104 protein-coding genes and 5 pseudogenes (2 of these 109 running past the window's edge) are annotated in these 115343 nt (G+C 61.3%); 52 read left to right on the forward strand and 57 right to left on the reverse strand.

Translation table 11 applies throughout. The annotated features are described in order from the left end of the window. Together ACREYQ_RS25950 and ACREYQ_RS25955 are read left to right on the forward strand one after the other, a co-directional pair. Positions 1-2249, forward strand: the 3' portion of a protein-coding gene (locus tag ACREYQ_RS25950; RefSeq protein WP_432260850.1) for a Mov34/MPN/PAD-1 family protein. Its footprint begins 10 nt before the window's first position; 2249 of the gene's 2259 nt are visible here — the last part of the coding sequence; its start codon lies off the left edge, out of view; its stop codon occupies positions 2247-2249. Between the two features lie 88 nt (positions 2250-2337). Continuing rightward, positions 2338-3033 (forward strand): hypothetical protein, encoded by a 696-nt coding sequence (locus ACREYQ_RS25955; protein WP_432260851.1) that lies wholly within the window; start codon positions 2338-2340, stop codon positions 3031-3033. A 12-nt stretch (positions 3034-3045) separates the two neighbouring features. Here the strand turns inward: ACREYQ_RS25955 and ACREYQ_RS25960 are convergent, their stop codons facing one another. The 11 genes and pseudogenes from ACREYQ_RS25960 to ACREYQ_RS26010 all read right to left on the reverse strand — a co-directional run. Beyond that, positions 3046-3603, reverse strand: coding sequence for a HEPN domain-containing protein (locus tag ACREYQ_RS25960; RefSeq protein ID WP_432260852.1), 558 nt, complete (start codon positions 3601-3603; stop codon positions 3046-3048). Between the two features lie 78 nt (positions 3604-3681). Then, the gene (locus tag ACREYQ_RS25965; RefSeq protein WP_432260853.1) at positions 3682-3996 is read right to left on the reverse strand and encodes an H-NS family nucleoid-associated regulatory protein; all 315 of its coding nucleotides are present in this window, start codon (positions 3994-3996) and stop codon (positions 3682-3684) included. 98 nt (positions 3997-4094) lie between these two features. Beyond that, positions 4095-4577, reverse strand: a complete 483-nt coding sequence (locus ACREYQ_RS25970) for a hypothetical protein (protein ID WP_432260854.1) — start codon at positions 4575-4577, stop codon at positions 4095-4097. A gap of 62 nt (positions 4578-4639) precedes the next feature. Then, positions 4640-11227: a DUF3320 domain-containing protein gene (locus ACREYQ_RS25975; protein ID WP_432260855.1), complete on the reverse strand. Its 6588-nt coding sequence runs from the start codon at positions 11225-11227 to the stop codon at positions 4640-4642. Between the two features lie 883 nt (positions 11228-12110). Then, positions 12111-12704, reverse strand: a complete 594-nt coding sequence (locus ACREYQ_RS25980; protein WP_432260856.1) for a hypothetical protein — start codon at positions 12702-12704, stop codon at positions 12111-12113. A gap of 371 nt (positions 12705-13075) precedes the next feature. Continuing rightward, complete coding sequence (locus tag ACREYQ_RS25985; protein WP_432260857.1) at positions 13076-13654, reverse strand: hypothetical protein; 579 nt, start codon at positions 13652-13654, stop codon at positions 13076-13078. Between the two features lie 307 nt (positions 13655-13961). Beyond that, complete coding sequence (locus ACREYQ_RS25990; protein ID WP_432260858.1) at positions 13962-14600, reverse strand: hypothetical protein; 639 nt, start codon at positions 14598-14600, stop codon at positions 13962-13964. Positions 14601-14979: 379 nt separating this feature from the next. Beyond that, positions 14980-15165: a helix-turn-helix transcriptional regulator gene (locus tag ACREYQ_RS25995; RefSeq protein ID WP_432260859.1), complete on the reverse strand. Its 186-nt coding sequence runs from the start codon at positions 15163-15165 to the stop codon at positions 14980-14982. Between the two features lie 283 nt (positions 15166-15448). Beyond that, entirely contained in the window at positions 15449-16090 is a 642-nt protein-coding gene (locus ACREYQ_RS26000) for a hypothetical protein (RefSeq protein WP_432260860.1), read from the reverse strand. Positions 16091-16143: 53 nt separating this feature from the next. Beyond that, positions 16144-16695: a hypothetical protein gene (locus ACREYQ_RS26005; RefSeq protein ID WP_432260861.1), complete on the reverse strand. Its 552-nt coding sequence runs from the start codon at positions 16693-16695 to the stop codon at positions 16144-16146. A 917-nt stretch (positions 16696-17612) separates the two neighbouring features. Beyond that, positions 17613-17759 (reverse strand): annotated as a pseudogene (locus ACREYQ_RS26010) (LysR family transcriptional regulator); the annotation flags it as partial. A gap of 113 nt (positions 17760-17872) precedes the next feature. Here ACREYQ_RS26010 and ACREYQ_RS26015 point away from each other — a divergent pair. From ACREYQ_RS26015 to ACREYQ_RS26025, 3 genes are all read left to right on the forward strand, one after another. Beyond that, positions 17873-18622, forward strand: coding sequence for an SDR family oxidoreductase (locus tag ACREYQ_RS26015; RefSeq protein WP_432260862.1), 750 nt, complete (start codon positions 17873-17875; stop codon positions 18620-18622). A gap of 450 nt (positions 18623-19072) precedes the next feature. After that, positions 19073-19231 (forward strand): VOC family protein, encoded by a 159-nt coding sequence (locus ACREYQ_RS26020; RefSeq protein WP_432260863.1) that lies wholly within the window; start codon positions 19073-19075, stop codon positions 19229-19231. A 74-nt stretch (positions 19232-19305) separates the two neighbouring features. Further along, positions 19306-20397: an alpha/beta fold hydrolase gene (locus ACREYQ_RS26025; protein WP_432260864.1), complete on the forward strand. Its 1092-nt coding sequence runs from the start codon at positions 19306-19308 to the stop codon at positions 20395-20397. A gap of 184 nt (positions 20398-20581) precedes the next feature. Here ACREYQ_RS26025 and ACREYQ_RS26030 read toward each other — a convergent pair whose 3' ends face one another. Next, positions 20582-21496 (reverse strand): LysR family transcriptional regulator, encoded by a 915-nt coding sequence (locus ACREYQ_RS26030; protein ID WP_432260865.1) that lies wholly within the window; start codon positions 21494-21496, stop codon positions 20582-20584. Positions 21497-21607: 111 nt separating this feature from the next. On the opposite strand from ACREYQ_RS26030, the gene ACREYQ_RS26035 reads away from it, so the two are divergent. The 14 genes from ACREYQ_RS26035 to ACREYQ_RS26100 all read left to right on the forward strand — a co-directional run bounded on the left by ACREYQ_RS26035 (position 21608) and on the right by ACREYQ_RS26100 (position 34128). Continuing rightward, entirely contained in the window at positions 21608-22474 is an 867-nt protein-coding gene (locus tag ACREYQ_RS26035; RefSeq protein ID WP_432260866.1) for an intradiol ring-cleavage dioxygenase, read from the forward strand. A gap of 22 nt (positions 22475-22496) precedes the next feature. Next, positions 22497-22817: a Dabb family protein gene (locus ACREYQ_RS26040; protein WP_432260867.1), complete on the forward strand. Its 321-nt coding sequence runs from the start codon at positions 22497-22499 to the stop codon at positions 22815-22817. A gap of 71 nt (positions 22818-22888) precedes the next feature. Beyond that, positions 22889-24223: an amidohydrolase family protein gene (locus ACREYQ_RS26045; protein ID WP_432260868.1), complete on the forward strand. Its 1335-nt coding sequence runs from the start codon at positions 22889-22891 to the stop codon at positions 24221-24223. A gap of 39 nt (positions 24224-24262) precedes the next feature. Further along, positions 24263-25780, forward strand: coding sequence for a sugar ABC transporter ATP-binding protein (locus ACREYQ_RS26050; RefSeq protein ID WP_432260869.1), 1518 nt, complete (start codon positions 24263-24265; stop codon positions 25778-25780). Next, positions 25773-26738, forward strand: coding sequence for an ABC transporter permease (locus tag ACREYQ_RS26055; protein ID WP_432260870.1), 966 nt, complete (start codon positions 25773-25775; stop codon positions 26736-26738). The genes ACREYQ_RS26050 and ACREYQ_RS26055 overlap by 8 nt, the downstream gene beginning before the upstream one ends. A gap of 8 nt (positions 26739-26746) precedes the next feature. After that, on the forward strand, positions 26747-27742 hold the full coding sequence (locus tag ACREYQ_RS26060) for an ABC transporter permease (RefSeq protein WP_432260871.1): 996 nt from the start codon (positions 26747-26749) through the stop codon (positions 27740-27742). A 28-nt stretch (positions 27743-27770) separates the two neighbouring features. Beyond that, on the forward strand, positions 27771-28739 hold the full coding sequence (locus tag ACREYQ_RS26065) for a sugar ABC transporter substrate-binding protein (protein WP_432260872.1): 969 nt from the start codon (positions 27771-27773) through the stop codon (positions 28737-28739). Between the two features lie 87 nt (positions 28740-28826). Then, positions 28827-29303 (forward strand): VOC family protein, encoded by a 477-nt coding sequence (locus tag ACREYQ_RS26070; protein WP_432260873.1) that lies wholly within the window; start codon positions 28827-28829, stop codon positions 29301-29303. 30 nt (positions 29304-29333) lie between these two features. Further along, positions 29334-30251 (forward strand): NAD(P)-dependent oxidoreductase, encoded by a 918-nt coding sequence (locus tag ACREYQ_RS26075; protein ID WP_432260874.1) that lies wholly within the window; start codon positions 29334-29336, stop codon positions 30249-30251. Positions 30252-30305: 54 nt separating this feature from the next. After that, positions 30306-30596, forward strand: coding sequence for a YciI family protein (locus ACREYQ_RS26080; protein WP_432260875.1), 291 nt, complete (start codon positions 30306-30308; stop codon positions 30594-30596). A gap of 64 nt (positions 30597-30660) precedes the next feature. Then, entirely contained in the window at positions 30661-31725 is a 1065-nt protein-coding gene (locus ACREYQ_RS26085; protein WP_432260876.1) for a maleylacetate reductase, read from the forward strand. Between the two features lie 46 nt (positions 31726-31771). After that, a complete protein-coding gene (locus ACREYQ_RS26090) occupies positions 31772-32596 on the forward strand; it encodes an NAD(P)-dependent oxidoreductase (RefSeq protein ID WP_432260877.1) in 825 nt (274 codons plus the stop codon). A gap of 373 nt (positions 32597-32969) precedes the next feature. Then, complete coding sequence (locus tag ACREYQ_RS26095) at positions 32970-33590, forward strand: flavodoxin family protein (RefSeq protein ID WP_432260878.1); 621 nt, start codon at positions 32970-32972, stop codon at positions 33588-33590. Positions 33591-33804: 214 nt separating this feature from the next. Next, positions 33805-34128, forward strand: coding sequence for a putative quinol monooxygenase (locus ACREYQ_RS26100; RefSeq protein ID WP_432260879.1), 324 nt, complete (start codon positions 33805-33807; stop codon positions 34126-34128). Here ACREYQ_RS26100 and ACREYQ_RS26105 read toward each other — a convergent pair. The 13 genes and pseudogenes from ACREYQ_RS26105 to ACREYQ_RS26165 form a co-directional block, all read right to left on the reverse strand. Continuing rightward, a complete protein-coding gene (locus ACREYQ_RS26105) occupies positions 34110-34391 on the reverse strand; it encodes a hypothetical protein (RefSeq protein ID WP_432260880.1) in 282 nt (93 codons plus the stop codon). The two genes, ACREYQ_RS26100 and ACREYQ_RS26105, sit on opposite strands and share 19 nt — an antisense overlap. 6 nt (positions 34392-34397) lie before the next feature. Further along, the gene (locus ACREYQ_RS26110) at positions 34398-34643 is read right to left on the reverse strand and encodes a cupin domain-containing protein (RefSeq protein ID WP_432260881.1); all 246 of its coding nucleotides are present in this window, start codon (positions 34641-34643) and stop codon (positions 34398-34400) included. Between the two features lie 197 nt (positions 34644-34840). Continuing rightward, positions 34841-35428 carry a hypothetical protein gene (locus ACREYQ_RS26115; protein ID WP_432260882.1) on the reverse strand — a complete coding sequence of 196 codons (588 nt, stop codon included), beginning with the start codon at positions 35426-35428 and terminating at the stop codon, positions 34841-34843. 863 nt (positions 35429-36291) lie between these two features. Further along, positions 36292-37361: pseudogene (locus tag ACREYQ_RS26120) on the reverse strand (porin). A gap of 388 nt (positions 37362-37749) precedes the next feature. Beyond that, positions 37750-38130, reverse strand: coding sequence for a DoxX family protein (locus tag ACREYQ_RS26125; RefSeq protein WP_432260883.1), 381 nt, complete (start codon positions 38128-38130; stop codon positions 37750-37752). Positions 38131-38453: 323 nt separating this feature from the next. Beyond that, the gene (locus ACREYQ_RS26130; RefSeq protein WP_432260884.1) at positions 38454-39896 is read right to left on the reverse strand and encodes an MFS transporter; all 1443 of its coding nucleotides are present in this window, start codon (positions 39894-39896) and stop codon (positions 38454-38456) included. Positions 39897-39983: 87 nt separating this feature from the next. Then, on the reverse strand, positions 39984-41141 hold the full coding sequence (locus ACREYQ_RS26135; protein ID WP_432260885.1) for an FAD-dependent monooxygenase: 1158 nt from the start codon (positions 41139-41141) through the stop codon (positions 39984-39986). Positions 41142-41161: 20 nt separating this feature from the next. Then, complete coding sequence (locus ACREYQ_RS26140; protein WP_432260886.1) at positions 41162-41929, reverse strand: maleate cis-trans isomerase family protein; 768 nt, start codon at positions 41927-41929, stop codon at positions 41162-41164. Positions 41930-41934: 5 nt separating this feature from the next. Next, complete coding sequence (locus ACREYQ_RS26145; protein WP_432260887.1) at positions 41935-42420, reverse strand: acyl-CoA thioesterase; 486 nt, start codon at positions 42418-42420, stop codon at positions 41935-41937. Positions 42421-42425: 5 nt separating this feature from the next. Continuing rightward, positions 42426-44126, reverse strand: coding sequence for an AMP-binding protein (locus ACREYQ_RS26150; RefSeq protein WP_432260888.1), 1701 nt, complete (start codon positions 44124-44126; stop codon positions 42426-42428). Between the two features lie 14 nt (positions 44127-44140). After that, a complete protein-coding gene (locus tag ACREYQ_RS26155) occupies positions 44141-44416 on the reverse strand; it encodes a hypothetical protein (protein ID WP_432260889.1) in 276 nt (91 codons plus the stop codon). Next, entirely contained in the window at positions 44413-45066 is a 654-nt protein-coding gene (locus tag ACREYQ_RS26160; RefSeq protein WP_432260890.1) for a VOC family protein, read from the reverse strand. Before ACREYQ_RS26160 ends, ACREYQ_RS26155 begins: the two co-directional genes overlap by 4 nt. Before the next feature lie 42 nt (positions 45067-45108). After that, positions 45109-46380: an alpha/beta hydrolase gene (locus ACREYQ_RS26165; protein WP_432262658.1), complete on the reverse strand. Its 1272-nt coding sequence runs from the start codon at positions 46378-46380 to the stop codon at positions 45109-45111. Positions 46381-46606: 226 nt separating this feature from the next. Here ACREYQ_RS26165 and ACREYQ_RS26170 point away from each other — a divergent pair, with 226 nt between their 5' ends. The 4 genes from ACREYQ_RS26170 (at position 46607) to ACREYQ_RS26185 (ending at position 51901) form a co-directional block, all read left to right on the forward strand. After that, a complete protein-coding gene (locus ACREYQ_RS26170; RefSeq protein ID WP_432260891.1) occupies positions 46607-47308 on the forward strand; it encodes a TetR/AcrR family transcriptional regulator in 702 nt (233 codons plus the stop codon). A 333-nt stretch (positions 47309-47641) separates the two neighbouring features. Beyond that, positions 47642-48544, forward strand: a complete 903-nt coding sequence (locus ACREYQ_RS26175) for a LysR substrate-binding domain-containing protein (protein WP_432260892.1) — start codon at positions 47642-47644, stop codon at positions 48542-48544. A gap of 162 nt (positions 48545-48706) precedes the next feature. Further along, complete coding sequence (locus ACREYQ_RS26180; RefSeq protein ID WP_432262659.1) at positions 48707-50296, forward strand: GMC family oxidoreductase; 1590 nt, start codon at positions 48707-48709, stop codon at positions 50294-50296. A gap of 132 nt (positions 50297-50428) precedes the next feature. Next, complete coding sequence (locus ACREYQ_RS26185; RefSeq protein ID WP_432260893.1) at positions 50429-51901, forward strand: benzaldehyde dehydrogenase; 1473 nt, start codon at positions 50429-50431, stop codon at positions 51899-51901. 452 nt (positions 51902-52353) lie between these two features. Here the strand turns inward: ACREYQ_RS26185 and ACREYQ_RS26190 are convergent, their stop codons facing one another. Next, positions 52354-52974, reverse strand: a complete 621-nt coding sequence (locus ACREYQ_RS26190; RefSeq protein WP_432260894.1) for a TetR/AcrR family transcriptional regulator — start codon at positions 52972-52974, stop codon at positions 52354-52356. Between the two features lie 200 nt (positions 52975-53174). On the opposite strand from ACREYQ_RS26190, the gene ACREYQ_RS26195 reads away from it, so the two are divergent. Together ACREYQ_RS26195 and ACREYQ_RS26200 are read left to right on the forward strand one after the other, a co-directional pair. Continuing rightward, the gene (locus ACREYQ_RS26195) at positions 53175-54260 is read left to right on the forward strand and encodes an aldo/keto reductase (protein WP_432260895.1); all 1086 of its coding nucleotides are present in this window, start codon (positions 53175-53177) and stop codon (positions 54258-54260) included. A 50-nt stretch (positions 54261-54310) separates the two neighbouring features. Then, a complete protein-coding gene (locus tag ACREYQ_RS26200; protein WP_432260896.1) occupies positions 54311-55405 on the forward strand; it encodes an MBL fold metallo-hydrolase in 1095 nt (364 codons plus the stop codon). A 159-nt stretch (positions 55406-55564) separates the two neighbouring features. Here ACREYQ_RS26200 and ACREYQ_RS26205 read toward each other — a convergent pair whose 3' ends face one another. Further along, positions 55565-55813, reverse strand: a complete 249-nt coding sequence (locus ACREYQ_RS26205) for a hypothetical protein (RefSeq protein ID WP_432260897.1) — start codon at positions 55811-55813, stop codon at positions 55565-55567. Between the two features lie 1277 nt (positions 55814-57090). Between ACREYQ_RS26205 and ACREYQ_RS26210 the strand changes: the two genes are divergently transcribed. The 3 genes from ACREYQ_RS26210 (at position 57091) to ACREYQ_RS26220 (ending at position 58674) form a co-directional block, all read left to right on the forward strand. Further along, entirely contained in the window at positions 57091-57363 is a 273-nt protein-coding gene (locus tag ACREYQ_RS26210) for an MFS transporter (RefSeq protein ID WP_432260898.1), read from the forward strand. Further along, positions 57309-58112, forward strand: a complete 804-nt coding sequence (locus ACREYQ_RS26215) for a hypothetical protein (RefSeq protein ID WP_432260899.1) — start codon at positions 57309-57311, stop codon at positions 58110-58112. The genes ACREYQ_RS26210 and ACREYQ_RS26215 overlap by 55 nt, the downstream gene beginning before the upstream one ends. A 103-nt stretch (positions 58113-58215) precedes the next feature. Next, the gene (locus tag ACREYQ_RS26220) at positions 58216-58674 is read left to right on the forward strand and encodes a DUF3376 domain-containing protein (RefSeq protein ID WP_432260900.1); all 459 of its coding nucleotides are present in this window, start codon (positions 58216-58218) and stop codon (positions 58672-58674) included. 145 nt (positions 58675-58819) lie between these two features. On the opposite strand, the gene ACREYQ_RS26225 is transcribed toward ACREYQ_RS26220, so the two are convergent. Further along, positions 58820-59905, reverse strand: a complete 1086-nt coding sequence (locus tag ACREYQ_RS26225) for a porin (protein WP_432260901.1) — start codon at positions 59903-59905, stop codon at positions 58820-58822. A gap of 595 nt (positions 59906-60500) precedes the next feature. Between ACREYQ_RS26225 and ACREYQ_RS26230 the strand changes: the two genes are divergently transcribed. The 3 genes from ACREYQ_RS26230 to ACREYQ_RS26240 all read left to right on the forward strand — a co-directional run bounded on the left by ACREYQ_RS26230 (position 60501) and on the right by ACREYQ_RS26240 (position 66083). Next, positions 60501-61679: a CaiB/BaiF CoA transferase family protein gene (locus ACREYQ_RS26230; protein ID WP_432260902.1), complete on the forward strand. Its 1179-nt coding sequence runs from the start codon at positions 60501-60503 to the stop codon at positions 61677-61679. Between the two features lie 92 nt (positions 61680-61771). Continuing rightward, complete coding sequence (locus ACREYQ_RS26235) at positions 61772-62590, forward strand: HpcH/HpaI aldolase/citrate lyase family protein (protein ID WP_432260903.1); 819 nt, start codon at positions 61772-61774, stop codon at positions 62588-62590. A gap of 46 nt (positions 62591-62636) precedes the next feature. After that, positions 62637-66083, forward strand: coding sequence for a pyruvate carboxylase (locus ACREYQ_RS26240; protein WP_432260904.1), 3447 nt, complete (start codon positions 62637-62639; stop codon positions 66081-66083). A 163-nt stretch (positions 66084-66246) separates the two neighbouring features. Here the strand turns inward: ACREYQ_RS26240 and ACREYQ_RS26245 are convergent, their stop codons facing one another. After that, a complete protein-coding gene (locus ACREYQ_RS26245) occupies positions 66247-66855 on the reverse strand; it encodes a hypothetical protein (RefSeq protein ID WP_432260905.1) in 609 nt (202 codons plus the stop codon). A gap of 200 nt (positions 66856-67055) precedes the next feature. On the opposite strand from ACREYQ_RS26245, the gene ACREYQ_RS26250 reads away from it, so the two are divergent. The 8 genes from ACREYQ_RS26250 (at position 67056) to ACREYQ_RS26285 (ending at position 75294) form a co-directional block, all read left to right on the forward strand. Further along, positions 67056-67904, forward strand: coding sequence for an FAS1-like dehydratase domain-containing protein (locus tag ACREYQ_RS26250; RefSeq protein WP_432260906.1), 849 nt, complete (start codon positions 67056-67058; stop codon positions 67902-67904). 26 nt (positions 67905-67930) lie between these two features. Next, on the forward strand, positions 67931-69088 hold the full coding sequence (locus tag ACREYQ_RS26255; RefSeq protein WP_432262660.1) for an acyl-CoA dehydrogenase family protein: 1158 nt from the start codon (positions 67931-67933) through the stop codon (positions 69086-69088). A 183-nt stretch (positions 69089-69271) separates the two neighbouring features. Then, positions 69272-70216 carry a LysR family transcriptional regulator gene (locus ACREYQ_RS26260; RefSeq protein ID WP_432260907.1) on the forward strand — a complete coding sequence of 315 codons (945 nt, stop codon included), beginning with the start codon at positions 69272-69274 and terminating at the stop codon, positions 70214-70216. After that, a complete protein-coding gene (locus ACREYQ_RS26265) occupies positions 70203-71108 on the forward strand; it encodes a LysR family transcriptional regulator (protein ID WP_432260908.1) in 906 nt (301 codons plus the stop codon). Before ACREYQ_RS26260 ends, ACREYQ_RS26265 begins: the two co-directional genes overlap by 14 nt. 218 nt (positions 71109-71326) lie before the next feature. After that, a complete protein-coding gene (locus tag ACREYQ_RS26270) occupies positions 71327-71842 on the forward strand; it encodes a thiamine pyrophosphate-binding protein (protein WP_432260909.1) in 516 nt (171 codons plus the stop codon). Between the two features lie 7 nt (positions 71843-71849). After that, positions 71850-72449 carry a thiamine pyrophosphate-dependent enzyme gene (locus ACREYQ_RS26275; protein WP_432260910.1) on the forward strand — a complete coding sequence of 200 codons (600 nt, stop codon included), beginning with the start codon at positions 71850-71852 and terminating at the stop codon, positions 72447-72449. Between the two features lie 103 nt (positions 72450-72552). Further along, positions 72553-73848 carry an aminotransferase class I/II-fold pyridoxal phosphate-dependent enzyme gene (locus ACREYQ_RS26280; RefSeq protein WP_432260911.1) on the forward strand — a complete coding sequence of 432 codons (1296 nt, stop codon included), beginning with the start codon at positions 72553-72555 and terminating at the stop codon, positions 73846-73848. Between the two features lie 78 nt (positions 73849-73926). Continuing rightward, the gene (locus tag ACREYQ_RS26285) at positions 73927-75294 is read left to right on the forward strand and encodes an MmgE/PrpD family protein (RefSeq protein WP_432260912.1); all 1368 of its coding nucleotides are present in this window, start codon (positions 73927-73929) and stop codon (positions 75292-75294) included. A 231-nt stretch (positions 75295-75525) separates the two neighbouring features. On the opposite strand, the gene ACREYQ_RS26290 is transcribed toward ACREYQ_RS26285, so the two are convergent. Genes ACREYQ_RS26290 through ACREYQ_RS26305 form a run of 4 tightly spaced genes read right to left on the reverse strand, consistent with a single transcriptional unit; the run spans position 75526 to position 79441 of the window. After that, positions 75526-76752, reverse strand: coding sequence for an acyl-CoA dehydrogenase family protein (locus ACREYQ_RS26290; RefSeq protein WP_432260913.1), 1227 nt, complete (start codon positions 76750-76752; stop codon positions 75526-75528). Positions 76753-76787: 35 nt separating this feature from the next. Then, on the reverse strand, positions 76788-78266 hold the full coding sequence (locus tag ACREYQ_RS26295) for an aldehyde dehydrogenase (protein ID WP_432260914.1): 1479 nt from the start codon (positions 78264-78266) through the stop codon (positions 76788-76790). A gap of 52 nt (positions 78267-78318) precedes the next feature. Then, complete coding sequence (locus ACREYQ_RS26300) at positions 78319-78918, reverse strand: thiamine pyrophosphate-dependent enzyme (RefSeq protein ID WP_432260915.1); 600 nt, start codon at positions 78916-78918, stop codon at positions 78319-78321. A gap of 7 nt (positions 78919-78925) precedes the next feature. After that, positions 78926-79441 carry a thiamine pyrophosphate-binding protein gene (locus ACREYQ_RS26305; RefSeq protein ID WP_432260909.1) on the reverse strand — a complete coding sequence of 172 codons (516 nt, stop codon included), beginning with the start codon at positions 79439-79441 and terminating at the stop codon, positions 78926-78928. A 227-nt stretch (positions 79442-79668) separates the two neighbouring features. Here ACREYQ_RS26305 and ACREYQ_RS26310 point away from each other — a divergent pair, with 227 nt between their 5' ends. Further along, the gene (locus ACREYQ_RS26310) at positions 79669-80565 is read left to right on the forward strand and encodes an NAD(P)H-dependent oxidoreductase (RefSeq protein WP_432260916.1); all 897 of its coding nucleotides are present in this window, start codon (positions 79669-79671) and stop codon (positions 80563-80565) included. A gap of 13 nt (positions 80566-80578) precedes the next feature. Next, complete coding sequence (locus ACREYQ_RS26315) at positions 80579-81037, forward strand: VOC family protein (RefSeq protein ID WP_432260917.1); 459 nt, start codon at positions 80579-80581, stop codon at positions 81035-81037. Between the two features lie 365 nt (positions 81038-81402). Here the strand turns inward: ACREYQ_RS26315 and ACREYQ_RS26320 are convergent, their stop codons facing one another. The 7 genes from ACREYQ_RS26320 to pruA form a co-directional block, all read right to left on the reverse strand. Further along, positions 81403-82611: an NAD(P)/FAD-dependent oxidoreductase gene (locus ACREYQ_RS26320; protein ID WP_432260918.1), complete on the reverse strand. Its 1209-nt coding sequence runs from the start codon at positions 82609-82611 to the stop codon at positions 81403-81405. Then, positions 82604-83347: an ABC transporter ATP-binding protein gene (locus ACREYQ_RS26325; RefSeq protein WP_432262661.1), complete on the reverse strand. Its 744-nt coding sequence runs from the start codon at positions 83345-83347 to the stop codon at positions 82604-82606. Before ACREYQ_RS26325 ends, ACREYQ_RS26320 begins: the two co-directional genes overlap by 8 nt. Continuing rightward, positions 83347-84171, reverse strand: coding sequence for an ABC transporter ATP-binding protein (locus tag ACREYQ_RS26330; protein ID WP_432260919.1), 825 nt, complete (start codon positions 84169-84171; stop codon positions 83347-83349). Before ACREYQ_RS26330 ends, ACREYQ_RS26325 begins: the two co-directional genes overlap by 1 nt. After that, positions 84168-85511 (reverse strand): high-affinity branched-chain amino acid ABC transporter permease LivM, encoded by a 1344-nt coding sequence (livM, locus tag ACREYQ_RS26335; protein ID WP_432260920.1) that lies wholly within the window; start codon positions 85509-85511, stop codon positions 84168-84170. Before livM ends, ACREYQ_RS26330 begins: the two co-directional genes overlap by 4 nt. Then, positions 85511-86425 carry a branched-chain amino acid ABC transporter permease gene (locus ACREYQ_RS26340; RefSeq protein WP_432260921.1) on the reverse strand — a complete coding sequence of 305 codons (915 nt, stop codon included), beginning with the start codon at positions 86423-86425 and terminating at the stop codon, positions 85511-85513. The genes livM and ACREYQ_RS26340 overlap by 1 nt, the downstream gene beginning before the upstream one ends. Before the next feature lie 107 nt (positions 86426-86532). Then, the gene (locus ACREYQ_RS26345) at positions 86533-87636 is read right to left on the reverse strand and encodes a branched-chain amino acid ABC transporter substrate-binding protein (RefSeq protein ID WP_432260922.1); all 1104 of its coding nucleotides are present in this window, start codon (positions 87634-87636) and stop codon (positions 86533-86535) included. A 429-nt stretch (positions 87637-88065) separates the two neighbouring features. Further along, positions 88066-89616 (reverse strand): L-glutamate gamma-semialdehyde dehydrogenase, encoded by a 1551-nt coding sequence (pruA, locus tag ACREYQ_RS26350; RefSeq protein ID WP_432260923.1) that lies wholly within the window; start codon positions 89614-89616, stop codon positions 88066-88068. Between the two features lie 397 nt (positions 89617-90013). On the opposite strand from pruA, the gene ACREYQ_RS26355 reads away from it, so the two are divergent. Next, the gene (locus tag ACREYQ_RS26355) at positions 90014-90757 is read left to right on the forward strand and encodes a helix-turn-helix domain-containing protein (RefSeq protein ID WP_432260924.1); all 744 of its coding nucleotides are present in this window, start codon (positions 90014-90016) and stop codon (positions 90755-90757) included. A gap of 384 nt (positions 90758-91141) precedes the next feature. Continuing rightward, on the forward strand, positions 91142-92092 hold the full coding sequence (locus ACREYQ_RS26360; RefSeq protein ID WP_432260925.1) for a LysR family transcriptional regulator: 951 nt from the start codon (positions 91142-91144) through the stop codon (positions 92090-92092). 6 nt (positions 92093-92098) lie between these two features. On the opposite strand, the gene ACREYQ_RS26365 is transcribed toward ACREYQ_RS26360, so the two are convergent. Together ACREYQ_RS26365 and ACREYQ_RS26370 are read right to left on the reverse strand one after the other, a co-directional pair. Then, positions 92099-92992 (reverse strand): HpcH/HpaI aldolase/citrate lyase family protein, encoded by an 894-nt coding sequence (locus ACREYQ_RS26365; RefSeq protein ID WP_432260926.1) that lies wholly within the window; start codon positions 92990-92992, stop codon positions 92099-92101. A gap of 285 nt (positions 92993-93277) precedes the next feature. Continuing rightward, positions 93278-93556 (reverse strand): annotated as a pseudogene (locus ACREYQ_RS26370) (LysR substrate-binding domain-containing protein); the annotation flags it as partial. Positions 93557-93683: 127 nt separating this feature from the next. Here ACREYQ_RS26370 and ACREYQ_RS26375 point away from each other — a divergent pair. Further along, positions 93684-93815: pseudogene (locus ACREYQ_RS26375) on the forward strand (IS4/Tn5 family transposase DNA-binding protein); the annotation flags it as partial. Positions 93816-93983: 168 nt separating this feature from the next. After that, a pseudogene (locus ACREYQ_RS26380) lies at positions 93984-94133 on the forward strand (IS3 family transposase); the annotation flags it as partial. A gap of 213 nt (positions 94134-94346) precedes the next feature. Here ACREYQ_RS26380 and ACREYQ_RS26385 read toward each other — a convergent pair. From ACREYQ_RS26385 to catA, 5 genes are all read right to left on the reverse strand, one after another. Then, positions 94347-95132 carry a 1,6-dihydroxycyclohexa-2,4-diene-1-carboxylate dehydrogenase gene (locus ACREYQ_RS26385; protein ID WP_432260927.1) on the reverse strand — a complete coding sequence of 262 codons (786 nt, stop codon included), beginning with the start codon at positions 95130-95132 and terminating at the stop codon, positions 94347-94349. A gap of 16 nt (positions 95133-95148) precedes the next feature. After that, positions 95149-96168, reverse strand: coding sequence for a benzoate 1,2-dioxygenase electron transfer component BenC (gene benC, locus ACREYQ_RS26390; protein WP_432260928.1), 1020 nt, complete (start codon positions 96166-96168; stop codon positions 95149-95151). Between the two features lie 21 nt (positions 96169-96189). Continuing rightward, complete coding sequence (benB, locus tag ACREYQ_RS26395) at positions 96190-96705, reverse strand: benzoate 1,2-dioxygenase small subunit (protein ID WP_432260929.1); 516 nt, start codon at positions 96703-96705, stop codon at positions 96190-96192. Further along, the gene (gene benA, locus ACREYQ_RS26400; RefSeq protein ID WP_432260930.1) at positions 96702-98144 is read right to left on the reverse strand and encodes a benzoate 1,2-dioxygenase large subunit; all 1443 of its coding nucleotides are present in this window, start codon (positions 98142-98144) and stop codon (positions 96702-96704) included. Before benA ends, benB begins: the two co-directional genes overlap by 4 nt. A gap of 105 nt (positions 98145-98249) precedes the next feature. Then, positions 98250-99173: a catechol 1,2-dioxygenase gene (gene catA / locus ACREYQ_RS26405; RefSeq protein ID WP_432260931.1), complete on the reverse strand. Its 924-nt coding sequence runs from the start codon at positions 99171-99173 to the stop codon at positions 98250-98252. A gap of 146 nt (positions 99174-99319) precedes the next feature. Here catA and ACREYQ_RS26410 point away from each other — a divergent pair, with 146 nt between their 5' ends. From ACREYQ_RS26410 to pcaD, 4 genes are all read left to right on the forward strand, one after another. Continuing rightward, entirely contained in the window at positions 99320-100237 is a 918-nt protein-coding gene (locus tag ACREYQ_RS26410) for a LysR family transcriptional regulator (protein WP_432260932.1), read from the forward strand. A gap of 113 nt (positions 100238-100350) precedes the next feature. Beyond that, entirely contained in the window at positions 100351-101496 is a 1146-nt protein-coding gene (locus ACREYQ_RS26415) for a muconate/chloromuconate family cycloisomerase (protein WP_432260933.1), read from the forward strand. A 45-nt stretch (positions 101497-101541) separates the two neighbouring features. Further along, positions 101542-101820, forward strand: a complete 279-nt coding sequence (gene catC / locus ACREYQ_RS26420; protein WP_432260934.1) for a muconolactone Delta-isomerase — start codon at positions 101542-101544, stop codon at positions 101818-101820. Between the two features lie 13 nt (positions 101821-101833). Continuing rightward, complete coding sequence (gene pcaD, locus ACREYQ_RS26425; RefSeq protein WP_432260935.1) at positions 101834-102616, forward strand: 3-oxoadipate enol-lactonase; 783 nt, start codon at positions 101834-101836, stop codon at positions 102614-102616. Between the two features lie 118 nt (positions 102617-102734). Here pcaD and ACREYQ_RS26430 read toward each other — a convergent pair whose 3' ends face one another. From ACREYQ_RS26430 to ACREYQ_RS26465, 8 genes are all read right to left on the reverse strand, one after another. Further along, entirely contained in the window at positions 102735-103304 is a 570-nt protein-coding gene (locus ACREYQ_RS26430) for an RBBP9/YdeN family alpha/beta hydrolase (RefSeq protein ID WP_432260936.1), read from the reverse strand. Positions 103305-103387: 83 nt separating this feature from the next. Further along, positions 103388-104545, reverse strand: a complete 1158-nt coding sequence (locus ACREYQ_RS26435) for a porin (RefSeq protein ID WP_432260937.1) — start codon at positions 104543-104545, stop codon at positions 103388-103390. A gap of 163 nt (positions 104546-104708) precedes the next feature. Continuing rightward, on the reverse strand, positions 104709-105557 hold the full coding sequence (locus ACREYQ_RS26440) for a TauD/TfdA dioxygenase family protein (RefSeq protein WP_432262662.1): 849 nt from the start codon (positions 105555-105557) through the stop codon (positions 104709-104711). A gap of 11 nt (positions 105558-105568) precedes the next feature. Next, positions 105569-106549, reverse strand: coding sequence for a tripartite tricarboxylate transporter substrate binding protein (locus ACREYQ_RS26445; RefSeq protein WP_432260938.1), 981 nt, complete (start codon positions 106547-106549; stop codon positions 105569-105571). Between the two features lie 61 nt (positions 106550-106610). Beyond that, on the reverse strand, positions 106611-107582 hold the full coding sequence (locus tag ACREYQ_RS26450) for a quinone oxidoreductase family protein (RefSeq protein ID WP_432260939.1): 972 nt from the start codon (positions 107580-107582) through the stop codon (positions 106611-106613). A 66-nt stretch (positions 107583-107648) separates the two neighbouring features. Then, positions 107649-108395, reverse strand: coding sequence for an SDR family NAD(P)-dependent oxidoreductase (locus ACREYQ_RS26455; RefSeq protein WP_432262663.1), 747 nt, complete (start codon positions 108393-108395; stop codon positions 107649-107651). 116 nt (positions 108396-108511) lie between these two features. Further along, positions 108512-109570 carry a 3-keto-5-aminohexanoate cleavage protein gene (locus ACREYQ_RS26460; RefSeq protein WP_432260940.1) on the reverse strand — a complete coding sequence of 353 codons (1059 nt, stop codon included), beginning with the start codon at positions 109568-109570 and terminating at the stop codon, positions 108512-108514. Between the two features lie 102 nt (positions 109571-109672). Beyond that, positions 109673-110608 (reverse strand): 3-keto-5-aminohexanoate cleavage protein, encoded by a 936-nt coding sequence (locus ACREYQ_RS26465; protein ID WP_432260941.1) that lies wholly within the window; start codon positions 110606-110608, stop codon positions 109673-109675. A gap of 165 nt (positions 110609-110773) precedes the next feature. Between ACREYQ_RS26465 and ACREYQ_RS26470 the strand changes: the two genes are divergently transcribed. Beyond that, positions 110774-111784, forward strand: coding sequence for an AraC family transcriptional regulator (locus tag ACREYQ_RS26470; RefSeq protein WP_432260942.1), 1011 nt, complete (start codon positions 110774-110776; stop codon positions 111782-111784). 144 nt (positions 111785-111928) lie between these two features. On the opposite strand, the gene ACREYQ_RS26475 is transcribed toward ACREYQ_RS26470, so the two are convergent. Continuing rightward, a complete protein-coding gene (locus ACREYQ_RS26475; protein ID WP_432262664.1) occupies positions 111929-113569 on the reverse strand; it encodes an AMP-binding protein in 1641 nt (546 codons plus the stop codon). A gap of 53 nt (positions 113570-113622) precedes the next feature. Next, a complete protein-coding gene (locus ACREYQ_RS26480) occupies positions 113623-114213 on the reverse strand; it encodes a 2-hydroxychromene-2-carboxylate isomerase (protein ID WP_432260943.1) in 591 nt (196 codons plus the stop codon). 88 nt (positions 114214-114301) lie between these two features. Between ACREYQ_RS26480 and ACREYQ_RS26485 the strand changes: the two genes are divergently transcribed. Together ACREYQ_RS26485 and ACREYQ_RS26490 are read left to right on the forward strand one after the other, a co-directional pair. Beyond that, entirely contained in the window at positions 114302-114877 is a 576-nt protein-coding gene (locus ACREYQ_RS26485; protein ID WP_432260944.1) for a TetR/AcrR family transcriptional regulator, read from the forward strand. A gap of 104 nt (positions 114878-114981) precedes the next feature. Further along, positions 114982-115343, forward strand: the 5' end (the start) of a protein-coding gene (locus tag ACREYQ_RS26490) for an SDR family oxidoreductase (protein WP_432260945.1). 379 nt of this gene lie beyond the right edge of the window; the window shows 362 of its 741 coding nt (coding positions 1-362); the start codon lies at positions 114982-114984; the stop codon falls past the right edge of the window.

Below are 115343 nucleotides of genomic sequence, written 5' to 3' on the forward strand. Positions count from 1 at the left end.
CCAACCAGAACGCGCTCTCCAAGGCACTGGAGAGCGCTATCAGCGCAATCGACTCACACCCGGCGGTCCAATCGGTTGATAACATCCTTCCCGACGATGCGGGCAGCACCCGGGTCACGGCAACGTTCGCCGTAAACCTGCCTTCGCGAGCTGCGGCCGCAGGACAAAGCGACAACGGTGTGCGGGCCGAAGAACCGGTCGAAATTGTCTTCGACGGGAATTTCCCGGACAGCGCCCCGGCGTTTTTTCTTCGTAGGGACTTTCCCCGCAACCTGCCGCACATCTATGCGCATGCGCTAGGTGACCCGGTTCCACCGTGTCTGACGGTCGGGGACCCCGTCGATGTACTGCACTCGCAGGGAATGTATCGATTGGTATCACAGATGGCAGATTGGCTGGATAAGGCGGCCATTAACGAACTTACCAACAGCTCTCAGGGATGGGAGCCCAGCCGACGCCGGTACTCGCACAGCATCCTGATGGCACACCCAGATGACCTGGTGCCCGCCAATCCGCCGTGGAGTGCCTGGAAGATGTTCCTGGTCTATGGGGTCGGCACCATCAATGACGATCTCTGGCAGACTCGGGACGACAAACTCGCACCGCATCATGGCGCTCTGACCGCTGCGTGGCTCGCTGGACTATTGCGCAAACGTGAGACTAACGATGACGTTCGTAGCGGCCCCGTCCCCGTTGTGGTCTGCTGGCCTGGCGCCACCGGGCCAGCGGGTGCTGCAGTACATGACACCTACCAAGCTGATACCGTCACTACGCTCGCCGAACTAAGTGCTCGCGCCGCGGAATTGGGTTGCGCCACGTCGTTTCAAAACTTCGTAAGCAATTTCAATGCCCTCGCCAGGAATGTGCGCGACCGCCAGTCGCTTGACCTTTGCTTCATATTCCCGATCCGTCGTCCGTTGCACATTATCGGCCAACAGTCATGCTACGAGATGCTGGCCTATCGTACTATCCTCCAGCTTCCAGGGACTCTGAAACTAGATTCCGCTCATACCGTGAAAGCGGTTGCGATGCTTACTCCCGTTTCCTCCGAACTCTTGCAGAGAACGTCCGGAATACCCGTTGATGTTCGCCCTCGCAGGCAATGGAATTTCGTGGGATGCGGAAGCCTTGGGTCAAAAGTCATCATGCACTTGACTCGTGCCGGCATACGTCCGTCGCTATTAGTCGACCGCACCGTGTTCCTTGCGCACAATACCGCCCGCCACGCATTGCTTCCTAGCGCCCCCACCTGGCGCACCAAGGCTAACTTGATGGCAGACGTAGTCGCCGATTTCAAAATGGATAGTCCGGCAGTGTTCGCCAAGGACGTCCGCGCCCTCCCCGCCAAGTACGAGAAGTACCGGACCAAGCTTTGGAATCCTGACGCTTTCGTGGTTAATACGACTGGATCGCCAGCCGCGCGTAGTTTTCTGACCGGGCAACCCTTCACTGCACGCGTCATTGAAGCGGCCTTGGTCAACAAGGGTTCCGGCGCCTACCTTACTATCGAAGGACCCGCACGTAGCCCGAACACCAGCGAGCTCATGTATCACAGCTACGAGCGCATGCGCGAACACGGCCTTTTGCGCGAATCACCTTCTATCAATGACAGCGCGCTGACAGTTGGCGTCGGCTGTCACTCCGTTACCATGCCAATATCGGATGCGCGTATTTCGCTGGCGGCAGCAAGTGTGGGCCAGAAACTGCTAAATATCGAGGTCCAAGGACCACCAGAAACAGCGAGTGCAGCCGTTGCTGTCGTCGGAAACGATGGCATGTCGGCGTCTTGGCAAAGTGAGACCGTCGGCCAGACGAACGTTGCACGCGTCTACGATACCGAAGGGTGGACCGTCCGAGTACTTGAGCATGCCCATCTGCAGATCCTAGAAGACGTGGCACGTTATCCTGGCCGTGAGACGGGCGGACTTATCGTTGGTGGTATCTGCTCAACGACACGGGAAATCTACATTACGTCGGTCTTGCCAGCGCCAATTGATAGTCAGCGCTCGGCGGGACGATTTGTGTTGGGCGTGGAAGGCCGTGCTGCATCCATCCAGGTGTACGAGGAATCCGCAGGAGGCACCCTCTGGTGTCTAGGTACCTGGCACAGCCATCTCGAACCGAGCGGACCGTCGCAGATGGATAAAGATACGGCCAAGCTTCTGGATGGAGAGCTCCGGCACGCAGCCGTTTTGCTGATTCGCCACCCAGAAGGGTATGCCGCCCTAGTGCGCGACGGGGCACCGTAGATTCGGCCTCCGCCCACCATAAACCGGCGCCTTCACACGTGTATGGTGCGCTACTGGGGGACGGCTAGCACCCTGCGCGGACCGCAAATTGGCGCCGATTACCAACGTGGTGCTGGCCATCATCGCCGTCGTACAGATTCTTCTCGTGCTCAACGCGAATGAATCAGCACGAATCTCCGCGAATGCTGCCGTGAGAGCGGCCGACACAAGTACACAGGCAAACAATTTGAGCCGGCAATCCCTCATTGCGGACCAAAGACCGTGGATCGCCGTATCGTTCGAACCTGCCGGGCCCATCACATGGCCCGCAGGCGGGTTGCAAATTTCTTACAAGGACACTCTCAAGAACATCGGGAAGAGCCCTGCTTTGAATCTGAAGCACGTCCAAGGCATCGCACTTGCCCTGGACATTGACTTGCCGGAGCAGGCCTCGCTGCGTCGACTGATAGCAGCAAACAACACTGGCGCCATCAACCTCATGCCTGGCGAAGAGATCCAAGTAATTGGACACATTCAAAGGAGCAGGGACGAAGTAACACGGTCGGCTGCCGCTTGGGCCGGCGACGGCCCAAGCGGCAGCCGACCGGTGCTCATTGGCGCGGCGGACTACAAGACATCCTTCGACGACGAAGTACGCACCACGGGCTTCATCTATGAAGTGGGATTCTGGGATCCTGCGAAAGGGATTACGGTGACAGCGATGGATCCTCTGGCGGACGGGGAAATCCCACCAGAGCGGGTCCGCATCCGCCGCCGCCCAAATATCGACGCGCCAGTAAACTAGGCCCTATTTGGGTCAGATGGACGCATGCGTAGCCAATGCTCTGTCCGTGGCATCGACAAGAGCCTTTAGAAAGCGAATCGCCTTCTCCAACTCCTCTCGCCTGACGAGGTGCGGAGGCGGAGCGCCTTGGACTACCGGCCGCGCGCGATGTGCTGCGTCTCCTCGCTTGCCGATGAGGTCATCCAGCGTCTTCTTTACTCGAGCGCGATCAAACTGCGGCCAATCCCAGAACTCGGTAACGTCGATACCAGCGTACTCTTGGAACAGACGCTTGGTCTTGTCGGTGTTAGGATTGTGGAATCGCTTCAATTCATCCTCGAGCCTTCGCCTCACGAAGTCTCCCACCGGGCTTCCCGAAATCATCTTCAGCCTGACGTGCATCTCCTCCCGGATTCTGTCCTCAACATATGTCTCCCAGGCCGTTAGCGCCATAATCAGGCCTGCTCGCTTCAGTACTTCAGCGCTATCAGGCGGTGGCTTCGAATTCATGGAATCAAACAGCGACAGCAACACCTCCGCATCCATAATGGCACTGGCGAACGTGTTCTTTGCGCGGGATGTGGATAGCATATGCCGCTTGATGTGAGGGTGGGATGCTAGGCCATGCGGCGACACGGCCTAGCAGTGTCACAAGCGTGGAGAGTATCGTTATTCTTCCGCGATCAAGAACCGATTCGGGTTCTTTCCCAGCCATGCCGGGGCACGGCCTCGACCCGACCAAGTCGCGCCAGTCTTTGGGTCACGATACTTCGGGGGCAGCGGCTCCCTTGCTGCCTTGGCGGCTCCAGTGCCAGCGGGACGACCACGGCGGCGCTTGCCTTGAATGTCCTCGAGGGACAGACCGTATTGCTCCATCAGCGTGCGGATCTGCTCAATGACCCCTGCCACTTCCGTTGCGCGGACTTCTGCGAGTTGAGCTTCCAGAGCTTCCTTCTGTGCCAGCAGTTGCTTGTAGGTTGCCATGCGGACTTCTCCTTGTGGATCCATCGCGATGATAACCTGATTGGAGCAGCGTCAAACGCGGTTTCCATTTTTTGCAGTGGCGGTTGCGAGCGGCTACCTTAGAACTTTAAGAAGACGAAGGGATACGCTCCGAACACGAACAGGATTGCCGACAGCCACCCTGATAGTTCCGCGCCTCTGAACCACAATTTACCAGCGGTAGTATCCTTCAGGAGTTCTTTTGCTTCGGGCTGCCGTGGCCCGGGATGAGTATCCCAAATCCTAAGCCTAGCATCGAGGTCCTTCATTCGTGCAAGCGCACCGAGAGAATTGAAGTACATATCGAGAACGGCGAACGCTAGGCCGACCGCAAAGAACACAGCCGAGGGCACTCCCAGCAAACCGGACACCTTCTTGGCGGCGTCAGTACTTGCATAAAGGGCGGCAGCGCCTGCCAGCCCTGCACCATTCACGAACGCCAAGTGCTTTACGGTTTCAATTGTCCAGACGTTGTGCTCGGAACGATGATCTTCGCGCCAAGCTACCGCTGCGGTACGAATCCTCCCTCTGTATTCCCTCACACCGACATCATCATGGTCCATTTGAATCTCATGTACTTGAAAACGAAACGAAGCAGCTGCACGAACTGGTACTAAAAAGTCGACTATTGAAGCCGTGCGCTGGTCTGCCACGCAGTCTGCAAGCGCTCCCGACTGGCCGCCCGTAACTTCAACAAGCCCAACTCTCGTGCCATCAGAGTTAGAGCCGCTTCTTCATCATGCCCATCGCCTCGCAGTTTGCTGGCGAGCGAAGTGAGTTCCGAAAGTGAGATTTCGTCCACCGAGCGCGCGTTGCCGACGGAAGACCGACGGAAACCAATGACTTCCGTGCCATCACTTCCCTTCGGCCAAAAGAAGGTGCCGACGTCCTCGTTCCGCGCAACGAATTGCGATTCAGCGAGCCGTACGACGCGGTCCTGAATGCGAGAACCTGTTCTCGACCAGCTATGTGCACGCGCGATGCGCCGGGCGAGCACCTCGTCCCGCACCGGCCCCTCAACGGAGATGACATGCTCGATCATACCGAGCAGGGTTGCGTCGTAGTCCGCGTCGAAGAATGAGTCTGGACTGATGGCGTAGCCCGCTATCAACAGGTCGACCTCCACGAACGCATCCACAGGGTCCGAGGCCGGCGCGGAGGACGCAGGATGATTGGAGGCGAAAACGGCTGGGCCGACCTCGATATCCTCACTCTCAATTCGAGCTGAATCGGAAGTTGAAGGGGTCTGCGGAGCCGCCGCCGGTGGCTTTGCCATGGCGGCATCGATTGCTGCCTTGGCCAGCGCTTCTGCACGCTCAGCTTCCTCGTCGCGAGAGGCACGCTTTGCCGATAGCAGTGCAGAGAGCTGCTGATGGATTTTCTCCGCAACACCGTTGGCGTCGATCCACCAGTCCGTCGACCAGATTCGCACTATCTCCCATCCAAGGCCGCGAAGCACCTGTTCGCGCAGCTTGTCCCGGTCACGCGCTGTCGCTGAGCGATGATATGTCGCGCCATCACACTCAACCCCGGCCAGATATGCCCCAGGAGCGTCCGGGTCTACGACGCCAAGGTCGATACGGAATGCAGAGACGCCAACCTGCGTATGGAGATTCCAGCCCTTGGCCGTCAGTGCGGAATGCACTGCCTGCTCAAATGGGCTATCGAAGCCGCCCAAACTCCCTGCAACGGCCTCCCCTAGAGCCCGAGCTCCCCGCTCGCCAAACTCCATAAAGTGCTTCAGATCGCGAACGCCTGCGGCCTGGGTACGCGAAAGGTCCAGTTGTTCCGGACGCAAACTAGAGAATACCCGCAATTCGTGCCGAGCTCGGGTGACAGCCACGTTCAGGCGGCGTTCACCGCCCTGCTTGTTCATTGGCCCGAAATTCATGGACGGCTCACCGCTGACGGTCGGGCCATAGGTAAGCGAGAAATACATAATGTCTCGCTCATCCCCCTGCACACTCTCAAGGTTCTTGACAAAGATTGGCTCGAGCTCGGTATCCATAAAGAACGGCTCGATACTGGCGTCCTTACGCCGCTCTTCGTCCAAGAGGTCAAGAATGAGCGTTTGCTGCTCGGTGTTGAACGTAACAACGCCTATCGTCAACCCGGACTCGCGGAATCCCGGCTGCTTCAGGCGCGCTACAAGGTCCACAACCAGGGCCTTCGCTTCTGGCTTGTTGATACGCGCCCCTCCCTTCTCATAAAGTCCCTCTTTGATGAGATGGAAGCTGACAGCACGGTCGTTCGTCACCGGCGATGGGAAGGTTACAAGGCCACCTTCGTAATAGCGATGATTCGAAAACGCAATGAGGCTCTCATGACGGCTGCGGTAATGCCACGACAGGTTCCGAGTGGGAAGGTTCGCGGCAATACATTCGTCAAGAATGCTCTCGAGGTCGCTCTCTACGTCAATATCCTCGGAATCCGACTCCGCACGGTCAAAGAAGCTCGTCGGCGGAAGCTGCTTCGGATCGCCAACCATCACAACCTGCTTGCCGCGAGCGATCGCTCCAATGGCGTCCCACACCGGAATCTGCGACGCCTCGTCGAAGACAACCAGGTCAAAGTCCGCCGAGTCTGACGACAAGTACTGGGCGATGGACAATGGGCTCATCAAGAGGCACGGCGTCAGAGACAATACCGCGCTTGGAGCTTGGCTCATCAGCTCACGAAGAGGTAGATGCTTACTCTTCTTGTTCATCTCATAGCGAAGCACACCCCACTCCGAATCGCGCGACACGCTCTTCTGCGTCGGGAGACCGGAGGAAAGTCTGGCTCTGACCCAGGATTGCGTCAGCTTAGTAAAGCGCTCGTCAAGCTCACGGAAGTCACGAATGCGCTTCTCGTGTTCAGCAGACACGAAGTTCCGAAGGACATCATCGGCATCCACAACTGCATTCAGCCACCAGCGCGCATATGCAGTGTCGAACATCTCGCGAATGTCACCGGCCGCGACAGCACCATGTTCCACGGCAGCAACCAGCGACGCGAGGCCCAACGAGATCGCCTGGCCGCGCGCCTTGCGCCATGCGCACCACGCGTTCAGTCGACCTTGAGAGTTGATGACTTGCGACGCCTTATCCCCGATTTCGGCTGGGGTCAGGTTCAGTATCGATACGTCATCACCAGCGAGGCCACTCGCAATGGCAAACTCGCCAGCTGCAGCATCAAGCGAGGCCTTAGCATCCCCATATTGACGTCCGGTTACGGCAATGGGACCGCCCGGCTCCAGCAGCATGTTGCCGCCGCCCAATATGCGGCCAATGCTCTCCCGCACAGCTGCAACACCCCCCGGCGTTCCCGCGAGTGGTGCAAGTGCAGCCAACAGCGACCCATGGAAGGCGTGTACTGCGGCCACCTCATCTGCCTTTGTATGCAGCCCGGCCCAGAGATTAGCTGTCCTTTGCGCCAAGTCTGCCAGACTACCAAGCTCCTGCTCCAGGCGAACGAGCTTACGCATGCCAAGGAGCGTACGAGCCGGCAACTCGCCACACCGCCCCATCTCGACAAATGTCAGGCCGCTGTCCGTCCACTTCCTTCCGGCCTTGGCCTCACGGAGCGCCGACTGATACACCGCAAACGACATGGCAACTGCCAAATCCGTTTCGTAGCCGGTCCAGACGCCCGGCATGTCCGCTGCCACACGTTCCAGTCGCGTGAGCTCTGTACCGAGGTTGCGAAGCTCCTTCATCCGTGCGAGGTCGGCACGCGGAATATCACCGCATGCGCCCTGTGCAATCGGCTCAAGTCCAATGTCTTCCCAATCCGCACGATTGCGCGAGGCCACGAGGGCCTTTTGGAATGAAATGGATGCTCGAGCCACATCCAAGTCAGTCTCCAAGGAAGTCCAGACACCGCCGGTCGAATGCTTGAGGTCAGTAATCTCAATTACCTGTGTACGGAGGTCGTCAATCTTGACAAGGCGTTGAACATCGTTCTCGATTGTCGGCTCTCCTGGGCCGTCGGCGGCTTCCTTCAGTTTCTTGATCAGCGCCTTCCGCTTCATCCAGCTCATTGGCCACGCCGATGCCTCCACCTCGTCCAGTTCGGTCTTCAGTTGCTTGACGAATGTGCTAGTGAGCTTCGACTTGTATGGCAGCGACAGTTGTCGCGTCTCGTCTGCGATTGCAGAGACGAGTCCGACGCCATGCTGCAGCTTTTCGAGTACGGCCGGAGCCCAAGGCCCAGACAACTGCTCGATAAGTTCTCGATGTCGCGTAAGTGCGGCTATGGCTTGTCGAATAGTTTCGATTCGCTCGGCATCCAAGGGCGCAGGCAGCGCGGCCATGACTTCACTATGCTCCTGGACCAGTTGCACAGTTCTGTTCAGACCTTCAAAAATCTGCTTCGCATCTGCCTTCAGTACGAATTGCCAATCGCGACCTGCGGCATCCGGGAGTATCTTTGCAAGCAAAGCGAGCGCGTTCCGAACTTTCCCGTCCAATGGAGTCTGCGGCAAGCCAACCGTACCCACGAACTCGGATGCAGACGCGTGGTACTGCTCCACCACAGGCTTCAACGCGGCGGACTTCGAGAGCAAAGTGGCCTGCCAACCGGGCGACCACTCACTATGGGCAACGTGCGCGAGCGGAGACGCTGTGAGATTACGCTCGCCAACGGCTTTCGCGTTCACATCAAGGAGGTCGGCTGCGTTGCGGAGCCTGTCTAGCGCGCTTCTATCGTGCACCTCTGCCCCCGGCCAGGACAGCTCTACCATCGGCAGTTCTCTGCCGGCGACAACCACTCCGATTGCGTGGTAGGCGCTCAACCCGTTCGAATGACGAGCATGGAGGCGTTCGACGTAGCGATTCAGCTGCGCACGCACCGCTCCCAACCGCTCTGCCTCAGCGATCCAGTCCTCCGGCTCAACTGCGTTCGCAGCGTCCCAAGATTTTCGGAGCTGCTCGAGCACTTCGAATTTGCGAGCCTTGCTGGAATGCAGCTCAAGGCAGAAGCCTCCGAGCCCGACATCTTTCAGACGCCGGTAGACGACGTCCAGAGCCGCCATCTTCTCGGAAACAAACAGCACGCGCTTCCGCTCAGCCAAGCATTGCGCAATCAAGTTAGCAATGGTCTGGCTCTTGCCAGTACCCGGAGGACCGATGAGCACGAAGTCCTTGCCCTTGCTCGCCGCTGCCACTGCCGACAATTGAGATGAGTCAGCCGGGAGCGGACAGAATGTATCTTGCGGTGGGAGTTCGCGGTCGAGGTTTCTGGCTTCGGGGAACTCGATGGGGCTCGGGTAGACATCTCGCGGTGTATCGATGAGATGCTTGACCACCGGGCTCTGTTTTAACTGGTCTGTCCGCTCGACCAAGTCCTTCCACATCAGGTACTTGGCAAACGAGAACGAAGACAGCACGACGTCATCGACCACCTCCCAGCCCTTGATGTCTTTGACTGCGTCGGAGACTCGGTTCCAGATGGCTCCCACATTCAGGCCTGAGTCATCCTTGGGCAACTCGCCTTCCGCAACGTCCAACGACAAGTCGAAGTCCTGGCGAAGCATCTCAATCAGCGTCGGATTGAAGCGCGGCTCGTCGTCATGCAACAGGATGCTGAAGCCGGAGCGCGCATTCTTGCGCTCGAGGCTGACCGGAACCAGGATAAGCGGCGCCCGAAAACGCTTGTCATCGGTGGCTTCGCGGGTCCATGACAAGAATCCCAGTGCCAGGAACAACGTGTTCGAACCGCCCTCCTGAAGCGCTGCGCGAGACGAGCGGTAGAGCTCGGTCAATCGAGCTTCCATGTCCTCGGGCGTGATACCTACGAAGACCTCCTTCCGCTTAAGGGCATCCAAGGCATGTTGCCGACGCAAGTTCTCACGCTCACGCGCCTCGTGGAGCGCCTGGCTCCGTGGGTCGTTGCCCTCCATAAGTTGCGGACGCGGCAACAGCTTAATGGCGTGCCCCTCGGACAGCAGGTCTTCAAGCTCGTTCGGATCGGGCGCGTCAAGCTTGACCGCCTTCTTCGTAGCCTTGAAGTTGAGAAGGTTGTTCCGCAGTGACAGGTCGAGCAGTTTTCGCTGCCAGCGTGTCAACCGGTCCTCTGGCCGCTCCGGCGTATCGTCGACCGAAGTCTGATGTAAATCTTCCGGAAGGTCCGGAGCTTCTTCGAAATCCGGTTCGACGTCCGTACCCTGCGCCGCAGGTTGCACAGGCGCCGCCACTTCACTGCTGGCCAATGGCTTTATGCGTTGGAGACGAGCGCGCCGGATATCTACCGCCAGTCCGAATTTGTGCTCGTCCGCTTCGGAGATCTGCTCTGCGCCCTTCTCGACTGCGTAGCTGAACCTCGGCATCGGGCGATGGGTAGCCAGCGTGGTCTCGAAGAGCACCAGCTCCTTGAGCCTCACACGCTTGCGCAACGCGGTCACATCGTCGACGACGGCAGTGGTGAATTCTTCGGCCTTCAGCCATACACCGGCGAAGGCATGTCCCTCTGTGAAGACGGCGATAGGGTGCAATCCTGCCTGCTCCAAGGCGGCACAGAACAACAGCGTAAGGTCGAGGCAAGTTGCCAGGCCGGAGTCGGCAATCTGGCCAGGGCCTCGTACCTTTTGGCCCGTGCGCTCGAAACTCGCAGGCGGGAGCGCGTAGTCCAAGCCCATGGACCCCACCGCAGTCCACACTGCCGAAGCCAACTCCCAAGCCCGCTTAGCGCCGTTCGTGTATCCATCAATGGCTCCGCTCTTCCCTGCTTTGCGGAGAACTTCCGATGTTTGCTTCAGGAGCCGCTCTACCGCTGGCTCATTTGGCTGCACAAACGCCGCCACCATGTCCGGCAAATACGAGATGCCACCCCATTGGTTCCGAGGGAGCAGCTCGACTGGAAGCTCAGCGACCGCCAGTTCCTCAGACTCCTGGGTCAGAAGCCGGAGCGTGACGACCGCCTTCTCGGCTTCGGTGAGGCGGCCCAGCAAGGGCCCGTCCAAGGGAATATCAAGGTCAGAGATACGGAGAGTCTGTTCCGCGCCGAGTCGGTCCAGGTGCCAAGTCTTGGCTTTGAGGAACGCAGGCTCGGACGTCGCAACCAGACGAAGATGTTTGTAGTCGACCTTCGTATCATTCAATACGGTGAGGTCACGGATCGCGGGAACGGCGTTCTGGAAGTCCGCCAGATTGATCTTGCCCGCCAATGTGGCGACGACCTTAATGCGCGGCAGCTCTTCTGCAGCCGGCGCCTGCTCGGCGTTCGTATTTTCCATCCAGCCCCGTCCAATGCTTGACTTGGTCCGCCCACGAACCAAGAAGCGAAAACTTGTTGAATCGGCCTAGCTGGATGCTGCTCAGGTAATGCATCGAATCAAATACATTTCTTCTGCCCAGCAGCCGCTCGCCGAGTTATGAAGACACCTCAGTGGGCGAGAATGTTGGCACATTTTTAATACGCCTTCCATACCACGTTCGGGGTGCTCAATAGCGGAGTAGGCGCCCTTTTTGAAACTCTAGGTGACGCATTACTCACGAACCCCGCACCGGTCATTTTAGCGTCATCGAAGATATACTGTATGCCACCGGTGGCTGAGGGACTTATCGGGAGATAGCGGGCAAAGCTCCATCTATTTCAGAATCAAACGGCGCTTACATCGCCTAGACTAACGAAGTATTTCTGCTACCCGCCGCTGCACAACCCTGGTTGTGCAGCGGCGCTCTTTTTGGTCCGATCCAACGCTCTGCCATTCTCATCCCGCACCGGCCCCTACAGCGGCGCGCCGGCGGGTTTGGAAAGAAAGGGACTTCCTCAGTGGCCCGACTGTGGCTCGCATCTGCAGGCGTACCAGGCCGCGGTCCCTCCGGCGATGCGAAATGAGGGCGCTGTGTCGCGATCGCGCGCGCTGGCGGAGTTCGCGCCTTGTGCTAAAGCAACCACAAAAGCGCACGACGTTTCATACAGTTTTCGGACAAAACGGACAATGATTCGAGCAGGTTTCGGACATTGCCACCCCGTTAAGGCCGGCTATCGCGCAAGATTCGGTTAGTAGTGGATAGTCGGGCTATCTATCACGTCCGACGGATTGGAAGGTTCATGAAGGGCTGTCTATAGGCGAGAAGTGCGATAAGCCCATCCCTTTAGGGCGGGCGATGGCGTCAATCATCGGGCTCAGCGCGCAGTTCTGACATCTTCGCCGTCAACAACGGGTAAACAAAGACATGCTCCAACGTTTTGTCGGATTGCGCACGCGCCTGTACGATGTAACGTGTGGCTGGTGATGTCATACCCATCCAGAGCGCCTCGACCTCCCATCTTGGCATCTTCGGAAGGTCTCCCTCTATGCTCAGCTCATAGGTAGGCATTGGGACGAGGTATGTATGGTAGTTCCAACCATCACCGTTCTTGACTCCAACTACAATCGGCATGGCCTTCTCACGCTTCCACCTCTCGATGGCTTGCCAGATTTCTGGGTCTGTCATGTCCGCAAGCCAGATTATCTGAGTACTTCCAAGTTGCACCCTGACGGCCATTAATACGCCGACACGAAGCTGGACTGGCTCGAAGTGCACGCATGACGCAACATTTCCCTCCGGAACACAATGCGCTTTCGATGCTGCCAGCATACAAGTCAGCATCGGTCCAGTGCCCAAGCCCGAAACATCGGCTTTCGACACGCTTGCGTACACGTGCAGTTCGCGCAGCGTTCCTACCACTTCCATGCCTACTTCGAACCCATACATATCAACCATTCGTTCTCTCCTTCAATCTAGGATGGGGAAAATTCTCGCGTTGCACACGCCGTTGACAGTCTCGCGACGAGCAGTCGCTGACCTCATGCAGTAATGACCACGTCCGAGTCTGATCACCCTCGGTGACCGCAGTCCTTGGTATAGCTCGATCGAAGCGCCATGACGTGCTCAAAGAACTCGCGATACGGAGGGGAGTTTTTGGGGTAGCCGCGAAAGCTGCCTCATGTGCAGTTAGTTCTCGGCGCCAGAATTCTTCGTGGGGAGTAGTCCTGAGCGCCTGAGGATCCTTCCGGGTATGCTGCCTGAGTACTCGGCCGACGAATGATGTGATGCAGCGCAAGAAGCTCGGCCCAGGCTACTCCAGCTTCAACTCAAATGCCCTCAGGGGATAGCACGAGCTTGATACCCTTGAACTCGTCGGGTCGTGGCACCGGTGGCACGCGGGCAGACATGAGCGGGTATGCAGTCGGATGGCTTTTGATGTGGTCGACCATACTGAGCCACAGGCCCGCCTCTCCGCAGTCGTATTTCGTGTCTATCATTCCGCCCGGCGTCAGAGCGATAGCCGGCATCTCCGGCAGATAGAACCGGTAGACCCATTCGGTGCCCTGCTCGACGCCGACCACAACCGGCACGAACTTCCATTGCTTCCAGAAGTAGATGTCCTGCCAAATGTCCGGGTCCTTCGCATCGGCAAGCCAGCGAATCTCCAGGTCGCCAACGGACAACTTCATCTCGATGATGGGATGCGCGCCAAGCAGGAGGCTCTCGAAGGTCATGGTCGCCGGCGAGAAATCCCGCGGCAGGCTGGCCAAGGCAGAGGCCGCCACCGGGCATGTCAACGCACCAGCGTAGAGAGGCAGCCCTTCCGGCATCTCCGGCTTGCGCCAGAATCGCGCGAGAACGTCAAAACTGCCTACGGCGTGCACATTGTCGCCAAAGTTGTTCATTCTTTTTTTCATCTGTTGGGCTGCGAGCCAAGCCGGTCGGCGGCTCACACAGGCATGTGTGTTGCCTGCATATAGGTGTAGGTTCGGCGAGGAGGCATGATTTGTGAGAACCAGCATCCGCTACCTGCTCTGGCGCGAGTGTGAGCGAAATGCTCCGAGCAGATAGAGGTCGTTCTCGCTGTGGAGCGACGTCAAACTTTTTTTACCGGGACGGTCCGGGGAACCTGTTGACGTCTTCCCTGCCCTCAGCCCACGGTGGTCACACGGAAAAAATGCGCGACCACGAGGGCCGCGCATTTGAGAGCTATTAGACGTATTTCCTTTCTCCAGGACCCACCACCTTGGACTGGTCAATAAATTGGCTTACCCGCTTCGTGACCAAAGCGTTTACAAAAACATGACGCAGCGGCACTCCTTCAATATCAGTGGTCGCTTGCTCCTCCAGAATTCCGCTCGAAACCAGACGAAGAAGCTGAGTCACTGTAGTTGCGGAAGGCCCCCGATTCGCGCCATTCCGAAATGCTTCGTTACTGAGCGTTCCCGTCGGGCCACCTATTACGCAAAACTTCGCGTCCCAATCTTCCCCGTTCTCAATTCTGAACAGCAGAGGCATACGCCCCACTGTCCGCCACATGTCAATTGCTGCCCACACCTCTGGGTCGACCATATCAGCTACCCAGTAAAACTGCAGCCCTCCCATCTGGAATCGGATTGTTTTCAGCTTGCTTCCACCGAACAGGTTGATGCATCCGAAGCCGAGAACGCTCTTTCCGCCCAAGGACTCGAGCAAATGCTTCTGCTCCTCGGAAATCGGGCACGTCAACACAGGGAGATTTCCTGGCAAGCCACGAGCCTGCTCGAACTGCACTCCCAACGACTGGAGCGTCTCCAATTTGCCGATTGGCAGAAATTCCGACGTGGTGGAAAGAATAAAGCTAGCTTGCATTTCTTTGTCCTAATGAGGTTATGTTGACAGGTATGCGCGCCATCGCATCAAGGCGCAGCAGATCATTCCTTTCGACGCCGAGGCACCAAGAAGGAAATCGAGATCTGTTATTTGGTATAGCGCGGAAAGAATCTGTTTCTGCGTTGGCCCGCAAGCAGCGGGATGCGGGCGATTTCCCGTCGCGAATGGCCGCATATTAATAGGCGAATCACGTGAAAAAAAGAGCTTCTGCGCCGCCCCTTGGATGGGTCACTAAGCTGTTTGGAAAAACTGATTTGAAATAGGTGTTAAGTTTTCGATTAGAGGAAACCCTCTAATTTTCGGATTTTCGAGGCCGTTGCCACGAAACGGCGAGGCTTCGGGCCTTGCCTGGCTGCCTTCAGGAGATAGCTCGCTCGGCCAGCCATGCATCGACGTCCGTCCTGCGCCAGCGAAGCGGGAAGCACGGGCCAAGGTGCGCAGGTGCCGGCAGCGTATGCGGCTGCCGGCGGGCGCGGCGCGAGATTGTGGCGGGACTGACCTGCAGGAGGGCAGCGAGGTCGGCGGCGTCGAGATATTGGTACATGTGAAGGTATAGCTTCAAATGACGCGGTGCTGGTAGGAAGGACGGATGCGTAGTGGCAAGTGGAGGGCAGCATCTCGATCGCGGCGCCGACCGGCTGCCCTACAGCAGAAAAAGCGTGAGGTTATGGCGGCCTATCAGCGCAACACAAGTTCCCACGCCAAGCCGATTTGCGCGAAGACAAACTGGACTGCGGCCCTGCTGGGAGTATTGCGGAAGCGCAATGGAAAGCGAGCACAGCAAAATGCAGTGCTCGCGCGAGTTTTCGGTCTACCTCGTGACCAGCTCAGGCCGGGTCGATTCCAAGCAGGGGTTGGTCGTCTGACTCGCTGTCTTGGAACCAATGTGGTTTGAAGCAATAGACGAGCCCCCTTCCGTTTGGATATGCGAAGCACTCGCGAAGACAGCAATACAACCAATAGAACTCTTCATGACCATGAGCTTTGGCAACCTGCTCATATTCGTCGAAATCGCGGACGAGCTTCGCGCAAACTGCCGGACCGAATGTCACGCCTCTGAGTCCATAGCGAACCAGCTCCCAGAATGGACCGCGCCCGCCTGTGTCGGGATACTTCTCTTTGTCCTCCAAGGCGCCGGCAACCTGCGCAACCCACTCATCTAGGGAACATTCCTTGATGAACCGCGCGTTCTTCGCAACGATAATTGTGAGGATTCGACACCAGTCCAAGAAGATGAGATTGTGGTACTTCCCTTCGACGCGGCATGTAAGTTCCTTTTTTTCCTCGTGTTCGTACACGGCGCCGATTTCCAACCCTTCGGCCAACCCAGGGTATGACCGCGGTGCCACGACCAAAACCACGTTCTTCAGTGGTTCGTTGGTGACCGCGCACAGGTCAAACTGCTTAGGATGTCGAGGTACTTCACGCTTCTTTACGTCGGTCAACGCGACAAGAAAGCTTGATTGCATGGTTACTCCAAATGGGTCAAGTTCAAAACGAAGAGCGGGTCTCTATTGCGAGCTCATGAGAGCAGGTAGTAGCACCTCACTATCCCATTCGTAGTCGCGTTCGCGAAACACGAGTGCAGCCACCAATATGTCATGTAGAACTCGTCGTCGTTGTAGTGATATGTGTCGAGAGACTCCGTCCATCTGCCCACCTCCTTCACCAAAACCTTCGATGCCCGTTCATTCCAAGCATCGAAGTCGGCGACAATCTTCCTGGCTGCACTCGGGCCGAACGCCTCCGTCGAGTAGTCGTTGTGAAGCAACTCAATGAAGGGGCCGTCAGCTGGATATGCGCCCGGATTTTCTCGGTCGAAGCCAACCAAGTCCGCCAAGACATCGTGCCAGTCCCTGCCTTGGCACCCGAATTCCAGCGAGTATTCGTGCCGGAACTCGTAGGTGTAGATGGATGAACCCTTCAATCCGTCCGACCCGTACCTACGAGGTGCCGTGTGGATATACGTCGCGTTTTCCAACCTGTGCCCAGTCTTCGGGTCTATCCACCAGCCAAGCCCGCTGACCCCCTCTTCAAGGAGTTTCAGACCCTTGCACAGCTCATACATATACATTTCTGTTGTTTCCTACTTACAGGTTGCAAGCGAGCCGATCGGCACACCTGCGCAGCATCGAACTAGCTGCATGAACGTATATGTCCAAAACAGGGGGATGATTTGGGCAGAGGGGCACGTTCTGAGGTTTTGAAGCGGCTCGGGCAGAAGTCGGAACCGAAAAGAGGAAGGCAGAGCGGGCTGTTTTTGGAATGCTCGCGAAGGTGAAATTCGGTGCGTTAATCGCACAGAACTGCGGCATCATCGGAAGAGCAACTGCTGCCTGGTGAGGAGGCGCCCTCAGCCAACCACGAGGCTACGTCGGCCCGGCGCCAGCGAAGTGGAAAATTGGGGCCCAGATGCGCGGACGGCGGCAACGTGTGCGGCTGTCTTTTGGCGCGGCGAAGAATTGTCGCGGGACTGACCTTGAGAATGGCGGCAAGGTCGTGAGCGTCGAGGTAGGCGGTCGATGGTAGGTGCATGTCGAGTATAGGCTCGACCTCATAGGCAGCCCCACTCATACGCCTGGGCGTCTACAGCCTCGCTATGGGAGCGCAGGGACTTGATGGCTTTACAGCCTGCCAGCCACAGGTGAAGTGGAGATAGGCTGGACGGTTGCTGCAATCATGCTGTCCAAGGCTCGGCATCGCCCCGCCAAGACGTCCAATGGCGGCATGGGCTCCAGCAATGAAAGGTCGGCCATCCCGAGATGCGCATAATGCATATCAAAGGGCCACGGCAACAAATCGCCTCATTCACCGAAGTTGGTTTTCCCATACAAATCAATAACTTGGGTGAGAATTTCACGGCGGCTTCGAAATGCTTCAATGGTTGTGTAGTTCGGCAATGAATTGCTTAAGCGCCCTTTTCTGCATATGTCACATGAGCCATGGAACTGAGGGAAGGCGGCAACAATGTGCTTCAGATCTCGGCAAAAAATAGGTTAAGTCGCCAAAGCGCTGCTCCAGCTGCCGTGCGGCATGGGACACCGTGGACGGTGCCTTTCCCAGCCTGGCCGCAGCCCGCGACAAGCTGCCGGCGTCGCGGATGGCCTCCAATAAGGCCAATTCATCCTCCGACAACATGTGCAATTCCTTCGAACATATTTGGCGAACCGATCGTATGGCAAACCAGCAGTCGTTGTCCATACTGCATTCACACAATCGTTCAAGTTCATCTTTACCGACTGGAGGACATCATGAATCGCTTCGAAGGCAAGACCGTTCTGGTTACTGGCGGCAATAGCGGGATCGGCCTGGCGGCCGCCCAGGCATTCGCCAAGGAAGGGGCCCGCGTGGTCATCACGGGCCGGGATGCTAGCGCACTGGAAACCGCGCGTGCCACGCTCGGCAATGAGGCGCTCGCCATCCGCAACGAGACCGGTACGGTTCAATCCGCGCGCGACCTCGCCCGGCAACTGACCGATGCCGGCATTCGCCTGGATGCCGTATTCATCAACGCCGGCACCGCAAAGTTCGCCGCCGTACCCGATGTGGACGAGGCCCTGTGGGACGCCACCTTCAACGCCAACGTGAAAGGTGCGTACTTCCAGATTCAGGCACTGCTGCCGCTGATGAATCCTGGCACCTCTATCGTGCTCAACGGCTCGATCAACGCACGCATCGGCATGCCGATGTCGTCGGTCTATGCCGCCAGCAAGGCCGCGCTGATCTCACTGGCCAAGACGCTGTCAGGGGAACTGATCGGCTCCGGTATCCGCGTGAACGTGGTGAGCCCCGGCCCGGTGACGACCCCGCTGTATGGCAAGCTGGGTCTCGACGCGGACACCCTCACGGCTACCGCGGCGCAGATCCAGAACCAGATCCCGCTGGGCCGCTTCGGTGAGCCGGCGGAGATCGCCTCGACAGTACTGCATCTGTCCGCACCGGAATCCGCCTTCATTGTCGGTACGGAAATCATCGCCGATGGCGGCATGAGCCAACTGTGATCAATCCCCCTGGCGGGCCGTGGCGCAAGCGCGGCTCCGCCTGGAGCCGCCATGAACATGCTTTCCCGTATCCGCGCCGTCAACTTAGCCATTTCGAGTCAACGTGAACCTGACCGGAACGTGGCGCCAGGGCCGCCAACCGGCGCCACCCTCCATCACCTTCATGATCGAAAAGGCTCATCATGCTTGAAAGCAATGTTTCTGCCGCGCCGACGCTGCGCCTGAATAACGTGGCATTGGCCGCGGCCGACCTGGAAGCCATGATCCATTGGTATCGGACCGCGCTCGGCCTGCAAGTCGAACAACGTGGCCATTTCGACCCTGTCGGCGCGGACTTCGCCATGCTGACTATTTCGGCTGGAACTGGTGTCGCGTGCGGGTGGCGAGCATCGCCCGCCCGACCGCTCCGCACCGCCGCAGCACCTGCATGTGCTTGGCTGGAAAGCGATTGTGCTGGAAACAGACGATCTGGCTGCCACCACCGCAGCACTAACGGCCCAGGGCGTCGAGATCGTCTGGTCCGAGCAGGCGCTGACGCCGGCGCTGGCGTCCACCATGATCCGGGATCCCGAGGGGAACCTCGTCAACATCTTCGGCAAGCTGGCTTAGCAACGCTCCGCCGCTTCAATTAAGGAGGATGGCCGCCCCTCCATCTCCTTGATCTCGACTGAACGGAAAACATCATGCCGCTTCTGAAATCCACGAGAACCCACGTACACGCGATCGCATGTACCCTGATTTTGTCAGTGACCTTGTTGCTGACGGGCGCCATATTTTCTGCTTCCGCCGCGGAGCCTGCGCTGGACCGGCCGGCCCCGAACGACGGCCAGGCCTATGGCCCTGAGCTTGAGGGCTTCGACTATCCGTATCCGGTGCACAGCTTCTCCTTTATGTCACAGCGCCAGGCTATGAAAATGGCGTACATGGATGTGCGCCCGAAGGAGCCGAACGGTCGGGTAGCCGTTCTTCTGCACGGCAAGAATTTCTGCGCTGCGACGTGGCATGAGACGATCGAAAGCCTCGCCGACGCTGGCTACCGTGTGATTGCGCCTGACCAGATTGGCTTCTGCAAGTCGACGAAACCACAACAGTATCAGTATTCGTTTCAGCAACTCGCAGCCAATACGCACGCGCTGCTGGCCTCGTTGAATGTGTCGAAGGCCACGCTGATTTCCCATTCCACTGGCGGCATGATCGCCGCGCGCTACGCGCTCATGTATCCGCAGCAGACGGAGCAACTTGTCCTCGTCAATCCCATTGGCCTGGAAGACTGGAAGGTCAAGGGCGTGCCACCGATTTCAGTCGATCAGTGGTATGAGCGTGAGCTTCAGACCAGCGCTGACCGAATTCGCCGCTACGAACAAGCGACCTACTACGCCGGCCAATGGCATGGCAGCTATGAGCGATGGGTGCAGATGCTGGCCGGCATGTACCGTGGGCCGGGCAAAGAGGCGGTAGCATGGAATTCGGCGCTGCTGTACGACATGATTTATACGCAGCCGGTCTTGTATGAGTTTGGCCGGATCTCCATGCCAACGCTGCTGTTGATAGGAGACAAGGACAATACCGCAATTGGCAAGGAATTCGCGAAGCCCGAAGATCGCGCGGCACTCGGTAACTATCCCGAACTGGCGAGGCTCACTGCCGGACGGATCCCGCACGCGACCCTGGTCGAGTTCCCGGATCTCGGACATGCGCCCCAGATCCAGAATCCGCAGGTCTTCCACAAAGCCTTGCTCGATGGACTGGCCAAGCTTCGCATGGCGCCAAAGTAATTGCTGCCGCCGCCGGGTATGGGCTTGGCACCTTTTTGCATCTGGCGCGCCATCCTCTTCTGGCGCGTCAGGAAAATGCGGATGCGACGCGGTCGGCCAGAAGCTGACGGCACTCTCGCGCGAAGAACCGCAACCGAAGCCGCAGGCATGTCCCGATCCTCAGGTGGTGTGGACGATCTCGGCATCACCCCATCCATTTGCGCTCATAGTCCATCTCATTGAAGTGTTCAATCAGGAAGTCCACGAAGGTTCGGCACTTGGCCGACAGGTACTTCCGGCTTGGATAGGCAAGATTGATCGTCAGATCGGGCAACCGATAATCGTCCAGCACGGGCACCAGACGGCTGGCAACGATGTCGTCGTACACGATGTACTTCGGCTGCACCAGGATGCCCAAGCCCTTAAGTGCCGCGGCGCGAAGCACTTGTCCGTCGTTGGCCTGCATCAAGGGCTCGATTTTTAGAACCCGTTCCAGCCCATCGCGACGAAAGTGCAGTTCATCGGCCCGGTTCGCCAGTGAGTACTGAAGCAGTTGGTGTTTCGCCAACTCCTCCACCGAGGCCGGCGTACCATGCTCGGCCAGGTATCCGGGTGTGGCCACCAGCACTCGCCGTGTCGAGGCCAGCTTGCGTACCGTGATGCTGGAGTCAGGTTCGTACTCACGGGTGCGGATGGCCAGGTCGATGCCGCTGTCGATGAGATCCATGTAGCGGTTGGCGGCCACGATGTTGATGCGCACATCCGGGAAGCGTGCCCGGTAGGCCGGCACCAGCGGCGCCAGGTGCAACATCGAAAAGCTCAGCGACGCGGTGATGGTGAGCACGCCTGTGGGTCGCAACGTGCTGGCATTGATGGCCTGCTCGGATTCCAGCATCTCGGCGTGAAGCACTCGGCAGCGCTCGTAAAACTGTCGCCCTACTTCTGTGACGCGCAGGCTGCGTGAATTGCGCTCAATTAGTCGCGTGCCCAAACGCTCTTCCAACGAGGCCAAGTGCCGTGTCACAGCTGCCTTGGACATGTCCAGCGCCATGCCGGCCTTGGACAGCCCTTGGCGCTCGACGATCTGGATAAAGACCTCAACCTCCGTCCAACGGTCCATGGTTTGTTCGTTCCGATTTGCGAAACTGAGGTTCCCGCAAAGGTGGCTTGTTGTCGTTTCTATCCATTTTTATTATACGACCACAGTAACAAACGCAGGCGGAGCGAAACGATGATCAACCTCAACGAAGACACCATCACCGGCGCGGTGATTCAGCGCAACGCGCAGGCGAAGGACGTTCGGTTGCGCGAGTTGATGGTCAATCTGGTACAGCACCTGCACGCGTTCGCCCGCGAAACAGAACTCACTGAAGAGGAGTGGGAACGGGGGATCCAGTTCCTCACTCGCGTTGGCCAAATGTGCAACGAGAACCGTCAGGAGTTCATCCTGCTGTCCGATACCCTCGGCCTGTCAACCCTGGTGACGGCACTCAACCACCGAAAGCCCGCGGGCTGCACCGAGGCCACGGTGTTCGGGCCGTTCTATGTGCACGGTGCGCCCGAGTTGCCTCTGGGTGCGGATATTGCCAACGGTGCCAAAGGCGCTCCCTGTTTTGTTAGTGGCACTGTGCGTGGAGATGACGGGCGCCCTGTGGCCAATGCCGAAATTCATGTCTGGCAAGCCGATGAAGACGGCTTCTACGACGTGCAGTACGCAGGTAAAGACCAGCTCGCGGCACGCGCCGTGCTGCGCAGCGATGCCGGCGGCAATTACCACTTCCGCAGCATCCTGCCCGAGCCTTACCCCATTCCCAACGACGGACCGGTGGGCGACATGCTCGAAGCACTGAACCGCCACCCTTGGCGACCGGCGCATCTGCACTTTCTGATCCGGGCCGAAGGTCACCAGTCGCTCACCACACACGTATTCCGCAAGGGCGACAAGTACCTCGAGTCGGACGCGGTATTCGGCGTGCGCTCCACTCTGGTGGCCGATTGGGTCCGGCATGAAGCTGGCACCGCACCAGATGGTAGCCGGACCGACCAACCTTTCTACACCTTGCATTTCGACTTCGTCCTGGCGCGCGCAGGGGCCTGAAGCGATCGGACCGATAATCAGCATGGACACAATCAAGCACATCGTCATGTGGAAGGTGGCGGGCGACTCGGCACAAGCGAGAGACACATCAGCCACCAGAGTGAAACAGGCCTTCGAAGGCCTGCGAGGCCGCATTCCGGGATTGCAGCACTTAGAAGTGGGAGTGGACTTCAGCGCGGTCGATTACGCCTGCGACATGGTGCTCTACACGGAATTCGACAGCCAGGCTTCGCTGGACGCATACGCCAGGCATCCCGATCACCTGCGTGTGCGCGGGGAGTTGGAAGGGCTGCGTATCGCTCGGTATCAGGTGGACTACGTTGTCGCAGGGGCAAAGGCGTGACTTCCAGGTCGACTACTCCATCTACTACGACGCTGCTGCGCGGGGCATTTGTACTAACGATGGATGAGCGCTTGGGCGACCTGCCGGTGGGTGACGTGCTCATAGAAGGCGACCGGGTCGTTGCCGTGGCCGCACATGTCGACGCTCCCCCCGACGCCACTGTGGTCGAAGCGCAGGGCGCGATCGTCTGCCCCGGCTTCGTCAACGCGCACATGCATACCTGGCAGACCAACCTGCGCGGCGTGGCGGCCGACTGGACGCTGCTCGAATACTTCCAATGGGTCCACAAAGGACTGGCGACCCGGTATTCACCGGCTGACATAGGCATCTCGACACTTTGCGGAGCGCTTGGCCAACTGGACGTGGGCACCACGACCTTGGGCGACTGGTGCCACAACAACCCGACACCGGCACACACCGATGCCGCCGTTCAAGCACTGCAGGACAGCGGGATACGCGCGGTGTTTTTCCACGGTTCGCCCAAGCCCGAACCCAAGCCGGGCGAGAAGCACTTCTCTGAAGTCCCGCATCCGCGGCGCGAGATCGCCAGGCTGGCTGGGCAGCTCAGCGATGGAGATCGACTTGTCACGCTGGGTATGGCCATCCTCGGCCCCCACTATTCGACGCTCGAGGTCTCCCGGCACGACCTGGAACTGGCGCGCGAATTCGGCCTGATCGCCTCGATGCACCAAGGCGGCGGTGCCCCCAGGACGCCGGATGGCTGGGACACGCTGATCGCCGAAGGGCTCGTCGGTCCGAACGTGAACATCGTGCACGGTAATGACCTCAGCGACGCCGCGTTGCAGCGTTTTGTCCGTCTGGGTGCGAGCTTCTCGGTGACACCCGAAAACGAGATGACCCAGGGCCACGGCCTCCCGATTACTGGACGTTTGCGGGCACTCGGGGCCGCGCCATCGCTGGGCGTGGATCTGGAGAGCATCGTTGGAAGCAGCATGCTTTCGGTCGCCCGCATGGCCTTAGCCTGCCAGCGTGCGCTGGATAACGCCGAGTACCGGCGCGTGCACGGCGGCATCCCGGCCACCTCCACTGTGCCGGTGCGGGACGCGCTGCGCTGGATCACTTTGGAAGGGGCCAGGGCCTTGGGTCTGGCCGAACGCATCGGCTCGCTCACGCCCGGCAAGCAAGCCGACATCGTGATCGTGCGGCCCAAGCGCCTGGGCGTTGCGCCGATGCACGACCCGTATGCCACCCTGGTGTTGCAGTGCGACAGCGCTGACATCGACAGCGTCATGGTGGCCGGTCGCTTTTTGAAACGCGAAGGCCGGCTGTTGCGAGGCGATGTGCCCGAGTTGGGCTCGCGGCTCGCGGCTTCGGGACACCGAATCCTCGCTGAACTCGGACTGACGCGGGAATGGAGCCCGCCGTCGAGCGCGCACGCGCTTTAGACCATTGCGAAGCACAACATTTGGCATCCAGGAGACAACATGCTTTCACCCCTCCGAACGGACATATCCGTTCCGGTTGTAGAGCTGCGTGGTATCTGCAAGAGCTTCCCCGGCGTCAAGGCGCTGGACCAGGTATCGCTTGCGCTGCACCCGGGCGAGGTCCACATGATCATGGGCGAAAACGGCGCCGGGAAGTCCACTCTCATGAAGATCCTCTGCGGCGCACACACGGCAGATGCCGGGGAGTTTTTTTACCAGGGGCAGCCGGCCAAGATGGCAGACGCCGCGGACGCGCGGCGCTACGGTGTCGCGGTCATCTTCCAGGAGATGTCGCTAGTTCCGCACCTGGACGTGGGGCGCAACATCTTTCTCGGCCGCGAGCCGCGCGGCCTGCTGCCAGGGCAGATTGACCTGCCGGCACTTTATGCCCGTGCCCAGGGGTTCCTGGACATGGTCGGCAGCGCCATCGATGTGCGCACGCCAGTTCACCGTCTGCGCGTGGCCGAGCAGCAGATCGTCGAGATCGCCAAGGCCCTGTCGCAGAACGCCAAGGTGCTGGTACTCGATGAACCGACGTCGGCACTCTCCGACCGAGAGGTCGAGAGCCTTTTCAAGGTAATCCGAGATCTGCGTCGTAAGGGGGTCGCAATGGCCTACATCTCCCATCGGATGGCCGAGGTCTTCGAGCTGGGAGATCGGATCACAGTCATCCGCGACGGCAAGCACATCAAGACCTTGATGCCGGCAGAGGCATCGCCAGACGAGATCGTACGCCTGATGGTGGGCCGCACGGTGGACATGACCTATCAGCGCGAGTTCTGCAACCGGCCCGGCGAGGCGGTCATCGAGCTGAAAGGGGTGAGTGCGGCCAACGGCGTGCGCGGCGTGAATCTGGTGGTGCGTCGGGGTGAGATTGTCGGCCTGAGCGGCCTGGTGGGTTCGGGTCGGACCGAGGTAGCGCGGGCCATCTTCGGCGCGGATCGGATCATACAGGGGCAGGTGCTTCACCTTGGCAAGCCCCTGCCCAACGACCCCGCCAAGGTGGTCAGCTGCGGCATTGGCTTGATCCCCGAGAACCGCAAGACGCAGGGGCTGGCGCTGATCCGCTCGGTGCAGGACAACCTGATCGTCTCAAGCCTCGACAGGCACTTCCCGACGCGCAAGTTTTCGATGCGCAAGGCTGCGACGCTCGCCGCCGAGTTGATCGCCCGCTTGCGCATCGCCACACCATCGTCCCAGCGAAAAGTTGGCAACCTCAGCGGCGGCAATCAGCAGAAGGTTGTCATCGGCAAGTGGCTGTCGGCGGACGTCGACCTCCTGATATTCGACGAACCGACCCGGGGCATCGATGTGGGCGCCAAGGCGGAGATCTTCGAGTTGATCGATGGCCTGGTGAAGCAAGGCAAGGCTGTGCTGATGGTCAGCTCCGAGCTCCCGGAAATCACCCATATTTGCGATCGCGCATACGTCATGCGCGACAAGACAATCGTTGGCGAACTGTCACGCCAGGAGTTGACAGCAGAAAACGTGATGAGACTGGCGGTGCACCATGATTGATCTTGTATTGCGGCGTAGTGGAACAGCATGGCCCGCCGCCATTGAACGTGCTCCGGGGATCTGGGCCATCCTGGTCGTCCTGGCGCTGGCCTTCTCAGTCACGACAGACACCTTCCTCACTGGGCCAAACCTGACCAACCTCGGCGTGCAGTCTTCGATCCTGCTGCTGCTCGCGCTGCCGATGACACTGGTAATCCTCTCGGAGGGTATCGATCTATCGATGGGTGGTGTGGTGGCGTTGGCGGGGATGGTGGCGGCATCAGCGCTGGCCAACGGCGCCTCCCTGCCCACCGCGTTTGCCATCGGGATCGGCTGCGGCCTGTTGGCCGGCTTGTGGAACGGCGCCGTGGTCGCTTACCTCCAGGTGCCGCCCTTTGTTGCCACGTTGGGCACCTTGGGTATGGCGCAGGGGTTGGCGCTGGTCATGACCGACGGTCAAAGTATTACTAACGTTGGCGATGCCTTGCCAGCTTTGTTCAGCAGCTCGCTGGTGGGAATCCCGACTCCGTTGATCATCGCAGGCGTCGCATACTGGATAACACACTTCATCCTGTATCGCACACGGTTCGGCAATGCCATTTTCGCGATGGGCGGCAATCGTGAATCCTGGCGGCTTGCTGGGGGCAACGTTGCAGCCGTGCTGATCGGCGTCTATGCGTTCTCGGGCCTGATGGTGGGGCTCACCAGCGTGATGTTCGCGTCGCGCATGAGTGCCGGCCATCCAACTGCATCGCTCGGGCTGGAATTTGACGCGATGGCGGCCGTGGCGCTGGGAGGTACCTCCTTCGAGCGCGGCAATGGCTGGCTGTTCGGGACGGTGCTGGGCGTGCTGGCCATCGGTGTGCTGCGCAACGGGCTCAACTTGCTCGGCTTTCCATCGTCCCTTCAAGTTATCAGCGTCGGTGTGCTGGTGTTGCTGGCGCTCCTCCTCAATGGCCTCAAGAGGCAGTCTTCATGAGCACCCCCATGAACATCAACACCCGGAAGGATATGACCATTTCACCCACGTCTGAGCCGCTCGGTCAGCGCGTCCTGGACTTCCTGGGCGGCCCGGACATCGCTTACAGGCTGGTCGCAGTGGCGCTCCTGTGTGCAGCACTGGCGATGGCCAGCGGCAATTTCCTGACCGAGGGGAATCTGCTCAATGTGCTGCGCCAGGCTTCGCTGCTGTTCCTGATCGCGTCTGGCCTGACCGTGGTGCTCATCGCTGGTGGTATCGACCTGTCGGTGGGCGCGAACCTTGGCTTGTCGGCGTGCCTTGCCGGACTAACCCTCAAGGCTACCGGCTCTATCCCATTGGCGTTTGTCGTGGGCATTGGTACTGGCACCTGCGCTGGCCTGCTCAATGGCGTGCTTGTCAGCTTCATGCGTGTGCCGCCATTCATTGCCACTTACGGCATGTTGTGGGTGCTGACGGGCCTGACCTATCTGGTCATGCATGGCGATGCGATCGCCGGCTTTCCCGGTGCGTTCCGCTTCATTGGCAGCGGCTACCTCGCCGGCATCCCGGTGCCCGTGTATCTGATGGTGGCGTTTCTCATCACCGGCGGGCTGTTCGCGCGCATGACAACGTACGGTCAGCAGACCTATGCCATCGGCGCCAATCCCGAGGCGGCTTTGCTTTCGGGGGTTCCCGTGCGTTCGCGACAGATCCTCGTCTACACGATGAGCGGTGCGATGGCGGGGCTTGCCGCCCTCGTGTTCCTGGCGCGTGTGAACTCGGCCGAGGGCGACATCGGCGAGACCCTGACTCTGCCTGCCATTACTGCGGCCCTCATCGGCGGCACATCGCTGTTCGGCGGGGTGGGCACGCTTACCGGCACGCTGATCGGTGCCCTGATGATGACGCTTGTCATCAATGGCATGAACCTGTTGTCGGTAGACACAAACTGGCAGCCCTTCGTCATGGGCGTGATGGTGGTGCTGGCGGTGCTCGTGGATCGCCTTTCACATCGCCGCTGAGACATATTTCAACATACCTGGAGACATCATGACTCAAGCACACCGTTCCTTGTTTGTCGCGGCCATCGGGGCCATTGCGGCATTGCTGTCCTGCCCGGCTTGGGCCGACGGCGAGCGCATCGCCGTGTTCACCAAGAACCAGACCAACCCATTTTTTCTTACCGTGCGACTCGGTGCAGATGCGGCCGCCCGCCAGTTGAAGGCCACGGTCGTGCATTACATCCCGACCAAGGCCGACAGCATCCCGGAGCAGATCAGCCAGATAGAGGACGTGATCGTCAAGAGGCCCAGCGCCGTCGTCCTGACGCCGGTGGATTTCAAGGCGCTCAATGGCGCCATCAGGAAGCTGAATGAGGCGAACATCCCGGTCGTGAACATGACAGACCGCGCCGAGCAAGGCAAGTTCGTCAACTTCGTCGGCGCAGCCGATTACGACCTGGGACTTGCCACCGGGCGTTACCTGCTGCGCAAGCTGGGCGGCCAAGGCAACGTCGTGATCCTTGAGGGCGTCAAGGGCGCAGTCGTGCCGAACGAACGCCTGCGCGGCTATAAGGACGCGCTCAAAGAGTTCCCCAATGTCAAGGTGCTGGCCTCTCAGACGGCCAACAACCAGCGACTCCAGGCGGTCCAAGTCACCGAGAACCTGCTGCAGGCGAACCCGAAGATCGACGGGATCCTGGCCGTCAACGATGCGATGGCCACTGGCGCCATCGAAGCGCTCGATGGCGCCAACCGCAAGGCGCTGGTCGTCGGCATCAACGGCACGAGGGAAGCAGTGGAGGCCATCAAGGCCGGAAAGATGCTCGCCTCGGGCGACTACAACGCCTTTCAGCACGGCTGCTTCGCTGTGATGAGCGCTGTTCGCAGCCTGCGCGGCCAGCCGGTGCCGAAGGAAATCGCCTTCCCGGCGCGCGTCATCGATTCTTCCAACTTCCAGTCCCTGGACATGGCACCTGAAAAGATGAGCTGCCTGCCTTGGGAATCAGTTGTCAAGTAAGCCAGAAGGCAACACAACACCATCACTATGACCACTACTTCTTCTCTTCCGCTGGCACCTCGCGCTTTCAATCACATTGGCCTTACAGTGCCCGACATCGACCGCGCCATCGATTGGTACGGGAAAGTGCTGGGCTTCCACCTGATCTTTCGCCGCACGCTCGAATACAAAGCTGAGGTGCCTGAAGTGCGCGAGATCTTCGGGCCGAAGTTCGGCCGGGCTTACCAGGCGCACGTGGTGGCCGCCAACGGCGTGGGGCTGGAGCTGTTCCAGTTCCTTGACCCCGAGGTGGAGATGCCCGACGACAATTTCCGCTACTGGCAAGGCGGTGTGTTCCACCTGTGCGTGACCGACCCCGATCTCGAGGGCCTGGCCGCGCGGGTAGTGGCCCACGGCGGCAAGCAGCGCACCAAGGTGTGGCAATTCCTGCCCAACCGCCCCTACCAGCTGGTGTATTGCGAAGACCCGTTCGGCAACATCATCGAAGGCTTTTCACACCACTACACCGAGACCTTCTCGAACATGCCGGGCTGGCATCCCGTCACGGAAGAGAAACATGCCTGAGATCCACATCAACAACAGAGGAGAGGCAGCATGAAAGTCAGTGTGATCGGGCTCGGTGCGATGGGAACGGCTATGGCCGCCAACCTGCTAAAGGCCGGGCATGAGGTATGGGTATGGAACCGCAGTCCAGCGGCCGCCGACACGCTGGTGGCCGCGGGTGCCATACGTTGCGCCACGGCCGCCGAGGCCTTCGCAGGTGCGCCTGTGGTGATGTCGGTGCTGGGAGATGACGCTGCCGTCGAGCAGGTCATCACTGCCGAAGTGCTGCGTGCTGCTAGCAAGGGCGCAATCCACATCAACCTGGCCACCGTGTCGGTGGCTGCCGCCCAACGCTTGGCGGCATTGCACGCACAGCACCATCTAACCTACATCGGTGCCCCGGTATTCGGCCGCGCCGACATGGCGGCGGCGGGCAAGCTCAACATCGTGGCTGGCGGGCCAGCGGCGGCCATCGAAACGGTGCAGCCGCTGTTTTCCGCCATTGGACAACGGGTGTGGCCAGTGGGCGAAGACCCGGTGCACGCGCACCTGGTCAAGATCGCCGGCAATTTCATGATCGCCTGCGTGATCGAGACGCTCGGCGAAGCGATGGCAATGGTCGAGAAGAGCGGCCTGCCGCCCAAAGTTTTCACCGACATCATGACGGGCACGCTGTTCGCGGCGCCAGCCTACAACGTCTATGCCGACTTGATCAACGCCGGCACTTTCCAACCTGCGGCCTTCAAGCTGCACCTGGGCCTGAAGGACGTGGGGCTCGCGCTCGCGGCCGCGCACGGCGTGCAAGCACCGCTGCCGCTGGGCAGCGTGCTGCGGGACCACTTTCTTGAAGCGATGGCTTCTGGGCACGGTCAGCACGACTGGGCCTTCCTCGGCGAACAGATCCGGCGCAAGGCTGGCCTGCCGGCTCGCCACGACGCTGCTTGCAACACCAACACCGCATCAGCATGACGACCTCATTCATCTTTGACGAAGTGGTGCGGGTGCTCTAACGCGGGGGGTGACATGTACTTCATTATCCATGCTGTTGACTTCGATGACGCGCTGCCGCGCCGCCTGGCCAACTACGGCGCGCACAAGGCCTACCTAGAGCAGACCAATCGCGAAGGCAAGGTGCACATCGTCATGTCGGGTCCCTTGGTGCAGGACGACGGGGAGACCATGCGTGGCTCGTTCTTCCTGCTCGAAGCCGAGAACCGGCAACGCGTGCAGGCGTTCCATGAGGGCGATCCGTTCAAGCATGCCGGCATCTGGGCGCAGGTGAGCATCAGCGCTTTCCTGCGTCGGAAAGGCTAGAGGGAGTTTTGTGGCCGAGGCGCGATGCCGGGGCCGCGCGCAGTCACATCGAAGGAGATATTCCGTGAACCCGTTTTCGTATGTTCCCCTCCCGAGCCGCGTCATCTTCGGTGCTGGCAGCGTGCAGCAGCTCAAGACGGAGGTACTGGCCCTGGGTGCCACGCGCGCCCTGGTGCTGTGCACGCCGCAACAAGCGGCCTTGGCCAGCCAACTGGCAGACTCCTTGGGCGAGGTTGGTGCTGGCGTGTACGCCGGTGCAATGATGCATGTGCCGATGGAATCGGCCGTCCAGGCGCGCGAGGTGGCGCGCGAGCGGGGCGCCGATGTGTGTGTGGCCGTGGGCGGTGGCTCCACCATCGGCCTCGGCAAGGCCATTGCACTCGACTCCGGCGTGCCCATCCTCGCCGTGCCCACGACCTACGCCGGCAGCGAAGTCACGCCCATCTACGGCATCACCGTGGCCGGCGTGAAAAAGACCGGACGCGAGCTGCGTGTGCTTCCGCGCACCGTGATCTACGACCCCGACCTGACGATGACGTTGCCAAGCGCCCTGAGCATTACCAGCGGCATTAACGCCATGGCGCATGCCGCCGAGGGCCTTTATGCGCAAGACGTCAACCCGATCGCCGCGCTGATGGCCGAAGAAGGCCTGCGCGCGCTGGCTGCTGCTCTACCCGTCCTGGCCCGGGATGGCACGGATCGCGGCGCCCGCAGCGACGCGCTCTATGGCGCCTGGCTCAGTGGCAGCGTGCTGGGTAGTGTGGGCATGGCGCTGCACCACAAGCTATGCCATACCTTGGGCGGTAGCTTCAATCTGCCGCACGCCGAGCTGCACACTGTGGTGCTGCCTCACGTCATCGGCTATAACGCCCCGGCGGTGCCCACAGTTGCGGCACGCATCGCGCGAGCAATCGGGGCGCCTTCGGCAGGCAACGGGCTGCAGGAGCTTGCGCGGCAATGTGGCGCACCGCTGACGCTGGCGAGTATCGGCATGAAGCGCGAAGACCTGACCCAAGCCGCCAAGCTGGCTTGCGAGAACCCGTACTGGAACCCGCGACCCTTCGCATATGCCGACGTCCAGGCGTTGCTTGAGCGCGCCTTCGACGGTGCGCCCGCCGAACAGGACTGATGCCATGAAGCTAGTGTTTGCCGGTGTTGGCAAGATGGGATTGCCGATGGCGCTGCACCTTGGGCGCGCGGGGCACGATGTGTGCGCCGTCGACGCATGGGAGGCTGCGCGCCAAAGGGCACAAGAAGCCGGCTTGGTGCTCGCCAACGATCTGGGTGCGGCACTCGCCGGCTCCGACGTGCTCGTCTCTTCGCTGCCAGACGACGCCGCCTTGCTGGCGGTGGCTGACGTGGTCGTCCAAGCGGGGCACCCGAAGCTGGCGTGGGTGGACACCAGCACGGTTTCCCCACAGGCCTCGCGCGCCGCGGCCGAGCGCGTCGCAAGGATTGGCGTCGAGCATCTGCGCGCCACGGTATCGGGCAACGCGCCGATGGCGGAAAAGGCGCTTCTTACCGTGATGGCATCGGGCCCGCGGGCGCTGTACGACCGGCTCGAGCCGCTGCTGGCTTGCTGGGGCTCGCGCCGCTTTTACCTCGGTGACGGCGAACAGGCGCGGCTGATGAAGCTGGTGGTCAACCTGATGATCGCGCATACCACGGCGATGCTTGGGGAAGGCCTGGCCTTGGGCCGAAAAGGAGGTTTGGATTGGCGCGACATGTGGCAGGTGATCACGGAAAGCGCTGTCGCGTCACCCATTGTCAAGGCCAAGTCGGTGCAGCTGGCCGAGCGCGACTTCTCTCCGACGTTCACGGTGACGCAGATGCGCAAGGATCTGGGCTTGATCGTGGGCGCGGCACAGGCCTTGAGGGTGCCGCTACCGTTGACGCAGCAGGTGCTCTCGCAGCAGGAAGACGCGGCCCACGCAGGCTTCGCCAGCGAAGACTACGCCGCCGTGCTGAAGATCGCCGAGCGCGCGGCAGGTCTGTCGTAGGCCGCATCACAGGTGGGGCCTGTTCTCAGCTCGCCTGCGTGGAGAATTAGCAGCTTTTCCAGATCGATGATGGCAATGTGGCCATACCTGATCACAGGCATGCCGAGGGATTCCATCCCCCGCACAGCGAGGCTGCTCCCACATGCCTCTGGCTCGATCTTCACGGCTTCGCCTGGAGCCGCTAAGGCGAGCGCTGCGCACCGAGCGGAACTGCAAGCTGGATATGGACTCAGGCTAATATTCAAATTTATTCAATATCTGGTTGATATCTTCAGTGAAATCTCTGTCGTTAGGCGCCTAAACTAGTTCCAAGCCCAGCTATCTTCATGCGGGCCGGGTTCAAATATCTTGCACATTTATTGAGGTAAGCATCATGACTTCCAAGTTCACCCGCGTCGCCATCGTCTACCACAGCGGCTACGGCCACACCGCCAGGCAGGCCCAGGCCGTGGCGCGCGGCGCCGGCAGCCTCGCAGGCTCGGAAAGCCTGCTGATTCCGGTCGAAGACATCGACCAGCACTGGGACACGCTGGAGGCGGTGGACGCCATCATCTTCGGCGCGCCGACCTACATGGGAAGCGCCTCGGCGCAGTTCAAGGGCTTCATGGACGCCACCTCGCGCAACGTCTTCGCCAAGGGCGGCAAGTGGGCCAACAAGGTCGCCGCCGGGTTCACCAACGCGGCCTCGCGCTCGGGCGACAAGCTGGCCACGCTGCAGCAGATTGCGGTCTTCGCGGCGCAACACGGCATGCACTGGGTTAACCTGGGCCTGCCCCCGGGCCACAACAACTCGAAGTCGACCGAAGACACCCTCAATCGCCATGGCTTCTTCCTGGGGGCGGCCGCGCAGTCCGATGCCGATGTCAGCGCCGAAGTGGCGCCGCCGCCGGCCGACCTGCGCACCGCCGAACACCTGGGGGCGCGCGTAGCGGAAGTGGCGCAGCAATTGGTGGCTGGCCGGCGCGCGCTTGCGCAGCTGAAAGAAGCAGCCTAAGGCGCGCCGGGTCGTCCTGGAACCCGAGGCGGCACGTACCAGCACCTGCGATATGAAACCCTACTTCCTCTCGCTTGCCGCCGGCGTCTTGGCGGGTGAGTTCTGGTCTGTCCAGTCGCCGTCGCCCGCCGACACACATCACGATCGCACGTCCTGAAATGCCTTAGCCGGACCCCGCATAAGGGCGGAGGTCCTTCTTCCCTGGAGCCGTACCGTGAATGAAGCCACCGCCTTTATCGTCCACCTGCCGGGCAAGCCCGAGCATCGCGCGGAACTCGAATCCAAGCTGCTTTATGTGCTCGACCAGATGTCGAAGGAACCTGATTTTATCAACACGTATCTCCACCGCTCGATCGAAGATCCCGACACCCTCGTCCTGTATGAAAACTGGGCCTGCAGCGAGCAGCATTTCAGGGATCATCACCTGATAGCATCCTACCGGAGCGAGTACGAAGCGGCCCTGGCCAATATGTTGAAGGCGCCGCGCACGATTGAGTTCCTCACGCCAGTTCGCGCCTATCAGAAATCCGCAAACTGAAGTCGCCTGACGAGGAGATTAATTATTCCGCCGCGTGCATCGCGGCATCGCTTGCCTTCATGATGTTGATCCTGTAGGCCAAGGAAGAAGGGGAGTCCATTTCTTTCACCCCTGACGCTTGTGGCATCGATCGTCACGCTGAAGTCAGAGGCGCCGTGGCCCGGTACTTCGGATTTCGCGCGTTCGACCACATCTCTGAACACAACCCAGATGCGTGCATTTAAATGCTGCGGGTTGAAGCCTTCCGCCCGTCCATCCTTCATGGAGCGCTATTCATCGTTGACCGTCTCATGCTCTGCCGGCACTAGAATCTCCAGCAACTTACAGTCGTCCGACCACCCCACGACCGTGTGCCGTATGCCGGGCGGCTGCACCCAGCTCGAGCCTGCTACAAGGCGGTGACGCCCTGCACCTTCAAATTCGGTCTCGAACAAGCCCTTCAGGCAGTAGACCATCTGGAATTGCACATTGTGGTGGTGTCGCACGCTCAGTTCGGGACGGAAAGGGGTAATCATGCGGATCACGTGGGCTTTTGCTAGGCCGCCGGTGGCCTCAGCCAACCGAGATCGCGATAGGTGGAATAGCCACGCAGCCCCCCGTCTTAAAGTCGCCCTCCCTCAGGTGGCTGATGACAAAGCATTGCTGACCTGGTTGCGGCTTGGATTCCATATGGTCCTCGCACAGTCATACATCGAAAACGGGATGAAGTACCCTAAGGCAGCTCACGAGTACTGGCATGCGGCTCAATCGCGCCCCACTCATTCGCAATGAAGTCATACATGAACGGCGCGGCTCTTTGCCCGGGTTCGCCTAGCTCGACCACTTCCCGTATGCAGAGCCAGGTGAACCGCGCCAAGCCCTTGAGGTCGAGAGTACGCCCTGGGAACATCCTGCGCAGCAAGTCTGCATGGAAGAGTGCTCCCAGTTCTTTCTCGGAGAAACAACGAACTGAACACGGACCAAAGTCGAGATCTGGCAAGCAATCTGCGAGGTCAAGCGGACAAAGAATGATACGTTCGGCAAATTTGCTGGTGACCGCCGCTTCGAAAGCGCGGGCGGCCTCGCGGGCATCCAGGCAGATGATGCCACCGTCGTATGTAGTTGCGCAGGAAAGTCCGAGGGCACGTAGCGCCTTTTGCAGGGCGAAATCAACGGTCGACTTGCTCCACACGCCGGGGTACAGTTCCTGGCAAGCCGCCTTTAGCTCGAGGAACTGAGGAGTGGCACAGAGGTCTCGCGGCCCGGGGAAAGCCAGCTTCCAGAGCTCGACAATTGCGCGGACGATTCGATTGTCTTCCATGGGACCAAGTGTAATGAGGACGTATCGCAACGATGCTATATGCCTTTAGGAGATGGCGCCACTGCAGCCGCACGGCACTCGACTAGACCTGCAACCCCATGGCACCAAGGAAATCACCGAGATGCCGGCGCACCAACTCGCGCGTGCACCCGTTCGTGCTACTTCGCTTTCAACGGGGAAGCGGTTAGCCTTACGACGATTGCAGTTAGGACAGGCTAAATACAAGTTCCGCCACTCATATGCGAGGTGTGGATAGCCCTCACTAGGACGGAATCGCTCAATCTCGCCCATAGCAGCGCCGCCGAGCCTGGACTCGCAATAGCAGCATATATGGTTGAACCCTTCATTGAGAGCTGCGACTTCCTTTCAGGCAGGAGATAAGCCCGGGTTCTTCCTTTTGTGGACAACATGCTGCATGTCGATCTTCAGATCGCGTGGTCACCTGATTCGAATTCAGCGAGTTACCTTCGCGGCTCAGCAAGCATAACCGCGTCCGGTGTAGCGGCATTCAGATCGATAGTAATCGGCGCTGGATCTGGGATACCGTCTGCAGACGAAGCGTATTAGGTCGAGTGTCGGCGTCGGCCGAGACGGCGGCGAGGTATCGGATGAGGCATGGTGTGGTCCCTCGAGCGATCGCATGCGTTTCCGGTCGTAGCGAACTACAGAATCTGCCGGCCGACATGACCACAACAACGGCCAGGAACAAAGCAGTATGAAGAAGCCCGCACAGCGGGCTTCTTGCTTGGGGCAAGGGATTGACCATTCTAATGCTGCCCAAAGTGCATTCGAGGACGATCGAAATTTTTGTCGCTCAGTCTGCCCGACGTCGCAGATGCGTCGGTCAGGCAGCCCCCACCACGTCAGAACTTGTGACGTAGACCCACAGCCACGCCCAACATCGAGTTCGCGCCATTTGGCAGCGCGTAGCTAGTGCCGAGGGCCAGACTGTTAAGGTAGCCGGTCGCCAGCGAATCCAATGTCATACCGGCGTTCTTAGCATACGCGGCGGTCAGATAGACGTCCGTGCGCTTGGAGAACGCATACGTCGAGAGGAACGCGATCTGCCACGGATTCGAGGCACTCGTGTTGCCGAACAGGTTGTTCAATTTGTCATAGGAATATTCGAGCGACAGACTCAAAGCAGGGTTTACCTGATAGCTGGCGCCAGCCCAGTAGAGGTCATCGCGCACCATCACAACGTCGGAGGGATTCTTGCTCTGCGCCCAACGGTAGCCGCCCATGACCTTCGCTTGGCCAAAGGTATAGCTTGCAGCGACGCCCAACTTCTTGGCAGTGCCACTGGAAGTGCCGATCGACGGGTTCCATTGGTCGTAGCCAAGCGACGCGGCAAATGGGCCTGGAGCATACATCGCTGCGACACCATACGCGCTATCGCGTCGAGCGTGCCCCGGGACCTCACCGTTGCCGCCGTACGTGGGTGAACTTGCAGACGCTTGAGGCACGGTCGTCCCCACACCGTCGGTGCGTAGAGGGTTGCATAGGAAACCGGGCTGAAGTTGGCCAGTGCGTCCAAGATGGACGTGTAATGGCGACCAAAGGTCAGTTGCCCATAATGGTCGCTCTGGAGACCGACGAAGGCCTGACGGCCGAAGAGACGGCCACCTTGCTGGCTCACCCCCGTATCTGCTGCAAAACCGCTTTCGAGTACGAAGATTGCCTTGAGCCCGTCACCCAATTCTTCCGTACCACGCATGCCCCAACGCGAGCCAGCCATACCACCCGAACCCATGCGGACGATGCGGTTGCTAGCCCCCGGGTTAAAGCCATTTGCAGCCGAAGGGAGTGCTCCAACGTGATTGGTGTACTCCACGTTGAGGTCCATCACACCGTAAAGCGTCACACTGCTCTGCGCATACACGCTTCCTGCGCATGCAAGCACCGATGCCGCCGCAATGTATTTCAGTTTCATGTGTCTCCTCCTTCTTATTTTTGTGTAGACGAATATCTCCCGTCCGAGTCAGTAAAGGTTTCTCGACTACTCACCCGCCCCAGGTTTGTCTAGACAGATAGGCGTGGGGACTCCGAGTCCGTCGAACCCACATGCAACCCGCGTCGGTGCCGAGCAAAACCGGACGCAGATCCATGATGTCAGCTGTCCAGACCGATCGTTTCTTCGCCTCAAAACAGACCTCTTTCATTGGCAGTATCCAAGTTTATTTAGCTAACCCATATTTTATTTTCTAAATACACTCTGAATTCAGCTACGTTTTCCTCCAAAAACGAGCCGGAATATTGAATCTTCCGGATTTGATCAAAATCCAGATTCCCTTTCGAACGCACCTAGATAATTTGAATTGCTATTGAAGTGCCTCTCGCTTGCACGACGCCTTGCGCGATGCAATAAGAGCGTCCAGACTTACTGAGCCGGCACCGATGGCGATGATCTGAAGAAAGCCGCCGATAATCGCGATGTTCTTCATGAAGTTGATCAGTTGCTTTGGATCTGCAAAGTTACTGTGGAAACCCAAGGCGGCGGCCAGGGTAAAGACCGCCATGACGAACGCGACAATGCGTGTCCGGTAGCCCAGAACGAGTGCTGCACCAAGCCCAAGTTCAATGACAATGGCTACGACGTATGCAAGGTCGGGCCAAGGGAGTCCCGCTGACGCGATGTAGGCCTTCGTACCTTCGGGATTGACGAGCTTACCAAACCCACTCATTAGAAAAATCGAGCTCATCAGGATCCGCCCAATGGTTGCCACAAACGAAATTTTTAAATTCAATTTACACCTCACATATTTAGAGAAATTAATTAGAATTACTACTAAATTTATTATTCAAAATTAATATCACGATTTTCCTCCATTCCACTCAACACTGAAGATCCGATGAATCGCCCTGAATGTCAGCGGATCTATCGCACGCCGATGGTCGGAAAACGTGTTCTGCGCGTTCCGAGTGAGCGCGCAGCGCCCTCCCTCTGAGCGAGGGAGGCTCGGCAATTTCAGAGACAATGACGGGACGGCAGAAAGTCACGAGGCACGGCGCTTTGTGCCGCTCGCTAGGGGCGCGAGGAGTCCATTTCAGCCAGATCGCGCTCTGCATCGGTGCTGGATGCTTGCGCGACCGCATCGCTGTCGCCGGCGGCCTTGCGTGCGGCATGGAAGCGGCCCGCGCAATAAATGCCGAGCGCCGCCGCCAGCGCTGGAACGATCAGGATCAGGTAGAGCGCGGCATTGCTCCAGCCCGCAGCCAACAGGAACGCGCCGCTAACCGAGCCCGCAATGGCACCAACACGACCGATCCCCAGGGCCCACGCTACGCCGGTCGCGCGGCTCGAGGTCGGGTAGAACGCCGACGCCAGCACGTTCGCGCACACTTGCGACCCACTCACGCAGAAGCCCGTGACAAAGATGGCGGCAGCCATAGCTGCCGGCGAACTGACCGCGGCCAGACAAGCCACAGAGGCAGCGCCCAGCGTGTAGGCCCCTGCGACCACCGCATACGCATTGAACCTGTCCAGCAGCATGCCGAGCACGATGGCGCCTACGACACCGCCGCCCTGGAGCAGCCCCGCCAGCATCGACGCCTGCTTCAGCGAGAGACCGCTGCGCTGCACGAGAATCGGCAGCCAGTTGATCATCAGGTACAGCAACAGCAGGCTGCAGAAGAACGCCAGCCAGAGCCAGAGCGTCCCCTTGCGGTAGCGCGTGGCAAAGAGCTGGCCGACCGGGGAGCTGGGCCCTTCCGGCTCGTCGGCGACATAGTGCTGGCCGGGTTGAACGCTGCGCCGATCAATGCGCGCCAGGATCGCGACAATCCGTGCCTGCGTGCCCTGCCGGGTGGCGAGGTAGCGAACGGACTCGGGCAACAGCAATGCCAGCATCGGCACGAGAACGATCGGCAGCGCGCCGCCCATCACAAGGACACCACGCCAGCCGACGTGTTCGATGAGATAGGCAGTTACCACTCCACCGAGGGCAGACCCCAGCGAGAAGCCGCAGAACATCAGCGTCAGCAGCGTGCCGCGCCGTCGGGACGGGCTGAACTCGGCCGTCAGCGTGATCGCGTTGGGCATGGCGCCACCGAGACCCAACCCGGTCAGGAAACGAAAGGCAATCAACGCACCAATGCTGGGTGCCACTGCAGAGGCAACGCACGCCGCGCCAAACCACGCGACCGACAGGATCAGCACGCGGCGGCGCCCCATGCGGTCAGCCATCGGCCCGCAAAGAAACGCACCGATCATCAGGCCAAGCAACCCCGCCGAGAACAGCGGCCCGAGCGAGACCATCGACAGCGACCATTCGGTGCGGATGTGTGGAGCAAGGAACCCCACGATAGCGATATCAAATCCATCAAGCGCGACGATCGCAAAGCACAGCGCGATGGTTCGTAACTGGAAGGCGGACAGGCGTGCGCCGTCAATGAATTGACGCACATTGACCGTGGCAGACGCGTGCGCGGTGGAAACCGCGCCTTCGGGAGCGGATGGGGCAGTCATGTTGTCTCCTGCTTAGAGTGGTCAGAGCACAGCCGCTATGCTGCGCCTTGTGCGGGTGGCGAAGGCTTCGCCGGGGGTGGGTTTCTGCTAAGCCGTCATGGGCCTGTCGATCGACGAGGCCTTGCCGCGGGCCTCCACACGGTCGATGAACTCGGGGTCGCGCTCGCGCAGGTCCTCATGCGTGACCCGACCGGTGCGCAGCATGTAGTCATACGCGAAGGCCACAGGGTCGAGATGCATCTTGTCGGCAACGGACTCATACCAGTCGAGGCTGCGACGCGCTGCCTCCTGGAACCGCGCCGACGCATCACGGCGGCAGTGCTCGAACGCCTGGAACGCCGCAGGCACATCGTCCCGATGGGCACAGACGGCATCGCACAGTGCAATGGCATCCTGCATAGCCATGCGGGTGCCCGAACCGAGCGAAAAATGGACACTGCGCAAGGCATCGCCCAGCAGCACGACCTTGCCGTGCGACCAGTGCTCGTTGCGCACCACGCTGGCCTGAAACCAGTTCGAGCGGTTGCCCAGCAGCGCATTGCCGCCGAGGTCATTGGCGAAGACTTGCTCGCAGAAGGCACGGCTCTCCTCTTCGGATGCCGTATCCAGGCCGGCGCGCTGCCACGTTTCCGGATCGACTTCCACCAGGAAGGTGGAAAGCGAATCGCTGTACTGGTACGCATGCGCGATGAACACACCGTGAGGCGTCTCACGGAAGATGAGCGATACGGGATGGAACAACTGGTGGGTGCCGTACCACGCGAACTTGTTGCGGCGAACATCGAAGCTGGGCTGGAAGTGCTCGGCGAGCCGGGTCCGCACCTCGCTGTTGACGCCGTCAGCGGCCACGATGAGGTCGGCTTCCGGCAGCTCGGCCGGATCGCTCACGCGGCTGCCGTAGTGGATCTCGACGCCCGCCTCGGCGCAAGCTTCCTGCAGCACGCGCAGCAGGTCGATGCGGGAGGTACGCGAAAAGTGGTTGTTGCGCAGCGGAACCGCCACGCCGCGATGGACCACCTCCATGTGGTCGCAGCGCTGATGATGTGCGGTGAACTTGCTGAAGAACACCGGATCCGCGTCTTTCAGGAACGACAGTGCAACATCGGAAAAGACCACGCCCCACCCATAGGTGGCGCCCTTCTCGTTGCGTTCATGGACGACGATGTGGTCTTCCGGATGGCGTTGCTTGAGCAACAGGGAGAAATACAGCCCCGCCGGGCCGCCTCCGATGACAGCGACATTCATGATGAACCTCTTCTAAAGCATCAGGCGTGAAGCGCACTTGCTGCCGCGAGCAGCGCGCCGGCATTCGGCACTACGGGCGCCAGCCCAAGATGCTCCAGCATCTGCCGGACCGTGCAGACCGCTGTCGACGTCACCGGAAGGCCGATTGCGTCCTGCGCCGCCTGGATCGCCGGCAAGGAAGGCATCTGCACGCAGGCCGACAGCACCACCGCATCAGCGTTGGCGGTGTTGAGCCGCTTCACGTCCTGCAGCAGCTGCAGCGGGTCTCGGCGCCCGACCTCCAGGTTGTCCGGAATCTCGAACGACAGCGCGTCGAGCACTTCAATGCCCTCGTGCTCGATGTACTGGACGACGGCATCGGTGAGCGGCTTCATGTACGGCGCCATTAACGCAACGCGCTTGGCACCCATGGCCTTCAGGCCGGCCACGAGCGCGCCGGCTGAGGTCATGACCGGAGCGTCGCAGTGGTTTTCGCGTGCCACACGCAGCAAGTCCTGTTCGACCTGGCGGTGGTACCCCGGGCCCATTGCCATGATGGCGACCAGGCAGGCGGTGCTCATCACGTCGACGCGCGCGTCGGCCAGCTCGGCGGCGCAGCGCAGTCCCTGCTGGTTCATCGCCTCAAGCTCTTCGCGCACCACACGGTGCATGCGCATGCGGCTCGAATGGAAGGTGAAGCGCTCTGGAAGCACCGCTTCCCGCGCGCGCAGCATGGCGGGAATCTCGGTTTCCATGGTGGTGTTGGAGCTGGGCACGATCTGCCCGATGCGGTAAGTGCGGCTATTCATGATGGCTAACCTTGGAAGATGACTGTGGAGCGCTGGCTTGCCTCGCATTCGCGCTGGTACTGCTCCAGCGCATTGCGCAGCGAGGCGGGAAGCGTGATGGCGTCGCGCGTGCCACGACGTACGCAGATCGGCGTCAGCCTGGCGACGAACGCGGTCTCGCCGCCTTCGCTCATGCGGGCCGTCATCACCAGCGTGTAGGTGCGCGTGTTGATGGCCTCGACCGTGACGGCGATGTCGAACGAGTCATCCGGCCACAGCGAGCGGCGGAAATCCAACTCCAGCGCGCGCGTCGGGGTGCCGAACCCGAACTCGTCCTTGATCTGCTGCGGACGCCCGTCAAACAGGTGTCCGTAGAACAGCTCGGCGGCAGAGATCACATATTCGGAAAAGTTCGGGGTATAGACGACGCCCGCGGGATCGCACTCGCCCCACTTGACGCGCCGGCGCACCGCGAAAGGTGTTTCGGAAAGGACCGATTCAGTGCAGGTCATGCTGATTACCTCCCTTGCGCGTCCGGCCCCGCCGCCGCCTCGAGTTCGATCTGGCGCGCCACCATCGCGCGCAGCGCAACCTTGTCCACCTTGCCCACCCGGGTGATGGGAAATTCCTCGACCACCTCGATGCGCTCCGGGCACTTGAACTTCGCCAGGCCCTGGTCGACCAGAAACTCCACCAGTGCCGGCACGCTCGGCGCAGCCTGGCCCGCGCGCAGGATCAGGTAGATACAGCCCTTCTCGCCGTAGAACGGATCGGGCATGGCCACCAGCTTGGCGTCCGCCACCGCTGGATGACGGCTGACATACGTCTCGACCTCTTCGGAGCCGATCTTTTCGCCGCCGCGATTGACGTTGTCGCGCAGGCGGCCTTCGAACGCGAAGCACCGCATGCCGTCGATGATGTGTTCGGTCACGAGATCGCTCGAGCGCACGAAGCCGTCCAGGTTCAGTGTCTGTGCAGTGGCCTCCGGCGCCTTGTAGTAGCCGCGCAGGCTCGACGGACCACGAAAGCACAGTTCGCCCGGCGTGCCGGGTGAGGCAGGTTCATCCGTGCCCGGCTCCAGCACCCGGATTTCGTCCTGCAGGCAGCCGGAGAAGCCCTGTGTGCGATGCCGGATCGCCGCGGGCAGCTTTGCGCCGGCGCCCATGAGCAACCCTTCTGTCGTGCCGTACATGTTGAAGCACGGCACGCCGATGTGCGCTTCGAGCGCGTCGGCGCGCGTCAAGGTACCGAACAGCTCCAGCGATGAAAGATCGTGCTGCGCGATGTCCTGGTAGGCGATCATCTGCGGCGCCACAGGGCCTATCGACATGCCATGTGTGACCCGGTGGGTCTCGATCAACTCGAGCATGCGCCGGATATCCACGCGCGGCATCAGCACCGAGGTCATGCCCGCCGCCACCGTGGGTGTCAGCACGTAGAGTTGACCGGCGTTATGCAGCAGCGGCAGAGACCAGATCAGGCGGCTCTGCTCGGTCTGGCCAAGCTGGCGCATCGAGGCCAGGGCGTGCCCGATGTACTCGGCATGAAAGCGCGGGATGATCTTCGGCACGCCGGTTGTTCCGCCCGAAAGCTGAAAGCTCAGCACATCCTCGCTGCCAATCCGCACCGCCGCCAGCACCTCAACCGCTTTCTCCAGCGACACCGATTCGATCAATGCCTGCAGACCGTGCCCGGCCAGCGGCCCTTCGTGACTCCGGCTACCGCCGCGCGCCACGATCAGATGCTGCAGGCAGCCATGGCGCACCGCCATTTCATGCGCGAAGCCCACGAGATCAAAGGCGCTGAAGTCTGCCTGCACAAAATAGGCGCGGGGCTCGGACAGCGTGGAGAGCTGGCCGATCTCGACTTCACGGTATTGCGGCACGGCGCACACCGGCACGATCCCGGCCTTGTAGCAACCCATCAGGGCAATCGCCGTTTCGATGGTCGTGCCCATCTGGAAGATCGCGCGGTCGCCGGGCATAAGCCCAAGCAGATGCAGCGCGGCACCGAGGCGCTCGCTGAGCGCGTCCAGCTCGGCGAAGGTGATCGAACGCTCGTCGCTGATGAACGCCAGCTTGTCGGGTATGCGGCGCGCGGTCTTGCGCAGTGCGCCGCCTAGGGTGTCGTTGATCCACGCGCCGGTCGCAAAATATCGCGCGGCGTCCGACGGCGGGCAGTACGCCACACCTTCAATGGGAAAGTGAATGCCTGGCATGGTCGGCTCCGGTCTCAAGGCTGCTCGCCGTGCCTGCGCGGCACAACGCGCACGGTATCGCGGCCGAAGGTGTCGATCTTGCCGTCCAGGCCGCCGGTAAAGAGGCCATACCAGACGGCGGGCTTGAGCTCCAGCGCCCGGCGCTCGAACACCACGGGCTCGCTGGAGGTGATGACGGTGTAGTCGCCGTGGTCCACGACCTGGCATGCCGGCAGACTGCGCGCGGCGGCCGCGAGCGGCGCAAACTCGGGCACGTTCAACACAAAAATGCGCAGGGATGGCGTGCTCATGCGTGACACTCCTGTTCCAGACCCAGACGGTGGCACAGGATCTCGGCCTTGCGCGCCCAGATGGCGTCGATCGATGTCACGCGCGACTGCGCGGCACTCGCTTCGTCCTCCAGTTCGATTGCCGCGGCAAGCGTTGCGTCAGCGTCGCGGGCATCCAGCGGCTCCAGCGTGCGCAGCTTGCGGGTTATCTCGATGAAGTAGCCGTTCGGATCCCGGAAGTAGATCGACTCGATCACCTCGTGCGCGGTTTCGGCCGATACCACCACCCCGCGCGCTTCCAGCCGTGCCTTCCATGCCAGCAGCTCATCCTGCGTGTCGACCAGCCAGGCCGTGTGTGTCGCGTCGAACACGTGGTCATCAGGGAACGGCGGTCTGGCGTCGCGCCCCGCAAGCAACTCGGGCTCGGTGCTGCCCAGGTAGTAGAAGAAGGCGATGGTGCTTCCGTTACCGCTGTCAAAGAAGAAGTGCAGGAAGTCAGGATGGGTCTCAGGGCCCCAGCCGCGCGCCGAAATCGTATGGATCAGCGGCAGGCCGAGGATGTCGCGATAGAACGTCACGGTGTCTTTCAGCCGCCAGGTTGGCCGGGCGGTATGGTCGACGCCGTGCAGGCGTAGCTGCGCGGCGTCGGGCGGGGAAATGCTCGCTTGCATGGTTGTGTCTCCGGATGGGGTGTCGGGGTGCCCTGGGATCGGTCAGTGCGGAAAGGTTTCGCGCAGCCAGTCTTTCAGCAGCCGCCCGGCCAAGTAGCGGCCTGCCTCTTCGTCTTTGGCGAGCGCCCGGCCGTGGTGGTCGCCGCGCACGCGACGGTGCTGTTTTTCGGTGCTGCCGATGCTGGCGTAGATGTCTGCGATGACGCTCGGGAAGCAGGCCTGGTCGCCCGTGTATTCGATGAGCAAGGTGGGCTGCTGGATGGCCGGCGCAGTCCTGGCGAGTGCCGCGTTGGACGACAGGCCAGACCAGGTGGACAGCCAGCTCTCCGGCGAACAGATGCGCGCGAAGCCGACCGAGCCGTAGTTCGAGGCAAACGGATCCGGGCCCCACAGCGATCCGTAACGACGGTCGGATGGGTCCAGCTGCAGATCGAAGCAACGCAGGTCTGCATCGGTGCGCCAGACGCTGAACAGCTGCGTATGTGCCGCGCGGCGGCGGACTGCGTCGCTGGCCGTTGCGCCGTTGCGCCGCACTTCTGCGCGCGCCTCCATGCGCTCCGCAATCATGGCCCGGGCCAGATCGTCGATACGCTGCACCCGTGCGGTCTGTGCGGCGCGATAACGGGCTGCAAAGTCTGCGCTGAAGGAGGCCGACTGCGGCGCCGGCGCAAAACCGTTGGCGGACGAGAACGCGTCGAGCGCGGCGTCAACCGACAGCGGGTCGCGCTCATCGGTCACAGCCGGGTCGATGCAGCCCTGCAGCAACACGCCCTGCCCCGGGTGCGGCGCCACGAACACGACGCCATCGACAGGCGGCAACAGCGCGGCCGCGAGGTTCGTCAAGCGACCCGCCGGCGTCTTGGCGATCCGCGCGTCGGGCGCAGCGTTGGACTGCTGCACATAGAGCGCGTACAGCCCGCTGCCCCCCGAATTGCCCAGCAGCACGATGCGGCGAAAACCCGCTTCGCGCAGAAAGCGCACGCCGGCTGCCACGTCATAGAGCGCGAACTCGTGCTCCAGGCGCTGATCGTTGCCCACCGAGCGCGGCGATTGCGACCACGCCGCATAGCCCGCCTCCACGATGTCGGGAATCAGGTAGTGGCAGGCCATGAATTCACGCGGATGCATGATGCAGACCACCGTGTCGGGCTGCCCGGCCGTGTACAGCGCACCGCCGGTGGCGGCACCATCCTCCGTACGCAGCACAACGTTGCGCGTGACCGTGCCGGGCGGAACGTCACGCGGATTCCAGTCGGTATTCAGGAACCCTGCGGTGGATCCTGAAGGGGCATGGGGTGCCGTGGATGCATTCATCGTCTTGCTCCTGTTTTTTACAGCATAGTCCATTTTTCGACGCATACGTAAATTTTTTCGCAAGAGCGTTGAAAACCGCAAGAAAGCGGCGATTGGTTCACGTATTGGTTGAAAATTGGGGTCCATCGTCCACCCGTGGCGAGATCGCTTGCTAGCGTGTTCCTGCCGTTTTGTTTATCGTGGTGAACTTGTCGACGCCTGCGTCGAAAACCCGAAATGGCTGCCCATGGCAAAGACACAGACCAAGAGCGACGCGCTGCGCGACTCGATCCTGGAAGTCGCGACCCGCCTGTTCATTGAACGCGGCTTCGACGGCACCGGCTTCAATGACATTGCCGACGCGGTCGGTTTGAGCCGTCCCGCCCTGTACTACTACTTCAAGACGAAGGAGGCGATCCTCGAAGAGCTGACTGCTGCCGTCACGCGCATGGCCGCGCAACTGGCCACTGAGGAAGTGCCGCAGGACATGCGCACGCCCGCTGGCACCCTTCGCCATCTGGTGCAGCGGCACGCGACGTTGATCCTGTCGCATCCGCAGCAATTCCGGGTGGTTGAGCGCAACGAGGGCAATCTGCCGCTCAAGCAACGCAAGCTGGCGGAGCAGTCAAGGCGCGCGGTGCTCGACCAGTTCCGGGAAGCCATCGAGTTCGGCATGGATCAGGGGACGTTTCGCGTGATCGACGCCAAGATCGCGGCCTTTTCCATCATCGGGATGTGCAACTGGACGGCGTGGTGGTTCCATCCTGACGGCCGCATAGCACTCGAGGATGTGTCCGCGCTGATTGCCGACATGGCGCTGCGTTCGGTTGAATCGCCCCCCAGCCGGAAACTGGACAAGCCGGGGCCTGCCGCAATCCTGCAATTGCTGCGTGATGACCTGACGCTGCTTGAGCGTAGTCTCGGATCGCCAGGGGATGGTCAACCGTAGGCCAATGCCTGTGAATCGTGTTGCGCGCAACGCTAGCGGATGAAGTCCCTACGGACTGGACAGGCGCGTTCATGGCCCGCAAGCGCGGGGGCGCACGACTTCGCTCTCATGGTATGGATCGGTTCCCCAATTCGGTTCCACCGAGGCCATCGCAATATCAGCATTGGAATCGTGGTGAGCAGGTTCCATCCCGGCCAGGAGTTCGCGAGCGCCAGCGCAGCAATCGCGCAAGCCGGCCGTCGACAAGAGGCCAATCAGCGCCTGACGCAACGCCGCATCACCAACGCCAAGGGCAGATAGAATGACATTCGCTATGGACCCCTACCTGCCCCAATGCTCGATCTCAACGACTTTCGCTATTTTGTCCGCATCGTCGAGTGCGGGGGTGTCACGGCCGCGAGTCGCATCCTCGGCGTGCCAAAATCCACAGTGAGCCACCGGCTCCAGGAGCTCGAGGCATCCCTTGGGGTCCGGCTGCTGAACCGCACCTCAAGAAGCCTGAGCATGACCGATGTGGGAGAGCTCTTCTATCGGCATGCGGTCGCAACTCTAGAGCGCGCCGAGCTTGCCGAGACGGCGGTCCGAGAGCGGCTCGTCGAACCGAGCGGAACTATACGCTTCACTACTGCCGTAGCGACATCGCTGTTCGCGATGCGGGCGATCCTGCCGGACTTCATCAGACTATATCCGAAGGTCAATGTCATACAGCACGTAAGCGACGACCAAGTCGATATTGTTGGCGGCAGCTACGATCTTGCGCTACGAGCACACACTGGCCCACTTTCGGACTCCACGCTAGTTCAGCGAACGTTAGCACCAGCCCCGTGGTTCTTATTTGCAGCGCCCGATTACCTCCGACAGCGTGGTGTACCGCGTACAATTGACGATCTCGCAGGGCACGACACCCTCCTCATGCTCAAGCACGGGAGTCCGCTCGCGTGGAAACTAACGCATCCGACCCAAGGAGAGTTAGTCCTTCCGCTTACGCCGCGACTGGCAGGCAACGATATCGTGACGCTCAAACAGGCTGCGCAGGACGGCCTTGGCATTGTTGCACTGCCTAATTACGTTTGCCGTGAGGATGTTAGGACAGGCACTCTCCAGCGCGTCCTTCCGGACTACCACGCCGGCGTGGCCAACATAACAGCGGTGATCCCATTCCGCCACGGCATGCTGCCATCCGTGCGCGCTTTTCTCGATTTTCTCGTCAAGCGAATTCCTGAAGTAGTGTCCTAACTCGCATCGTCCATCCTATTGGACGTAACCTCCAAATAATCCATCTTGTTGTCTTTCCGATCCAGATCCATCCTGTAAGCACTGCCGGTAAGTGCATTTCCGGCGAACTCCTCCGGCCGCCAATGTGGCCCGGAGAACAAGCTCGGGAGATAGATCGTGAAGATGTCCAGACGTGATGTACTCGTTGCAGGTGCCGCAGCGACGTTGAGTGCCATTACAGGGCTCAACGCCACTGCGGGTCAGCGCAACGATGTGAAATTTGACGTAGTAATTGTCGGTGGCGGCTCAGCCGGCGCTGTGTTGGCCACCCGCTTGAGCGCTGACAGGCAGCGACGCGTGCTGCTATTGGAAGCAGGACCGAATTTCGCTCCTGACAGCTATCCATCAGTTCTGAAGAACGCCAACATCGTTGCAGGCTCACCCGCTTACGATTGGAATTACCACACCAGTGACGCCGCGCGCCTTGGCCACGACATTCCAGTCCCGCGCGGTCGGGTGGTCGGCGGGAGTTCGGCGGTAAATGCTGGCGTGGCAATGCGTGCTCGCCCCGCAGACTTTGCTCGCTGGACGCAGCGTGGCATTGATGGCTGGTCGTGGGATGATGTGCTCCCCGCCTACAAAGCGATGGAGAACACTCCGTCCGGCGACGAAGCCTGGCATGGGAGGACCGGCCCATTCCCCATTCGGCAGCGCACCGCCGAGGACAACACCCCAGGGATGCGTGCGTTCGTCGATGGTTCGCAAACGCTTGGCCTGAAGCACGTCCGTGACCTCAATGGCGCCGACCCGCGTGGGGTGGGCTTCTATGCCCTGAATGTCGTCGACGGTGTGCGGATCAATACGGGGATGGCCTACCTGACTGCCGCCGTGCGCGCCCGTCCGAATCTCGTCATTCGTGGCGAAGCCGAAGTCGACAGCGTCGTAATCAAACGCAACCGCGCTGTCGGTGTGAACCTGGTCGGTGGCGAGTTCATTCCCGCAGGCGAGGTCATTCTCTCTTCGGGCACGTTCGGAAGTCCCGCGATTCTGATGCGCTCAGGCATTGGCCCCTCTCAGCACTTGGCGAGTCTTGGCATCTCTACAGTTGCCGACCTTCCCGTCGGCAACCGGCTGCAGGATCATCCGTTCTTCTACAACGTTTACGCCTTGAAGCGCGAAGTCAATGCCATGACACCGGCCTCCGGTGCAATTGTCTGGACAGGAGCGCAGGGCTCAGGACCCGACGATCTCGACCTGCAGATTTCCGCCACGCACCTTATCGATCCAAATGCGAGCCCGACTGGCGGCGCAATCGTCCTTGCCTGCGCTGTCACACTGCCCAAGTCGCTCGGGCAACTTCGCCTCGCAAGTCGAGATCCCCGCGTCGCACCAGTCATTCACTACAATTTCTTCGATGATCCGAGCGACCTTAACCGCTTGGTGGAGGCGGTCAAGTTATCGAGAGAGATCGGCCGCAGCAAGCCATTCTCGACGGTTATCGATCACGAAATTGCACCTGGAAATGCCGTGGACGACGCGGCGCTGCGCGCAAACATCGTGGCAAATGTCGCTGCCTACTTGCATCCGACTTCGACGGTTCCAATGGGGGGGCAATCCGACCCAAGCGCCGTAGTTGACCCATGGGGCAAAGTCCGTGGAATAGAAGCGCTGCGTGTAATCGACGCTTCCATCATGCCGGAGATCCCTTCTGTTCCGACAAACGTCACCACAATCATGATGGCCGAACGAATCGCCGCAAAGATTCTGGCTTGAACGCGCGCGACTACGACAGCCAGGGTAGATCTCGCTGCATGAGCGCTCGCTTGCCGTTCAATGCCGTCAGACCCAGCTATTTGACTAACGCCTTCGATCTCGATTGAAGGATGCAATCTCGGAGAATCACAAATGACCAGAATGATCCTGTTAGGGGCCGTAGAAGCATGGAGCGGAGAGATCTACAGCGATGGATGGAAGCGCCCTGGCCTAGGCACTGAAGAAGTCTTAGAAAAGGCGACCGGCACCAGACTCGGTACGATCGGAATCGCGTCCGCGCAGGATGTCGCTGCTGCAGCCACACTAGCGCGCAAGGCGCAAAAAGCGTGGGCGAAACTGCCAGGCCCGCGGCGAGGCGATATCCTGCGGGAAGCCGCACGTATCGTGCTGGAGCATGCCGACGAATTGGCCGAGCAATTGGTACGCGAGACCGGCTCAATCCGCACCAAGGCTCAATGGGAGGTGAGAATAACCGCGCGTGAACTGCTTGAAGCCGCGTCCCTGAGCAGTCAACCTCAGGGGCTGCTGACCCAGACGCTGGAATCAGGTTGCCAGAGCATCGCTCGGCGCGTCCCGCTTGGCGTCATTGGCGTCATCACCCCATGGAACTCACCGTTCATCCTGGGCGTGCGGGCCATCGCTCCGGCTTTGGCACTGGGCAATGCAGTACTATTGAAACCTGACGTGCAGTCGCCGATTGTAGGTGGCGTGGCCTTTGCCCGGGTCATGGAAGAGGCAGGTCTACCGAGAGGGCTGCTGCACGTCCTGCCGGGTGCTGCCGAAACCGGTGCGGCTCTTGTCAAAGAACCTCTCCTCAACATGGTCAGCTTCACCGGGTCCAGCCGCGTCGGCCGCGAAGTAGGCGCAATCGCCAGCGGGCAGCTCAAGCGCGTCTCGCTGGAACTGGGTGGCAACAATCCCTTCATTGTGCTCGACGATGCAGATGTCGAAGCAGCCGCGAGCGCCGGTGCATGGGGCTCCTTCTTCCACCAGGGGCAGATCTGCCTCACTACGGGCCGTCATTTGGTCCACGAGCGCATCGCGGAGGCTTATGTTGACGCGCTAGTGAGGAAGGCCAATGCACTCGTTGTCGGCAATCCGATGGACGAAGGCGTCCAGGTTGGGCCGATCATCAACGAACGTCAAGCAGATAACGCTGCGCGAATTGTTGCAGAGTCGGTTGCCAAAGGAGCCAAATTGCGCGCCGGCGGCTCGCGGAAGGGTCTCTTTTTTGCGCCGACCGTCATCACCGAGGTTACGCCAGGCATGGCCGCCTTTGACGAGGAAATCTTCGGACCGGTAGCCGCCATCACGACCTTTCGAACAGATGAGGAGGCCATCGCACTCGCCAACGCCACCGAGTACGGGCTGTCGGCGGCTGTGGTATCTGCCGACCTGGCCCGCGCACAACATGTTGCAGATGAACTGCACTCGGGCGTCGTCCATATCAATGACCAAACCGTGGTGCACGGGATCTATGGTCCCATCGGCGGACTTGGTATATCCGGGAACGGCTTCGGCCACGGCGCGTCAAGCAATGCGGATCAATTCACTGAGTGGCAATGGGTTACCTTGCACGCGCAGTTGCCCCAGTATCCGTTTTGACGATGCGACCGCACCGTCGGTCGATCAACCGGGAGCACATGGCACTAATGCGCAATAGCGTCTGCATAACCCGATTGCGAACGCACGGATGCCTGCCGCACACCAGGCGTTGAGCCAGTCGCAGCACTACTGACCGACAGCGCCAACCGGCCGTCGTTGTTGATATACCCGGCCGTGGCGTACACAGATGTCCGCTTCGAGAAGGCATAGCTGGCACGCACCGCGCCAACTGTAGACGGCTCGTCAGAGTCCGTAATTTTTTGAAGGTGGGCGGTCTGTTTCGCTGTGTGGATTCAACCATCCGGCCTCGCTGTAATCGAAGTGCCGATGGGCAGCCGCCGCAGGAGCACCTTGCTCGCCTGCAATGAGGCCAGCCTCTCCGAACAGAACTACTGCTGCTGGCTGGGACGGTGTGGCGTGCGAGCGCCGCTCGTCCCGGAAGGGTCAATATGTCAAGCAGTCTTGCGTTGCCGTCTTTCCGTCGACGGGCGAGTCTTCGACGCCCCCACGGTTGAGGCGTGCTGACCTAGCCCTGCGGTAGTGAGAGTCACCTGCGTAGCAATCAGTCGCCTCAGGTCCTTGCCATCCATCGCGACAAGCTTGAACCCTCGCATCGCAGACATCAGCGTACGAGCGACATCGGTGGCCGCGACCTGCAGCCCTGATTCTTCGACCGCGTCTTTGAGCTGGTCGGCCAAGTACGTCTGCAGATTGCCGTACGCCTGCTCCAAAGCCGGCATGTGGCTGTCCAAGGCAAGCAAGTCCTGCGCATCAGGGTTGGCCTTGACCTGTTCGTAGGGCTCGGCAATGCACAACTCCAAAACATGCATGAGCTTGCGCTCCAAGGGCCAGTCCTCCTTCAGCGTCGACTGGATGGTCTCGAGCAGGTTGTCGCTCATCCATTCCACGACCGCTTGGAAAACCTCTTCCTTTCCGCAGTAGACGAGGTACAACGCCGGGCGCGACATCCCAGCAGCCTTCGCGAGGTCCCCCATCGTCGTGCGGGCAAAGCCATACCGGAAGAACACGCCGTAAGCGGCCTGGATGACTTGGAGTTGTTTGTCAGTGTGCATGACCCCATTCTGACATTGGAATGGAAGATGTCAAATCGTCATTGACATCCTGTCGAAAAATGTCATACTGACATCCGACGTCAGAATGTCAGGGTTGCCATCCGGAGGGTGACTCAGGCGCCTCGATTGCAAGATGCGGAAGGCGATGCATGTCGCAAGTCGTCCGCAAGCCGTTCAACTGATTCCTTGAAAGGACGACCATGTCGCTCTCCTCTTACGTCTCCCTGGGCCGCTCCGGTCTTCGCGTCAGCCCCTTCGCACTCGGCACAATGACCTTCGGTGAGGACTGGGGCTGGGGTGCCGATGCCGAAACCTCCAAGGCCATCATGGCCCGCTACATTGAGCTCGGCGGCAACTTCATCGACACCGCGAACGGCTACACCTGCGGACATGCCGAGCACATCATCGGCGAGTACATCGGCAAGGACAGTGCGCTGCGCGACCGCGTCGTGCTGGCCACCAAGTTCGGCATGAATCTGTACCCCGGCGACCCCAATGGCGGCGGCGCCAGTACGAAGGCCATCGTGCGGGCGTGCGAACAGTCGCTGCGCCGGCTGCAAACGGACTACATCGACCTGTACTGGATGCACGTGCCAGACCGCTTCACCCCCATCGAGGAGACGCTGCGCACGCTGGAGAACCTGGTTGCCTCGGGCAAGGTTCGCTACATCGGCTTCTCTGACACGCCGGGCTGGAAAGTCGCGCAGGCGCAGGCCATCGCCTCGATGCGCGGCTGGACGACCCTCGCCGGTCTGCAGCTCGAGTACTCGCTGCTGGAACGCTCCGTCGAAGCGGAACTTGTCCCGATGGCGGAGGAGTTGGGCATCGGCGTGGTCGTCTGGTCGCCGCTGGCTAACGGCATGCTCTCGGGCAAATACACCCGCGCGAACGCCGGGACCGTCGACGGCTCGCGTGCGACGACGTTCGGCCTGCCGTTTGGCGAGCGCGAGTTTTCCATCATCGACGCGCTCGCCGACATCGCCAAGCGCCATGAGACCAACATCGCGGCAGTCGCGCTGGCCTGGGTTCGCTCGCGCTCCGGCGTGAGCTCGACACTGCTGGGCGCACGCACGGTGGCGCATCTGGACGCCAACGTGAAGGCGCTGGACGTCAAACTGGCGGCGGAGGATATTGCCAGGCTTGACGGTCTGTCGACGCCGCCGATGACCTTCATTTCCCGACTCGCTGGCCTCGCCGACATGGTTGTTCACCACAGCACGACCGTGAACGGCCAGTCCCAACCGGCCTGGTGGGGCGCGCCGGCAAACGACGCAGCCCGGTACTAATTAGCGCTAGCAAGGGCCTTCGGCGCCTTCAACGTTCAGTGAGACTGTCCATGACCATTCCTTCCCGACCCGCTAAAGGGCTAAGGCTCGAGCGCATGGAGACGTCGTTGCAGTATCGCGATGGCGCCTTTGTGAACACCTATGCGTCGACCGCTATCGAGACGGCCCCGGTGCCGTCCAAGGTCGCAACCCTGACGGAGTTTCTGTTGCCGGGCAAGGGCCGCCGGCCGGACCGGCCGCTTCCCATGTGGGACCCTCGTCCCGTTTGGGCGCGGGCAGCTGATACTGGACTGCGCGCTACGTGGCTGGGCCACTCCACGGTGTTGCTGGAGATGGACGGTCGTCGTGTGCTCACCGACCCTGTGTGGGCGGACAGGGCGTCGCCTTTCACCTTCGTGGGACCGAAGCGGTTTCAGCCGGTAGCGGTCGACATCGCCGCATTGCCTCCCTTGGATGTCGTCCTCATCTCGCACGACCACTACGACCACTTGGACCGCGCGAGCGTGTTGGCACTCGCGGCGCAGGGCGCGAAGTTCGTGACGTCGCTTGGCATCGGGCTGCATCTGGAGGCCTGGGGGGTGCCGCCGGACCGCATCACGGAGCTCGACTGGTGGGAGGCGACCGAGGTGGTTGACGGTCTGACCATCACGGCGGCCCCCGCACACCACTTCTCCGGCCGTGGACTAGGAGACGGGAACTCGACGCTCTGGTCTTCATTTGCGTTGCGCAGCAACCGCTGCAGCGTCTTCTTCAGTGGAGATTCGGGCCTCTCGGACGCGTTCGCGGACATCGGGCAACGCCTGGGTCCATTCGACCTGGTGATGGTGGAGGTCGGAGCCTTCCATCCTTCGTGGGGTAGGGTGCACCTTGGCCCGGAGAACGCGCTCAAGGCCTGGGCTGCCCTCGGCAGCGGCCGTCTGCTCCCCATCCACTGGGGCACGTTTGACCTGGCCACACATGCCTGGGACGAACCGGCAGAACTGCTGCTGATGAATGTGCCGCACGGCCGTTTGGTGATGCCTTGCCTGGGGCAGTCTGTGGAGCCGGCGCGCGCGGAGGATGTGACACCCTGGTGGCGCAGCTCGGCGTGGGACCGCCAGGACTGGCTTAGCGACGCGCCCACCCCTCCGTCGCCTCTGAAGTGAGGGCGCCGTGGTGGGTCAACGTGCCCATGTCTTTATGAGTCACTCGGAGTTTTGGAATGACCTTAGCTCAACGCGCTTGCGTGGGGAGGGAGCCCGATGGGCATCTCCGGCTTTCGCCAGAATCGCGCAAAGAGTTCCAGGGTACCGACGGCATCCGACTCAACGCTTCTTGTTCGACTGAGATACCACCGTTCCTGCAAGCGTCTTAGTCAGCGGCGACGAGCGAGGATTGTCCAGAGCCTTCGACGCTTTGCTTTCCGTGCTGGCTCCGGTTTGCGCTCTGGTACCTGCTTGACGCAGAGCGGAGCCAGCAAGTGATTTCTGCAACGCACTCGACGAATTGTTGCCGAGCGTCTTACCTGCAGTGGAGGCAACCTGCGGAGATGTTTTCTTGGTGTTCGTAGCCACGATTACTCCTCGAAGTGCTCCAGATGATAGGACGTCCGGGCTTCTGGAGCTTAACGGCCTAGACGAGGGAGCCACGAGACACAACAACTATATACAGTGGCTCACTGACGATAAGATACCACATATAGTTTAATCTTATCATCGGGCCCTGACGCAGTTCCCTTCGCCAAGTAACCGGATCGGTCTCACGGCCCCGCGTTGACCTCGCCGGCTACACATGCCTTATGAGTAACTTTTATAGGATGTGCCATTGATTCGCTTAGCTTCGCGAGTTCGTAACGTCAATCCAAACAAGGGATCCAGAGAGATTCCGGCTGCCATCAGACAGGCGCAATGAACTCGAGCGAGATCGATCAATTCTGAGCGGGATTCGCAATTTGAAGGCAAGGGTCGCCGTGTGGACTAACGCGACCAGCGCCGCATCGCAGCGGTAGAAGATCTTAAAGATCACCACTGCGGAATGCCTCCCTTTTGTGCCGGCTGCGTTGGATCTCGATCAATTGATCTTAATGGCGTCATCTCATGCCTGGCGGCCCCACATCCGGAGACAAAAATATCGTTAAAAAACATGATGTTAGCCCGTCAAAAATAACGACATTCTATGCCTTCCGAAAATAAAAAAACGACAACTTATGGCTTACGGCCTTTCCCTCCGTGAGCGCATTGCGCTACCTATCCGGCCAATAAAGCGACATCTTTTGGCTTACAGACGCGCCATCTAGTGCTCACGTTTCTCATCAGCATGTGGGAAATTCAGCATAAAGTGGCCGTTTGGACGCCATATGCTTGAATGTCAGAATGGCCGGGTTATGCTTGCACGTTGCGCAAAAGTGGATATTTAGTTGCTTTTATGACGCCGCAGCCTAGCTCAATGCTTCTTGAACCATCTTCCCCAAGCTATCAGCAGGGCCGTTCATTGCTACGCGAGAAACGAACTATTGCGTCTTGCGCCACGCTAGGTAGGCGCGTCTGAGCAGTAGAGGTGAGGCGACATCTTGCAATCCGAGGGCTGCACCGACCGCTTCGATCCGGTCGCCGCGGTCCAGTCGGATTGCAGCATAGGTGTTTCGCAAAGTCTGGGGCGACAAGCGGTCGACCTGCCCCTCGGCAATACCGATCTGTTCGAGCTGCGTCCTTACGCGTCGGAAAACCGACGCTGCATGCATCGGCCTTCCGTCTAAAGCTGCGGGAAACAGGCATTCCCCTGGCACTTTGAGGCGTCCCAGCAACCGGACCCATTGCGCGAGCGCCAGACGAGATACAGCCAGGATTTATTCATGATTGGCCGAAAGCGGACGTTCATGATCACGATCGGCATGATGGGTGGCGCGACGATCGGTGTCGGCTGCCTGCCCACCTATGCCGCGGCGGGCATCATCTCGCCGATTGCGCTGTTCTGCCTGCGCATCCTGCAAGGATTGTCCGCGGGCGGCGAGTATACTGGCGCCCTGACCTACGTTGCCGAGTATTCCCCGGCCGCCGGCGCGGGCTCAACATGTCATGGACCACAGCGTCGTCAACCGTTGGCCTGCAGTTGTCGTTCCTCGTGATCCTGGCTTCGCGCACCATCGCCAGCGACGGCTTTGACGATTGGGGCTGGCGCCTGCCGTTCCTCGCCGCATCGGTGATGCTGTTGGTTTCACTGCTGCTGCGTGTTCGCATGGATGAATCGCCTGCGTTCCGCAAGCTGCGCAGCGCAAACAAGCTGTCGAAGGCGCCGTTGCGCGATGCATTGCTGGATCGCGCGAATCTCGGCCGCATCGTCATCGCCTTCGCTTTGTGCGCCGGGATGACGTCCATGTACTACATGGCTGCGCTTTATCCGACGTTCTTCCTCACCAAGTCCCTGAAAGTGGATCCCACCACGGTAAATACGGTGGTTCTGCTGGCTACCGCACTCTGCATCCCCGTGTTTCCTCTGGCCGGATGGGCCGCCGAGTTGTCGCAGGCGCTGCACGCGGCGCTGGAAAAGTACAGCTATCCCGGCAAGAGCGATCCGAAGGCCTTTAACGCAACGAAAGTGCTGCTCCTGCTGGCGCTCTTCTTCGCCAGCTCGATCCTGACTGTGATGACGATCGGTCCCGCGCTGGTGGAGATGTTCCCGACCCGCATCCGCTACACCTCAATGGGGGTGCCGTATAACCTCGCTACCGGCTGGGTAGGCGGGCTGTTGCCGACCTTCGTTTTCGCCATTGCGGCCCAGACTGGCAACATGCTCTCCGGACTGTGGTATCCCGTTGGCTGGGCGATCCTACAGATCCCGGACGGGATGCGGCGGGAATCCTACACTGTCAACTAGTTGGCTTGCTGCCATGACAGGACAGCGGTGGAGCGTCGGTGATCCCGCCCTCCCCGCACAGATAAGGTGACGAGCTCGGACGGAAGCCATCCTGGCATCCCCCTTGCTCTTTGCCATCAGAGAAGAATTTCGGGTAGCGATCCTCACCGCTTATCTCGGCTATTTCTATCGGGACATCCTGCTTCGCCCGGTCGCGAACATTCTTTCCCTGGACGCTGGACCGATTGAAGAAATCGTGGTCGATCGCATCAGTCCAGAAGACACGACCATTATTTCCAGTCCAACTGGAAATAACCCCTTGCTTGGAGCATCCCTCGGCGGTTTCGGAGGCTTTCTGGGCAGGCCTGCGCGCGAAAATGACTATCTGTGGGGCCGGCTGCACGGAGTCGACCGCCTGTTCGATATTCTTTTCGACACGACCCCCGCGCCATTGCGGGACCGCCTGGATATCACTGCGCTTAAAAAGCGTGCCTTTCAGTGCGTACTCGACGAGGAAGCTGCCCAGCTTAAATGCATTCCTGAACTACTGCGCGAACTTGCGGATGCGATTGCATCTATTTGATTCCCACCAAGGCATTCGCACTGAATCACAAAAAAATGGACAGTCCGAGGAAAGCAGACTGCCCCAAGTAGCATAGACGGTTCTACACCTTCACACCCCTCCGACTTTGCATTGTCTGGGCGACTCTCCGGTCGGCGCTTTGGCGTCAGAAGATGTGGCGAATGCCTGCTGCCACCCCGGTCTGATTAGTCTTGCCCGGAAGTTCGGTGATCGAACCACCGCTGACCTTGTTGTAGTCGATGGTCCCATAGACCTGGGTTCGTTTCGAAAGAGCGTACTCGGCCAACAAGACACCCGTGTAGCGCTTTCCACCGTTACCGGAAAGGCCGTTCACGTTCTTCGCATCGTCATAGTAGAAGACGCCGGTAACCGCGAGAGCCGGTGTCGCCTGGTAGGTCAGGCCCAGGTAGCCGATGGTGTCCTTACGCGGGTTGTCGATGAAGTTTCCACCGGCCGGGACAGGATTGGCGATCGAACTGGCAGCGGGGTCAGCATTGAGCGTCGCGTCGGTGATGCCGGTACGATCCTTGGCGCCAACATAGCCCAGGAACAGCTTGGTTGCGCCGACCGTGTAGATGCCCGCAGCGCCCCACATCTGTTGCCGGTTGCTGCTGGCATCGCGTACCTCCTGATACATGGCCCCGATGGCGAACGCGCCAATCTTGTAGGATGCGCGCGTACCCCAGTACTGGCTAGAGGTAAAGCTACCTGCCTTCTCCCCGAACCCATAGCTCGCCCCAAGGTCCAGACCGGAGAAACTCCCCTCATAACTTACGACGTTGTCAGAGCGAAACTGCGTCACCAGGTACGGCCATACGTTGGCCGTGTAGTTGCCGAGCGTCAACGGATCGAAGTCGCCGAAGAACTTGAAGACTTCCGTGTACTGGCGGCCCAGCTTAATCGCGCCCAGATCTCCAGCCAATCCGACGTACGCCTGTCGACCAAACAATCTTCCTCCTTGATTGGCACGACCAGTGTCCGGATCAAAGCCGTTCTCAAGCTGAAAGACTGCCTTCAGACTGCCCCCAAGATTTTCAGCTCCTTTCAGCCCCCATCGACTGTTCGTGATGGCGCCGTTGGTCAGTTGGACGAGACTGTGGTTGCTTGCGTCTGAGTTGGTCGTATAGCGCAGGCTTTGATCCACGATGCCGTATAGCGTAACTGACGACTGGGCGTGCACGCTGCTGGCCAGCAGCGCGCCAAACACCGAGGCCACGGCAATCTTCTTCATATTCCTCCTCATGGATTTTTCTTTGATCAGGTATCTTTCAATGAACCTTGCAAGTGGCGCCTACTCCCCTGAGCCTTCGGCCCCACTTCACCACGCGGTTGCTTATGGCAGCCGGACAGTCCATCGATTTGAGTACTGTCCATGCCTTCAATTTCTCCCAGCCAACTCGCGACGCGTGAAGATCAGCGCGCGCACAGGGAAGAACGCGTCGGATCGTCCGGTGACTGCACCACCAGACCGGGCGCATTGTGCCGGCCGGCCCGCCCCGTTGCTTGCATTGAGGCAGATCCATCTCTGCGGTTTTCTGCACAGGCGGAACGCCGCTGGCCAATTGGAGAGGATGGGACGGTGATGGCGCGCAATCATTCGACGCAGGCGAAGGGGCATTTCAGAAAAACGAGATTTACCTCTCCCCCTCGACAGGCCAAACTTCCCAGTGAGACAAGGAGGCAGGCAACTCCACAGAGACAGGCGTACGTGCCACGGCCGCTACGTCAAATCTGCTTCTCATTGCGCTCGCCATTGCCGATTTCATCGCCCGGCTAGTTCTCCGAACACGTTGGGGAACGAGCACCGACACCCAAGCGAGGTTGATATGCGTCCCCTGGATGGCGTTACCGTAGTTTCCCTTGAGCACGCCATTGCGGCACCGTTCTGTACCCGCCAACTTGCGGACCTAGGGGCTCGCGTTATCAAGATCGAGCGACCGAAGGTTGGGGACTTCGCGCGCGGCTACGATGAACGGGTGGATGGAATGTCCTCTCACTTCGCCTGGACCAACCGCTCCAAGGAAAGCCTGGCGCTGGACCTCAAGCATCACGAAGCCCCTGCTATCCTGGAGAAGATCCTTATCCAGGCCGACGTACTGGTGCAGAACCTGGCCCCGGGCGCAGCGGACCGCATGGGCCTGTCGTACGAAGCTCTGTCACAGCGCTATCCCGGGATCATCGTTTGCGATATCTCCGGATACGGCAACGACGGCCCCTACCGCGACAAAAAGGCCTACGACCTGCTGATCCAGGCGGAGTCCGGCTTCGTTTCCATTACCGGCACGCCGGAGAGCCCCGCGAAGGCTGGTTGCTCGATTGCCGACATTGCAGCAGGCATGTATGCCTATACCAATATCCTGGCCGCCCTGCTGCAGCGTGGCAAGACCGGAAAAGGTGCCCACATTGACGTGTCCATGCTCGAGGCCATGGTCGAATGGATGACCTATCCGCTGTACTATGCCTTCGACGGCGCCACCCCTCCCCCACGCGCCGGCGCCTCCCATGCAACCATTTTTCCGTATGGCCCCTTTGCCGCCGGCGACGGCAAGACCATCATCCTGGGGCTGCAAAACGAACGCGAATGGGATGCTTTCTGCCGCGTCGTCCTGGTGCGACCCGAGCTCGCCACGGATGAAAGGTTCGCCTCGAACTCGCTGCGCGCCAGGCATCGCGCGGAACTGACGGAGATCATCCTCGCCACGTTCTCTACGCTGACGGTCGAGGCAGTCGTTGAACGCCTGGAGCAAGCCCAGATCGCCAACGCCCGCATGAATGACATGCTGGATGTGTGGAACCATCCACAACTCAAGGCGCGCGAGCGCTGGACGTCGGTCCAGTCGCCAGTCGGCGTCATCCCGGCCCTCTTTCCGCCTGGCATGCCGAACGCGTTCGAGCCCCGGATGGATGCGATTCCTGCGCTGGGCCAGCACAGTGAAAGCATCCTGCTCGAACTCGGCTACGCGTCCAGCGACGTCGCGAAGCTGCGTGCCGAAGGCGCCCTCTGACCTCCTGAATCGCCCGCCGTGCCTGGCCTGCCGTCTGTGCACCCCTCATTGCGGGGCGCACTGGCACTACTCGCCATCTTCAAGCCATACCCATGACCTCTATCAAGACCGCACGCACCTATCTCTTCGTCCCGGCGAGCAGACCAGAACGCTTTGCCAAGGCGCATGCGTCCGGTGCTGACGTCGTCATTCTCGACCTCGAGGACGCTGTCGCCGACGGCGACAAGGACCGGGCACGCGAGGCTCTGTTCGACTACCTGGCCGCAGGAGGTCGCGGGATGGTCCGTGTGAACGGCACGCGAACCTCCTGGTTCAAGGACGATGCTCACCTGTGCCGTATGGATGGCGTGCAAGGCGTCATACTTCCCAAGACCGAGCAGGGCGCCGACATTCAATGGATCAGGCAACACCTGCGGCCCGACACGCCCGTACTGCCCCTCATCGAGACCGCAGCAGGGATGATCAATGTCCGTGAAATTGCCGGGACTCATGGCGTCGCCCGGCTGGTCTTCGGCACGGTCGACTTCCGAAAGGAACTCGGTATAGAAGGCGACGATCAGGAACTACTCTTCTTCCGCTCAATGCTGGTCCTCGCATCCAAAGCGGCCGGCATCGATGCCCCCGTGGACGGCGTGACACTGTCCATTTCTGACACCGCCGAGCTGCGCCGCGCCAGCGAGCAAGGCCGGCGCCTTGGCTTCGGGGGAAAGCTCTGCATTCATCCTTCGCAGGTGCCGGAAGTCAACGCTGCTTACCAGCCCAGCGATGCCCTGCTGAACTGGGCAAGACGCGTCCTGGAGGCGGCTCAGTCCCGCCCAGGGGCATTCCAACTGGACGGCGCAATGGTCGATGCCCCGGTCATTGCACATGCCACCGCACTCTTGCGGCAAGCCGCCCAGTCCCAGCCCTGATGCGGGCTAACGCGCTCGCAGACAATCCGTATATCGCCCCCTCAAGATGACGCAGATCCGTAGCCTCCTAGTCGCCAACCGAAGCGAAATTGCCATTCGCGTGATGCGTGCTGCCAGCGAACTCGGCATTCGCACGGTCGCCATTTACTCCTACCAGGATCGCTTTGCCCAGCATCGCTTCAAGGCCGACGAGAGCTATCTCGTCGGGCAGGGGAAAAAGCCCGTGGACGCCTACCTCGATATCGAAGATATCTTGCGGGTAGCAAAAGAGGCTGGCGTCGATGCGATCCACCCCGGATATGGCTTCCTATCCGAGAATCCTGAATTTTCCGAGCGTTGCGCGCAGGAAGGGATTGCCTTCATCGGGCCGACGCCCGACGTGATGCGCGAGCTTGGCAACAAGGTGGCGGCGCGGTCTCTGGCAGAGCGCGTCGGGGTGCCTGTCGTGCCTGCCACCAACGCGCTGCCGCATGACCTCGACGAAGCCCGGAAGCTCGCAGCGTCGATCGGCTACCCCCTCATGCTCAAGGCAAGCTGGGGTGGGGGTGGCCGTGGGATGCGGGCGATTCTGCATGAGGGCGAGCTTGCCAATGCCATCACCGCCGCGCGCCGTGAAGCCAAGGCAGCGTTCGGGAATGACGAGGTGTACCTGGAGAGATTCATCGCGCGGGCCAAACACGTCGAGGTGCAGGTACTCGGGGACACCCACGGCAACCTGGTCCATCTCTTCGAGCGGGATTGCTCAGTGCAGCGCCGCAACCAGAAGGTCGTGGAGCGCGCGCCGGCGCCATATCTTGACGACACCGCACGGCAAGCGCTGTGTGGGGAGGCACTCAAGCTCGCCAAGGCGGTCTCCTATACGCACGCGGGCACTGTGGAATTCCTCATGGACGCCGACACAGGGGCGTTCTACTTCATTGAAGTCAATCCGAGGATCCAGGTGGAACATACGGTGACCGAGGAAGTGACCGGCATCGACATCGTCAAGGCGCAAATTCGCATCACGGAAGGCGCTTGCATTGGCGATGTCTCATCCTCCGTCCCCACGCAGGAGAACATCCGACTACGCGGCCATGCAGTCCAGTGCCGCGTTACCACCGAAGATCCGGAGAACGGCTTTGCACCGGACCACGGCAAAGTCACCGCGTACCGAAGCGCCGCAGGCTTTGGCATCCGCCTGGACGCCGGCACGGCCTATACCGGTGCCGTGGTAACCCCCTACTATGACTCCCTGCTCGTCAAAGTGACGTGCAATGGGCGTGATGCTGATGAAGCTAACGAACGCATGAGCCGGGCACTGCGCGAGTTTCGTGTGCGCGGTGTGGCAACCAACCTGGCCTTTCTCGAAAATGTGATCGGACACGAGGATTTCCGCTCCGGTCGCTGCACCACCCGGTTCATCGACAATACGCCTGAACTCTTCACGTTTCGCCAGCGCCGAGACCGTGCGACCAAGCTGCTTAACTTTCTGGCCGAGGTCAATATCAATGGCAACCCGGATGTCAAAGGACGACCTGCCCCGCGGCACGTGGCGCCGGAACCGCCGCTGCCGACCGCCCCCCTGAACACTGCGATCCCTCCGGGGTCCAGAACCCTGCTAGCCACGCTCGGTCCACGGGCATTTGCAGAGTGGATGAAGGACAGCAAGGCCGTCCTGCTGACCGACACCACCATGCGCGACGCCCACCAGTCCCTGCTGGCCACGCGCATGCGCACGCGGGATATGGTCGCTATTGCTCCCCATTATTCCCGCCAGCTTTCGGACCTCTTCTCCCTGGAGTGCTGGGGCGGCGCAACCTTTGACGTTGCGATGCGCTTCCTGCGCGAGGATCCATGGGAACGGTTGGCCGCGTTGCGCCATGCCGTGCCAAACATCCTGTTCCAGATGCTGCTACGCGGCTCAAACGCTGTCGGCTATACGAATTACGCGGACAACGTTGTCCAGCATTTTGTCAAGCGGGCTGCGGCCTCGGGTATTGACCTGTTTCGGGTGTTCGATTCCTTCAACTGGGTCGAGAACATGCGCGTGGCCATGGACGCAGTACTGGACACGGGCGCCCTGTGCGAGGGGACAATCTGCTATACCGCCGACCTGTTTGATACCGCGCGCGGCAAGTACAACATCGGCTACTACGTCGAGCTTGCAAAATCGCTGGAGAGGGCCGGCGCACACATCCTAGGCGTGAAGGACATGGCCGGCATTTGCCGACCACCGGCCGCATTCGCGCTGGTCAAGGCGCTCAAGGAAGAGACCGGCCTACCCGTTCACTTCCACACGCACGATACGAGCGGAGCTTCGGTTGCATCCGTTCTCGCGGCGATCGAGGCCGGGGCGGATGCTGTTGACGGCGCCATGGATGCCATGAGCGGCCTCACGTCGCAGCCGAGCCTGGGCGCGATTTGCGCTGCGCTGGAACACAGCGACCGCAGGCCGGCAGTTGGTTACCGTGACCTACAGCCCATTTCGATGTACTGGGAATCCGTACGTCGCAACTACGAGCCGTTCGAAGCGGACATGCGCTCCGGCACTTCGGACGTCTACCGCCATGAAATGCCTGGCGGCCAGTACACAAACCTGCGGGAACAGGCGCGTTCCCTTGGCCTGGAAGATCGCTGGCCGGAAGTTGCGCAAGCCTATGCCGATGTCAACCTCATGTTCGGCGATATCGTCAAGGTAACGCCCTCGTCGAAGGTTGTCGGCGACATGGCGCTCCACCTTGTCTCCAATACCCTCAGCACTGCAGACATTGTGGATCCCGACCGGGAAGTCTCGGTGCCGGATTCCGTCGTATCAATGCTGCGCGGCGAGATGGGCTATCCCGCCGATGGCTTCCCGAAATCCTTGCAACAGAAGTTCCTGCGTGGCGCATCCCCGGTCGCAGGGCGTGCCGGCGCGCACATTCCGCCGGTCGATCTGGAGGTGGCTCGAGCCCAGGCTGAAGTGGCTGTTGGCCGCCGCCTTGCCGACAACGATCTCGCGTCATACCTGATGTACCCCAAGGTCTTCCAGGAATTCTGCGCACATCGCGATCAGTTCGACGATGTGTCAATTCTACCGACGCCTGTTTTCTTCTATGGGCTCGATGTCGGCCAGGAGATTTCGGTCGAACTGGAGCGAGGGAAGACACTGTTTGTCAGCCTGAGCGCGCAAACGGAGCCTGACGAGCAAGGCAGCGTCCGCATGTTCTTCGATGTCAATGGCCAGCCACGTCCGATACGCGCAACCAAGCGGAACGAAGGGAGCATCGCGCACTCCGCCAGATTGGCCGCGCCTGGCAACTCGCTTCATATCGCATCCCCCATGCAAGGCAGTGTCATCTCGGTGAATGTCAGCGAAGGACAATCGGTCGCGAAAGGACAAGCAGTAGCCGCCATCGAGGCGATGAAGATGGAAACCAGCGTTGTGTCGGAAGCCAGCGGAACGGTGAAGCAAGTCCTGGTGCAACCCGGCTCGCTGGTCCGCGCCGGCCAATTGCTGATCGAATTGCAGTAAGGCGTTCGATGGGCCACGGCCTGCCGCGCGTCCGGTGGCAGGTCGGTATGCCCCGAAGTCCGAGGCGGACATTCCGCTTCCTCGCCAGATGCCTGATAACCCTTCCGAGTTTCTACTACACCGAGCGCTCGAATAGGTATGGCAGCGGAGTCTTAAAGACCTATTACACACCCTGCCGTAATCTCGATACAGTATGCAGGGAAACACCGAATCGCTCGTAGAACGACTCTTCAAGATCACCACCGGTCCACCCGACCACAGCTTTGAGATCGGATAGAGGGCGCCCGGTCTGCATTGACTCGAACAGGGCGCGCATCAGTCGCTGCGTCCGGCAGATTTCCGTAAGCGCTGCACCCTGCGTGAACAACGTGCGGCGGACACTGCTGGCGCTGATACTGAGCGACCTCGCCACCAGTTCGGCATTCCAAGCACGTTGTGGCTGGCAGAAAACCGTCGCCGAGATCAGGTCGCGCAATGTGTGTTCTGCTCGCCGACTGGCCTCATATGAGGATGCCATCGCAGTGCCGATAACGGCACCGCGCCGGTCATCCAACTCAAGGCGGCAGGTCGATGCCGCGAAGAGGCTTCCGCCCATATGGAGATCGACAGGCTCGAAGGCTGGAATGTCGACGACCTGTCCTTCCCGCAAGGCGCGGTGGAAGCCGCGGCGGGTGACCCCATAGTGTCCGCCATAGAAGACGACCCGCAATGGGAAGGCGGGAACGAGGCCTGTCAGGGAGATGCGGGAACAACTACGAATCTTGACTTGCATGAGTTCAACCACTTGATGCTGCCTTCCCCAAGCTTGGTCACTTTTTCATGAAACGACAATTCGATAGTTTCGAAACCACCATTCGGCTCGGGGCACAAGGTTTCGACGCGATCGAAAGGCTCATTCCGAACTTTGGAATTGGAGTACGGCCCGGACGGATGCATAGTGAAGTCTCAGGAAACCGAACCAAGAGAAGTCCGATGGACGTTGTCAAACTGAAGGAGTGGATCGGCAAGACTGTCGAATCCCAAGACGAGATCACCGCATTCCCCCTCAAGGCGCTCGCGGCGACGCTCGACAGTCCCGATCGCGCACCAGGCCGCGGCGATGCGTTGCCCCCACTGTGGCACTGGCTGTATTTCCTTCCCCTGCATGCCCGGTCCGAACTCGGTGCGGACGGTCACGCCAATCGCGGCGGATTCCTGCCACCGGTCCCGCTCCCACGCCGCATGTGGGCCGGTAGCCGCCTACGCTTCCATGACGCCCTTTGCGTCGGCGACGCGGTCTGCAAGACATCGCGCATCCTTGATGTCAACGCCAAGACGGGGCGTACCGGCACCTTGGCGTTCGTGACGGTGGAACATCAGTACTTCGGGGCTGCCGGTTTGGCAATCACGGAAGAGCAGGACATCGTGTACCGCGAACAGGCGCCCCCCGGCGCGCCCTCTCCCGAGCCCGTCCTGGCACCGAACGATGAGGACTGGGCCCGTGAGATCGTCGCCGATCCCGTCTTGTTGTTCCGCTACTCGGCGCTTACCTTCAACGGGCATCGCATCCACTACGACCGTCAATATGCCGCCGCAATCGAGCAGTACCCGGGGCTGGTCGTGCACGGTCCCTTGCTTGCAACGCTTCTGATGGAACTGCTGCGTGCCAACCAGCCTGATCGCCAAGTCCGTAGCTTCTCCTTCAAGGGCGTGCGTCCGACCTTAGTGGGCCAGCGCTTTCACGTGTGCGGAAAGCTGAACGCAGGCGGCGACGCCGTTTCCTTGTGGATTCGGCAGGAAGACGGCGCGCTGGCAATGACGGCGACTGCAGAACTTAACTGAACCAACGATTTCGGAGACTATCCGTGCTGAACAAGATCGATGAATACCAGGAAATTCGCGAAGCGGTTCGCGACCTGTGCAGACAATTTTCGGCGGAGTACTTCCGTAAGGTTGACGAAGCGCGCGGCTATCCTGAGGAATTCGTTAACGCGCTGACTGAGGCGGGTTGGCTGGCAGCACTGATTCCAGAGCAATACGGTGGCTCGGGACTGGGTCTGACGCAGGCCTCAGTCATCATGGAAGAAATCAATCGTGCGGGCGGAAACTCGGGCGCATGCCATGGGCAGATGTACAACATGGGCACGCTGCTGCGACACGGCTCCGACGCGCAAAAGAAGACCTACCTGCCCAAGATCGCCAGCGGCGAACTTCGCCTGCAATCGATGGGCGTCACAGAGCCGACGACGGGCACCGACACGACCAAGATCAAGACCACCGCTGTACGCAAGGGCGACCGCTACGTCATCAACGGTCAGAAGGTCTGGATTTCCCGGGTTCAGCACTCCGACCTGATGATCCTGCTCGCGCGGACCACGCCTCTGGCCGAGTGCAAGAAGAAGTCCGAGGGTATGTCGATCTTCCTCGTCGACCTGCGCGAAGCCATTGGCAATGGCTTGACGGTCCAGCCCATCATCAACATGGTCAATCATGAAACCAACGAACTCTTCTTCGAGAATCTGGAGATCCCTGCGGAGAACCTGATCGGCGAGGAAGGCAAAGGCTTCAAATACATCCTGGACGGCCTGAACGCAGAGCGCACGCTGATCGCCGCGGAGTGTGTCGGCGACGGCTATTGGTTTATCGACAAGGTCACGAAATACGTCAATGAACGTGTGGTCTTTGGACGACCAATCGGCCAGAATCAGGGCGTACAGTTCCCGATCGCCAAGGCGTTCGTCAACGTCGAGGCGGCGAGCCTGATGCGCTTCAAGGCGGCCAAGCTGTTTGATGCGCACCAACCATGCGGCGCCGAAGCCAACATGGCCAAGCTGCTGGCGGCAGATGCCTCATGGGAAGCAGCCAATGCCTGCCTCCAATACCATGGCGGTTTCGGATTTGCCGCCGAGTACGACGTCGAGCGCAAGTTCCGCGAGACGCGTCTCTATCAGGTCGCCCCGATTTCGACGAACCTGATTCTTTCGTACGTGAGTGAGCACATCCTGGGTATGCCCCGCTCGTTCTGACCCGTCTTACCATCGGCGGCGGCGGATCTCCACCCTCGGGGGCACTGCCGCTGGCAACGATGCTTGCTCAGGTGCCCCGGACAACGCATTCCTGGGCCGAAGACAATTACGCGTTGAGATAGCCCGTCCTCCGGTATCATTCCGTAATTGGATCAAACAGCAGGTGCGCACCAGGGGCACTACGTGACTACGTTCAAGCAGTTGGAAGCGTTCGTAGCCATCGCCGAGATGGGGTCGTTCGACGGCGCCGCCGAGCAGCTCGACATCGCCCAGTCCGCCGTGTCGCGGCATATTAAGGAGTTCGAAGGCGGCTTCGGCTATCCACTGTTCGACCGGTCGGGGCGCACCGCGAGGTTGACACTCGAAGGCGCCGAGGTGCTCGCCCGCTCACGAGACGTTCTCAAGAAGCGCGACCTGCTGATCGAGCAATTCGTCCGCAAGGACACGCTGGTACGCAAGCTGCGACTTGGCGTCACCGAGCTGACCGCAGTAACGTGGCTGCCGAGGTTCGTGGATGCCATCCGCGCACAATATCCACAAGTCGCGATCGAACTGGAAGTCGAACACAGCGTGCCGCTGCACGACCGACTTCGCGCCGGCCAACTGGACCTCGTAGTGGTTCCGAATGCGTTCGACCTCACTGGACTCCTGCGCATCAGGCTCGCGCAAGTCAGGAATGGCTGGTTCTGCAGGCCTTCCCTTGCCATTCCCACTGGCAAGATAAGAGTGGCGGAGCTCGGTAGCTATCCGCTCCTGATGCAGGGCCCGCAATCAGGTGCAGGCGTGTTGATGCGAAGCTGGTTCGCAAAGAATGGGCTGACACCAGGCAATACGCTGATGAGTAACAGTATTTCAGCTCTCGGCGGCATTGCCGCGTCCGGACTCGGCGTCGTCTACATGCCGGAGGTCGTCTCACGCGGACTGGTGGAAAAAGGTCTGCTCCGTGAGGTTCACGCAACGCCCGGTCTGCCACCAATCCGCTATGTCGCGTTGACTCGGGCCGATTCAGCAACGCCCTTTCACCGCGCCATCGCTACCCTGGCGCAGCGCTGTTGCAATTTCGAGCTCCCCTACGAAGCCAGCGCGTCACGTGCCCAATACGAATCTCATCCAGATGCTCACGATTAAGCAGATCGAGACGTTCTATTGGGTCGCTAAGCTCGGCACCGTGCAACGGGCGGCAGACAAGCTGCACGTCACGCAGTCCGCTGCCACCAAGCGATTGCAGGAGGTCGAGCGGCTTTCCGCCTCGCCCTTGTTCGAAGGAAGCGGGCGCAAGGCCGTGCTCACGGCGAAGGGGCATGAAATGATGCAGCTTTGCGCCGACGTGCTGGAGAGCGTTGCCTACCTCGACGCGATCCAGACATCCAGGCGCAACGTCCCGCGGGTTGCGCATATAGGCGTTACCGAGCTCGTCGCGATGTCATGGTTTCCGGCGCTGATACGGCGAGTGCGCGACGTCTACCCGGAACTGACGCTTCAGCCTCACATTGACCATTCCGCGATACTGCGCGACAAGATCCTCGATGGACAGCTTGACATCGCCATCCTCCCTGAAGCCTTCGCAACGCGCTCGGCTGCGAAGGTCAACCTGGAGTTGGTCGAGTTTGCGTGGTTCTGCCCGCCCGGAACGTTCAATCGTGGAGAGATCGTGCCCCTCCGGCAACTGGCCGCCTTGCCGGTCATCGAGCAGGATCGTACCTCGATCATCACCGAGCTTTGTTCGCGCTTGTTCGAGCAAGTGGGTGCCGCGCCGACACGCCTCGGTGGCAGCCGAAGCATTATTACGCTGGCGGGACTGATTGAAGCAGGCATCGGCGTCAGTTGCCTGCCGCGTGCGTTCTTCACCGGCGAAGTCACACAAGGGCGACTGCAGATCGTGGAGACGGATCCGCCAGCGCCTTCGGTGCGCTACTGCGCGATTCATCCGGAGCGCGCCGCCCTTGGCCTTGCGGTCGCGGAACTGGCGCGCGAATGCTGCGACTTCTCCCGGACGCGGGCCCCCGCGTCGATCGGGTAAATCAGCTTCCCCATCCGAATAGCTCCTAGCCCTCCCGGGTCATCGGTTCCGGGTCGGATTCCTGCCGCCGCACATATCTCATTTTGGAATTCAAAAGCATCCGATTAAATCGCTTTCGAGAATTGGATGGCTGACCCATGATTGCTTCAGACCGGCCGGCAGGCCGTGGGTTGAACCAGGCGGTGCAGTAGCGCTGCCATCTGGAGCGAGAAGAGACGATGTCGGCGAATTGGCCACGAGAGATTTACGAAGAGTTGAAGGCGGCGAATGTCCGCCAGGTCTGCTACGTCCCGGACGCCGGACATAGCGAGCTCATCCGGCTATGCGAGGCCGACCCCGAGATCAACGCGGTGTCACTGACCACCGAGGAGGAAGGCGTGGCGATGGTGGCAGGCGCCTGGCTCGGCGGCGAGCGCGCTGTGCTGCTGATGCAGTCCAGCGGCGTGGGCAACTGCATCAACATGCTGTCGCTGCAGCACGAGTGCCGTATCCCGTTCTTTGCGATCGTGACGATGCGCGGCGAGTGGAGCGAGTTCAACCCCTGGCAGGTGGCCATGGGCAAGTCGACCCAGGAAGCGCTGGAATCGGCTGGCACCTACGTGTACCGCGCCGATGAGGCCGAGGAAGTGGCCAAGACGGTAGGCGCCACTGCTCGCTTTGCCTACCAGACGGGGCGACTGGCGGCGGTGCTGATTGGCCAGCGCGTGATCGGGGCCAAGAACTTCAATAAGTGAGACTGTGATGAGTGAAGCGCAAAAGGCTGTTCTGAATCGTCGCGCGGCGATTGCCAAGATCCTGAAGCACCGTGGGGACGCGCTGGTGGTGACCAGCCTCGGCAACCCGACCTATGACGTGGCCTCGACGGGCGACTGTGCCGGCAACTTCTACCTGTGGGGTGCCATGGGGGGCTCGGTGATGGTGGGCCTGGGCATCGCCCGGGCGCAACCGAAGCGCCGGGTGGTGGTGGTCACCGGCGACGGCGAGATGATGATGGGGCTGGGTTCGCTGGCCACCGCGGCCGTGGACAAGCCGCAGAACCTGGCGGTGATCGTGATTGACAACGAGCACTACGCCGAAACCGGGATGCAGCCCGCGCACGCCGGGCGTGGCGTGGACATTACGGGGGTGGCCAAGGCGGTGGGCTTCGCGAATGCGCGCACGGTGCGCACGGAACAGGACCTGGCGCTGCTGTCGGAGGAGCTGTTCAGCACCGAAGGGCTGCTGCTGGCCACCGTGAAGGTAACCACCGAGCCGGTGCCCGCCGCGCTGCCTCCGCGTGATGGCCCCTTCCTGCGCAGCCGCTTCCGCGAAGCCCTGCTCGGCTCCGACGCACACAAGTAAAACGCCCTCCGGTCCGGTGCAAGACTGCGGTGCCCTCTCGGACGGCACGTGGTCTTGCACTGACCGGCAATTTCCGGCCACGATCCTTCCGACTGTGAAAGCCATGCAATCCGTATCCCCCCGCGCCAAAAGTGCCGCTGCACCTGACCTGGAAGCAAGCCTGCTCGCCTACCGTTCGCTGCTGAGCCAGGACCTGAAGCTGAACATGGCGCGCGGCGTCCCTTCGGCGGAACAACTTTCGCTCTCCGATGCCCTGCTTGGTCTGCCTGGCCCGGATGACTACCGCGCGGCCGATGGCACAGACTGTCGAAACTACATGGGACAGCAAGGCCTTCCGGAAGCCCGCCGGCTCTTTGCCGGTGTGCTCGGCGTGCCGCCGGAGAACGTCGTGGTGGAGGGCAACTCCAGCCTGGCACTGATGCATGATTGCCTGGCATATGCCTGCCGCGCGGGCGTACCGGATGGCGATGGCCCCTGGCAGGACGTGGCAGGTGGGATCGCCTTCCTGTGCCCGGTCCCGGGCTACGACCGCCACTTCAAGCTCTGCGAGGCATTCGGCATCCGGATGATTCCGGTTCCACTGCGGGAAGACGGCCCCGACCTGGAGATGGTGCGCGCCCTTGTCGCGCAAGACAGGTCCATTCGGGGCATCTGGTGCGTGCCGAAGTACAGCAATCCGACCGGCACAGTCTATTCCGACGAAGTCATCAAGGCGCTGGCGTCTATGCCTGCGGCGGCGCCGGATTTCCGCATTTTCTGGGACAACGCCTACGCACTGCATCATCTGGGCGAAACCGAGGTCGAGATTGCGAACCTGGCCGAACTTTGCGTGGCCCACGGGCACGCGAACCGCGCACTGATTTTTGCCTCCACCTCGAAGATCACCTATGCCGGAGCCGGGCTTGGCCAATTTGGCAGCTCGACGCAAAACGTGGCCTGGTACCTCAGGCATGCATCCTTTCGCAGTGTGGGCCCGGACAAGATCAACCAGCTTCGCCACGTCCGCTTTCTCAAGGATGAACAAGGACTGAAAGCACTGATGCGCCAGCACCGCGCGATCCTCGCCCCGCGCTTCGCGTGCGTGATCGAGACTTTCGAATCCCTCCTTGGCGATTGCGATCAGGTGTCGTGGACCACCCCCTCTGGCGGTTACTTCATTACCTTGAACGTCGTGCCCGGTACCGCGCGTCGTGTCGTGGAACTTTGCCATAACGCCGGCGTCATGCTGACGGAAGCGGGTGCACCGTTCCCGGGCGGTGTTGACCCGGAGGATCGGACCTTGCGAATCGCCCCTTCTTCGCCCAGTCTCGACCAGATCGGCAAGGCGGCCCATGCCATCGCGGTGTGCACACGGTTCGCTGCGGCGGAGAAGGTGCATGGCGAAGTCTTGCTGGTTTGAACAGCGCGTTTCGTCAATAGATTCACTGCGCTGGCTTCGACGAAGCCGGCCTGCCCCAAAATTTTCCGAGGAAGTCAAATGAGCGAATCCCAGAGTGCCGCGCTGGCACGCTTTGCAGCGACGCTGCAGTACCAAGACATCCCCGCTGATGTCATCGAACGCGCGAAGAATTTGTACGCGGACTGGGTAGGGTCAGCCCTGGCCGGCAAAGGCGGGCGCCCGGTCGAGGCTCTGGCGGCCTTTGCACGCAGGATGGCGCCGGCGAGCGGAAGGTGCGAGGTACTGATCTCTCGCGAACGAACCACGCCCTACTTTGCAGCGTTCATCAACGGCGCAAGCTCCCACTATGCCGAACAAGATGACGTCCACAATGGCTCCGTCTTCCATCCGGCCGCCGTCGTCTTTCCGGCAGCCCTGGCCATCGCGCAGGAAATCGGGGCAAGTGGCAAGGAGTTCCTGACCGCAGCGATTGTCGGCTACGAAGTCGGGATCCGCGTGGGCGAGTTCCTTGGCCGCTCGCATTACCGGGTCTTCCACACGACGGGCACGGCAGGCACGCTGGCCGCAGCCGCAGCCGCAGGCAGGCTACTGGGGCTCACGGCTGAGCAGATGCTCGATGCCTTTGGCTCCGCTGGCACGCAAGCGGCAGGTTTGTGGGAGTTCCTGGCCGACGCTGCCGACTCGAAGCAACTCCATACCGCCAAGGCCGCCGCCGACGGGCTGATGGCCGCATGCCTCGCCAAGGAGGGCTTCAAGGGCGCGAAGCGCATCCTTGAGGGTCCCCGCGGCATGGCCGCCGGCATGTCCACCGACGCCGACGCCGCGAAACTGGTGGATCGCCTCAAGGATCGATGGACGGTCGCGGAGACCTCCTTCAAGTTCCATGCTTCGTGCCGCCATACGCATCCCGCCGCCGACGCGCTGGCCAAGGTACTGGCAGACCACAAGTTGTCTCCCGCCGATGTCCGTGAGGTTGTTACCTACGTCCATCAGGGCGCGATTGACGTCCTGGGGCCGGTGGTAAACCCGACAACAGTACATCAAGCGAAGTTTTCGATGGGCACGGTCCTGGGTCTGATCGCGGAGCGCGGCAGCGCAGGCGTGCAAGACTTCGAAACGCACTACCAGGATGCTGGTGTCGTCGCCTTCCGCAACAAGGTTTCCATGCGCCTCGACGCCGAAGTCGATACTGCTTATCCTCAGCGCTGGATCGGCAAGGTCACCGTGACGACAAAGGATGGACAGCATTATGCTGGCCGCGTGGACGAGCCGAAGGGTGACCCGGGTAACACGCTGTCGCGCAAGGAAATTGAGGAGAAGTTTACCCGCCTGGTCGAATTTTCCTCGTCTGCCATTCACTCGGAGGTAGCTGTCTTCTTCCAGCATGCCTGGGAACTGGAGAGTACCCCTCGAATGGCCGCGACCCTGCCGGAGCACAACGCGTAAGCTGGTCGTCCGACGTCTCCCGGCGACCTAGGTTCCCCTCAACTGATGTTGGGGGTTTTTTTTTGTTCTTGGTGATATGTGGGGCCTGCATTGGGGTATCAGTCCGGAGCCATCCTTGGCTCTCAACCTCTTCACCAGTACATGATGCGCCGGAAAGTGGGTCGTATGACCCACCGCTGTCAGTACCGAGCCTCAACGCAAAAAACAAGGGTGTCGTGTGACACCCTTCACTCAATGAGGGCTTGCCAGCCCTAGGACCTGCTCTCCGATGTATGACAGCACGGACTGAGCAAGAAACGGCATCACCTGATGTTGGCGTGTTTCTCGTAGTTTCCTGTCCACATCTTCCTGTGATCCCGGATCGCTACGACGTCCCATGCCGAGGCAGCATTCGACAGCCGCCCCGGTCGCGTCGAGTGCAAAGGCCAGCGCCATTCTGGCTTCCGCCTCGCACGCCATGCCATGGTCGTAACGATGTGCGGCCCTGGCGCACATCAGCCGTGCCACCTCAATCGACGCAGCGGCCTTTGCAAGATTGGAAGAGATCTTCTGACACTGCCAGTCGATATTTTCCATCGCAGTAACGCCAGTAGCCGGGTCATGTGCATGACGCAGGAACCAGATAGCGTCCCCAATGGCGGCCGCAGCGCTGAGAACCATCTCAACGTGACATCGTTCGGAGATGTAGCGCGCGCCTTCGCCCTCCGCGCCAATCCGCCATGCGGTCGGCAGCAGCAAATTCCTGACCACGATATCGCTGAAATCATGGTTCTCCAGGCTACGGCTGGGATGAATTGTTAGGCCGCGTCCAACAGTGGCACGTAGATCGACCAGGTACAGCGAGTACTTCGTCTCCGACTCTTTCACCGGAGAACTGAAGTCCGTCTCTACAAGTAGCAGCAAGAGGTCGCTGTTTTGGGCACGTGATACTCGCGCGCTCCGTCCATTGACCGTCACTCCATCTGGGCAACAACCCGTGACTGCCATGGCATCTACCGGACGGTTCTGGAAGGCGATGGCTGGAGCACGGAGTTCGCCATCAATGATCTGCTTTGCATACCATTCGACTAGCTCACCGCAGCCGTACGTCACGAGAAGCCGATGATTGCAGATTTCCTGTATGAGACCGGCCGCTGGCGCACCTTGCACGCCAATTTCTTCCACAATGGCGCAGGTTTGCGCAAGTGAAAGACCCATGCCTCCATCGCCCATCGGCACCAGTGCATTGGCCAACCCTGCTTCTCGCAGGGCGCCGGCGAACTCTTCTGGCTGCCCCTGGTGTCGATCGACATCCCGAAAGTAGGCCTGCGCAAAGGCTGCGCAGACTTCCCGCACCCTTTGCCGCAGGTCCTGGTTTTCACCCTCACTTGTCATGGCGTCGACTGCCGCATGCAAGCCACGTTGGTCATTTCCGGTGCTGGTGTCACAAGCGAGGCCGCGTTCAGGCATCTTAATCATTAAGCGACCTCGCCTTCCAACGTCTGCATTCGTTCTCAGCGAATGATGAAGGGGTTCTCCACCGTGGCGCCTGCTGCAATCCAGACGCTCTTGGTCTGCAGGTACTCATCCATGGCTTCCAGTCCGCTTTCCCGGCCGATGCCGCTTTGCTTGTAGCCGCCGAACGGAGACATGAAGCTCACAGCCCGATAGGTATTGACCCACACCATGCCCGACTGGATTGCCTCGGATACCTCGAATGCGCGCTGGATGCTCTGCGTCCACACACCGGCTCCGAGGCCATAGATGCTGTCATTCGCAATGCGAATCGCGTCTTCCTGCGTATCGAAGGGAATTGCCGACAGGACCGGGCCGAAGATCTCCTCCTGGGCAATTCGCATGCGGTTGTCGACATCAGCGAAGATCGTCGGCTCGACAAACCACCCTGCGTCGAACGCCCCGCCGCTTGCTCGCCTGCCCCCACACAGCGGCACCGCGCCCTCTGCCTTGCCGATCTCGATGTACTCGAGGACCTTGGCAAGTTGCGCCTCCGTCGTCACGGGCCCGACTTGCGTCTCGGAGTCCATCGGATTGCCAAGCCTGGCCGCGCCGGCACGCTCCACCAGGCGGTCTAGGAACTTCCTGTAGATCGAGCGCTGCACCAACAGACGAGACCCAGCTATACACGTCTGGCCGCTGGCGGCAAAGATGCCGGACAACACGCCATTGATGGCCTGATCGAAGTCGGCATCTTCGAAGACGATATTTGGGCTCTTCCCGCCGAGTTCGAGCGACACCTTCTTGAGGCTTGCCGCAGCAGTCTGATAAATCAGCTTGCCGTTCGCGTCGGATCCGGTAAATGCAATCTTGCTAACCGTGGGATGCGTGACAAGCCGTTGTCCGACTTCGGCACCATAGCCAGTAACTACGTTGACCACGCCAGGCGGAAAACCAGCCTCGTCAAACAGGCGAGCAAGCTCCAGGGTCGAAACGGAAGTGTGCTCTGACGGCTTGATGACCACGGTATTCCCGGCAGCAAGCAGTGGCGCCAGCTTCCACGTCAGCAATAGCAGCGGAGAGTTCCACGGAGTTATGGCAACAATCACGCCAAGCGGCTCGCGGCGCGTGAAATTGAAGTAGCCCTTCTTGTCCAGCGGAATAACGGCACCCTGGATCTTGTCGGCGAGTCCGCCGTAGTAGCGGAACCACTCAGGAATGTACCGGGTCTGCGCATGCATTTCCGCGAACAGCTTGCCGTTGTCGCGGGTCTCCAGTTCGGCGAGGCGCTGGGCGTTGCGCTCGATCAGATCCGCCACCTTCGTCAGCAATTTGCCGCGCTGCGTGGGTGTCAGTCCAGCCCACGCCGGATTGCGGAATGCCGAGCGCGCAGCATCGACTGCAAGATTGGCGTCCTCCACCGAGCCGCGGGCAATCTGTACCCACGGTTGGCCGTCGTACGGATTCTTGCTGTCAATGTACCTGTTGCCTGTGGGTTTCACCCACTGGCCGCCAATGTAGTGATCGTAAGCTTGCATGTCGATTCTTTGGCCTGCCCCAACAAGAGAGTTAGGGCTGCAGGCAGTAGCGTTATTTGTGCGCGTCGGAGCCGAGGAGGGCTTCGCGGAAGCGGCTACGCAGGAAGGGGCCGTCACGCGGAGGCAGCGCAGCGGGCACGGGTTCGGTGGTCACCTTCACCGTGGCCAGCAGCAGCCCTTCGGTGCTGAACAGTTCCTCCGACAGCAGCGCCAGGTCTTCCTCCGTGCGTACCGTGCGCGCGCTCTCGAAACCCACCGCCTTGGCGATCCCCGTGATGTCCACCCCGCGCCCGGCGTGCGCGGGCTGCATCCCGGTTTCGGCATAGTGCTCGTTGTCGATCACAATCACCGCCAGGTTCTGCGGCTTGTCCACCGCCGCGGTGGCCAGCGAACCCAGCCCCATCATCATCTCGCCGTCGCCGGTCACGACCACCACCCGGCGCTTCGGTTGCGCGCGGGCAATGCCCAGGCCTACCATCACCGAGCCGCCCATCGCGCCCCACAGGTAGAAGTTGCCGGCACAGTCGCCGGTCGAGGCCACGTCATAGGTCGGGTTGCCGAGGCTGGTCACCACCAGCGCGTCACCACGGTGCTTCAGGATCTTGGCAATTGCCTGGCGACGATTCAGAACAGCCTTTTGCGCTTCACTCATCACAGTCTCACTTATTGAAGTTCTTGGCCCCGATCACGCGCTGGCCGATCAGCACCGCTGCCAGCCGCCCTGTCTGGTAAGCAAAGCGGGCGGTCGCACCCACCGTCTTGGCCACTTCCTCGGCCTCATCGGCGCGGTACACGTAGGTGCCAGCCGATTCGAGCGCTTCCTGGGTCGACTTGCCCATGGCCACCTGCCAGGGGTTGAACTCGCTCCACTCGCCGCGCATCGTCACGATCGCAAAGAACGGGATACGGCACTCGTGCTGCAGCGACAGCATGTTGATGCAGTTGCCCACGCCGCTGGATTGCATCAGCAGCACTGCGCGCTCGCCGCCGAGCCAGGCGCCGGCCACCATCGCCACGCCTTCCTCCTCGGTGGTCAGCGACACTGCGTTGATCTCGGGATCGGCTTCGCACAGCCGGATGAGTTCACTATGCCCGGCGTCCGGGACGTAGCAGACCTGGCGGACATTCGCCGCCTTCAACTCTTCGTAAATCTCTCGTGGCCAATTCGCCGACATCGTCTCTTCTCGCTCCAGATGGCAGCGCTGCCGCACCGCCCGGTTCAATCTCGGCCTGCCGGCCGGTCTGAAGCAATCATGGGCCAAAGAAAGGCGCCAAATAAGTGATTTAATTGAATGATTTGATATTCCGTTAGATGATGAATTCGACGGACGGAAGGAGTCGACCGACATGCAGTCGAGTTCGTCACAGCCTCTGAATCACATTGACTGTCAGAGCAGCCCTTATGCAGAAATCCGCAAAAGCAGGGGCAAAGGAGTGCAAGACACCGTTCGCCTTCGCGCCCAGAATCAGCGACTATCGAGCCTCCCTGGACGAAATCATCATGAATGTACTAATTGTCTTTGCCCATCCCGAGTCGGCCTCCTTCAGCGCCGCGCTGAAGAACACTGCAGTGCAGACGCTCACAGAGCTCGGGCACCGGGTGATGGTCAGCGACCTGTATCAAATGGACTGGTCCGCCGCGCTGGGCCATGCTGACTTCCCCCACGACCGCGCCGATCCGGAATACCTGGACCTGTCGCGTGAGCAGGAGCATGCATTTGCTCATCGCACCCACAGCGCCGACGTTCTCGCTGAGCAGGAAAAGGTCAAGGCCGCAGACCTGGTCCTGTTCCACTTCCCGGTCTGGTGGTTCTCGATGCCCGCCATCCTCAAGGGCTGGGTCGACCGCGTGTTCAGCCGCGGCTTCGCCTATTCGACTGGCAAGAAGTACGAGTCTGGCCACTTCAAGGGCAAGCGTGCGATGGTCTGCCTCACCACCGGGACGGCCTCGACGCTCTATGAACCCAATGGGATCGACGGAGATTTGCATCACATCCTGTGGCCGATCCACAATGGCGTTCTTGGCTACACCGGCTTCACGGTGCTGCCGCCTTTTGCCGCATGGATGCCCGCCCGCGTCACGCAGGAAGATCGTGAGGCCTATCTGCAAGCCTACGCCGACCGCCTGAAGTCGCTGGAAACCCAAGAGCCGCTCTTCTTCCACCCCTGGAGCGACTACGACGAAACCCAGCGCCTGAAGCCAGGCGTGGTGGCACGTTCGGGCGTGCAATGGAATCCGCGTGCCGGCCAGACCTTCGAGGAATCGGCGGATGCGTTTGCCCAGCAGGCAGCCAACTGATAGTTCGCAGGCCATGAATCAGACCGACATCTTTCAGACGCTGCACCATGTCTGCATCGTCGTGCGCGACATGGAGAAGTCCGTGGCGTACTACGAATCGATTGGCGTGGGCCCCTGGCATGATTTTCCCTCGCTCGAGGCGTTCCGCGGCGAGCTGGATGTACCTGACGCCGATGCATTTGTGAGGCTGCATTATCGCTATGCGAATCTCGGCAACGTCCAGCTCCAGCTCTGCGCACCGCCCGCTGGCGACACCCTGCAGCGGCGTTTTCTTGAGGAGCGCGGCGAAGGGGTCTTCCACCTCGGCTTCACCGTACCCGACTGCGACCAGGCCGAAACTGATGCCCAAGCTCTGGGCTTGGCAACCATGATGCGCGGCCGCCTGCCCAATCGCAGTGGCTTCACCTACTTCGATACGGCAGGACTTGGGGCAGGCGTGACTTTGGAGATTCGCGCAAGCAAAGTGTCATAGCGCGAAACTGCCAGAATCTCTCGACAATCGGCCATTCCAACGCCTGGTATTCGCGATAGCGAAGCCGGGCGTTAGTGTTTTCGCTTTAGCCATTAGCCCGCCCACTCCCTTGCCGTCAAGCCTCGCGCCCTGGCGAGCCTGCCAAATTGACCCGATTGCCCGCCTTTGTCTGAGTTGGATCTGTCAACAAGCGCACCTCCTGCGGCCCCTCTGCCCCTCTTGCTGCGGCGCTCCGCGCCCACACCCTTCCCTTGCGCACCGCCCCTTTCGCATGGCCAGAAAGTAGAAAGGCCCTTGAGGCGATTCCCTCAAGGGCCCAACTATCCCCTCGGCACGTCGGTGCCGGAGAATTCGCCGCAGGCGGATCAATAGACTACGGACTCGAGTAGCGGCTCCTGGTTTCGAATCCGACCAAAGCCAAGTGGCGAAACATCGATCGTCCGATACTGCCGGCTCACGATCCACTCGGCAATGGCCCTGCCCGTAGCCGGCGCATGCATCACCCCATGCCCGGAAAACCCAGTCGCGAACAGGAAGTTGTCGATCTCATCGTGCGGGCCCACCACGCCATTGTGGTCCAACAGGTTCATCTCGTAGTGCCCTGCCCAGGCCCGCAGCAGACGGGTGCTCTCCATCGCGGGCACGCGATGCGCCAGATAAGGCCAGACCACATCTTCGAACAGGTAGTGATCCGGCTCGAAGTCCCCCTCCGCATGTGGATCCCGACTCTCCTCGGGCGCGATACCGGCAATGAAGCCATCGCCCTCCGGGCGAATCCAGACGCCGGAGTTGTCGAACAGCATCGGAAATCCCTCGGTGGGCACCGGCGCCTTGATGTGGAATACAGTACGTTTGCGCGGCTCGACCGGCAGTGCGATATCCAGCCAGCTCGCCACCTTGCCTCCCGCCGGGCCTGCCGCATTCACACACCAGTCGCAACTGATCACGCTGCCATCGGTCAAGCGCACACCAGTTACGCGACCGTTCCGCGCCTCGATCCCGTCAGCCTCTGCCGTGACATACTCCACACCAAGCTTCTTTGCTTCACGCCGCACAAGCTGAAGAAGGGCCCACGCGTCGAACCATCCTTCGTTGGCCGCGCCGTAGGTCGCGATACCGATATCGTCAACGTTCAACCAGGGATACCGGGCCTTGGCCTGAGCCGGGGTCATGATGTCTATGGTGGCGCCGGCTTCGATCTGTGAGCGAGCCGTTGCCTGCATGGAATCGGCGCCCTCCTTCGTTCCGAGCATCAGATAGCCACGCTCTTCAAAGCCAATGTCCGCGTCATCGCCAAACCACTGTTTGATGTCGCGGAACATGCCGGCGCCGAACAAGCTCATCCCGATGTTGAACGGGCAGCCGAACTGCGTGCGGATCGACGATGCCGACAGTGCTGTCGAACAGTATTGGTAGGTAGGGTCTCGTTCAATGACCTTGATGGTTCCGGCAAAGCCCTGCTTACGCAGGAAGAATGCCGCGAAGCTTCCGATGATGGCGCCGCCGATGATCGCGACAGTGGCAGTTTTCTGGGTCATGGTAGAAATGGAGAACTGAATCAGGCGCTCAGGCAACTGCCGTCTGCAGTGGATCGCTGTGAGGCTTCCCGCCTTCCAGGTATGCCGCGCGAACTTCCGGACTTTGCAGTAGTTCCCGTCCCGTTCCGCTCATTACGATGCTGCCCTGTTGCAACACGTACGCGCGATGGGCTACACGCAATGCCTGGTTGGCGTTCTGCTCGACCAGCAGGATTGTCATGCCGTACTCGCGATTGAGCATTTCGATGATCTCGAAGACCTTGCGAATATAGATCGGTGCCAGGCCCAGTGACGGTTCATCCATCAGCAACAGCTTCGGGTGACTCATCAATGCACGCGCGATTGCGAGCATCTGTTGCTCACCGCCCGACAGCGTCCCGGCCAACTGATGGCCGCGCTCAGCGAGGATGGGAAACATATCGAACATGCGCTGGAGGTCGGCATGACGCGAGCCATGATCAGCAAACGTCGTCCCCATCAGCAGGTTCTCGATGACGGACATCCGCGGGAAAATGCGACGCCCCTCGGGCGAGATGGCAATCCCCAGTCTCGATACCTCATGTACCCCGAGGCCTTGCAGCGACTTTCCCTGAAACAGGATACTCCCGCTGGTGATCCGCGGCGCGCCCAGTATGCTGGTCATCAGGGTAGATTTTCCGGCTCCGTTTGCACCAATGAGCGTAACAGTCTCGCCTTCGTTGACGACCAGCGACACACCTCTGAGCGCTTGTACGTGCCCATAGTGGGCATGTACGTTCTCAATCTGCAGAATCATGCGACTGCCTCCACTTCCGACTCGCTATCCGGTTCCCCGAGGTACGCGGCCACAACATTGGGATCGTTCCGGACATGGTCCGGCGAGCCTTCCGCGATCTTTTTCCCGAAGCACAGCACGTGGATATGGTCGGACACGTTCATCACCACGCTCATGTCATGCTCGATCAGAAGGATGCTCAAGCCGGTCTCCCTGACCAGCCGCAGCAGCAATTCATTGAGCTCCGCCGACTCCTTGGGGTTGAGACCGGCGGCAGGCTCGTCCAGGCAGAGCAGCACCGGGTCCACGCACATCGCCCTGGCAATCTCTACCTTGCGTTGCAAGCCGTATGGCAGTGCCCCTGCGGCCGTGTCTGCGCAATGCTCCAGCTTGAGGGCCTGAATGCTGCGATAGGCCCTCTCCATGGCCTCCATGTACGCGCGCCGGTATCCCGGAAAGCCGAGCAGTCCCGCCAGACTGAAGACGGAAGCTCGCTGCAGGGCGTTGTGCTGGGCAACAACGAGATTCTCCATCACGGTCATCTTCGGAAAGAGCCGGATATTCTGAAACGTTCGCACCACGCCCGCATGACGCGTCACATCATGGCTTGGCAGCGCCTCAAGCCGAAGTTCACCACGTCGTGGATGGTGCATCCGGATGGAACCGGACGTTGGCTTGTAGAAGCCCGTCAAGCAATTAAACAGCGTGGTCTTTCCCGCGCCGTTGGGACCGATCACGGAGGTAATCTGGTTCTCGCCGACAGTCAGCGATAGCCCTTCAATCGCCATGATGCCACCGAAGCGCATCTCCAGGCCGTCAACAGAAATTAGGGTCTTCTTCATCGACCGCTCTCCACGAAAGAGGTACGGGTCACCGAAGCTGCACCGCCGGACGATTCCCGCTTCCGCAGAAACTCCTTGAGCGTCAGCGTTGGTTCCCGCACGGACATCAAGCCACCCGGACGCCAGATCATGATCAGCACCATGGCCGCGCCGAACAGCAGCATCCGGTACTCAGCGAAATCGCGGCCGAGTTCGGGCAGGAGTACCAGAACCAGAGCAGCAAGCACCACGCCCAACTGGCTACCCATACCGCCCAGGACCACGATGGCCAGTACGGTCGCGCTTTCACCGAAGGTGAAGCTCTCAGGGGAGATGAATCCCTGGCGCGCCGAAAAGAAGACGCCTGCAAAACCCCCAAGCATGGCCCCCAGCGCAAATGCCGAGAGCTTCACATTGGTGACATTGATGCCCAGGGCCTTGCAGGCGATCTCGTCTTCCCGCATCGCTTCCCAGGCACGGCCGACCGGCAGCCGGCGCAAGCGCAGCACCAGGACGTTGGTCAGCAACGCGAGCGCAAAGATGAGGTAGTAGAGAAAGATGACGCGGTGATCGTTCGAGTACTCCAGACCGAAGAAGCCTGCGAACGTCGTCGTATCCCCAGACTTGCTGAACGGCAAACCAAAAAAAGTGGGACGGGGAATGGAAGATAATCCATTGGGCCCGCCTGTCAGATCGGTCCAGTTCAGCAGTACCAACCGAATGATCTCGCCAAAACCCAGGGTCACGATCGCCAGGTAGTCACCGCGCAGCCGAAGCGTCGGGTAGCCGAGAAGGATGCCGAAGATGGCCGCGAACAAGCCGGCAAGCGGAAGGCAGGCCCAGAACGAAAGGCCGAAGCCAATCGAGAGCAACGCGTAGCTGTACGCACCGATGGCATAGAAGGCGACATAGCCAAGGTCCAGCAATCCCGCCAGGCCAACCACGACATTCAGGCCCCAGCCAAGCATCACGTAGATCAGTACGGTTGTGGCGATGTCGACGAGATAGCGATTGCCCGAGAACACGACAGGCAATATCAACGCGATGCCAAGGGCGGCCCAGCCCGCAGCCTTGGTGATTGGCAGGGGCTCACGGAGCTTTGGCAGGGACGGAGCCTTGCTGGCCTTGCGCAACTGGAATCGATCAATGACCAACGTTTGCAGGAAGCGGCAGGCAAAGACAATGCCCACTGCGACAGCGAGCGCCTCCCAACGGGTCTGCAGATGCAGCTTTCCGCCGGCATCCGTCGTCGTGATGCCGATCAGCGGAATGCCCATCACCATCCCAGCCAATGCAACGCGCAATGAATCACCCAGGCGGGCGCGGATCCCCCGGGATCCCGAAAAACGAAGTGTGCTCATCAGACCTTCTCCACTTCCGGCCGGCCAAGCAGTCCACAGGGACGTACCACCAACACCAGAATCAGAATGACGAAAGTTGCTACATCCTTGTACTCGGCCGAGAAGTAGCTGCCCCAGAACGACTCGATCAGCCCAATCAGCAGGCCTCCCAGCATGGCACCAGGAAGAGAGCCGATCCCGCCAAGCACGGCGGCCGTAAATGCCTTGACGCCGACGAGGAATCCGATACTGAAATCCACGACGCCGTAGTAAAGCGTGACCATGGTTCCGGAGATGGCCGCGAGGCCGGCACCCATCATGAAAGTCAGAGAGATCGTGCGCGCGACGTTGATCCCGAGGAAGCCGGTCATGGTGCGGTCCTGCTCGCAGGCGCGCTGCTGACGGCCAAAGGACGTTCTTGAGATGAGCAAAGTGAACCCGGCCATTAGCACGAGCGTCGCCACGACAATCAGCATCTGAACGTATGAGAGATAGACTGTTGAGTCACCCTTCCCGGCCACTTCGATGCCACCGGTGATCACCGGGGCAAGCGCCTTCACCCTGGCCCCCTGGCTGAGCTGAACAAAGTTCTGCAGGAAGATCGAAACGCCAATCGCCGAGATCAACGGCGCCAGGCGGGAAGCGCCGCGCAATGGGCGATATGCCACCCGTTCTACCGCCCAGCCATAGGCAGAGGTAAACAGAATGGTGAGAAACAACACCACGACAAGCGTTAGCGGCACCGAGGTGACGCCGAGTGTCGTCATCAGCGTGAAACCCGCGATGGCAATGAAGGCGCTGATCATGAATACCTCGCCATGGGCGAAGTTGATCATGCCAATGATCCCGTAGACCATGGTATAGCCGATGGCAATCAGGCCGTAGACGGCCCCGAGGGTCATACCATTGATGAGTTGCTGTAATGCGAGGTACATAAATTGGACTCCAACAACCGCTATCGCAACGGGGGCGGCGTTTCCAGCCGCCACCGTGCCCAAGCAAATGACAGCACGCCGGAGCAATCCGACATGCTGCATTTCTTTCAGTTTGCGTAGCCGTATTGGTTTCCGCTCCAGCGATAGACCACGTAGCCGGGCTTGGTGAGGTCGCCCTTGTTGTCAAAGCTGATCTGTCCGATCACCGTCGTGTAAGTGCCGTTCCTGAGCGCCTTCTGGACGGCGTCCGGCTTCGCGCTGCGTGCACGCTCGGCGGCCTGTGCGAAGACCTGGATCGTTGCATACGAGTAGAGCGTGTAGCCTTCCGGCTCAACTCTTGCTTTGCGGAATCGCTCGACCACTTCGCTGGCTTCCGCGTTCTTGCGCGGGTCGGGGCCAAAGGTGAACATCACTCCATTCGCTGCAGCCCCGGCGGTCGATAGCAACTCGGTATTGGTCAGCGTGTCACCACCCATCACTGCCAGCTTCAGGCCGGCTTGCGATGCCTGGCGCAGGATCAGGCCCAGCTCGGTGTAGTAACCACCAAAAGCCAGGACCTCGATACCAGACGCCTTCAGCTTGCTAACCAGTACGTTGTAATCCTTCTCGCCTGCGGTGATGGACTCGCGGAGCGCAATCTTGGCCTTGTGCTCGGTGAGACCCTTGGCCACTTCGTCGGCAAGCCCCTTGCCATAGGCGCTCTTGTCATCGACGACGGCGATCTTCCTGCCGCTGAAATTCTTCGCAATGTAGGCTGCGGCCACGTTGCCCTGCTGATCATCCCGGCCCGTCACTCGAACGATGTTGGCCAGACCGCGTTCCGTCACTTTCGGGCTCGTCGAGATCGTGGCCACCGGAATGCCAGCATCGTTGTAGACCTCAGACGCCGGGATGGTGGAACTCGAACAATAGTGCCCATCGATGAATACCACGCCCTTGTTGACCAGCGTATTCGCGACGGACACAGCCTGCTTCGGGTCGCACACGTCATCGCCGACCACAAGCTTCAGCTTTTGGCCCAGGACGCCGCCCTTGGCGTTGATATCGGCGATAGCAAGCTCTGCTCCTTGGCGCATCTGCTCGCCTCCCGATGCATAGGGACCCGTCATCGGCCCCGCCACGCCAATCAGCAAATCCGCCCAAACCGGATTGCTCACACCCAACATCAGTCCGGCAGCACAAACGCCAACCGATAGCAGCTTCTTGCTCATCTCGTCCCTCACTTGGTAGGTTCTCTCGCATGTCTTTGGGCTACAGCCTTGGCTTCGCCCAGACTGCAGGCCGGCCAACCGCTTCACAGCGGATCGCCGGCCTGGTGGACCAAAGCTGCTCTACGACAGCGGCTTTGATGAGCGAAATTCTGCTGACTCTTGCGCGCTACCGCTTGCATTCAGGCAGCTCAAGATTTGCGGCTTTTTGCATAGCCATCTGACGGATAGCCTTACAAACACTGGGTCTCACGGATCAGGGTATTCCCCTATCACGCACAATGAATGTTCATCCAGCACTGCAATCGGGCGACGACCGCGCGCTCTCGGTGCCCCAAAGTCCGAACATCTATTCACTGCGTCGCTTCGGCGACGCAAAATGCAAAAAGGTGCGTCCAGGGACGCACCTTTCTCGCTATTGCTCTAACAGGGTCAGAAGCGCTCAGCCACTGCCTTCATCTGCAGGAATTGCAGCAGGTAGTCCGGGCCACCAGTCTTCGTGTCGGTACCGCTGAGGTTGAAGCCGCCAAACGGTTGCACGCCGGCCAGGGCGCCGGTGCACTTACGATTGAAGTACAGATTGCCGACGTGAAATTCGCGGCGGGCCTGTTCGATGCGGTTGCGGTCCCGTGTGTACACGGCGCCGGTCAGCCCGTAGACCGTATTGTTGACGGCCTTCAGGCCTTCCTCAAAGTTGGCCACGCGGGTAATCGTGAGGAACGGTCCGAAAACCTCCTCCTGGAAGATGCGAGCGTCCTGGGCAACGTCGCCGAAGATCGTCGGGGCAAAGAAGTAGCCCTCGCCTTCCAATCGATTGCCCCCCGCCAGCAGCTTGCCCTCCCCCTTGCCGATTTCGACATACTCCGCGACCTTGTCAGCTTGCGCCGCATTACACACCGGGCCAAAGTCGGGATTGGTATCGGCGGCGCCCACGCGCAGCTCTTCAGCGCGAGCAACCACCTTTGCCACCAGCGCGTCATAGACAGAGTCCACGACAATGAGGCGCGAACATGCCGAGCATTTCTGGCCCGAGTAGCCAAACGCGCTCTGAATCACGCCCAGGGCGGCGGCGTCGAGGTCCGCCGTTTCATCTACGAGGATCGCATCCTTGCCGCCGAGCTCCAGGAACACGCGCTTGATCCACTTTTGGCCGTCGCGCAGCCTGGCCGCCGACTCGTTGATAGCGATGCCCGTCTTCAGGCTACCTGTAAAGTTGATGAAGCGGGTCTTCGGGTGGTCGACCAGGTAGGCACCAATTTCGCGGCCGGTACCCGGCAGATAATTGACCACACCCGGAGGAATGCCAGCTTCCTCGAAGATCTCGAAGACTTTGGACAGCGAGACAATGGTATCTTCCGCCGGCTTGCAGACCACCGTATTGCCGACAACAATGGCGCCCATCAGCATGCCCGTCATCAACGCCATCGGGAAGTTCCAGGGGGCAATGGTCACGCCGACGCCCAACGGAATATAGAAGCTCTTGTTCTCTTCACCGGGATAGGCGTTCAGATGGCCGATGCCGTCGACATGGCGAAGTGCCTGGCGGGCATAGTATTCCGTGAAGTCGATCATCTCGGCGACTTCGGCGCTGGCTTCGACATAGTTCTTGCCGATCTCATGCACCAGCCAGGCTTCGAGCTCATGCTTTCGCCCGCGCATGATTTGCGCGGCCTTCATGCAGACACGCGAGCGGTCCTCCTGCGTCCAGCGCTTCCAGCTTTCGAAGGCGCTCCAGGCGGCTTCGATGGCTTGTTCGGCATGGGCAACGGTTGCCTTGCTGGTGTGGCCAATGACTTCGCTCGGCCGCGACGGGTTCGTCGACGTCAGCTTGGCTTCCGTGTTGATCTTCTTGCCGGCGATGACCAGCGGGTAGCTCTTCCCGAGTTGAGCACGGACCTTGTCAAGAGCGGCACGCATCGCGCTGAGCGACGACTCCGTCGTGTAGGTATCGAAAGGTTCGCTTTGGAAAGGGGTAACGTTCACGTCTGGATTCTCCGTGTTCAGCCAGTTCGCCCGAGCCGGCGGGAACAGCCCGTCCGCGCATCGGATTTCCGCACATCAATCGCAGCACCGCGCTGCTAGCTTGACGCGTTGACACGAATTTTGTTGTGCCTCGCCTTCCCAGTCTTGAATGACTGCCCGGGAAAAGGAGCGGAATATGGCATAGCCTCGTAGAATCCTGATGGACGGAAGCGCATCACTCGCCTCGCTCAGTCCCTTGCCTGTGGCCCGCCCGGTTCAGACTTGGGGATTGCAAGCGGCCCGCACGGCATATTCCCGATTGACGTGAGCAAGCGCTTTTTTGCACAATCCGAAACACCGCCCGGCACTGGGCGACGGCTGCGGATTCAATCTGGCTCAATCCTCCCACGACGAACATATGCTCGACACCAAGAATCTGCTGCACGGGATCGACCTGGTATTGGATCTGGCCCTGATGGAGCAGGTGTTCGACCGACTTCCGAACGTCCTTTTCTACGTCAAGGACAGCGAGGCACGCTACCTCTTGGTCAACACCACCCTGGTAGAACGAAGCGCGCTCGTCAGCAAGGCGGACGTCATTGGCAAGACTGCCGACGAACTCTTTGAGGTGACAGGCTCCAGCACCATGCAGCAAGACCTGAGTGTCATCCGTAGTGGGGAGCCGATTACCGATGTGCTGCGCCTCTTCTTTTCCGCGGACGGCCATCGGCAGTGGTGCCTCAGTTCAAAATTCCCGGTCAGGGATGCCGACGGCAAGGTGGCAGGACTACTCGGAATCTCCCGGATCCTGCCCAGGCCAGACGAGAAACACGCCAGCTACAGGCGACTCCTGCAGTTTCTGAAGCAACTGGAAGAGCCTGCGCAGCCGAACCTGAAGATCAGTGACATCGCTCGCGAAGTGCAACTGTCGCTGGATACGCTGGAGCGGTTGTGCCGCGAGGTGTTCGGGCTCACACCCAAGCAGATCATGATGCGCATGCGCCTGGACCGGGCGTGCCGCCTGTTGGAAACCACCGGTGCGAGCATCACCGATATCGCGGCTGAGTGCGGTTATGCGGACCACAGCGCATTCTCCCGACAATTCAAGGCAGCGACGCTGCTGACACCTCAGCAATACCGCTCGGCACATCGGCCATCGTAGGTATCATCGCACCACGCCTGGCCCAGGTTCAGTGACGCCATACGCAGCCTGACCGGGGCCCAGGAGGCAATTTGCAAGTCCCGGGTATGCAGGAATCCGCAGAGTTCTGCGTCACTTTGCTCAAGACTCCGCTCGACCATCCGCCTACCATCCTCTCCGCACCGGCCTACTGAGGCAACCGGGTTGTACAAGCATGGCCGAAAGCCTGCGCCGCAATCCGGTCGACGTGGACTGCCAGTATCCCGACCACGTTCTACGCCAATATCTGCGCTTACCCTCGCCGGCTGGTGCGCCCCCCACTCCTACTCTTCGGTCCAACGTCCGGGCTTGCAAAGGTGCAAAAGCGGTGGGAGCACAGCCGGCCATGACGGTGAAGGAGTCACCATGCATTTTGATTTTGCGGACCTTCGCCTGTTTGCCCGCATCGCTGAAGAGGAAAGTCTGTCAAAGGGAGCAAGGAAAGCGTTCCTGTCCCCCGCCGCCGCCAGCGCACGCCTGAAGGCATTTGAGGACCAGCTCGGTACGCGCTTGTTCTATCGGGAAAGCAGAGGGCTTGCCCTTACCCCTGCGGGAGAACGCTTGCTGCGACACGCTCGTGTTATCGAACAGCAGTTTGAGCATGTGCGCAGCGAATTCGCCGAGTTCTCCAAGGATTCGGTTGGCCACCTACGCATCTTCGCGAATACCACCGCCGTGACGGAGTTCATGCCGGAGGTCCTGGCGCGCTTTCTTGCACAACGCACGGCCGTTACCGTTGACCTCCAGGAGAGGCTGACACGCGACATCATCCGCGGCGTCCTGGACGGTAGCGCGGACCTTGGCATCATTTCCGGACCCGTGAACAGCGACGGACTGGAAGTCGTCCATTTCAGTACCGACAAACTGGTACTGGCCACGCCGCTAGGCCACCCACTCACACGTATCGGCCAGTTGCGCTTCCTGGACACCCTTGAATACGAGCACGTCAGTCTCCACGAGGGCAGCACACTCTACGCGTTCCTGACGGATGTTGTACAAGAACAGCGCAAGCGCTTCTCCGTGCGCATACAGCTTCGAAGCTTTGAGGCCATGTGCCGGATGATCGAGACGGGTGTCGGCATCGGCGTCCTTCCACTGTCCGCCGCACTACGTCACCGCCATACCATGAAGCTCTCCATCCTCGAACTCAGGGATCCGTGGGCAATACGGGAGCGCGCCGTGATCGCACGAGAGCTTGAAGGTTTGCCGGGCTGCGCCCGCGCCCTGATCGACGAACTGATCGATGTTGCAGAAGCGGCTGGAGGATGCCCGGAAGATAGCCGCATCCTCGACCAATTCAGCCCAGTTTCTGCATAGCACCGGTCAATCCTCGCCTTCCACCTGGCAAAGGATCCGATGAGCCAGTCGCAGGTGGGGGCGGTCAATCATCGTGTTGCCAAGCTTCACCACGCCCGAGGCGCCTACTTTTGAAAATGCCTCGACCACCTCTCTTGCCCACCGAATCTCTTCAACCTGGGGCATGAAGGCGTGATTGATCGCTTCGATATGGGATGGATGGGCGGCCGCTTTAGCAGTAAAGCCGTCCCGCTTCGCCTGTGCCGCCTCACGGCCAATCTCGGCGTCATTGGAAAGATTCGTGCTGACGGCGTCAATGGCGTCGATGCCAGCTTGCGCCGCTGCCATCAGACACATCGTACGTGCAATGGAAAATGGAGCGGTAAGCTCCCTTCCCTGGTGCGACGAGCGAGCCCCAAGGTCGGCCGCGAGATCGTCGACGCCCCACATCAAGGCGCGCAGACGCATTGGGGCATTCCGATACGAGGAAAGCCCGAACACCCCTTCCGACGACTCGGTGGCCATGGCAACGATACCCGTCTCCCATGCGCTATCGAGCAACACGCACTCAAGCGCCGCCAGGAAATCACACAGGCGATGAACATCCTCGACACCCCTGCACTTCGGAAGCACGATGGCATCGGGCCGGTGAGGCACGACAGCGGCCAGATCCTGAAGGATATGACCGGACGCCAGGCCGTTGACTCGCACCAACACGGCCGACTCCATGGACAGCCGATTCTCCCCGAGAAACGTCGCCAGCTTTCTGCGAGCCTCATCCTTGCCATGCTCGGGAACTGCGTCTTCGAGATCAAACACTAAGCCATCAGCACCTGCTTTGAGTGACGCCGCAAGCTTTCTGTCACTGTCGGCAGGTACAAACAGCAAAGAACGTAGACGCTGTGACAGATTGGCATGCATGGTCGCTGCTCCTGGATTTCCGCGCTCGGCCCGGCGTGGCCGATCTGTGAATGGCATCCCGACAATGCCAGCAAATCTCAGAGGGAACAAACCGCCTTTTCCGAAAGGAGCATTCGTCAACGGCGAACGGCCTGGATAAACAGCCCATCTCCTGGGGCAGCGATGAAAGCCGAAAGGGTCATTCGCAATACGGTCATCGAAGTGAAATATGACCATTGGCTTTTGCGGCGTTGGCACTTCCCGCCGCCTATGGAGACGCCACGACACAAGACTGCTTTCCAACCATCAGTCTTCACGCGCAAGCCGCAACAAGACGTCAGCAAGGGCACGAATCTTGGACTGTACAGCGCGTTGGGACGGATAGATGAGGAAGTAGGACAGCCCGTCTTGCACCACCTCGCCAAACGGCGTCACCAGCGCCCCGTCCCGGAGTCGGTCCCTCGCCATCCGTGGATCACCGATTGCAACGCCATGACCCTCCGTCGCAGCGGTGAGCGTCAACTCGAGGGTATCGAAAACGAGTCCGCGGGTCGCGTCGATCTGTGGTGCCACCACGCCTTCTAGCCCATTCCCTTATACACAAATAGGACCGTGTCGGCAGCGGAGCATGTAGCCTGAGGCTGCGAAATTTCTAGGTAAGCGGTTGTTAACTTCGCCAGACTCGCGTTTGCTCTAGGAGCTTCGCGCAGCAATGAGCAACGAGTCGGGGGCATGGGTGGACGAGGAATTTGACAGCCTGGATCTTGGTGATCCGCGGCGGGATCGGCGCGCCAAGGAATTGCTCAAGCGGTTTGCGGCCCTGCCTACGGCGAGCATTCCCGGTGCGTGCGATGACTGGTCGCAGACCATTGGGGCGTATCGGCTTCTCGGCAATGAGCAGATCGATTGGCGGGACGTGATGCAGCCGCATTGGGAGCGCACGGCGGAAAGAGTCGGGCAGTTTCCGGTGGTGCTGTGCATCGCTGATACGACCGAGCTGAACTTCAATGGCCAGTTCGCCACCCGGCGGGAGGCCATGGACGCGGTGCTCGACCGAATAGCCTTCTATAATCACCGCCGGCTGCATGCCACGCTGGGTTACCTCAGCCCCATGCAATACGAGCAACGCTGGCACGCGACACAGCGTAAAAAGGTCGCATAGCTCGGGAGCTAAGAGCTACCCCAAACAGGGGCAACATCAATAGCCGGACTCCGCGTTTTTCAATACTTTTTGTTAGCGGCAAGCGCCGCCAGCGCACGCTCGAAATCAAGAAACGTTGTTCATTGGCGATGATAGTGACAATACGATTAAAGAATTTCACGCATTGGATGGGAAATACATCGGCGCCTTTGTGAGTGTGCCGGCACCGTGCCGTCAGCCCTGATCCCCGCCGCCGACCGGCAGGACCGTGCCGGTTATGTACGAAGCCTCGTCCGAAGCCAGGAACAAGATGGCATGGACCTGCTCATCGATCGTGCCATAGCGGTGCATCAGGCTGGAAGCCATGGTCTGGTCGACGATGGCCTGGTACCAGATGGCCTCCTGCTCGCTCTGCGCTGCCGTGTTGCGCGCAATCCTGCGCGGCGGTGCCTCGGTGCCGCCGGTGGCCACGGCGTTGATGCGCACGCCTTCGTGCGCATGCTCGAAGGCAAGACTGGCCGTCAGTGCGTTGACGCCGCCCTTGGCCGCCGCGTAGGGCACGCGGTGAATGCTGCGCGTGGCAATCGACGAAACGTTGACGATGACGCCCTGGCGGCGCACGACCATGCCGGGCAGCACCGCGCGGCAGCACCACAGCGTGGGGAACAGCGAGCGCCGGATCTCGGCCTCGATCTGGTCCTCTTCATAGGCCTGGAAGGGCTTGGCCCAGATCGTGCCGCCGACGTTGTTGACAAGGATGTCGATGCGGCCGAAGGCGGCTTGCGTGGCCTGCGCCATTTGCGTGGCGCCGGCATAGGTCTCCAGGTCGGCGTGCACGGCGATGGCCTTGCCACCGGCGGCGGCAATCTCGGCCGCGACTTCATCGACCAGCGCCGAGCGGTCAACCAGGGCCACCGACGCGCCCTCGGCGGCGGCGGCCAGCGCGACGCCGCGGCCGATGCCTTGCGCGGCGCCGGTCACGATCATCACTTTTCCGGCAAAGCGTGCGGGGGCTCTCATGTTTTCGCTCTCCTGGTCAGGCCGCGTTGCTGGCCGAGAACTTCTCGTAGTAGAAGCCGGCGGGCGTGATGCCACTCTGCTGCAGCCAGCCGCGCACGGCCTCCACCATCGCGACCGGGCCGCACAGGTAGATGTCGACATCGCCGCCGTTGAGCCATTCCGGCTCCACATGGGCGGTGACATAGCCCTTGCGGGCGTGGTTGCTGGCCGCGTCAGCGACGCAGGTGCGGTATTCGAAGCCAGGCAAGGCACCCTGGGCTGCATCGATGCGCGACAGTGCCACCAGGTCGATGTCGTTCGTGACCCCGTAGACCATGCGCACCGGCTGCGCGCAGCCGCTGGCGGCCAGCACATCGAGCATCGACAGAAAGGGGGCGATGCCGGTGCCGCCGGCCAGGAACAGCACTGGCCGCGCCACCTCGCGCAGGTAGAAGCTGCCGTGGGGCCCCGAGAACGCCACGCGCTCGCCGGATCTGGCCTGGCTGGTCAGCCAGGCGCTCATCTGCCCTTGCGGCACGTTGCGCACCACGAAGCCGGCGCGCGTGCTGCCGGGCGCGGAGCTGAAGGAGTAGGAGCGCGTCTGGCTGGTGCCCGGGATCTCGACATTGACATACTGGCCGGGCAGGAAGTCCAGGGCGGCGGCATCATCCAGGTCGACGGCGAAGCCGATGGTCGAATCGGAGAGCTGTTCCAGCTCGGCCAGCGTCCCCTGGTAGGTGGTGGCGCCAGTCTTGCATGCGGCCGACGAGGCGGGCACGCGGATCACGCAGTCCGAACGCGGGCGGGTCTGGCAGGCCAGCACGTATCCGTTGGCAGCTTCCTCTGCGGTGAGCGCATCCTCGATATAGCTCGACGCCGGCAGGTCATAGCTGCCCGACTCGCACAGCCCGCGGCAGGTGCCGCAGGCGCCGTCGCGGCAGTCCAGCGGGATATTGATCTGCTGCCGGTAGGCGGCGTCGGACAGGGTCTCGTTCTCGCCGCAAGTGATGAAGCGGGTGACGCCGTCCTCGAATTGCAGGGCAATGGTGTGTTCCATGGCGCGTTCCTCCAGCCTGGATCAGATGTGATAGATGTCGATGACCTGGTTGATGTAGTCGTTCTTGAGCACGACATACTTGTCCAGGATGCGCGGCCGCGCGCCGGCGAGGTCGAGCGTGTAGCGCGACATGCCGAAGTAGCTGCAGGTGGTCTGGTAACGATGGCTGAGCGTGTGCCAGTTGAAACGCACGGTGCAGGTGTCTCCCTCCACCCCGAGCACTTCCACGTTGCTCAGGTTGTGGCTGGTGCGCGTGTCCGGAATGGTGGCGCTGGAGCGCTCGGTCTTGATGCGGAACACACGATCCTCCAGGCCCTGGCGGGTCGGGTAATAGATCAGCGAGATCTCGCGCTGCGGGTCGTTGATCAGCTTGCCGTCGTCATCCCAGCAGGGCATCCAGAATTTTGCGTCGGGGTGGTAGCACTCAAGCCACGCGTCCCACTCTTCGTCATCCAGCAGCCGTGCCTCGCGGTACAGGAAGGACTGGATGGCGGCCAGGTCGACCGGTTTGTCGAGGGTGATCTCGGCGGTGCTCATGCTGCACTCCCTGCGGTGGCGTTGGTGGCGTCGGTGGCGTCGGTGGCTTCATTCGCGGCTTCGGCCATTTCCTCTGCCACAGCCCTCTTCATCACGTCCAGCCAGTAGCGGTGCTGCACCGTGTAGAGGCCCTCGTCCTCGGTGCGCACGCCGCTCATCACCGGCTTGAGTCCGATGCGTTGCGCAGCCTCGTCGGCACCTTCGATCCAGTGCTTCGCGCCGCGGCACATGTCGTTCCAGGCCAGCGCCTGCCCGGCGTAGCCCTGCTGGCAGGCGCGGAATTCCTCAAGATCGTCCGGCGTGGCCATGCCGCTGACGTTGAAGAAGTCCTCGTACTGGCGGATGCGGCGCGCACGCGCCTCGTCGGATTCGCCCTTGGGCGCGATGCAGTAGATGGTGACCTCGGTCTTGTCGACGGCCAGCGGACGCAGCAGGCGGATCTGCGAGCCGAACTGGTCCATCAGGTAGACGTTGGGGTAGAGGCACAGGTTGCGCGAGTTCTGGATCATCCAGTCGGCGGTTTCCGCGCCGCAGCGCCCGGCGAATTCCTCGCGGCGGCTGAAGTTGGGGCGGTCCTCCGGGTTGGCCCAGCGCGACCACAGCAGCATGTGGCCATGCTCGAAGGCGTAGAAGCCGCCACCCTGCTGGCCCCACTTGCCGGCGTCCATGGCGCGGATCTTGTCTTCCTGCGCATTCTTCTGCTTGCGGTGGCCGGTGGTTGCGGCGTAGTTCCAGTGCACCGCCGACACGTGATAGCCGTCGGCGCCATTCTCGGCCTGCAGCTTCCAGTTGCCTTCGAAGGTATAGGTGGACGAGCCGCGCAGCACCTCGAGCCCGTCTGCCGACTGGTCGACGATCATGTCGATGATGCGCGCCGCTTCGCCGAGGAAGTCCTGCAGCGGCGGCACGTCGGCGTTCAGGCTGCCGAACAGGAAGCCGCGGTAGTTCTCGAAGCGCGCCACCTTCTTCAGGTCGTGCGAGCCTTCCTTGTTGAAGCAGTCAGGGTAGCCGGCGTTCTCGGGGTCCTTCACCTTCAGCAGCTTGCCGCTGTTGTTGAAGGTCCAGCCGTGGAACGGGCAGGTGTAGGTGGCCTTGTTGCCGCGCTTGTGGCGGCACAGCATGGCGCCGCGGTGGCTGCAGGCGTTGATGAAGGCGTTCAGCTCGCCCTGGCGATTGCGCGCGATCACCACCGGCTGGCGGCCGATATGCGTGGTGTAGTAATCGTTGTTGTTCGGGATCTGGCTTTCATGCGCCAGGTAGATCCAGTTGCCCTCGAAGATGTGCTTCATCTCGAGTTCGAACAGGTCTTCGTCGGTGAAGGCCGCGCGGTGCAGCCGGTAGTCGCCGCTTGCCTTGTCTTCCACCAGGAAGGCATCCAGGTCGAGGCGACTGGCGCCGGGGCGAACGGGGGCCGTGCCCTCCGGATAGATGGGGATCATGGGAGTTGTCTCCTGCCGGTGTCTTGTCGCCGGGGCGGCGCTGCGGATGGCGCTGCCGCCCGGACTGGGTCTGCCGGCCCGCTCAGCGGGCGGCATTGCGGAAAATCAGGCGGCGGCGCGCTGGCGCTCCACCTCGGCGGCGGGGGCGCCGGCCTGCACCGGCAGCAGCCGGAAGTCGAAGTCGATCGAGGCGAACGGCTTGTCCACGCCATGCTTGTCGAGCGCGGCCGCGTCGGTGACGCGGGTCACCGCCGGCACCAGCCCCTCGCGGCTGGCGAAGGCGAAGTCATCCCACAGGTATTCGTCGCCGTCGATGTTGATCTGCGTGGTCAGCTTGCGATGGCCGTGCGCCGACACGAAGAAGTGGATGTGGGCCGGGCGCCGGCCGTGGCGCGCGAGCTGGTCCAGCAGGCGCTGGGTGGTGCCTTGCGGCGGGCAGCCGTAGCCGTTCGGCACATTGCTGCGAAACTGGTAGCGGCCGCTGGCGTCAGTGACGATAGTGCGGCGCAGGTTGAAGTGCGACTGGGTCTTGTCGAAGAACGAGTAGTTGCCCATCAGGTTGGCGTGCCACACCTCGACTTTGGCGCCGGGCAGCGGCTTGCCGTCGGCGCCGTATACCGTGCCCTGCATGAACAGGACCTCGCCCTTGCCATCGTCGCTGCCGTCGTCAAGGCGGGCGAAGCCGGTGCTTTCCGGGGCGCCGGCCACGTAGAGCGGCCCTTCGATGGTGCGCGGCGTGCCGCCGGTCAGGCCGGCGCGGGCTTCGGCCTCGTCGGCGCGGACGTCAAGGAAGCGTTCCAGCCCCAGGCCGGCGGCGAGCAGGCCCAGCTCCTGGGTGGCGCCCGCCTCGGCGAAGTACTCGATGCCCTTCCAGACTTCGCTGGCGCTCAGGTCGAGGTCCTCGATCGCCTTGAACAGGTCCGCGGTCAGGCGCACGACTACCTGCTGCACGCGCGGGTCGGGGTTGCCTTGCGTGCCCGTGGCGACAATAAAGCTATTGACCAGGGCGTCGATTTCCGAATGAGTCATGAGGGTCTCCATCATTGTGGTTGGGTCCCGGTCCATGCCTTTCAGGTATCAAGCTTGTCTTCCGGGTACGGATGAAGCATAGTCAACGGCAGTTTTGGTAGTCCAACACTGATTTAGTATCTGCTTGATACTCAGGAGGTATAGACGTGGAATTGCGGCACCTGCGTTACTTCGTGGCCGTGGCAGAGGAACGCAACTTCACCCGGGCGGCCGAGCGGCTGCATATCGCACAGCCGCCGCTGTCGCGCCAGATCCAGCAACTGGAGGACGACCTGGGTGTGCAACTCTTTGAACGCCACTCGCGCCCGCTGAAACTGACCGACACCGGGCGCTTCTTCTATACCCACGCGCTGCAACTGCTGGCCCAGACGGCCGAACTGCAGGCGATGACCAAGCGGGTCGGCAAGATCGAGCACAAGATGTCGGTCGGCTTTGTCGGCTCCACGCTGTACGGGATGCTGCCGCGGATCATCCGGCGCTTCCGGCAGATGCACGCCGATCTCGAACTGAGCCTGCACGAGATGTCGACCATGGACCAGATCAAGGCGCTCAAGGAGGGGCGCATCGACGTGGGCTTCGGGCGCATCCGGCACGAGGACCCTTCCGTGCGGCGCGTGGTGCTGCGCGAGGAGCGCATGATCGTGGCACTGCCGGTCGGTCATCCGCTGGCTGACGCCAAGCCCGAGCTAGCGCTGCATGACCTGGTGGGCGAGCCGCTCATCATCTTCCCCAAGGCGCCGCGCCCTAGCTTTGCCGACCAGGTGCTGGCCGCCTTCCACGACCGCGCCCTGAAGCCGCGCCGCCTGCACGAGGTGCGCGAGCTGCAGATCGCGCTCGGGCTGGTGGCGATGGGCGAAGGCGTCTCGGTGGTGCCCAGCAGCGTCTACGGGCTCAAGCGGGGCGACGTGACCTACAAGGAACTGGACGATCCCAAGCTGGTGTCGCCCATCATCATGAGCACGCGCATGCTGGACGAGTCGGCCGACCTGCGCTCGCTGCGGGACATGATCTACCAGCTCTACGAGGACGAGGGCATGGCCTACCTGCCGCCGCCGAAGGAATAAGGCGCAACCGGCGGCCCATACCTGGAGAGTATGGAATCAGACGCCAACGGTCTTGGACACCCAGAAAATCGCCCTCCATACTCCGATGCAACATTGAACTGCATCAGGAAGGTATGAAAGTGGCAACGCAATCCAGCTCCACGGCCATCGAGTCGATCGAGGCCATCCTGGTCGACCTGCCGACCATCCGGCCGCACCAGCTCGCGATGGCGACCATGCAGCGGCAGACCCTGGTGATCGTCCGCCTGCGCTGCGCCGACGGCGTGGAGGGCCTCGGCGAGGCCACCACCATCGGCGGATTGTCGTATGGCGACGAGAGCCCCGAGGGCATCAAGCTGACCATCGACACTTACCTCGCCCCGGCGCTGCTGGCGCAGGACGCCGCCAACGTGCACGCCGCCATGGCGCGCCTGAACAAGGTGGCGCGCGGCAACCGCTTCGCCAAGTCGGCGCTGGAAACCGCGCTGCTCGACGCGCAGGGCAAGCGTCTCGGCGTGCCGCTGTCGACGCTGCTGGGCGGCGCCGTGCGCGACACCCTGCCGGTGCTGTGGACGCTGGCCAGCGGCGACACCGCCCGCGACATCGACGAGGCCGAGCGTCTGTTGGCCGCGCGCCGCCACGACACCTTCAAGCTCAAGATCGGCCGGCGCAGCGTGCGCGAGGACGTGGCGCATGTCAGCGCGATCAAGCGCGCGCTGGGCGAGCGGGCGCGGGTCACAGTGGACGTCAACCAGGCCTGGAATGAAGCGGATGCCGCCACCGGCATCGCCATGCTGGAAGCCGCCGGCATCGATCTGATCGAGCAACCCACGCCGCGCGAACAACGCGCCGCACTGGCGCGTCTGGCGGCGCGTTTCGTGGTGCCCATCATGGCCGACGAAGCCGTGTGCGGGCCCGAGGACGCAATGGAACTGGCCCGCATCGGCGGCGCCGACGTGTTCGCACTGAAGATCGCGAAGTCGGGCGGCATTTTCGGCATGCTGCGCACGGCCGCGGTGGGCGATGCGGCCGGCATAGCGCTGTATGGCGGCACCATGCTCGAAGGCAGCATCGGCACCATTGCCGCCGCCCACGGCTTTGCGACCCTGCCGCAACTGGCGTGGGGCACCGAGCTGTTCGGCCCGCTGCTGCTGAAGGACGACATCGTGGCCGAGCGCCCCGTCTACCGCGACTTCGCCTTGCAACTGCCGCAGGGTCCCGGCCTGGGCATGGCGCTGGACGAGGACAAGCTCGCCCACTATCGGCGCGACCGCGCCTGATTCCCTGCAATCAGACCCCATCAGAATCCAAGCGAGGAGATAGCAATGCTGTATCTGGTACGAATGGACGTAAGCCTGCCGCACGACATGCCCGCCGCGCAAGCAGAGGACATCAAGGCCCGCGAGAAGGCCTATGCGCAAGACCTGCAGCGCCAGGGCAAGTGGCAGCAGCTCTATCGCGTGGTCGGCGAGTATGCCAATTTCAGCGTCTTCGACGTCGAGTCCAATGAGGCGCTGCACACGCTGCTGTCGGGGCTACCGCTGTTCCCCTACATGAAGATCGCCGTCACGCCGCTGGCGCCGCATCCTTCGTCGATCCGCTGAGAGAGGCTGCGTCATGCGCTTTGCCACCCGCGACGGGCTTCGCCTTCACTATGAACTCCAGGGTACGGCCGGAGCGCCGGTGCTGGTTATGTCCAACTCGCTTGGCACCACCCTGTCGATGTGGGACCCGCAGATGCCGGCGCTGCTGGAGCGCTTTCGCGTGCTGCGCTACGACACGCGCGGCCACGGCGCCTCCGGCGTGCCGACCGTGCCGTTCGGCATGGCCGAGCTGGGTGCCGATGTGCTGGCGGTGATGGACCACGCCGGCGTCGGGCAGGCCCACTTCTGCGGCCTGTCGATGGGCGGCATGACCGGCATCTGGCTGGCACGCCATCATCCCGCACGCTTTGGCCGCTTCGTGCTGGCCAATACCGCGGCGCTGATCGGCCCGGCTTCCGGCTGGGACACACGCATCGAGCGCGTCCGCAGCGAGGGCATGGCGGCGATTGCCGAGGGCGTGCTGGCCCGCTGGTTCACGCCGGCCGCGCTGGCAGGCGATCCGGTGCAGACGGCGCCCGTCCTCGACATGCTCGCAACCACGGATGCCGACGGCTATATCGCCAACTGCGCCGCAGTGCGCGATGCCGACCTGCGCGGCCTGCTGCCAGGCATCCGTTCGCGCGTGCTGGTGATCGCGGGCGCGCAGGATGCCGCCACCACGCCGGAACAGGGCCGCGAGCTGGCGCAAGGCATTGCCGACGCCGAATACCTCGCGCTCAACGCCGCGCACTTGTCCAGCTGGGAGTTGCCCGAGGCGTTTTCGCACGCGGTGATCCGCTTCCTGTCACAGGCGTGACGTCCTGCACCACTTCGGGAGCCGACATGACCCAGCCCAGCATCGTCGCCCTCGCCATCACCGGATCGCTGCCGCGCAAAAAGGGGCACCCGGGCAAAGACGAAATGAAGGGTGAATTTCACAGCTCGCGGACCAACTCCACAGCCCTCGGCCAGTTGCCATATCCGTCGGGCGGCGAGAGGTGGCCGATGTCGCCACCGTCGACGAAGCGGCTGCCCCAGGCCTGCGCAAGGGCGTGGATCTGATCGAATCCTCCGATCGGGTCGTTACGGCTGCCGACCACGATGCTCGGGAACGGCAGGCGCGCCCTCGGCAGCGGTGTCCAGCCGCCGGCAGCCAGGATCTGCGGATCGGAGTAGCCGGCGGGCAGGGGCGTGTCGAGGTCGGCGGGGGCGGCAAGCAATGCGCCCTGGACCTCGCGCGTCGTCTGCTGCGCCCAGTGAACTGTGATGCAGCACCCCATGCTATGGGCCACCAGGACGATCGGCCCTTCGATGCTGCTGACGACGCGCTCGAGGTTCGCCACCCTGGCGCTGCGCAGCGCCTTGTCGTGGTCGATCTGCGGCACGATCCGCACCGCCCTTCCCTGCGCTTGCAGTTGCTCGGCGAGCAGCGTTTGCCAGTGCTCCGGCATGTGGTCGCGAAGACCGGGAACAATCACGACCGTCGGCAGCCTGGTAGAAGTCATGGAATTCGATTTCTTCGGTTGAGAGGCGGAGTGCCGTGGGCGCAGAATGCTACCCGCCCGCGGCACCGCCACCGCGCGGGTCGTCAGAAGGTATGCCGGATGCCCACGGCCGCACCGAACATCGACTTCTGCCCACTGGACAGCGAGTAACTATTGCCCAGCGCCAGGCTGGTGGCAAAGCCGCTCGCCGCCGAGTCCATGGTCAGGCCGGCGTTGCGGGTATACGCCGTGGTCAGGTACACGTCGGTCCGCTTCGAGAGCGAGTAGTCCGTGATCAGAGCGATCTGCCACGGATTGGCCGCGTGCGTGTTGCCGCCGACGTTCTTCAGGTTCTGGTAGTCATACTCCAGCGTGAAGTCCAGCGCCTGCGACACGCGGTACTGGCCACCGATCCAGTAGAAGTCGTCGCGCAGAAACTCCCTGCCCGTCTGGTCCTTGTTCTGCCCCCAGCGGTAGCCGCCCATCACCTTGCCCGCGCCAATCGAATAGCTGGCCATCACGGCCACCTTCTTCAAGGTGCCGTTGCTCGTGCCGATCGTCGGGTTCCACTGGTCATAGGCAAGGCCCAGGCCGAGCGGGCCACTCATGTAGGTCACGCCGGCACCGTAGGCCGAATCGCGGCGGAACTGGCCCGGCACTTCGCCGTTGCCGCCGAATGTCGGAATACCGGGATTGACCTGCGGCAGCGTCGTGCCGACGCCGAACGACCAGTGCGCCATCGCGGTCACGGGACCGAACGTGCCGGTGTACTGCGCCACGTTGTCCTCGCGGAAGTTCGCGCCGGCGATGACGCCCGCCGGTTCATACTGCGTGGCGAAGCGGGCCGGCACGAAGTTGGCCATCGACACGAACAGTGACGTGTACTGGCGGCCGAAGGTGACCTGCCCGTAGCTCGACTTGAGGCCGGCAAATGCCTGGCGGCCGAACATGCGTCCGCCCTGCTGCAGGGTGCCGGTATCGGCGTTGAAGCCATTTTCCAGCACGAAGATGGACTTCAGCCCGCCACCGAGGTCTTCCGTGCCGCGCAGGCCCCAGCGCGAGCCGGAGTAGCCGCCGGAGCTCTCACGGACCACCGGATGGCCCGTGCCGGGATTGAAGCCGTTGGCCGCCGACGGCACGACGCCGACCTTGTTGACGTATTCGACGTTGACGTCGGCCACGCCGTACAGCGTCACGCTGGACTGCGCCTGGGCTGCACCGCATGCCATCGCGGCGGCCACGGCAAGAATTGCTCTTTTCATCTACTCCCATCCTCCATGGTTCAACGTGCTCATTTGATTGTTTTCAGGTTCAGTCACTACGACTTCCGGCGCTTGGCGCGGTTACTACAGGGGCGGAGAATCCGCCCCTTTGTTCAACGATCACCAGCCCGGCCCTCCTGGTGCGCGAGCCGGCCCGACCTGATCAGAAAGGACGGTCTCCGATGATCGTTGCGCGGTCCATCCTGCGGTGGCACGGCGGATAGTCCATGACGGCGTAATGCTGGGTCGACCGGTTGTCCCAGATGGCCACGCTGTTCTTCTTCCAGCGCCAGCGGACCTGATACTCGGGAATGCAGGCCTGAGTGACCAGGTAACGCAGCAGGTCCCCCGCCCCGGGGTTGTTGTCCTGCCCGAAGCGCACGCGCGCCGGCGTGTGGAAATTGCTGAAGTGAGTGGTAAAGCCGTTGACGAACAGCACCTTCTCGCCAGTCTCCGGGTGGGTCCGCACCACCGGGTGCTCGGCGTCAGGGAACTGACTCCTCAGCGCCAGGCGCCGCTCGATCGGCATGGCGGCGCCAAAGCTCGCCTCGATGCTGTGACGCGCGCGAAGGTCGGCGATCTGCGCCTTGACGTGGGCCGGCAGGTTTTCGTACGCAAGCACCATGTTGGCCCACATGGTGTCGCCCCCGACGGACGGGCATTCCCGGCACCGCAGGACGGCGCCAAGCGGCGGTGCTTCGCGCCAGGTCGCGTCCGTGTGCCAGGCGTTCTCATAACGATCCGGCGGGTTGGCGGGGGTCTTGTAGATCTGCACCAGCCCCGGGTTCTCCGGGTCGCTGCCCGTCACGGGGTGATCCTCCAGATCGCCGAAGCGCCGCGCAAACGCCACATGCTGGGCAGCCGTAATGTCCTGGTCGCGCAGGAACAGGACGCGGTGCCTGAGCAGCGCTTCGCGGATGCCGGCGAACAAGCCGTCATCATGGATCGCATCGGCCAGGCTGACTCCGATGAGTTCTGCGCCGATTGCACAGGTAAGCTGTTCAACTCGCATGGTCGATGGCGTCATTCCGGATGGATCTTGAAGGTCTTCACGATGGCGGCATTCCGATCGAAATCGGCGCGCAAGTCGTGGCTGAGCCGGGGAAGGCCCTGCGGCTCCAACGGCTCGAACCCGAGTACGGCAATCCGTTCCTGCACGCTGGCCCTGGCGGCTGCCTTGTAGACTGCGGCATGGATCTTCTCGGTCAGGTCTGCCGGCAGCCTGGACGACACGAACACGCCGGTCCAGTTGCTGAAGTCAACTTCCGGATAACCGAGTTCGGCGAACGTCGGCACTTGCGGGAGCATCGGTGACCGCTGCTTCGCGGCGACGGCATAGGCTTGCAGCTTGCCAGCCTTGAGATAAGGCAGCGAGGTCACCATGCCGTCATACATCACGGCGATCTGCCCGCCCATCACCTGCGTCAAGGCCGGCGGCGATCCCGGGAACGGAACGTTCTGGAGGTCCATGCCGGCCTTCCGGTTCATGATCATGCCGGCATACTGCGAAGCCGTGCCCGGGCCATAGGTCGCAAAGCTCAGGGTGCCCGGATGGGCCTTCACATAGCCGATCAGCCCCGGCAGGTCCTTCGCCGGCAGGCTGGGCGCACCGACGAGCAGCAGCGTCGATCTGGCCACGGCTGCGACCGGCTTCAGGTCCTTCATCGGATCGTAGGGCACCTTCATCACGTGCGGGATCTCCGCTAACACGTTGGTCGCCGACACCAGGATAGTGTGCCCATCGGGCGGCGCCGCCAGCATTGCGCCAATCGCGATGGCGCCGCCGGCTCCCGGCTTGTTGTCGACGATCACCGGCTGCCCCAGGTCCGCCGTGAGTTGTTCGGACAGCATGCGGGCCATCACATCCATCGTGCCGCCGGCAGGCGCGGGCACCAGCACCCGTACCGGTTTGTTGGTCCACGCCATGGCGGCAGGCATGGCAAGCGCCAGGATCGTCGCGGCGACGACGCGGCGCACGCGCAGGAAGGCAGGTCGATTCAACATCTGTAGTCTCCGTTTTGGAACTTCCGGCAAATGTGCACTTGCCTTGCCGGAAGCAGCCGCCTTAGGGCACCAGTACCGTTGCGCCGCTTGTCTGCCTGTTCTCCAGGGCGCGATGGGCCTGCGCGGCGTCTGCCAGCGCGAACGACTGCTTCGGCTCGCTGGTGATCTTTCCGGCCATCACCATGTCGAACACCTCCTTGGCCATGGCGAGCATGTGCGAGCGCGGCGTGGCGTAGTGCACCATGGCCGGACGCGTGACCCAGAGCGATCCCTTCGCCGCGAGCGTGCGGCTGTCGATCTCGACCGGACCCGAAGTCGTGCCGTTGCTGACCAGGGTGCCGCGCACCTGCAGGCAGGACAGCGAGGCGTCCAGCGTCGACTTGCCGACAGAATCGAACACCACCTGTACCTTCTTGCCATCGGTGATTTCCATCACGCGGTCGACGATGTTCTCGCGCGAGGTGACGATGACGTGCGAGCAGCCGTTGGCCCTGGCCAACTCCGCCTTCTCGTCGGTGCTGACCGTCCCGATCATGTTCACGCCGAGCGCGCGCGCCCACTGGCAGGCGATCAGGCCCACGCCGCCGGCTGCGGCGTGATAGAGGATGGTCTCGCCGCCCTTGAGCGGGTAGACCTGGCAGAACAGGTATTGCGCCGTCATCCCCTTCATGATGAGCGTGGACGCGGTGCGGTCGGAGACGCCATCCGGCAGCGGAATCAGCACCTCGGCAGGCATGACCCGCACATCCGAATAGGCGCCCTGCGGGCCGAGCAGGTAGCCGACGCGATCACCCGCGCGGATGTCCGTCACGCCGGGACCCACCGCCTCGACGACGCCAACGGCGTCGGAGCCGAGGCCGTTAGGCAGTTCCAGGGGATAGTGGCCGGTCCGAAAATAGATGTCGATGAAGTTGACTGCGATATAGGTGTGCCGCACGCGAGCCTGGCCCGGGCCGGGATCACCCACCTCCACGGACTCGAGCTTGAGGACATCAGCGCTGCCCGTCTCGTAAAACCGAATTGCTTTTGCCATGACTTGTCTCCTGAAACACCTTATTCATTGCGTCTGAGCGCACTTGCGGGCCCGGCGTGTCGGCGACTACATCGCCGTCTTGCCGCCATTGACTCCGAGAATCTGACCCGTTATGTACCTGGACCGGGCGGACGCCATGAACACAATGGCGTCGGCGACCTCCTCCGGGGTCCCTATGCGACCCGCCGGGATAGTCGCGGCAACTGCCGCAACGTTCTCGGCACCTCCCGCAATGCGGTCCAGCATCCCGGTCTCGATAGGGCCAGGCGCAACCGCATTCACTCGGACATTCGATCTGGCAGCCTCGAGTGCCGCAGCCTTGGTCAAGCCCTCGATCGCGTGCTTGCTGGCCACATACATTGGATTCTGTGCGTTGCCGCGGCTTCCCATGGTGGAGGAGACGTTGATGACAACGCCCTCCTTCCGTTCCAGCATGACGCGCAGCTCGTGCTTCATGCTAAGGAACGTCCCAAGAACATTGGCGTCGAAGGTCGCTGCATAGGATTCAACGGTCTGGTCAACGATCGACCCTGGCGTGCCTTCAGTCCCTGCACTGTTCACCGCGACATCGAGCCGTCCAAAGCGCGTGACGGTATGCTCGACGAGCTGGCGGACCTGCTCCTCATCACTTACGTCAGCGGCCACGAACTCGGCCTCAGTACCCAGTTCCCGGAGTTGAGACACCAGTGCAGCGCCTGCAGCGGCATTGCGGCCGGAGCAAACCAGATGTGCCCCATCACGGCCAAATGCCAGCGCAGTTGCGCGGCCAATTCCAGACGTGGCTCCCGTAACAAGAACGACGGTATGAGTCATCTGAGTCATCACACTCCTTATTTGAATCAGGGCAAAACCAAGCGATCCAGTTGCAGCAATTCAGGCTGGGACGCACACATCAACTGGATCGATTCTTTGCCTGTGCCGTAGCCGGCTCAGGCTACGCGGCGCAGCGGCACGTTCTTGACACCAGGCTTGCGGTTCGGGGTCATGCCGTTGGCGGCCAGGGCGTCATCGACATCGTCGTACCAGGTGCCGATACGGTAGATTTCCCGCGCTTCCTTGCCATCGGCGATCTCGCGGCCCAACTCCCTGGCGATTCGCACGAGCTGCTGAACCTGCTGCACGGAGGTAAAGCGCTTGCCATGCTGATCGATGAGGGTGTCCTCAATGCCGCAGCGCACATGCATGCCCATTGCCAGCGCCATCGTGTTCCACGGAAGTACGTTCTTGAACAGCGACTCCGCGGTGATGGTGCAGCCATCCGGCGCACGCTGGATGAAGTCGAACAGGTTGTACGGATGCGGTCCATGGTGGCCGCCACCGATGCCGATGCAGGTCAGGTTCAGCGGGCCTTTATAGAGGCCCCTGCGCACCATGCGGTCCAGCGTTTCGAGCGCATGCATGCCAACCAACTGAAAGTGCGGCTGGATGCCGGCTTCCTGCAGGCGGCGCAAGTGCTCTTCCGCCCAGGTCGGGCCGGCCGGAACGATCATTTCCCGGTAGGCGTCGTACGTAACCGGATTGGCGAGGGACGTGCCTTCATAGAACTCCGGATAGATCAACTCCATGATGTTCATCTGGATGGTGTTGAGCGCCACCGTCACCTGATCCGGCTTGGGGTCGAGGTCGGCCAGTGCGTGACGGGTATCGTCTGACAGCCATTTGGCAGCCTGGCCTTCATCTTCCGGTGCAAAGGAAATCGAACCGCCGACCTGAATGATCATGTCCGGCACCGCCTTGCGAACGCCGGCGATCAGTTCGTTGAACATGGACAGGCGCTTGGAGCCCTTGCCATCCGGCTCTCGCACGTGCAGGTGCAGCACGCTGGCGCCCGCTTCATAGCAATCCACCGCCTTCTGGATTTGCTCTTCCATGGTCACAGGGATGTCTTCCGGGAAATCTTCCGGCATCCACTCCGGGCCGTACGGGGCCACGGTGATTACCACCTTGTCCATGGTCTCCGGGTGCAGCGAATCATCCAGGAATTGCATTTCCTTCTCCTTGATAAGGACTTTGGTTATCGGCGTCGCAACGAATTGTGGAGGCCGGGTCGGGCATCAATTGACTGAAATGGCTTGTCGCCGATGGACTACTCAGAATGCAACAGCATGCTTGCCCTTCAGCTGGAGCATGTCGCGCGTCTCATCCGGCGTGGCCACCTCCAGATTCAGGGATTTCAGGACCGCCACGATGCGCCTGACTTGGTCGGCGTTGCTGCTCGAAAGCCGGGCCGGACCGTCCCAAAGCGAATCCTCCAGGCCCACGCGGACATTTCCGCCCATCGCAGCCGCCATCGAAGCGATCGGCATCTGACTGCGGCCCGCACCCAGCACGGACCAGTAGTAGTCCTTGCCAAACAGCCGTTCGGCGGTGCGGCGCATATGCATGACGTCATCGGGATGCGTGCCGATGCCGCCGAGCAAGCCGAATACTGACTGTATGAAGAACGGCGGCTTGAGGATGCCGCGGTCGATGAAATGCGCCGCCGTGTAGAGATGGCTGGTGTCGTAGCATTCGATCTCGAAGCGAGTCCCATTGCCGGCGCACGATTCCAGGATGTAGCGAATTTCCTTGAATGTGTTGCGGAAGACGCGGTCCTCCGAGCCTTCGAGGTAAGGACGTTCCCAGTCGTACTTGAACGCTTTGTGCCTGCCGAGCATCGGGTACAGCCCAAAGTTCATCGACCCCATGTTCAACGACGCGACTTCGGGCTTGAGTTGCAGCGCCGGCTGCAGTCGTTCCTCGACGAGCATGTTGGGTGCGCCGCCGGTGGTCAGGTTGATGATGACGTCGGTACCCGCGGCGATCTCCGGGAGGAATTCCCGGAACAGCGCGGGATCCTGGGACGGCTGGCCATTCTCAGGCTTGCGCGCGTGCAGATGGACGATCGAGGCGCCGGCCTGGGCCGCACCGATTGCCTCGCCAGCGATGTCTTCTGCCGTGATGGGCAGGTAGGGGGACATCGTTGGCGTATGAATGCCGCCGGTTATGGCGCAGGTGACTATGACCTTGCTCTGAGGGGCTGCCATGGGGTTCCGTCTGTCGTCGATTAACGGAGTTAGTCTAGTAATCCCAGGTCGGCTGTTGTCTCTCATTTCACGACATTCATTTCTCATTTCGTGACAGAATGCCGGCACATCCGGGTTTCCCCGGAACGAGCGGATCCGGGTTACAAACCGGCTGAAGGAGAAGCATTGGGCACACTGATTCGTACTGGCGTGCTGACCAACTATTTCAAGGTGGCGCGGCAATTGGGCCTTGAACCGCAGCCGTTGCTGCGCAAACTGGGGTTGAGCAGCGAGATGCTTGCGGACCCGGAACATTGGATTTCCGGAAGTGGTGCCGTTACCTTGCTGGAAGAGTCAGCTCGACTCACGCAATGCCCGACATTCGGGCTGCGTATGGCCGACCTGTGGCAACTGTCCGACCTCGGTGTCGTCAGCGTATTGCTCACGCATCAAAGAACTCTGCGCGACGCTCTCGGAACCTTGATTCAATACCGGCACCTGATGAATGAGTTCCTGGTCATCCGCATTGAGGAGACCGGCAAGAAGGTCATCGTGCGGGAGGACGTCGTCGCGGATGACGCCGGGCCGTCCATGCAGTCAATTGAGCTGGCACTGGGCTCACTGTCGCGCCTGTGCAGCACGCTGCTGGGCACGTCCTGGCACCCCCTTGGCGTCAGTTTCACCCATGACGCTCCCCCTGACCTGCGGCTGCACCGCCGCATCTTCGGGGGGAAACTGGAGTTCGCAAGCACTTTCAATGGCCTGATTTGCCGCGCTGCCGACCTGGACTTGCCAAACCCTATTGCCGACCCTGTCATGGCACGCCATGCACAACGCCTGCTTGAAGGTCTGCCGGGAGCCAACGAGCCGTCAATTGTGCTCGAGGTGCGCAAGGCGATCTACCTGATGCTGCCGGCCGGGCGCGCAACGATCGAGCAGGTTGCTCAGGGCCTGGGGATGAACGTGCGCACACTGCAGCGCCAGCTCGAAGGCGCTGGCAAGGTCTTCTCAGACATGGTCACTGGCGTGCGGCGCGATCTCGTTATCCACTATATGGACAATAGAAGCTATTCGTTCGGACGCATTGCCGAATCGCTTGGATACTCCACTTATGGCTCGTTCGTACGTTGGTTCGCGGCGCAGTTCGGTATGACGCCGACGCAGTGGCGCAGCACCAGGCCGGCAAGAATAAGGTAAGCGCGTGTCTACACCTCGTATGCGCCTTAGCGCAACGGGTACAGCGAATGCCTGTAGGCAGCGTGCGGTGCGCTCTGCGGGAACGCTCTTCGACACCCAGGCCCGCGCAAACGCCACTGGCAACCATACTCGCGTTGGCGCGTCTCACCGCATGCCGGGCAACTCGCGGCGCAATACCTTCCCGACCGCGGATTTCGGCAGGGCAGGCACGAGCGTAATATGGCGCGGCAACTTGTAACGGGCGAGATGGGTCCGGCAATGCGCATGGATCCGCTCCTTCAGCGCCTCCGGATCGTCGTTCGCCATCCCGCGCGGGACCACGAACAGATGCGGCGCCTCCCCCGAACGCTCGTCGGGCACGCCGATGCAGGCGCATTCGTGGATGTCCTCTAATTGCGCCACCACGGCCTCGATCTCGTTGGGATAGACGTTGAATCCGGAGACGAGGATCATGTCCTTCTTGCGGTCGACGATGGCCATCAGGCCATGCTCGTCCATGGTCACGATGTCCCCGGTGCGGAACCAGCCGTCGGCGTTGAACGCCTTGCGCGTCTCCTCCTCCTTGCCCCAGTAGCCGGCGAACAGCTGCGGCCCCTTGATCAGCAATTCGCCAGGCGTGCCGGCCGGCAACGGGTTTCCGTCGTCGTCGGCGACCAGCACGTCGGTAGACGGCACGGGCATGCCGATGCTGCCATTGCGTCCCGGCGGATTGAATGTCGCGCTGGGGGAGGTCTCGGTCAGGCCGTAGCCCTCCGTGATGGGCGGGGCCCCGGCCGCCGCCCAGCGGCTGGCCACGGCATTCTGCACCGATGCGCCGGCGCCGGTGACGAGCCGCGTGCGCGAAAAGTCTACCTTCGGCAGTTCGGGGTGGGCCACCATGGCGTTGAACAGGGTATTCACGCCTATCAGCACTTCGAAGGGGCGACGCCGGAGTTCCGCGATGACTGTATCCATGTCACGCGCATTCGGGATCAGCCGGTTTTCCACGCCACAGGCGATGCACAGCAAGGCGATGGCCATCGGGTAGATGTGATAGAGCGGAAGCGGCGTGACCAGTGACACGCCGGGGCCGGACAGGTCCGGGTCCATCCAGGCACGTAACTGCGCGAGGCTGGCACAGACGCTGCGGTGCGTCAGCATCGCCCCTTTCGCCACGCCGGTCGTCCCGCCCGTGTACTGCAGGAAGGCCATGTCCGCCGGCGCGACCGGCGCAGGGGTGAGGGGCAGCCCCTCCCCTTCGTCCAGCGCTGCAAGGAATGACGACCGGGCTGCCGGAGCCGCCGGCGCGGCGCGGTCTGCGCCCGCAACAGGCGTGGCGCAGTGCGGCTCGGCGCTCTGGACAACCTGGCGTACCGCGGTCCGGGTCAGGAGGTCCTCCAGTGCCGGCAGCAGCGACTGCGCGAGCACCAGGCACGCCGCGCCGGAGTCCTGCAACTGGTGCTCGACCTCCCGCGGCGTGTACAGCGGATTGACCGGCACGACAACCAGTCCGGCGCGCAGAATGCCTGCCATCGCGATCAGGTATGGCAGGCAGTTCGGGAGCATCACCGCCACACGCTCGCCGCGGCGCAAGCCGCGGTGCTGCAGCCATGCAGCAAAGGCGCGCGACTGCCGGTCGAGGCCGGCGAAGCTGAGTGTTTCTCCCTGGCACGACGCGACGGTCCGGCCTGCGTAGGCACGGAAGCTGTCGGCCAGGCATGCCACGAGGTCGGGCTGCGCGTCCGGGTCAATGGCGCGGGGAACGTATGCGGGATAGGATCGGTACCAGGGGCGGTCTTCAGGCATGGCGTTCACGTTGTCTCCTTGTCATGTTCTGGGGGATTGCCTGCGGACTCGCCCTAGACAAGGGCTTCGCGCACGAAGTCCAGCCGGTCTTGCCCGAAGTACATGTCGTCACCGACAAACATGGTGGGAGCGCCAAACACCCCGCGCTGCACGGCCTCGTCGGTATTGGCTTTCAGCGCCGCCTTGACCTCGGGATCGTTCAGCCAGGCCTGCAACAGTTCGGGAGCGAATCCAGCCTGAGCCAGCACGCGCGCGGCGAGTGCCTGGTCATTCAGGTCCAGCCCATCCACCCAGATCGCCTTGAAGACGGCGCACAGGTAGGTGTCGAACAGCGCGGGCTGCCGCATCTGCGCCGCGACCGCGCCACGCATGAACGGAAGGGTCATGATGGGGAAATGCGGGTTGTGCCGGAACGGCACGTCATACCGGCGCGCAAAGCGCGCCAGGTCGAGCGAAACGTAGCGTCCCTTGGCAGGTATGGCCCCGGGAGAGGCATTTCCCGTCGCCTGGAACACACCGCCGAGCAGCATCGGCTTGTAGACGAGCCGCGCGCCAGCCTGGTCGCACAGCCCGGGAAGCTGGGTCCACGCCAGATAGGACGCCGGACTGCCCACGTCGAAAAAGAACTCTACGGTCTTTGCCATCACATGTCTCCTTCTCTTTGATAAACGTCCGTTTAGTTAACGAACCATATGCTATGGTTAGAGCCATGTCAACGCCGTGATTACCACCATGCGCTACACCAAGACTCACAAGGAAGAGACCCGCAAGAAGCTGCTGGACGCGAGCAGCGCGATCGCGAAGAAAGGCGGATTTTCCTCGACCGGGGTGGACGCCCTGATGTCATCCATCGGCCTGACCGGCGGCGCGTTCTACAGCCACTTTCAATCCAAGCAGGAGCTGTTTGCGGCGATCGTCGGCCAGGAGATGCAGAACAGTTGCGACATGCTGGCCGGCGACGAGGCATCGCCCGACAACCATGTCGCGAAGTGCGTTCGGGACTACCTGAGCTCCTTCCACGCGATGAATCCCGAGGTGGGCTGCATCCTTCCGACGCTTGGCGCTGAAATTGCGCGCTCCGGCCCCGAGGTGCGCGAGATGGTCGAGCGCGGCCTGAAGCGCACGCACCAAAGCTGGCGCGCGCGGTCCGGCGACTCGGATGCGGCGTGGGCCCTGATCGCGCAATGCGTGGGCGCCCTGGTGCTGGCACGCGCCGTGGAAAGCGAAAAGGCCCGCAAGGAAATCCTCGCGGCAAGCCGGCGCTTCCTGAGCAAGACGATCCCCTGCGCAGTCGAGGCCAAGGACTGAGCGGCCGTCGCCAGGGCTCGCGCCCTCGTCTTTCCGCTTGACATCATGACGCCCATTGACCTAACGTACGTTTACCAAACGATCGTTAATTAAAGAGGAGACGTATGACATCCACTGGATCGCAACCCAGGGTTGCCCTGGTAATCGGCGCAGGTGACTCCACCGGCGCCGCCATCGCGCGGCGCTTCGCGAAGGAAGGCTATATCGCTTGCGTCACGCGCCGCACGGCCGACAAGCTGCAACCGCTGGTCGACAGCATCCGCGCGGATGGCGGCCAGGCCTTCGGCTACAGCAGCGATGCCCGCAAGGAAGACGCCGTGACGGCACTGTTTGAACAGATCGAATCCGAGCACGGCCCGATCGAGGTGCTGGTCTTCAATATCGGGGCCAATGTTCCGTGCAGCATCCTCGAGGAGACACCCCGCAAGTATTTCAAGATATGGGAAATGGCCTGCTTCAGCGGCTT

This window comes from Cupriavidus sp. TMH.W2 (genome assembly GCF_050847365.1).
In the GTDB taxonomy this organism is placed as follows: Bacteria; Pseudomonadota; Gammaproteobacteria; order Burkholderiales; family Burkholderiaceae; genus Cupriavidus.

Excerpts from the sequence above, each read along its gene's own strand:
- ACREYQ_RS26060 (WP_432260871.1), top strand. The coding sequence starts at position 26,747 with ATGAACATCAACACCCGGAAGGATATGACCATTTCACCCACGTCTGAG.
- ACREYQ_RS25970 (WP_432260854.1), bottom strand. The coding sequence starts at position 4,577 with ATGGACCATGATGATGTCGGTGTGAGGGAATACAGAGGGAGGATTCGT.
- ACREYQ_RS26435 (WP_432260937.1), bottom strand. The coding sequence starts at position 104,545 with ATGAAAAGAGCAATTCTTGCCGTGGCCGCCGCGATGGCATGCGGTGCA.
- ACREYQ_RS26440 (WP_432262662.1), bottom strand. The coding sequence starts at position 105,557 with ATGCGAGTTGAACAGCTTACCTGTGCAATCGGCGCAGAACTCATCGGA.
- ACREYQ_RS25980 (WP_432260856.1), bottom strand. The coding sequence starts at position 12,704 with ATGGTTGATATGTATGGGTTCGAAGTAGGCATGGAAGTGGTAGGAACG.
- ACREYQ_RS26360 (WP_432260925.1), top strand. The coding sequence starts at position 91,142 with ATGCATTTTGATTTTGCGGACCTTCGCCTGTTTGCCCGCATCGCTGAA.
- ACREYQ_RS26250 (WP_432260906.1), top strand. The coding sequence starts at position 67,056 with ATGGACGTTGTCAAACTGAAGGAGTGGATCGGCAAGACTGTCGAATCC.
- ACREYQ_RS26105 (WP_432260880.1), bottom strand. The coding sequence starts at position 34,391 with ATGAAGGATGGACGGGCGGAAGGCTTCAACCCGCAGCATTTAAATGCA.
- ACREYQ_RS26170 (WP_432260891.1), top strand. The coding sequence starts at position 46,607 with ATGGCAAAGACACAGACCAAGAGCGACGCGCTGCGCGACTCGATCCTG.
- ACREYQ_RS26315 (WP_432260917.1), top strand. The coding sequence starts at position 80,579 with ATGAATCAGACCGACATCTTTCAGACGCTGCACCATGTCTGCATCGTC.
- ACREYQ_RS26015 (WP_432260862.1), top strand. The coding sequence starts at position 17,873 with ATGAATCGCTTCGAAGGCAAGACCGTTCTGGTTACTGGCGGCAATAGC.
- ACREYQ_RS26415 (WP_432260933.1), top strand. The coding sequence starts at position 100,351 with ATGAAAGTGGCAACGCAATCCAGCTCCACGGCCATCGAGTCGATCGAG.
- benC (WP_432260928.1), bottom strand. The coding sequence starts at position 96,168 with ATGGAACACACCATTGCCCTGCAATTCGAGGACGGCGTCACCCGCTTC.
- ACREYQ_RS25990 (WP_432260858.1), bottom strand. The coding sequence starts at position 14,600 with ATGCAAGCTAGCTTTATTCTTTCCACCACGTCGGAATTTCTGCCAATC.
- ACREYQ_RS26355 (WP_432260924.1), top strand. The coding sequence starts at position 90,014 with ATGCTCGACACCAAGAATCTGCTGCACGGGATCGACCTGGTATTGGAT.
- ACREYQ_RS26475 (WP_432262664.1), bottom strand. The coding sequence starts at position 113,569 with ATGCCTGAAGACCGCCCCTGGTACCGATCCTATCCCGCATACGTTCCC.
- ACREYQ_RS26295 (WP_432260914.1), bottom strand. The coding sequence starts at position 78,266 with ATGCAAGCTTACGATCACTACATTGGCGGCCAGTGGGTGAAACCCACA.
- ACREYQ_RS26095 (WP_432260878.1), top strand. The coding sequence starts at position 32,970 with ATGACTTCCAAGTTCACCCGCGTCGCCATCGTCTACCACAGCGGCTAC.
- ACREYQ_RS26290 (WP_432260913.1), bottom strand. The coding sequence starts at position 76,752 with ATGATTAAGATGCCTGAACGCGGCCTCGCTTGTGACACCAGCACCGGA.
- ACREYQ_RS26430 (WP_432260936.1), bottom strand. The coding sequence starts at position 103,304 with ATGACTTCTACCAGGCTGCCGACGGTCGTGATTGTTCCCGGTCTTCGC.
- ACREYQ_RS26190 (WP_432260894.1), bottom strand. The coding sequence starts at position 52,974 with ATGCACACTGACAAACAACTCCAAGTCATCCAGGCCGCTTACGGCGTG.
- ACREYQ_RS26155 (WP_432260889.1), bottom strand. The coding sequence starts at position 44,416 with ATGAGCACGCCATCCCTGCGCATTTTTGTGTTGAACGTGCCCGAGTTT.
- ACREYQ_RS26195 (WP_432260895.1), top strand. The coding sequence starts at position 53,175 with ATGTCGCTCTCCTCTTACGTCTCCCTGGGCCGCTCCGGTCTTCGCGTC.
- ACREYQ_RS26235 (WP_432260903.1), top strand. The coding sequence starts at position 61,772 with ATGACCTCTATCAAGACCGCACGCACCTATCTCTTCGTCCCGGCGAGC.
- ACREYQ_RS26245 (WP_432260905.1), bottom strand. The coding sequence starts at position 66,855 with ATGCAAGTCAAGATTCGTAGTTGTTCCCGCATCTCCCTGACAGGCCTC.
- ACREYQ_RS26460 (WP_432260940.1), bottom strand. The coding sequence starts at position 109,570 with ATGCAATTCCTGGATGATTCGCTGCACCCGGAGACCATGGACAAGGTG.
- ACREYQ_RS26150 (WP_432260888.1), bottom strand. The coding sequence starts at position 44,126 with ATGCCAGGCATTCACTTTCCCATTGAAGGTGTGGCGTACTGCCCGCCG.
- catC (WP_432260934.1), top strand. The coding sequence starts at position 101,542 with ATGCTGTATCTGGTACGAATGGACGTAAGCCTGCCGCACGACATGCCC.
- ACREYQ_RS26005 (WP_432260861.1), bottom strand. The coding sequence starts at position 16,695 with ATGTATATGTATGAGCTGTGCAAGGGTCTGAAACTCCTTGAAGAGGGG.
- ACREYQ_RS26280 (WP_432260911.1), top strand. The coding sequence starts at position 72,553 with ATGCAATCCGTATCCCCCCGCGCCAAAAGTGCCGCTGCACCTGACCTG.
- ACREYQ_RS26300 (WP_432260915.1), bottom strand. The coding sequence starts at position 78,918 with ATGAGTGAAGCGCAAAAGGCTGTTCTGAATCGTCGCCAGGCAATTGCC.
- ACREYQ_RS25960 (WP_432260852.1), bottom strand. The coding sequence starts at position 3,603 with ATGCTATCCACATCCCGCGCAAAGAACACGTTCGCCAGTGCCATTATG.
- ACREYQ_RS26130 (WP_432260884.1), bottom strand. The coding sequence starts at position 39,896 with ATGACTGCCCCATCCGCTCCCGAAGGCGCGGTTTCCACCGCGCACGCG.
- ACREYQ_RS26345 (WP_432260922.1), bottom strand. The coding sequence starts at position 87,636 with ATGAGCAAGAAGCTGCTATCGGTTGGCGTTTGTGCTGCCGGACTGATG.
- ACREYQ_RS26485 (WP_432260944.1), top strand. The coding sequence starts at position 114,302 with ATGCGCTACACCAAGACTCACAAGGAAGAGACCCGCAAGAAGCTGCTG.
- ACREYQ_RS26340 (WP_432260921.1), bottom strand. The coding sequence starts at position 86,425 with ATGTACCTCGCATTACAGCAACTCATCAATGGTATGACCCTCGGGGCC.
- ACREYQ_RS26270 (WP_432260909.1), top strand. The coding sequence starts at position 71,327 with ATGTCGGCGAATTGGCCACGAGAGATTTACGAAGAGTTGAAGGCGGCG.
- ACREYQ_RS26035 (WP_432260866.1), top strand. The coding sequence starts at position 21,608 with ATGATCAACCTCAACGAAGACACCATCACCGGCGCGGTGATTCAGCGC.
- ACREYQ_RS25975 (WP_432260855.1), bottom strand. The coding sequence starts at position 11,227 with ATGGAAAATACGAACGCCGAGCAGGCGCCGGCTGCAGAAGAGCTGCCG.
- ACREYQ_RS26050 (WP_432260869.1), top strand. The coding sequence starts at position 24,263 with ATGCTTTCACCCCTCCGAACGGACATATCCGTTCCGGTTGTAGAGCTG.
- ACREYQ_RS26385 (WP_432260927.1), bottom strand. The coding sequence starts at position 95,132 with ATGAGAGCCCCCGCACGCTTTGCCGGAAAAGTGATGATCGTGACCGGC.
- ACREYQ_RS26175 (WP_432260892.1), top strand. The coding sequence starts at position 47,642 with ATGCTCGATCTCAACGACTTTCGCTATTTTGTCCGCATCGTCGAGTGC.
- ACREYQ_RS26140 (WP_432260886.1), bottom strand. The coding sequence starts at position 41,929 with ATGAATAGCCGCACTTACCGCATCGGGCAGATCGTGCCCAGCTCCAAC.
- ACREYQ_RS26445 (WP_432260938.1), bottom strand. The coding sequence starts at position 106,549 with ATGTTGAATCGACCTGCCTTCCTGCGCGTGCGCCGCGTCGTCGCCGCG.
- catA (WP_432260931.1), bottom strand. The coding sequence starts at position 99,173 with ATGACTCATTCGGAAATCGACGCCCTGGTCAATAGCTTTATTGTCGCC.
- ACREYQ_RS26135 (WP_432260885.1), bottom strand. The coding sequence starts at position 41,141 with ATGAATGTCGCTGTCATCGGAGGCGGCCCGGCGGGGCTGTATTTCTCC.
- ACREYQ_RS26480 (WP_432260943.1), bottom strand. The coding sequence starts at position 114,213 with ATGGCAAAGACCGTAGAGTTCTTTTTCGACGTGGGCAGTCCGGCGTCC.
- ACREYQ_RS26055 (WP_432260870.1), top strand. The coding sequence starts at position 25,773 with ATGATTGATCTTGTATTGCGGCGTAGTGGAACAGCATGGCCCGCCGCC.
- ACREYQ_RS26285 (WP_432260912.1), top strand. The coding sequence starts at position 73,927 with ATGAGCGAATCCCAGAGTGCCGCGCTGGCACGCTTTGCAGCGACGCTG.
- ACREYQ_RS26230 (WP_432260902.1), top strand. The coding sequence starts at position 60,501 with ATGCGTCCCCTGGATGGCGTTACCGTAGTTTCCCTTGAGCACGCCATT.
- livM (WP_432260920.1), bottom strand. The coding sequence starts at position 85,511 with ATGAGCACACTTCGTTTTTCGGGATCCCGGGGGATCCGCGCCCGCCTG.
- ACREYQ_RS25995 (WP_432260859.1), bottom strand. The coding sequence starts at position 15,165 with ATGTACCAATATCTCGACGCCGCCGACCTCGCTGCCCTCCTGCAGGTC.
- ACREYQ_RS26185 (WP_432260893.1), top strand. The coding sequence starts at position 50,429 with ATGACCAGAATGATCCTGTTAGGGGCCGTAGAAGCATGGAGCGGAGAG.
- ACREYQ_RS26110 (WP_432260881.1), bottom strand. The coding sequence starts at position 34,643 with ATGATTACCCCTTTCCGTCCCGAACTGAGCGTGCGACACCACCACAAT.
- ACREYQ_RS26275 (WP_432260910.1), top strand. The coding sequence starts at position 71,850 with ATGAGTGAAGCGCAAAAGGCTGTTCTGAATCGTCGCGCGGCGATTGCC.
- benB (WP_432260929.1), bottom strand. The coding sequence starts at position 96,705 with ATGAGCACCGCCGAGATCACCCTCGACAAACCGGTCGACCTGGCCGCC.
- ACREYQ_RS26180 (WP_432262659.1), top strand. The coding sequence starts at position 48,707 with ATGTCCAGACGTGATGTACTCGTTGCAGGTGCCGCAGCGACGTTGAGT.
- ACREYQ_RS26455 (WP_432262663.1), bottom strand. The coding sequence starts at position 108,395 with ATGACTCATACCGTCGTTCTTGTTACGGGAGCCACGTCTGGAATTGGC.
- pcaD (WP_432260935.1), top strand. The coding sequence starts at position 101,834 with ATGCGCTTTGCCACCCGCGACGGGCTTCGCCTTCACTATGAACTCCAG.
- ACREYQ_RS26365 (WP_432260926.1), bottom strand. The coding sequence starts at position 92,992 with ATGCATGCCAATCTGTCACAGCGTCTACGTTCTTTGCTGTTTGTACCT.
- ACREYQ_RS26065 (WP_432260872.1), top strand. The coding sequence starts at position 27,771 with ATGACTCAAGCACACCGTTCCTTGTTTGTCGCGGCCATCGGGGCCATT.
- ACREYQ_RS26240 (WP_432260904.1), top strand. The coding sequence starts at position 62,637 with ATGACGCAGATCCGTAGCCTCCTAGTCGCCAACCGAAGCGAAATTGCC.
- ACREYQ_RS26465 (WP_432260941.1), bottom strand. The coding sequence starts at position 110,608 with ATGGCAGCCCCTCAGAGCAAGGTCATAGTCACCTGCGCCATAACCGGC.
- ACREYQ_RS25985 (WP_432260857.1), bottom strand. The coding sequence starts at position 13,654 with ATGAACAACTTTGGCGACAATGTGCACGCCGTAGGCAGTTTTGACGTT.
- ACREYQ_RS26080 (WP_432260875.1), top strand. The coding sequence starts at position 30,306 with ATGTACTTCATTATCCATGCTGTTGACTTCGATGACGCGCTGCCGCGC.
- benA (WP_432260930.1), bottom strand. The coding sequence starts at position 98,144 with ATGATCCCCATCTATCCGGAGGGCACGGCCCCCGTTCGCCCCGGCGCC.
- ACREYQ_RS26025 (WP_432260864.1), top strand. The coding sequence starts at position 19,306 with ATGCCGCTTCTGAAATCCACGAGAACCCACGTACACGCGATCGCATGT.
- ACREYQ_RS26215 (WP_432260899.1), top strand. The coding sequence starts at position 57,309 with ATGTCATGGACCACAGCGTCGTCAACCGTTGGCCTGCAGTTGTCGTTC.
- ACREYQ_RS26145 (WP_432260887.1), bottom strand. The coding sequence starts at position 42,420 with ATGACCTGCACTGAATCGGTCCTTTCCGAAACACCTTTCGCGGTGCGC.
- ACREYQ_RS26000 (WP_432260860.1), bottom strand. The coding sequence starts at position 16,090 with ATGCAATCAAGCTTTCTTGTCGCGTTGACCGACGTAAAGAAGCGTGAA.
- ACREYQ_RS26090 (WP_432260877.1), top strand. The coding sequence starts at position 31,772 with ATGGCGCTGCACCTTGGGCGCGCGGGGCACGATGTGTGCGCCGTCGAC.
- ACREYQ_RS25965 (WP_432260853.1), bottom strand. The coding sequence starts at position 3,996 with ATGGCAACCTACAAGCAACTGCTGGCACAGAAGGAAGCTCTGGAAGCT.
- ACREYQ_RS26115 (WP_432260882.1), bottom strand. The coding sequence starts at position 35,428 with ATGGAAGACAATCGAATCGTCCGCGCAATTGTCGAGCTCTGGAAGCTG.
- ACREYQ_RS26310 (WP_432260916.1), top strand. The coding sequence starts at position 79,669 with ATGCAGAAATCCGCAAAAGCAGGGGCAAAGGAGTGCAAGACACCGTTC.
- ACREYQ_RS26200 (WP_432260896.1), top strand. The coding sequence starts at position 54,311 with ATGACCATTCCTTCCCGACCCGCTAAAGGGCTAAGGCTCGAGCGCATG.
- ACREYQ_RS26040 (WP_432260867.1), top strand. The coding sequence starts at position 22,497 with ATGGACACAATCAAGCACATCGTCATGTGGAAGGTGGCGGGCGACTCG.
- ACREYQ_RS26030 (WP_432260865.1), bottom strand. The coding sequence starts at position 21,496 with ATGGACCGTTGGACGGAGGTTGAGGTCTTTATCCAGATCGTCGAGCGC.
- ACREYQ_RS26165 (WP_432262658.1), bottom strand. The coding sequence starts at position 46,380 with ATGAATGCATCCACGGCACCCCATGCCCCTTCAGGATCCACCGCAGGG.
- ACREYQ_RS26225 (WP_432260901.1), bottom strand. The coding sequence starts at position 59,905 with ATGAAGAAGATTGCCGTGGCCTCGGTGTTTGGCGCGCTGCTGGCCAGC.
- ACREYQ_RS26450 (WP_432260939.1), bottom strand. The coding sequence starts at position 107,582 with ATGGCAAAAGCAATTCGGTTTTACGAGACGGGCAGCGCTGATGTCCTC.
- ACREYQ_RS26305 (WP_432260909.1), bottom strand. The coding sequence starts at position 79,441 with ATGTCGGCGAATTGGCCACGAGAGATTTACGAAGAGTTGAAGGCGGCG.
- ACREYQ_RS26265 (WP_432260908.1), top strand. The coding sequence starts at position 70,203 with ATGCTCACGATTAAGCAGATCGAGACGTTCTATTGGGTCGCTAAGCTC.
- ACREYQ_RS26160 (WP_432260890.1), bottom strand. The coding sequence starts at position 45,066 with ATGCAAGCGAGCATTTCCCCGCCCGACGCCGCGCAGCTACGCCTGCAC.
- ACREYQ_RS26075 (WP_432260874.1), top strand. The coding sequence starts at position 29,334 with ATGAAAGTCAGTGTGATCGGGCTCGGTGCGATGGGAACGGCTATGGCC.
- ACREYQ_RS26210 (WP_432260898.1), top strand. The coding sequence starts at position 57,091 with ATGATTGGCCGAAAGCGGACGTTCATGATCACGATCGGCATGATGGGT.
- ACREYQ_RS26125 (WP_432260883.1), bottom strand. The coding sequence starts at position 38,130 with ATGAGCTCGATTTTTCTAATGAGTGGGTTTGGTAAGCTCGTCAATCCC.
- ACREYQ_RS26330 (WP_432260919.1), bottom strand. The coding sequence starts at position 84,171 with ATGAAGAAGACCCTAATTTCTGTTGACGGCCTGGAGATGCGCTTCGGT.